This is a genomic window from Dactylosporangium sp. NPDC049140 (genome assembly GCF_040648435.1).
Map to the genome: position 1 here is coordinate 1 of NZ_JBEZDS010000019.1, position 110767 is coordinate 110767.

Annotated in this window: 109 protein-coding genes, 1 tRNA gene, 1 pseudogene and 1 riboswitch (1 of these 112 cut by a window edge); of the genes and pseudogenes, 50 read left to right on the forward strand and 61 right to left on the reverse strand. The window is 71.5% G+C overall.

Annotation, left to right across the window (positions count from 1 at the left end):
- The first annotated feature begins 186 nt into the window (after window positions 1-186).
- Entirely contained in the window at window positions 187-768 is a 582-nt protein-coding gene (locus tag AB0B76_RS27885) for a DUF4240 domain-containing protein (protein WP_360380984.1), read from the forward strand.
- Here AB0B76_RS27885 and AB0B76_RS27890 read toward each other — a convergent pair.
- Genes AB0B76_RS27890 through AB0B76_RS27915 form a run of 6 tightly spaced genes read right to left on the reverse strand, consistent with a single transcriptional unit; the run spans window position 758 to window position 5056 of the window.
- On the reverse strand, window positions 758-1438 hold the full coding sequence (locus AB0B76_RS27890) for an urease accessory protein UreD (protein ID WP_360380987.1): 681 nt from the start codon (window positions 1436-1438) through the stop codon (window positions 758-760). The genes AB0B76_RS27885 and AB0B76_RS27890 overlap by 11 nt on opposite strands.
- Entirely contained in the window at window positions 1435-2109 is a 675-nt protein-coding gene (gene ureG, locus AB0B76_RS27895; protein ID WP_360380990.1) for an urease accessory protein UreG, read from the reverse strand. Before ureG ends, AB0B76_RS27890 begins: the two co-directional genes overlap by 4 nt.
- The gene (locus AB0B76_RS27900; protein ID WP_360380993.1) at window positions 2099-2752 is read right to left on the reverse strand and encodes an urease accessory UreF family protein; all 654 of its coding nucleotides are present in this window, start codon (window positions 2750-2752) and stop codon (window positions 2099-2101) included. Before AB0B76_RS27900 ends, ureG begins: the two co-directional genes overlap by 11 nt.
- Window positions 2752-4464, reverse strand: coding sequence for an urease subunit alpha (locus tag AB0B76_RS27905; protein ID WP_360380995.1), 1713 nt, complete (start codon window positions 4462-4464; stop codon window positions 2752-2754). The genes AB0B76_RS27900 and AB0B76_RS27905 overlap by 1 nt, the downstream gene beginning before the upstream one ends.
- A complete protein-coding gene (locus tag AB0B76_RS27910) occupies window positions 4461-4757 on the reverse strand; it encodes an urease subunit beta (RefSeq protein ID WP_360380998.1) in 297 nt (98 codons plus the stop codon). The genes AB0B76_RS27905 and AB0B76_RS27910 overlap by 4 nt, the downstream gene beginning before the upstream one ends.
- A complete protein-coding gene (locus tag AB0B76_RS27915) occupies window positions 4754-5056 on the reverse strand; it encodes an urease subunit gamma (RefSeq protein ID WP_360381000.1) in 303 nt (100 codons plus the stop codon). The genes AB0B76_RS27910 and AB0B76_RS27915 overlap by 4 nt, the downstream gene beginning before the upstream one ends.
- A gap of 181 nt (window positions 5057-5237) precedes the next feature.
- Here AB0B76_RS27915 and AB0B76_RS27920 point away from each other — a divergent pair, with 181 nt between their 5' ends.
- Window positions 5238-6188: an AAA family ATPase gene (locus AB0B76_RS27920; RefSeq protein WP_360381002.1), complete on the forward strand. Its 951-nt coding sequence runs from the start codon at window positions 5238-5240 to the stop codon at window positions 6186-6188.
- A gap of 508 nt (window positions 6189-6696) precedes the next feature.
- Here the strand turns inward: AB0B76_RS27920 and AB0B76_RS27925 are convergent.
- The 3 genes from AB0B76_RS27925 to AB0B76_RS27935 are packed head-to-tail and all read right to left on the reverse strand — an operon-like array spanning window position 6697 to window position 9955.
- On the reverse strand, window positions 6697-7149 hold the full coding sequence (locus AB0B76_RS27925) for a response regulator (RefSeq protein WP_360381004.1): 453 nt from the start codon (window positions 7147-7149) through the stop codon (window positions 6697-6699).
- Window positions 7146-8738, reverse strand: a complete 1593-nt coding sequence (locus AB0B76_RS27930; protein ID WP_360381007.1) for an ATP-binding protein — start codon at window positions 8736-8738, stop codon at window positions 7146-7148. Before AB0B76_RS27930 ends, AB0B76_RS27925 begins: the two co-directional genes overlap by 4 nt.
- A complete protein-coding gene (locus AB0B76_RS27935; protein ID WP_360381009.1) occupies window positions 8735-9955 on the reverse strand; it encodes a SpoIIE family protein phosphatase in 1221 nt (406 codons plus the stop codon). Before AB0B76_RS27935 ends, AB0B76_RS27930 begins: the two co-directional genes overlap by 4 nt.
- 212 nt (window positions 9956-10167) lie before the next feature.
- On the opposite strand from AB0B76_RS27935, the gene AB0B76_RS27940 reads away from it, so the two are divergent.
- The 3 genes from AB0B76_RS27940 (at window position 10168) to AB0B76_RS27950 (ending at window position 13174) form a co-directional block, all read left to right on the forward strand.
- On the forward strand, window positions 10168-11739 hold the full coding sequence (locus tag AB0B76_RS27940; RefSeq protein ID WP_360381011.1) for a Na+/H+ antiporter: 1572 nt from the start codon (window positions 10168-10170) through the stop codon (window positions 11737-11739).
- A 5-nt stretch (window positions 11740-11744) separates the two neighbouring features.
- Window positions 11745-11993, forward strand: a complete 249-nt coding sequence (locus AB0B76_RS27945; RefSeq protein ID WP_360381013.1) for a UBP-type zinc finger domain-containing protein — start codon at window positions 11745-11747, stop codon at window positions 11991-11993.
- Window positions 11994-12163: 170 nt separating this feature from the next.
- Complete coding sequence (locus AB0B76_RS27950; RefSeq protein ID WP_360381016.1) at window positions 12164-13174, forward strand: VTT domain-containing protein; 1011 nt, start codon at window positions 12164-12166, stop codon at window positions 13172-13174.
- Window positions 13175-13616: 442 nt separating this feature from the next.
- Here AB0B76_RS27950 and AB0B76_RS27955 read toward each other — a convergent pair whose 3' ends face one another.
- The 4 genes from AB0B76_RS27955 to AB0B76_RS27970 all read right to left on the reverse strand — a co-directional run bounded on the left by AB0B76_RS27955 (window position 13617) and on the right by AB0B76_RS27970 (window position 18495).
- On the reverse strand, window positions 13617-14972 hold the full coding sequence (locus AB0B76_RS27955; RefSeq protein ID WP_360381018.1) for a dipeptidase: 1356 nt from the start codon (window positions 14970-14972) through the stop codon (window positions 13617-13619).
- 231 nt (window positions 14973-15203) lie between these two features.
- Window positions 15204-16289 (reverse strand): M48 family metallopeptidase, encoded by a 1086-nt coding sequence (locus AB0B76_RS27960; RefSeq protein ID WP_360381021.1) that lies wholly within the window; start codon window positions 16287-16289, stop codon window positions 15204-15206.
- Window positions 16286-16960 (reverse strand): hypothetical protein, encoded by a 675-nt coding sequence (locus tag AB0B76_RS27965; protein WP_360381023.1) that lies wholly within the window; start codon window positions 16958-16960, stop codon window positions 16286-16288. The genes AB0B76_RS27960 and AB0B76_RS27965 overlap by 4 nt, the downstream gene beginning before the upstream one ends.
- Window positions 16957-18495, reverse strand: coding sequence for a cobyric acid synthase (locus tag AB0B76_RS27970; protein WP_360381026.1), 1539 nt, complete (start codon window positions 18493-18495; stop codon window positions 16957-16959). The genes AB0B76_RS27965 and AB0B76_RS27970 overlap by 4 nt, the downstream gene beginning before the upstream one ends.
- 130 nt (window positions 18496-18625) lie before the next feature.
- Between AB0B76_RS27970 and AB0B76_RS27975 the strand changes: the two genes are divergently transcribed.
- From AB0B76_RS27975 to AB0B76_RS27995, 5 genes are all read left to right on the forward strand, one after another.
- Entirely contained in the window at window positions 18626-19600 is a 975-nt protein-coding gene (locus tag AB0B76_RS27975; protein ID WP_360381028.1) for a cobalamin biosynthesis protein, read from the forward strand.
- A gap of 718 nt (window positions 19601-20318) precedes the next feature.
- On the forward strand, window positions 20319-20816 hold the full coding sequence (locus AB0B76_RS27980) for a hypothetical protein (protein ID WP_360381030.1): 498 nt from the start codon (window positions 20319-20321) through the stop codon (window positions 20814-20816).
- A 137-nt stretch (window positions 20817-20953) separates the two neighbouring features.
- Entirely contained in the window at window positions 20954-21388 is a 435-nt protein-coding gene (locus tag AB0B76_RS27985; RefSeq protein ID WP_360381033.1) for a hypothetical protein, read from the forward strand.
- 9 nt (window positions 21389-21397) lie between these two features.
- Window positions 21398-22450, forward strand: a complete 1053-nt coding sequence (locus tag AB0B76_RS27990) for a histidine kinase (RefSeq protein ID WP_360381035.1) — start codon at window positions 21398-21400, stop codon at window positions 22448-22450.
- The gene (locus AB0B76_RS27995; RefSeq protein WP_360381038.1) at window positions 22447-23103 is read left to right on the forward strand and encodes a response regulator transcription factor; all 657 of its coding nucleotides are present in this window, start codon (window positions 22447-22449) and stop codon (window positions 23101-23103) included. Before AB0B76_RS27990 ends, AB0B76_RS27995 begins: the two co-directional genes overlap by 4 nt.
- Window positions 23104-23114: 11 nt before the next feature.
- Here AB0B76_RS27995 and AB0B76_RS28000 read toward each other — a convergent pair whose 3' ends face one another.
- Window positions 23115-23375, reverse strand: a complete 261-nt coding sequence (locus tag AB0B76_RS28000; protein WP_360381040.1) for a hypothetical protein — start codon at window positions 23373-23375, stop codon at window positions 23115-23117.
- A gap of 103 nt (window positions 23376-23478) precedes the next feature.
- Between AB0B76_RS28000 and AB0B76_RS28005 the strand changes: the two genes are divergently transcribed.
- Both AB0B76_RS28005 and AB0B76_RS28010 read left to right on the forward strand, forming a co-directional pair.
- Window positions 23479-23745, forward strand: a complete 267-nt coding sequence (locus tag AB0B76_RS28005) for a DUF4287 domain-containing protein (protein ID WP_360381042.1) — start codon at window positions 23479-23481, stop codon at window positions 23743-23745.
- 9 nt (window positions 23746-23754) lie between these two features.
- On the forward strand, window positions 23755-24504 hold the full coding sequence (locus AB0B76_RS28010) for a MerR family transcriptional regulator (protein ID WP_360381045.1): 750 nt from the start codon (window positions 23755-23757) through the stop codon (window positions 24502-24504).
- Window positions 24505-24522: 18 nt separating this feature from the next.
- On the opposite strand, the gene AB0B76_RS28015 is transcribed toward AB0B76_RS28010, so the two are convergent.
- Together AB0B76_RS28015 and AB0B76_RS28020 are read right to left on the reverse strand one after the other, a co-directional pair.
- Complete coding sequence (locus tag AB0B76_RS28015) at window positions 24523-24705, reverse strand: hypothetical protein (protein ID WP_360381048.1); 183 nt, start codon at window positions 24703-24705, stop codon at window positions 24523-24525.
- A 5-nt stretch (window positions 24706-24710) separates the two neighbouring features.
- The gene (locus AB0B76_RS28020; protein ID WP_360381051.1) at window positions 24711-25088 is read right to left on the reverse strand and encodes a hypothetical protein; all 378 of its coding nucleotides are present in this window, start codon (window positions 25086-25088) and stop codon (window positions 24711-24713) included.
- A gap of 760 nt (window positions 25089-25848) precedes the next feature.
- On the opposite strand from AB0B76_RS28020, the gene AB0B76_RS28025 reads away from it, so the two are divergent.
- Window positions 25849-26046 carry a hypothetical protein gene (locus AB0B76_RS28025; protein ID WP_360381053.1) on the forward strand — a complete coding sequence of 66 codons (198 nt, stop codon included), beginning with the start codon at window positions 25849-25851 and terminating at the stop codon, window positions 26044-26046.
- Between the two features lie 86 nt (window positions 26047-26132).
- Here AB0B76_RS28025 and AB0B76_RS28030 read toward each other — a convergent pair whose 3' ends face one another.
- The gene (locus AB0B76_RS28030) at window positions 26133-28187 is read right to left on the reverse strand and encodes a cellulose binding domain-containing protein (RefSeq protein ID WP_360381056.1); all 2055 of its coding nucleotides are present in this window, start codon (window positions 28185-28187) and stop codon (window positions 26133-26135) included.
- A gap of 124 nt (window positions 28188-28311) precedes the next feature.
- On the opposite strand from AB0B76_RS28030, the gene AB0B76_RS28035 reads away from it, so the two are divergent.
- The 3 genes from AB0B76_RS28035 to AB0B76_RS28045 all read left to right on the forward strand — a co-directional run bounded on the left by AB0B76_RS28035 (window position 28312) and on the right by AB0B76_RS28045 (window position 30251).
- Window positions 28312-28860: a hypothetical protein gene (locus tag AB0B76_RS28035; protein ID WP_360381058.1), complete on the forward strand. Its 549-nt coding sequence runs from the start codon at window positions 28312-28314 to the stop codon at window positions 28858-28860.
- 154 nt (window positions 28861-29014) lie between these two features.
- Window positions 29015-29365 (forward strand): hypothetical protein, encoded by a 351-nt coding sequence (locus tag AB0B76_RS28040; protein ID WP_360381061.1) that lies wholly within the window; start codon window positions 29015-29017, stop codon window positions 29363-29365.
- A 751-nt stretch (window positions 29366-30116) separates the two neighbouring features.
- Window positions 30117-30251 (forward strand): hypothetical protein, encoded by a 135-nt coding sequence (locus tag AB0B76_RS28045; protein ID WP_360381064.1) that lies wholly within the window; start codon window positions 30117-30119, stop codon window positions 30249-30251.
- Between the two features lie 120 nt (window positions 30252-30371).
- Here the strand turns inward: AB0B76_RS28045 and AB0B76_RS28050 are convergent.
- The 4 genes from AB0B76_RS28050 to AB0B76_RS28065 form a co-directional block, all read right to left on the reverse strand.
- Window positions 30372-30444: transfer RNA gene (locus AB0B76_RS28050), tRNA-Arg, on the reverse strand.
- A 147-nt stretch (window positions 30445-30591) separates the two neighbouring features.
- Window positions 30592-31374, reverse strand: coding sequence for a single-stranded DNA-binding protein (locus AB0B76_RS28055; RefSeq protein ID WP_360381066.1), 783 nt, complete (start codon window positions 31372-31374; stop codon window positions 30592-30594).
- 142 nt (window positions 31375-31516) lie between these two features.
- Window positions 31517-31708, reverse strand: coding sequence for a hypothetical protein (locus tag AB0B76_RS28060; protein WP_360381069.1), 192 nt, complete (start codon window positions 31706-31708; stop codon window positions 31517-31519).
- A gap of 130 nt (window positions 31709-31838) precedes the next feature.
- The gene (locus tag AB0B76_RS28065; protein ID WP_360381072.1) at window positions 31839-32846 is read right to left on the reverse strand and encodes a nitronate monooxygenase; all 1008 of its coding nucleotides are present in this window, start codon (window positions 32844-32846) and stop codon (window positions 31839-31841) included.
- A gap of 96 nt (window positions 32847-32942) precedes the next feature.
- On the opposite strand from AB0B76_RS28065, the gene AB0B76_RS28070 reads away from it, so the two are divergent.
- From AB0B76_RS28070 to AB0B76_RS28090, 5 genes are all read left to right on the forward strand, one after another.
- Window positions 32943-33836 (forward strand): helix-turn-helix domain-containing protein, encoded by an 894-nt coding sequence (locus AB0B76_RS28070; RefSeq protein WP_360381075.1) that lies wholly within the window; start codon window positions 32943-32945, stop codon window positions 33834-33836.
- Between the two features lie 57 nt (window positions 33837-33893).
- Entirely contained in the window at window positions 33894-35420 is a 1527-nt protein-coding gene (locus AB0B76_RS28075) for an alkaline phosphatase D family protein (RefSeq protein WP_360381078.1), read from the forward strand.
- Between the two features lie 13 nt (window positions 35421-35433).
- The gene (locus AB0B76_RS28080; RefSeq protein ID WP_360381081.1) at window positions 35434-36618 is read left to right on the forward strand and encodes a hypothetical protein; all 1185 of its coding nucleotides are present in this window, start codon (window positions 35434-35436) and stop codon (window positions 36616-36618) included.
- Between the two features lie 295 nt (window positions 36619-36913).
- Window positions 36914-37603 carry a DsbA family oxidoreductase gene (locus tag AB0B76_RS28085; protein ID WP_360381084.1) on the forward strand — a complete coding sequence of 230 codons (690 nt, stop codon included), beginning with the start codon at window positions 36914-36916 and terminating at the stop codon, window positions 37601-37603.
- Window positions 37604-37717: 114 nt separating this feature from the next.
- Window positions 37718-38194 carry a GNAT family N-acetyltransferase gene (locus AB0B76_RS28090; RefSeq protein ID WP_360381086.1) on the forward strand — a complete coding sequence of 159 codons (477 nt, stop codon included), beginning with the start codon at window positions 37718-37720 and terminating at the stop codon, window positions 38192-38194.
- 144 nt (window positions 38195-38338) lie between these two features.
- On the opposite strand, the gene AB0B76_RS28095 is transcribed toward AB0B76_RS28090, so the two are convergent.
- Window positions 38339-38863: a hypothetical protein gene (locus AB0B76_RS28095; RefSeq protein ID WP_360381088.1), complete on the reverse strand. Its 525-nt coding sequence runs from the start codon at window positions 38861-38863 to the stop codon at window positions 38339-38341.
- A 166-nt stretch (window positions 38864-39029) separates the two neighbouring features.
- On the opposite strand from AB0B76_RS28095, the gene AB0B76_RS28100 reads away from it, so the two are divergent.
- The 3 genes from AB0B76_RS28100 to AB0B76_RS28110 are packed head-to-tail and all read left to right on the forward strand — an operon-like array spanning window position 39030 to window position 41795.
- On the forward strand, window positions 39030-40409 hold the full coding sequence (locus tag AB0B76_RS28100; RefSeq protein WP_360381091.1) for a ferric reductase-like transmembrane domain-containing protein: 1380 nt from the start codon (window positions 39030-39032) through the stop codon (window positions 40407-40409).
- Window positions 40410-40425: 16 nt separating this feature from the next.
- The gene (locus AB0B76_RS28105; protein WP_360381094.1) at window positions 40426-41013 is read left to right on the forward strand and encodes an FMN-binding protein; all 588 of its coding nucleotides are present in this window, start codon (window positions 40426-40428) and stop codon (window positions 41011-41013) included.
- A gap of 11 nt (window positions 41014-41024) precedes the next feature.
- Window positions 41025-41795 (forward strand): FAD:protein FMN transferase, encoded by a 771-nt coding sequence (locus tag AB0B76_RS28110; RefSeq protein WP_360381096.1) that lies wholly within the window; start codon window positions 41025-41027, stop codon window positions 41793-41795.
- 26 nt (window positions 41796-41821) lie between these two features.
- Here AB0B76_RS28110 and AB0B76_RS28115 read toward each other — a convergent pair whose 3' ends face one another.
- The 5 genes and pseudogenes from AB0B76_RS28115 to AB0B76_RS28135 form a co-directional block, all read right to left on the reverse strand.
- Window positions 41822-42181 (reverse strand): DUF1801 domain-containing protein, encoded by a 360-nt coding sequence (locus AB0B76_RS28115; RefSeq protein ID WP_360381099.1) that lies wholly within the window; start codon window positions 42179-42181, stop codon window positions 41822-41824.
- Window positions 42182-42248: 67 nt separating this feature from the next.
- Window positions 42249-42872: a hypothetical protein gene (locus AB0B76_RS28120; protein WP_360381101.1), complete on the reverse strand. Its 624-nt coding sequence runs from the start codon at window positions 42870-42872 to the stop codon at window positions 42249-42251.
- 131 nt (window positions 42873-43003) lie between these two features.
- Window positions 43004-43594, reverse strand: a pseudogene (locus AB0B76_RS28125) (serine/threonine-protein kinase); the annotation flags it as partial.
- Window positions 43595-43609: 15 nt separating this feature from the next.
- Window positions 43610-43837, reverse strand: coding sequence for a hypothetical protein (locus AB0B76_RS28130; protein ID WP_360381104.1), 228 nt, complete (start codon window positions 43835-43837; stop codon window positions 43610-43612).
- Window positions 43838-43927: 90 nt separating this feature from the next.
- Complete coding sequence (locus tag AB0B76_RS28135) at window positions 43928-44422, reverse strand: GNAT family N-acetyltransferase (protein ID WP_360381107.1); 495 nt, start codon at window positions 44420-44422, stop codon at window positions 43928-43930.
- Between the two features lie 30 nt (window positions 44423-44452).
- Here AB0B76_RS28135 and AB0B76_RS28140 point away from each other — a divergent pair, with 30 nt between their 5' ends.
- Together AB0B76_RS28140 and AB0B76_RS28145 are read left to right on the forward strand one after the other, a co-directional pair.
- Window positions 44453-45169, forward strand: a complete 717-nt coding sequence (locus tag AB0B76_RS28140; protein WP_360381110.1) for a M50 family metallopeptidase — start codon at window positions 44453-44455, stop codon at window positions 45167-45169.
- A 124-nt stretch (window positions 45170-45293) separates the two neighbouring features.
- Window positions 45294-45929: a hypothetical protein gene (locus tag AB0B76_RS28145; protein ID WP_360381113.1), complete on the forward strand. Its 636-nt coding sequence runs from the start codon at window positions 45294-45296 to the stop codon at window positions 45927-45929.
- Here AB0B76_RS28145 and AB0B76_RS28150 read toward each other — a convergent pair.
- Together AB0B76_RS28150 and AB0B76_RS28155 are read right to left on the reverse strand one after the other, a co-directional pair.
- Window positions 45913-46935, reverse strand: coding sequence for an EAL domain-containing protein (locus AB0B76_RS28150; RefSeq protein ID WP_360381115.1), 1023 nt, complete (start codon window positions 46933-46935; stop codon window positions 45913-45915). The two genes, AB0B76_RS28145 and AB0B76_RS28150, sit on opposite strands and share 17 nt — an antisense overlap.
- Window positions 46936-47207: 272 nt before the next feature.
- Window positions 47208-47501: a hypothetical protein gene (locus AB0B76_RS28155; protein WP_360381117.1), complete on the reverse strand. Its 294-nt coding sequence runs from the start codon at window positions 47499-47501 to the stop codon at window positions 47208-47210.
- Window positions 47502-47765: 264 nt separating this feature from the next.
- Here AB0B76_RS28155 and AB0B76_RS28160 point away from each other — a divergent pair, with 264 nt between their 5' ends.
- Window positions 47766-49958 carry a vWA domain-containing protein gene (locus AB0B76_RS28160; RefSeq protein ID WP_360381119.1) on the forward strand — a complete coding sequence of 731 codons (2193 nt, stop codon included), beginning with the start codon at window positions 47766-47768 and terminating at the stop codon, window positions 49956-49958.
- 80 nt (window positions 49959-50038) lie between these two features.
- Window positions 50039-50866: a DUF5753 domain-containing protein gene (locus AB0B76_RS28165; protein WP_360381121.1), complete on the forward strand. Its 828-nt coding sequence runs from the start codon at window positions 50039-50041 to the stop codon at window positions 50864-50866.
- 37 nt (window positions 50867-50903) lie between these two features.
- Here AB0B76_RS28165 and AB0B76_RS28170 read toward each other — a convergent pair whose 3' ends face one another.
- The 6 genes from AB0B76_RS28170 to AB0B76_RS28195 form a co-directional block, all read right to left on the reverse strand.
- Window positions 50904-52244, reverse strand: a complete 1341-nt coding sequence (locus tag AB0B76_RS28170) for an ABC transporter substrate-binding protein (RefSeq protein WP_360381124.1) — start codon at window positions 52242-52244, stop codon at window positions 50904-50906.
- An 11-nt stretch (window positions 52245-52255) separates the two neighbouring features.
- Window positions 52256-53356 (reverse strand): branched-chain amino acid ABC transporter permease, encoded by a 1101-nt coding sequence (locus AB0B76_RS28175; RefSeq protein WP_360381127.1) that lies wholly within the window; start codon window positions 53354-53356, stop codon window positions 52256-52258.
- Window positions 53353-54240 (reverse strand): branched-chain amino acid ABC transporter permease, encoded by an 888-nt coding sequence (locus AB0B76_RS28180; RefSeq protein ID WP_360381130.1) that lies wholly within the window; start codon window positions 54238-54240, stop codon window positions 53353-53355. The genes AB0B76_RS28175 and AB0B76_RS28180 overlap by 4 nt, the downstream gene beginning before the upstream one ends.
- The gene (locus AB0B76_RS28185) at window positions 54237-56048 is read right to left on the reverse strand and encodes an AMP-binding protein (protein ID WP_360381133.1); all 1812 of its coding nucleotides are present in this window, start codon (window positions 56046-56048) and stop codon (window positions 54237-54239) included. The genes AB0B76_RS28180 and AB0B76_RS28185 overlap by 4 nt, the downstream gene beginning before the upstream one ends.
- Window positions 56045-56812, reverse strand: a complete 768-nt coding sequence (locus tag AB0B76_RS28190; protein ID WP_360381135.1) for an ABC transporter ATP-binding protein — start codon at window positions 56810-56812, stop codon at window positions 56045-56047. Before AB0B76_RS28190 ends, AB0B76_RS28185 begins: the two co-directional genes overlap by 4 nt.
- A 91-nt stretch (window positions 56813-56903) precedes the next feature.
- Entirely contained in the window at window positions 56904-57638 is a 735-nt protein-coding gene (locus tag AB0B76_RS28195; protein ID WP_360381384.1) for an ABC transporter ATP-binding protein, read from the reverse strand.
- Between the two features lie 301 nt (window positions 57639-57939).
- Window positions 57940-58101, forward strand: a riboswitch (cyclic di-AMP (ydaO/yuaA leader).
- Window positions 58102-58142: 41 nt separating this feature from the next.
- On the opposite strand from AB0B76_RS28195, the gene AB0B76_RS28200 reads away from it, so the two are divergent.
- Genes AB0B76_RS28200 through AB0B76_RS28210 form a run of 3 tightly spaced genes read left to right on the forward strand, consistent with a single transcriptional unit; the run spans window position 58143 to window position 60363 of the window.
- Window positions 58143-59057 (forward strand): NlpC/P60 family protein, encoded by a 915-nt coding sequence (locus AB0B76_RS28200; RefSeq protein ID WP_360381138.1) that lies wholly within the window; start codon window positions 58143-58145, stop codon window positions 59055-59057.
- Window positions 59058-59112: 55 nt separating this feature from the next.
- Window positions 59113-59895: a methyltransferase domain-containing protein gene (locus AB0B76_RS28205; protein WP_360381140.1), complete on the forward strand. Its 783-nt coding sequence runs from the start codon at window positions 59113-59115 to the stop codon at window positions 59893-59895.
- Between the two features lie 54 nt (window positions 59896-59949).
- Entirely contained in the window at window positions 59950-60363 is a 414-nt protein-coding gene (locus AB0B76_RS28210; protein ID WP_360381142.1) for a hypothetical protein, read from the forward strand.
- Window positions 60364-60528: 165 nt separating this feature from the next.
- On the opposite strand, the gene AB0B76_RS28215 is transcribed toward AB0B76_RS28210, so the two are convergent.
- The 3 genes from AB0B76_RS28215 to AB0B76_RS28225 form a co-directional block, all read right to left on the reverse strand.
- Complete coding sequence (locus AB0B76_RS28215) at window positions 60529-61452, reverse strand: sigma-70 family RNA polymerase sigma factor (RefSeq protein ID WP_360381145.1); 924 nt, start codon at window positions 61450-61452, stop codon at window positions 60529-60531.
- Between the two features lie 379 nt (window positions 61453-61831).
- The gene (locus AB0B76_RS28220; RefSeq protein WP_360381148.1) at window positions 61832-62824 is read right to left on the reverse strand and encodes an NAD-dependent epimerase/dehydratase family protein; all 993 of its coding nucleotides are present in this window, start codon (window positions 62822-62824) and stop codon (window positions 61832-61834) included.
- A gap of 393 nt (window positions 62825-63217) precedes the next feature.
- Window positions 63218-64144: a glycoside hydrolase family 16 protein gene (locus tag AB0B76_RS28225; RefSeq protein WP_360381150.1), complete on the reverse strand. Its 927-nt coding sequence runs from the start codon at window positions 64142-64144 to the stop codon at window positions 63218-63220.
- Window positions 64145-64370: 226 nt separating this feature from the next.
- Between AB0B76_RS28225 and AB0B76_RS28230 the strand changes: the two genes are divergently transcribed.
- From AB0B76_RS28230 to AB0B76_RS28240, 3 genes are all read left to right on the forward strand, one after another.
- Window positions 64371-66221, forward strand: coding sequence for a 5'-nucleotidase C-terminal domain-containing protein (locus AB0B76_RS28230; RefSeq protein WP_360381153.1), 1851 nt, complete (start codon window positions 64371-64373; stop codon window positions 66219-66221).
- 93 nt (window positions 66222-66314) lie between these two features.
- Entirely contained in the window at window positions 66315-67124 is an 810-nt protein-coding gene (locus AB0B76_RS28235; RefSeq protein ID WP_360381155.1) for an SAM-dependent methyltransferase, read from the forward strand.
- A gap of 11 nt (window positions 67125-67135) precedes the next feature.
- On the forward strand, window positions 67136-69253 hold the full coding sequence (locus tag AB0B76_RS28240; protein ID WP_360381158.1) for an EAL domain-containing protein: 2118 nt from the start codon (window positions 67136-67138) through the stop codon (window positions 69251-69253).
- 19 nt (window positions 69254-69272) lie between these two features.
- Here the strand turns inward: AB0B76_RS28240 and AB0B76_RS28245 are convergent, their stop codons facing one another.
- From AB0B76_RS28245 to AB0B76_RS28255, 3 genes are all read right to left on the reverse strand, one after another.
- Window positions 69273-69644 carry a hypothetical protein gene (locus tag AB0B76_RS28245; RefSeq protein ID WP_360381161.1) on the reverse strand — a complete coding sequence of 124 codons (372 nt, stop codon included), beginning with the start codon at window positions 69642-69644 and terminating at the stop codon, window positions 69273-69275.
- Window positions 69645-69739: 95 nt separating this feature from the next.
- Window positions 69740-70822, reverse strand: coding sequence for a hypothetical protein (locus AB0B76_RS28250; RefSeq protein ID WP_360381164.1), 1083 nt, complete (start codon window positions 70820-70822; stop codon window positions 69740-69742).
- 261 nt (window positions 70823-71083) lie between these two features.
- Window positions 71084-74425, reverse strand: coding sequence for a cyclic nucleotide-binding protein (locus AB0B76_RS28255; protein ID WP_360381167.1), 3342 nt, complete (start codon window positions 74423-74425; stop codon window positions 71084-71086).
- A gap of 106 nt (window positions 74426-74531) precedes the next feature.
- On the opposite strand from AB0B76_RS28255, the gene glpK reads away from it, so the two are divergent.
- A complete protein-coding gene (gene glpK / locus AB0B76_RS28260) occupies window positions 74532-76007 on the forward strand; it encodes a glycerol kinase GlpK (RefSeq protein WP_360381170.1) in 1476 nt (491 codons plus the stop codon).
- Between the two features lie 77 nt (window positions 76008-76084).
- Here glpK and AB0B76_RS28265 read toward each other — a convergent pair whose 3' ends face one another.
- From AB0B76_RS28265 to AB0B76_RS28295, 7 genes are all read right to left on the reverse strand, one after another.
- Window positions 76085-77050, reverse strand: coding sequence for a trypsin-like peptidase domain-containing protein (locus AB0B76_RS28265; protein ID WP_360381173.1), 966 nt, complete (start codon window positions 77048-77050; stop codon window positions 76085-76087).
- A complete protein-coding gene (locus AB0B76_RS28270) occupies window positions 77047-78519 on the reverse strand; it encodes a HAMP domain-containing sensor histidine kinase (RefSeq protein ID WP_360381176.1) in 1473 nt (490 codons plus the stop codon). Before AB0B76_RS28270 ends, AB0B76_RS28265 begins: the two co-directional genes overlap by 4 nt.
- Before the next feature lie 12 nt (window positions 78520-78531).
- Window positions 78532-79221 carry a response regulator transcription factor gene (locus tag AB0B76_RS28275; protein WP_344613221.1) on the reverse strand — a complete coding sequence of 230 codons (690 nt, stop codon included), beginning with the start codon at window positions 79219-79221 and terminating at the stop codon, window positions 78532-78534.
- 124 nt (window positions 79222-79345) lie between these two features.
- Window positions 79346-79987, reverse strand: a complete 642-nt coding sequence (locus tag AB0B76_RS28280) for a PadR family transcriptional regulator (RefSeq protein WP_360381180.1) — start codon at window positions 79985-79987, stop codon at window positions 79346-79348.
- A complete protein-coding gene (locus AB0B76_RS28285) occupies window positions 79984-80805 on the reverse strand; it encodes a DUF4097 family beta strand repeat-containing protein (protein ID WP_360381183.1) in 822 nt (273 codons plus the stop codon). The genes AB0B76_RS28280 and AB0B76_RS28285 overlap by 4 nt, the downstream gene beginning before the upstream one ends.
- Window positions 80806-80945: 140 nt before the next feature.
- Window positions 80946-81743 carry a lysophospholipid acyltransferase family protein gene (locus AB0B76_RS28290; protein ID WP_360381186.1) on the reverse strand — a complete coding sequence of 266 codons (798 nt, stop codon included), beginning with the start codon at window positions 81741-81743 and terminating at the stop codon, window positions 80946-80948.
- Between the two features lie 14 nt (window positions 81744-81757).
- Window positions 81758-82519 carry a GNAT family N-acyltransferase gene (locus AB0B76_RS28295; RefSeq protein ID WP_360381189.1) on the reverse strand — a complete coding sequence of 254 codons (762 nt, stop codon included), beginning with the start codon at window positions 82517-82519 and terminating at the stop codon, window positions 81758-81760.
- A gap of 92 nt (window positions 82520-82611) precedes the next feature.
- Between AB0B76_RS28295 and AB0B76_RS28300 the strand changes: the two genes are divergently transcribed.
- From AB0B76_RS28300 to AB0B76_RS28330, 7 genes are all read left to right on the forward strand, one after another.
- On the forward strand, window positions 82612-83016 hold the full coding sequence (locus AB0B76_RS28300) for a DUF3052 domain-containing protein (protein ID WP_360381192.1): 405 nt from the start codon (window positions 82612-82614) through the stop codon (window positions 83014-83016).
- A 67-nt stretch (window positions 83017-83083) separates the two neighbouring features.
- Complete coding sequence (locus tag AB0B76_RS28305) at window positions 83084-83995, forward strand: ATP-binding cassette domain-containing protein (protein WP_360381195.1); 912 nt, start codon at window positions 83084-83086, stop codon at window positions 83993-83995.
- On the forward strand, window positions 83992-84900 hold the full coding sequence (locus AB0B76_RS28310; protein ID WP_360381198.1) for an ABC transporter permease: 909 nt from the start codon (window positions 83992-83994) through the stop codon (window positions 84898-84900). The genes AB0B76_RS28305 and AB0B76_RS28310 overlap by 4 nt, the downstream gene beginning before the upstream one ends.
- Window positions 84901-85132: 232 nt before the next feature.
- A complete protein-coding gene (locus AB0B76_RS28315) occupies window positions 85133-88831 on the forward strand; it encodes a multifunctional oxoglutarate decarboxylase/oxoglutarate dehydrogenase thiamine pyrophosphate-binding subunit/dihydrolipoyllysine-residue succinyltransferase subunit (protein ID WP_360381201.1) in 3699 nt (1232 codons plus the stop codon).
- Between the two features lie 70 nt (window positions 88832-88901).
- A complete protein-coding gene (locus AB0B76_RS28320; protein WP_360381203.1) occupies window positions 88902-89081 on the forward strand; it encodes a DUF6104 family protein in 180 nt (59 codons plus the stop codon).
- A gap of 171 nt (window positions 89082-89252) precedes the next feature.
- Window positions 89253-90323 (forward strand): chlorophyllase, encoded by a 1071-nt coding sequence (locus AB0B76_RS28325; protein WP_360381206.1) that lies wholly within the window; start codon window positions 89253-89255, stop codon window positions 90321-90323.
- A gap of 143 nt (window positions 90324-90466) precedes the next feature.
- On the forward strand, window positions 90467-91996 hold the full coding sequence (locus tag AB0B76_RS28330; RefSeq protein WP_360381208.1) for an FAD-binding oxidoreductase: 1530 nt from the start codon (window positions 90467-90469) through the stop codon (window positions 91994-91996).
- On the opposite strand, the gene AB0B76_RS28335 is transcribed toward AB0B76_RS28330, so the two are convergent.
- Window positions 91955-92584: a Pr6Pr family membrane protein gene (locus AB0B76_RS28335; protein ID WP_360381211.1), complete on the reverse strand. Its 630-nt coding sequence runs from the start codon at window positions 92582-92584 to the stop codon at window positions 91955-91957. The genes AB0B76_RS28330 and AB0B76_RS28335 overlap by 42 nt on opposite strands.
- Before the next feature lie 201 nt (window positions 92585-92785).
- Here AB0B76_RS28335 and AB0B76_RS28340 point away from each other — a divergent pair, with 201 nt between their 5' ends.
- Complete coding sequence (locus AB0B76_RS28340; RefSeq protein WP_360381214.1) at window positions 92786-93730, forward strand: chlorophyllase; 945 nt, start codon at window positions 92786-92788, stop codon at window positions 93728-93730.
- Between the two features lie 977 nt (window positions 93731-94707).
- Here the strand turns inward: AB0B76_RS28340 and AB0B76_RS28345 are convergent.
- The 3 genes from AB0B76_RS28345 to AB0B76_RS28355 form a co-directional block, all read right to left on the reverse strand.
- Complete coding sequence (locus AB0B76_RS28345) at window positions 94708-95652, reverse strand: zinc-binding dehydrogenase (RefSeq protein WP_360381216.1); 945 nt, start codon at window positions 95650-95652, stop codon at window positions 94708-94710.
- Window positions 95653-95672: 20 nt separating this feature from the next.
- Window positions 95673-96866 (reverse strand): NADP-dependent malic enzyme, encoded by a 1194-nt coding sequence (locus tag AB0B76_RS28350; RefSeq protein WP_360381219.1) that lies wholly within the window; start codon window positions 96864-96866, stop codon window positions 95673-95675.
- Window positions 96867-96972: 106 nt separating this feature from the next.
- Entirely contained in the window at window positions 96973-97287 is a 315-nt protein-coding gene (locus tag AB0B76_RS28355) for a S26 family signal peptidase (RefSeq protein ID WP_360381386.1), read from the reverse strand.
- Between the two features lie 69 nt (window positions 97288-97356).
- Between AB0B76_RS28355 and sodN the strand changes: the two genes are divergently transcribed.
- The 3 genes from sodN to AB0B76_RS28370 all read left to right on the forward strand — a co-directional run bounded on the left by sodN (window position 97357) and on the right by AB0B76_RS28370 (window position 98775).
- Complete coding sequence (gene sodN / locus AB0B76_RS28360) at window positions 97357-97761, forward strand: superoxide dismutase, Ni (RefSeq protein ID WP_360381221.1); 405 nt, start codon at window positions 97357-97359, stop codon at window positions 97759-97761.
- 66 nt (window positions 97762-97827) lie between these two features.
- Complete coding sequence (locus AB0B76_RS28365) at window positions 97828-98313, forward strand: GNAT family N-acetyltransferase (RefSeq protein WP_360381224.1); 486 nt, start codon at window positions 97828-97830, stop codon at window positions 98311-98313.
- Window positions 98314-98340: 27 nt separating this feature from the next.
- Entirely contained in the window at window positions 98341-98775 is a 435-nt protein-coding gene (locus AB0B76_RS28370) for an ATP-binding protein (RefSeq protein WP_360381227.1), read from the forward strand.
- A 12-nt stretch (window positions 98776-98787) separates the two neighbouring features.
- Here the strand turns inward: AB0B76_RS28370 and AB0B76_RS28375 are convergent, their stop codons facing one another.
- Both AB0B76_RS28375 and AB0B76_RS28380 read right to left on the reverse strand, forming a co-directional pair.
- Window positions 98788-99480, reverse strand: coding sequence for an FCD domain-containing protein (locus tag AB0B76_RS28375; RefSeq protein WP_360381229.1), 693 nt, complete (start codon window positions 99478-99480; stop codon window positions 98788-98790).
- A gap of 139 nt (window positions 99481-99619) precedes the next feature.
- Window positions 99620-100039 (reverse strand): hypothetical protein, encoded by a 420-nt coding sequence (locus tag AB0B76_RS28380; RefSeq protein WP_360381232.1) that lies wholly within the window; start codon window positions 100037-100039, stop codon window positions 99620-99622.
- A 54-nt stretch (window positions 100040-100093) separates the two neighbouring features.
- Between AB0B76_RS28380 and AB0B76_RS28385 the strand changes: the two genes are divergently transcribed.
- Both AB0B76_RS28385 and AB0B76_RS28390 read left to right on the forward strand, forming a co-directional pair.
- A complete protein-coding gene (locus AB0B76_RS28385) occupies window positions 100094-101032 on the forward strand; it encodes a diacylglycerol kinase family protein (RefSeq protein ID WP_360381235.1) in 939 nt (312 codons plus the stop codon).
- Window positions 101033-101413: 381 nt separating this feature from the next.
- On the forward strand, window positions 101414-101671 hold the full coding sequence (locus tag AB0B76_RS28390) for a WhiB family transcriptional regulator (protein ID WP_360381238.1): 258 nt from the start codon (window positions 101414-101416) through the stop codon (window positions 101669-101671).
- Between the two features lie 66 nt (window positions 101672-101737).
- Here the strand turns inward: AB0B76_RS28390 and AB0B76_RS28395 are convergent, their stop codons facing one another.
- The 5 genes from AB0B76_RS28395 to AB0B76_RS28415 form a co-directional block, all read right to left on the reverse strand.
- Complete coding sequence (locus AB0B76_RS28395) at window positions 101738-102031, reverse strand: zf-TFIIB domain-containing protein (RefSeq protein ID WP_360381240.1); 294 nt, start codon at window positions 102029-102031, stop codon at window positions 101738-101740.
- Window positions 102032-102069: 38 nt separating this feature from the next.
- On the reverse strand, window positions 102070-102792 hold the full coding sequence (locus AB0B76_RS28400; protein ID WP_360381242.1) for a CbiX/SirB N-terminal domain-containing protein: 723 nt from the start codon (window positions 102790-102792) through the stop codon (window positions 102070-102072).
- On the reverse strand, window positions 102789-103505 hold the full coding sequence (locus tag AB0B76_RS28405; protein WP_360381244.1) for a phosphoadenylyl-sulfate reductase: 717 nt from the start codon (window positions 103503-103505) through the stop codon (window positions 102789-102791). Before AB0B76_RS28405 ends, AB0B76_RS28400 begins: the two co-directional genes overlap by 4 nt.
- A 234-nt stretch (window positions 103506-103739) precedes the next feature.
- Window positions 103740-105428, reverse strand: a complete 1689-nt coding sequence (locus AB0B76_RS28410; protein WP_360381247.1) for a nitrite/sulfite reductase — start codon at window positions 105426-105428, stop codon at window positions 103740-103742.
- Window positions 105429-105817: 389 nt separating this feature from the next.
- Window positions 105818-107314, reverse strand: coding sequence for a histidine kinase N-terminal domain-containing protein (locus AB0B76_RS28415; protein ID WP_360381249.1), 1497 nt, complete (start codon window positions 107312-107314; stop codon window positions 105818-105820).
- A gap of 23 nt (window positions 107315-107337) precedes the next feature.
- On the opposite strand from AB0B76_RS28415, the gene AB0B76_RS28420 reads away from it, so the two are divergent.
- The gene (locus AB0B76_RS28420) at window positions 107338-107814 is read left to right on the forward strand and encodes a hypothetical protein (RefSeq protein WP_360381251.1); all 477 of its coding nucleotides are present in this window, start codon (window positions 107338-107340) and stop codon (window positions 107812-107814) included.
- Here the strand turns inward: AB0B76_RS28420 and AB0B76_RS28425 are convergent.
- Window positions 107789-108817 carry an SIS domain-containing protein gene (locus AB0B76_RS28425; protein ID WP_360381388.1) on the reverse strand — a complete coding sequence of 343 codons (1029 nt, stop codon included), beginning with the start codon at window positions 108815-108817 and terminating at the stop codon, window positions 107789-107791. The two genes, AB0B76_RS28420 and AB0B76_RS28425, sit on opposite strands and share 26 nt — an antisense overlap.
- Window positions 108818-108941: 124 nt before the next feature.
- Entirely contained in the window at window positions 108942-110471 is a 1530-nt protein-coding gene (locus tag AB0B76_RS28430) for an MDR family MFS transporter (RefSeq protein WP_360381390.1), read from the reverse strand.
- Between the two features lie 97 nt (window positions 110472-110568).
- On the opposite strand from AB0B76_RS28430, the gene AB0B76_RS28435 reads away from it, so the two are divergent.
- Window positions 110569-110767, forward strand: partial view of a helix-turn-helix domain-containing protein gene (locus AB0B76_RS28435; RefSeq protein ID WP_360381253.1) — the start only. It continues 494 nt past the right edge of the window; 199 of the gene's 693 nt are visible here — the first part of the coding sequence; the start codon lies at window positions 110569-110571; the stop codon falls past the right edge of the window.

Below are 110767 nucleotides of genomic sequence, written 5' to 3' on the forward strand. Positions count from 1 at the left end.
GGTCCAGGGCGTCGTGCTCCTGGCCGGCCTGGTAGTGGCCGTAGTCCACGTCGCCGCCGTCGTGCCCGCCGTCGTAGGTGTCGATGTCGCTCATGGTGCGCTCCCTTTGGGATGTGGTGTGGTTGGCCTTGCAAGAAGAACGTTACGGTCGCCGCCCACGTGCCGAATCCCGGAAACGTGCCATGCATGTTGGCCGGGGAGTGCGCCGGGATGAAAGACTTCGTGGCCGTGGACAGCGATACTTTCTGGTCGATCATCGACGGTGCCCGGTCCGCCGCCGGGGAGCGCGTCACGACGGGCTTCGCCGGGCGGTTCACGGCCGCGCTGCGCATGCGCCTGGCCACCCTCGACAAGAGCGAGCTGCTGGACTTCGACGCCCACCGCACGCGGCTGCAGGCGCGGGCCAACTCCTCGGCCATGTGGGCGACCGGCCGGGTGGTGGCCCGCTACGCCGACGCGTTCGTTGACGGGCTTATCGCGCGCGGACGCGAGACCTACGAGCGCGCGGTCGCCGACCCGGACGCGCTCGCCGACGACCCGGTGCTGCGGGCCGTCGCCGCCGGGGACCTGGCCGCCCACGAGCTGGCCCCGCGCGAGGTCGAGGACCTCGCCGAGGAGCTCTACGGCGAGGAGGACGACTACCCGATGCTGCTGCGCGCCCGCACCGGCCAGGTCGCCCCGCTCGTCGAGGACGACTGGGACGACGAGGACGACGCGGCGGTCCGCAAGCACCTGCCGAAGATCGCCGCGCTGTTCCTCAAGGGGTAGTCAGCGGATCGGTGACCGCGCGGGTCCGCGCCAGGTCGTCGCCGAGCGCCGTCACCAGGGTGCCCCCGTTCGCCAGGGCCATGACCGCCGCGTCCGGGCCGGCCGGGGCGGTCACCTCCGCGGTCGTCAGCAGCGAGGCCAGCACGCGCGCGTCGCCGAGCAGGGCCGGGCCGCGGCCGGTGGTCACGTCGCTGCGGTACCAGGGCCGGCCTTCGCGGCGCGCGGCCGTGCTGAGCCGCAGCTCGCCGGCCTCCTCGCCGAAGCGGCCGAGGACCGCCTCCTCGCGCCAGACGAGGCGCGCCCCGGCGGCCAGCTCCACCGTGGAGACGTTGCGGTGCCGGCAGCGCGCGGCGGCCACGATCGGCTCCGGCAGAAAGACCAGGGTGCCGCCCGCCCCGACGGTCGCGTGCACGGCGAGGACCGACTCCGCCCCGGAGCGGCCGGGCAGGGCGATGGCGGCGGCGACGGTACCGATCCAGAGCTGCGCCCCCGGCCCGACCTCGATCTCCAGGCTCAGCTCGTCGCCGCCGAGCGGGCCCGCCGCGCCGCCGACGAGGTGCACCCGGGCCGGCCCCGTGCGCCGGGGCAGCAGCGGCGGCTCGCCCTTGAGCACGCGCAGCACCGTGCGCTTGCCCTCGCACTCGGCGACGATCCGGGCCGCGGCCTTCATGCCGTCGTTACCAGGCCCCGGATCCACTCCTGCACCGGCGCGGCCGCGCGGTCCTCGACCAGCGACAGGAACACCGTCGGCAGCTCGCCCCGGCGCGCGGCCGCGTCGCGGCGCATCACCCCGAGGTCGGCGCCGACCAGCGGGGCCAGGTCCGTCTTGTTGATCACGAGCAGGTCGGCGGAGGTCACGCCCGGCCCGCCCTTGCGGGGCACCTTGTCGCCGCCGGCCACGTCGACCACGAAGATCTGCCGGTCGACCAGGCCCCGGCTGAACGTGGCGGTGAGGTTGTCGCCGCCGCTCTCGACCAGGATCACGTCGAGCGGGCCGAGGCTCTCCTCCAGCTCCTCGATCGCGTCGAGGTTGGCCGAGATGTCGTCGCGGATCGCCGTGTGCGGGCAGCAGCCGGTCTCCACCGCGCGGATGCGCTCGGCCGGCAGGACGCCGTTGCGCAGCAGGAAGTCGGCGTCCTCGGTGGTGTAGATGTCGTTGGTCACCACGGCGATGCGCAGGTCACCGGACAGGCTGCGGCACAGGGCGGCGACGAGCGCCGTCTTCCCCGAGCCGACGGGGCCGCCGATGCCGATGCGCACGGCCCGGCTCGTCCGCGGCAGCGGGTGGTGCGGGTCGTCGTGGGGATGCGGGTGCGTGTGTTCGGCGTTCTCAGCTGGCAAAGAGCCTTACCTCCCATGCGGCGTGGTCCTCGGCGGAGACGTCGAGCAGCGGCCCCGAGGCCGCCGGCAGGTCCCCGATCGGGCCACGGGCGTGTGTCGCGGCCTCGCGGGCCACTTCGTCGCACGCGTCGCCGAGCTCGGCGAGGACGGCGTGGACGCGGTACGGGTCCAGCCCGAGCAGGCGGATCGCCGCGCTCGCCGGGCCGGAGATGGCGTGGTACGCGGCCATCAGCGCGGTCTCGCCGGGCCCGAGCCCGGCCGCGTGCGCGGCGACCCCGAACGCGACGGGCTGGGAGACCCGCGCGGCCGCGGCCCGGGTCACGTGCTCGCCGGGCCAGACCACGAGCGCGGCCCGGCACAGCGAGCGGCCCTGCCGGAGCGCCGCCCGGCGCAGTGCCGGTGACGGGGTACGCGCCGCCAGCTCCTCCTCGAGCTCCGCCATCGCCTCCGGGCGCGCGCAGGCCGCCGCCGCGAAGGCCGCCGCGACCAGACCCGCCGTTCGCAGCCGGCCGAGCAGGAACGCGCGCAGGCCGTCGAGGTCCGTCACGCGCCCGCGCGCCACGGCGGTCTCGAGCCCGCCGGAGTGCGCGTGCCCGCCGGACGGGAACCGCCCGTCGGCCAGGATGAGCAGCTGGGTGTCCATCAGAACAGGAAGTACCGCTGCGCCATTGGCAGTTCCTCGACCGGGTCCGGTTCGACGACCTCGCCGTCGACCCGCACGGTGAAGGTGTCGGGCTCGACCTCGATGCGCGGCATGGCATCGTTGCGGGGCAGGTCGGCCTTCCCGACCGAGCGCGTGTCCGCCACCGGGACGAGGCGCCGGCGCAGCCCCAGGCGGTCGGCCAGCCCGTCCTCGATCGCGGCCGGCGCGACGAACGCGAGGCTGGTCGCCGGCGCGGCCGCGCCGTAGGCCCCGAACATCGGGCGGGACAGGACCGGCTGCGGCGTGGGGATCGAGGCGTTCGCGTCGCCCATGGCGCCCCACGCGATCGCGCCGCCCTTGACCACGGCGTGCGGGCGGACCCCGAAGAACGCCGGGTCCCACAGCACCAGGTCGGCGAGCTTGCCGACCTCGACCGAGCCGACCTCGTGGGCGATGCCGGAGGCGACTGCGGGGCAGATGGTGTACTTCGCGACGTACCGCTTCACCCGCTCGTTGTCCGCGGGCCCGTCCCCGGCCAGGGCGCCCCGCCGCCGCTTCATCACGTGCGCGGTCTGCCACGTGCGCAGCACCACCTCGCCGGCCCGCCCCATCGCCTGGGAGTCCGAGCCGATGATCGAGATCGCGCCGAGGTCGTGCAGCAGGTCCTCGGCGGCCATCGTGGACGGCCGGATGCGGCTCTCCGCGAAGGCCAGGTCCTCGGGCACGGCCGGGTTCAGGTGGTGGCACACGATGAGCATGTCGAGGTGCTCGCTGAGCGTGTTGCGGGTGTACGGGCGGGTCGGGTTCGTCGAGGACGGCAGCACGTTCGGGTGCGCGGCGACCGTGATGATGTCGGGGGCGTGCCCGCCGCCGGCGCCCTCCGTGTGGTACGCGTGGATGCTGCGCCCGGCGATGGCCCGCAGGGTCTCCTCGACGAAGCCGGCCTCGTTGAGCGTGTCCGTGTGGATGTTCACCTGCACGCCGGAGGCGTCGGCGACCCGCAGGCAGGCGTCGATGGCGGCCGGGGTGGTACCCCAGTCCTCGTGCAGCTTGAAGCCCCCGGCCCCGCCCCGCAGCTGCTCCCACATCGCCTCCTCGGAGACGGTGTTGCCCTTGCCGAGCAGCAGCACGTTGATCGGCCAGGGGTCGAGCGCCTCGAGCATCCGGGCCAGGTGCCAAGCGCCGGGCGTGACCGTTGTCGCCTTGCTGCCCTCGGCCGGCCCGGTGCCGCCGCCCACGATCGTGGTGACGCCACTGGACAGGGCCTCCTCCAGCACCAGCGGGGCGATCAGGTGCACGTGGCAGTCGATGGCGCCGGCGGTCAGGATGCGCCCGTTGCCGGCGATGATCTCCGTGCCCGGCCCGATGACCAGCGCCGGGTGTACCCCGTCCATGATGTCGGGGTTGCCGGCCCGGCCGATGCCGACGATCCGCCCGTCGCGGAGGCCGACGTCGGCCTTCACCACGCCCCAGTGGTCGACGATTATCGCGCCGGTGATCACCGTGTCGGGGGTGCCCTCGGCGCGCGTGGCCCGGCCCTGGCCCATCGACTCGCGGATGACCTTGCCGCCGCCGAAGACCGCCTCGTCGCCGCCGGCGCAGTGGTCCTCCTCGACCTGGATGAACAGGTCGGTGTCGGCCAGGCGCACGCGGTCGCCCTTGGTGGGGCCGTAGAGGCTCGCGTACCGGCTCCGGTCGATTCGCCGGCTCATGACGCCCCGTTCCGCAGGCCCGGCACGATCCTTCTTCCTGCCAGCGGTACCAGCACGACCTCGCGGGCCACGCCGGGCTCGAACCGCACCGAGGTGCCCGCCGGCACGGCGAGCCGATGCCCCTGGGCGGCCTCCCGGTCGAAGTCGAGGGCGTCGTTGGCCGCCGCGAAGTGGTAGTGGGAGCCGACCTGCACCGGCCGGTCCCCCGTGTTGCGCACGGTAAGCGTCAGCTCGGGCCGCCCCTCGTTGATGACCACCGGCTCGTCGCCGGGGATCACCTCGCCGGGTATCACGGGATCGGGTGGTGAACGGTCACGAGCTTCGTGCCGTCCGGGAACGTCGCCTCCACCTGCACCTCCGCCAGCATCTCGGGCACGCCCTCCAGGACGTCGCCGCGGCCGAGGACGTGCCGCCCGGCCTCCATCAGGTCGACCACGGTGCGCCCGTCGCGCGCGCCCTCCAGCAGGAAGGCGGTGAGGATCGCGACGGCCTCGGGGTAGTTCAGCTTGAGCCCGCGGTCCTTACGGCGTTGTGCCACGTCGGCGGCGACGTGGATCAGCAGGCGCTCCTGCTCGTGGCGGGTCAGGAACAACGGGAAACCTCCGTTGCGGCGGTGGTGGCCGGATGCTTCCACTCCGATGTTTCCGCCGGATTACCACCCTGCGCAGCCCATCCGGGTGAATCGGTTGCGTCCGCCCTGGGTAACACGAGAAAAGGCACTGCAACGGGCCCGTGTTAGGCTCGCGACGCCTCACTACCTGGAGAGTTTGCGCATGAGCAATCACCGGTCGGTCGTCATCAACGGAGACCTCGGCAGCGGCAAGTCCACCGTCTCCGTCGAGCTGGCGAGCCGGCTCGGGCTGCGCCGCATCAGCGTCGGCGACATGTACCGGGAGATGGCCCAGCGCCGCGGCATGACCGCGCTCCAGCTGAACCTCCACGCCGAGCTCGACGACGCCATCGACAGCGCCGTGGACAGCCTGCAGACCGAGATTGCCCAGTCGGGTGAGCAGCTCATCGTCGACAGCCGGCTGGCCTGGTTCTTCTTCCACGAGGCGTTCAAGGTCCACCTCATCACCGAGCCGAACGAGGCCGCCCGGCGCGTGCTGGCCCGCCCGCACTCCGAGGTGGAGAACTACGCCTCGCTGGACGAGGCCAAGCGCAACCTGCACAGCCGCAGCGAGAGCGAGCGGATGCGGTTCCTGACGCGGTACGGCGCGGACAAGTACCGCCTGCGCAACTACGACCTCGTCGCCGACAGCACCCGCGCCACCCCGGACCAGGTCGTCTCGGCCGTGCAGGCCGCCTTCGAGGGCCGCCTGGGCACCGACATCCTGCGCGAGCGCCCGCCGCTGCTGCTGCTCGACCCGATGCGCATCTACCCCACGCGCGAGATCGACTTCGCCGACCAGACGCTGGCCCAGGAGCTGGCCGGCGCCGCTCCCTCGGACCTCGAGCCGCTGACCATCGGCCACAGCGGCCAGGACTACTACGTGATCGACGGCCACCGCCGCCTCAGCGCCGCGGTGCAGAACGGTCTGCACCTGGTGCCGGGGAGCCTGCTCGCGGAGAGCGAGGAGTCGGTGACGAATCGTTTGAGCGCGAACGACTACTACCGCGCGCATGTGACCGCGGCGGTGGTGGAGGCCTGGGAGCGGGTCCACAAGATGGAGCTTCCGGTGCCGGCCCACAATCCGCCTGAGGTGCACGCGGGCAAGCAGTAGGCGGCTTCTCTTTTACACACAACGGCTTTACACACAACGGCGGCCCGGCGGGTTGCCGTTGTGCTGTTTGCCGATAAGTCCGACGCTCCGCGATCGAACTTATCGGATTTATACCCTGTCGGGGGATAAGTCGGAAATGTCGCGGCGCGGAGCGCTCGACATTTCCGGGCAAACAGGAAACGCGGCTCCGCCCGGCGGCGGCAGCTTGACCACGCTGACGCGGTGTAGCGCGCCGAACAGGAGACGCGGCTCCAGCGCTACTGCGGCAGCGTGACGCGCGCGACACATCGCGACGCCTCAGCCCCACGACCGCGGCGCGCTCAGCGCCTCGCGGGAGACGCGCCCCCAGCCGCGCGGCGGCAGCCTGACCACGCTGACGCGGCGTAGCGCGCCGAACAGGAGGTGCGGCTCAGCGCTGCTGCGGCAGCGTGACGCGGGCGACACATTGCGACGCCTCAGCCCCACGACCGCGGCGCGGAGCGCTCAGCGCCTCGCGGGAGACGCGCCCTCAGCCGCGCGGCGGCAGCTTGACCACGCTGACGAAGAACTCGTCGATCTGGCGCACCACGGCGATGAAGCTGTCGAAGTCGACCGGCTTCGTCACGTAGGCGTTGGCGTGCAAAGAGTAGCTGCGCAGAATGTCCTCGTCCGCCTGCGAGGTCGTCAGCACCACGACCGGAATGCGCCGCAGGTCCTGGTCCTCCTTGATGACCTGGAGCACCTCCCGGCCGTCCACGCGCGGCAGGTTGAGGTCCAGCAGGATGAGGTCGGGCCGGGTCGCCTCGGCGTACTTGCCCTCGCGGCGCAGGTACGCCAGGGCCTCCTCGCCGTCCTGCACCACGTTGAGCTTGTTGCGGACCTTGTGCTCCTCGAACGCCTCCTGCGTCATGAGCACGTCGCCCGGATCGTCCTCGACCAGCAGCACCTCGATGGGCAGGGATGCTTCGACGGGGGCGGTCATGACGCGGACTCCTCAGCGAGAGCGGAAACGGGATCGGGATCGGGCGCAGGAAGAGGCGCCGGCAGCGTGAACCGGAACAGCGTACCTTCGCGGTGCGACGGATCGATCCAGATCCGACCGCCGTGGTACTCCACGATCTTCTTGGCGATCGCCAGGCCGATGCCCGTGCCCGGGTAGGTCTCCTTGGCGTGCAGCCGCTGGAAGATGACGAAGACCTTGTCGGCGAACTCGGGCTCGATGCCGATGCCGTTGTCCTCGACGCTGATCTCGAACTCCCCGTCGCCGACGGGCGTGCTGTCGATCACGATCCGCGGCGGTACGTCGGGCCGGCGGAACTTGATCGCGTTGCCGATGAGGTTGCTGAACAGCGCGCCCAGCAGTGGCTCCTCGCCGCGCACGACGGGCAGGTCGGTGAAGACGATCTCGGCGTTGGTCGCCTCGCGCTGGGCGTCGAACTGCGCGGCCGCGTCGAGCACCACCTTGTTGAGGTCGACCTCGGCGAACCCGTTGGTCAGGCGGCCGATGCGGGAGAACGCGAGCAGGTCGTTGATGAGCCGCTGCATGCGCTGGGCCCCGTCCACCGCGAAGGCGATGTACTGGTCCGCGCGCTCGTCGAGCTGTCCGGAGTACCGCCGCTGCAACAACTGGCAGAAGCTCGCCACCTTGCGCAGGGGCTCCTGCAGGTCGTGGCTGGCCACGTAGGCGAACTGCTCGAGGTCCCGGTTGGACCGGGTCAGCTCGGCCGCCTGCTGCTCCAGCATGGCGTTGGCCTCCTCGACGAGCCGGCGCGCCTCCTGTACGTCGGTGAGGTCGGCGTTGATCCGCCGGCGCATGGTGTCGACGTCGTCGGCCAGCGCGGCCAGCTCCGGCGGGCCGGAGCTGCGGATCGCGTAGTCGTAGTCGCCGCCGGCCACCCGCCGGACCTCGCCGGCCAGGTCGGTGACGGGGCGGGTGACGAGGCGGCGCAGCAGCAGAGCCAGCGCGACGCCGGCCACGACGACCACGACGGCGGCGAAGATGAGCAGGAGCACGAGCACGTCGCCGCTGCTGCGGACGCTCCCGGCGACCTCGTCGCGGCGCTTCTCGAGCTGGTCCGAGAGCGTGGCGATGCGCGCGGAGGCGTCGTTGTAGACGGCCCGCGACTGCTCGGTCGGGGCAGCCTTGTCAGGATCCACGCCGTTCGTCCGCGTCTGGGCGATCAGCGGCTCCGCGATCTCGCTGCGGTACCGCGCCGTCGCCCCCGCGATCCCGTCCACGGTGCCCAGCAGCTCGGGCTCGTCCGCGAGCAGATTCCGGGTGTCGGCGAGGATCGCGGCCTCCTGGCCCTGCGCGTCGCGGTAGCTGTCGAGGTCCGTGTCCTTGCCCGTCAGCAGGAACGTGCGGACGCTGGACTGCTGGCGCAGCAGCTGGGAGTACAACCGCTCGGCATTGACGAGAGCGGGGGTGAGGTGGTCCATCACCTGCTCGGTCTCGCTGCGGTTGGCGGCGGCCGTCGCGGTGGCGCTGACCGCGATCACGACCAGGATGCCGGCGACGACGGCGCACAGGGCGGTGATGCGCCGCCACAGCGACCAGGCAGAGGGGTTCATGAAGTCCTCGAGGGGGTCAGCACGAGCACGGCGATGTCGTCCTGGACGGGGCCGCCGTTGTGGGCCTCGGCCTGCAGCGTGAGCCAGCCCGGCAGGTCGCGGGGCTCGGCGCGCATCGGGCCGGTCAGCACGCGGCACAGCCCTTCGACACCGAGACGGTCGCCGGGCGGCGCATCCGGGCCGGCCGCGCCCTCGATCAGCCCGTCGGTGTACAGCAGCAGCGACCACTGCCCGGTCGGGCTCAGCGGGATGTCGGCGGCCGGGCGCGGCATCCCCGGGATGACGCCCAGCACCAGGCCGGGGTCGACCTGGCAGGGCGCCGCGCCGTCCCCGGTGATCAGGATCGGCGGCGGGTGGCCGGCCAGGCGGATGCGCGCGACCCCGGCGCGGAAGTCGACGGTGGCCACCGCCACGGTCGCGAACAGCTCGTCGGTGCGGCGCTCGGCCACCAGTACCTGCTCCAGCGAGTCGAGGATCTGCGCCTCCGGCACGCCGGCGAGCACCAGGGCGCGCCAGGCCACGCGCAACGCCACCCCCAGCGGCGCCTCGTCGACCCCGTGGCCGCAGACGTCGCCGATGAGCAGATGCAGCCGGTTGCCGCCGTCGGCGCCGATCGCGTCGAAGAAGTCGCCGCCCAGCAGGGCCCGGTCGCGGCCGGGGCGGTAGATGTTGAACAGCTCGGCGGGCACGTCGCGCATCAGCGGCTGCGGGAGCAGGCCGCGCTCGAGGCGGGCCGACTCGGCCTGGCGCAGCTCAGACTCGCGCAGCAGCCGGGCCTGCTCGTCGGCGCGCTTGCGCTCGACCGCGTAGCGCACGGCCCGGGCCAGGCCGGCCCCGTCGACCGCGCCCTTGACGAGATAGTCCTGCGCGCCCTCGGCGACGGCGGCGGTACCGAGATGCTCGTCCTCCAGCCCGGTGAGCACGCAGACGGCGGCGCCGGTGACGTGCTGCAGCACCTGGCGCAGGCCGTCGAGGCCGCTCGCGTCGGGCAGCCCGAGGTCGAGCAGGATGCAGTGCACGTCGTGGAAGCGGGGCCGCGCCTCGCGCATGGTCTGCGCGATGTCCACGTCGAACGGCGCGTCGGCCTCGGCGAGCAGCTCGCGGACCAGGAACGCGTCGCCCGGGTCGTCCTCGACCAGCAGCACGCGGAGCCGCTCGCCGGCCATCGGGCCGATGCGGCGGCTGCGAAGATCAACTGTCGTGCTGACGTCGGCCATGCTCACACCCGCCCGGGGGACGGACATATTTGCCGCGCAGCACACATGAGGACGATCCTCCCCTAGGTCACGGCTTGGTGCATGTGCGGGTGCAGTCTCTCAGGCCCGGGGCCGCTCGCGCACGCGCCGGTCACTCGTGCGGTTTCCCGGGGGCCGTGTGGCGCCCGTCACTCGTCACAGTGGCCGACGGCGGCCTGGATAAGCTTCGCCCCGTGCACGGGCTCGGGAACATCGTCGGACTCATCGCGGTTGTCGTCGCGACCTCGGTGCTGGCGCGCCGCATCGGCGTGCTGTCACCGATCCTGCTGGTCGTCGTCGGCATCGTGATCTCCTTCGTCCCCGGGGTGCTGGAGATCGAGCTCGACCCGGAGGTCGTGCTCATCGGCATCCTGCCGCCGATCCTCTACGTGGCGGCGCTGGAGACCTCGGTGCCGGCGTTCAAGTTCAACCTCCGCCCGATCCTGCTGCTCGCGGTCGGGTTGGTGCTGTTCACCACGGCCGCCGTGGGGTTCACGCTGAAGATGCTGCTCCCCGGCGTACCGCTGGCCGCCTGCCTCGCCCTCGGTGCCGTGGTCGCACCCCCCGACGCGGTCGCCGCCACCGCCGTGGCCCGCCGCATCGGGCTGCCCCGGCGCGTGGTCACCGTCCTGGAGGGCGAGAGCCTCATCAACGACGCCAGCGCCCTGGTCACGCTGCGGGTCGCGGTGGCCGCGGCGGTCGGCGAGGCGGTCGACGGCTGGTCCATCACCGAGCAGGCCTCCATCGCGGTCGTCGGCGGCGTGGCGTTCGGCGTGGCCGGCGGCCTCCTCATCGGCTTCGTGCACAAACGGGTCGCGAACCCGCTCATCGACAACGCGGTGTCGCTGCTCACGCCGTGGGTCGTGTTCCTGCCGGCCGAGTCCGTGCACGCCTCCGGGGTCGTCGCGGTCGTCGTCTGCGGCCTCTCGCTCGGCCACCGCATGCCCACGCTCATGTCGGCCGCCTCCCGCCTGCAGATGGACGCCTTCTGGCGCATGGTGAAGTTCCTCCTCGAGGGCGCCGTGTTCCTCCTCGTGGGCCTGCAGCTGCGCGCCCTCGTCGCCGCCGTGGAGCGCTCGTTCGCCTTCACCATGGGCGCCCTGGCCGCCGTCATCGGCGTCGTCATCGTGGCGCGGATCGTGTGGGTGTTCCCCACCACGTACCTCACCCGCCTCTTCCCCCGCGTCCGCCGCCGCGACCCGGCGCCCTCGCTGGCCGGCCCGGCCGTCATCTCCTGGGCGGGCATGCGCGGGGCGGTCACCCTGGCCGCGGCGCTCTCGCTGCCCACGGCGCTCGCGAACGGGGTGTGGTACCCCCGCGGGCTTTTCGTGATTTTGGCCTTCGGCGTCATCGTGGCCACGCTGGTCCTGCAGGGCGCGACCCTGCCGACGGTCGCGCGCTGGCTCAAGGTCCCCGGCGACGACCGGACCGAGGACGCCCTGGCCGAGGCGTCGGTACAGCACGAAGCCTCGCGCGCCGGCAAGGCCCGCCTCGAGGAGCTCGCCGGCGACGCGCCCGACGGCGTCGTGGAGCGCCTGCGCCAGATGGCCCTGTCGCGCTCGAACCTGGCCTGGGAGCGGCTGGGCCGATCCGACCGGGAAACGCCGTCCGCCGCGTACGCGCGCCTGCGCCGCGAGATGCTGAGCGCGGAGCGCGAGGTTTTCCGCAAGGCGCGGGACTCCGGGCGAATCCCGGAGGAGACGCTGCGCCAGGCGCAGCGCGACATGGACCTGGAAGAGTCACTGCTCGAGCGGGGGGACCTGTGACCTGCGTGCATCTGGAGACGGCCGAGAAGGTCGAGCCACCGGTGGTGGACGGCTGCCCGGAGTGCGTGGAGGGCGGGTTCACCGACTGGGTACATCTGCGCCAGTGCCTGACCTGCGGCCACGTGGCGTGCTGCGACTCGTCTCCGCGCCGGCACGCGACCCAGCACTTCCTGGTTCACCACCACCCGGTGATGCAGTCGATCGAGCCGGGCGAGAACTGGCGCTGGTGCTTCGTCGACGAGACCCTCGGCTAGGTTCGCCCGGACGGCTTCCCACCTGCGTGTATGCGTGTTCTCAGCCGCTTCAAAGGAGACGCGGGACACAATCGTATTCAGTTGGGCATGCGCTGGGGTGCACTCGTGTTGCCATGGTCAACGGGGGAACCGATGGGCAATGTAAAGGGGCGGGCCATGGCGAGTCCGAGATGGTGAGCACGGTGCTGGACCTCGTGTCCACGCCGGGCGTGCTCTACGCCACGGTCCTCGTGCTACTCACCATTGATGCCTTTGTTCCGGTCGTACCAGCTCAGGCCCTCATGATCGGCGGCGGCATCCTTTCCGCCTCCGGCCACGTCCAGCTCGCGCTGCTCGTCCTGTCCGGCGCCGTCGGCGTGATTTCGGGCGACCTGCTGGCCTTCCTGGTCGGCCGCCGCCTCGCCCGCCGGGGCGAGCGCCGCCACCGCCGCGAACTACCCCGCAGCGCCGCGAAGGTCACCGCCTGGCTCAACGACGCCATGCAGCGCCACATCTTCCTCGCCGTGCTCTTCTGCCGCTTCGTCCCCGCGGGCCGCATGGTCACCGCGCTCTACGCGGGCCGCAACGGCTTCTCGACGCGGCGCTTCGCCTCGTACGACGCGGTGGCGGCGATGCTCTGGGCGTCGTACGGCGCACTGCTGGGCCACTTCGGCGGCGAGGCCATGGCCGAGTCCTCCTGGCTGCCGCTCCTGCTGATCGGCGCCGCGGCCCTGCTCTTCGTGGCGGGCGCTCCGCTGCTGGGCCTGGCCGGCCAGCTACGCAAGCGCAACGCCGCCGCGGCAGCGGCAGCCGCTGCCCTGGCCGCCGACCCGACAGCGGACGCCACTGAGCCGACCACCGCCGCAGGCGCGACTCTCATCGCGGGCTCGACCGTTATTGCGGGCTCGACTCTTGTCGCTGGCTCGACTCTTGCCGCGGGCTCGACTCTTGCCGCGGGCTCGACTCTTGCCGCGGGCTCGACTCTTGTCGCAGGCGCGGCCGTAACTGCCGCCGCCGGTGCGGCCGCCGCGACCCCGGCCCCGAGGCGCCCGCTGCGCATCTGCCGCCGCCGCTCCGCCATGGAGACCTTGGCCGCGGTGGAGCCCATGGCCGCGATCGAGGTAATGGCAGCCGCCGAGGCCGTGGCCGCCGCCGAGTCGGTGGTGGTCGGGGTCAACGGCCTGGAGTCAGCCGCCCAGTAATCTCCCGGCCGCGCGCTACCTTCGGCCGCCGAACGAAGATCGAGGCCATACTTTGCCCGCCACCGAGTCGGTGGCGGGCAAGGTCCGAAGGCCTGGAGTACTCCGCCCAGTGACCTCAGCCGCCGAACGTGAAACCGAGGCCGTACTGTGCCCGCCGCCGAGTCCGTGGTGGCCAAGCCCAACGACCTGAAGTCAGCCGCCCAGCCGACTCCCCACGACACGCCGCCCCACCACCCCACGACACGCCGCCCCACCACCCCACGACACGCCGCCCCACCACCCCACGACACGCCGCCCCACCACCCCACGACACGCCGCCCCACCACCCCACGAAAAGTCCGACACTTCGTGATCGGACTTTTCGGATTTATACCCTGACAGGGTATACGCCCGCTTCAACGAAAATGCCCGGCGCGGCAGCACCGGGCATCTCGCGAGTCGATCAGGCGGAAAGCCGCGAAACCTTCGACAGCAACAGAGCCTCCGCGATGCATACCCGCTCGAACTCCGCGATGTGCAGGCTCTCGTTCGGCCCGTGCGCGATCGTGTCCGGGTCCTCGACGCCGGTCACGAGGATCGCGGCCTTCGGGAACAGCTCCTGGAACGTCGCGATGAACGGGATCGAGCCCCCGATCCCCATGTCGACCGGCTGCGCCCCGTCCCAGGCGGCCGTGAACGCCTCGCGCGCTGCGTCGTACGCGGGGCCCGTCGCATCGATCGAGCACGGCTCGCCGAGCTGCTCGAGCTCGATTGTCACGCGTGCGCCCCAGGGCGCGTTCCGGCGCAGGTGCTCGGTGACCGCGTCGTACACCCGCTGCGCCGAATCCCCGGGCGCGATCCGCACGCTGAACTTCGCCTTGGCCCGCGGGATCAGCGCGTTCGGCGCACCCGACGTCGGCGGGGCGTCGATGCCGAGGATCGAGATCGCGGGGCGCGTCCAGAGCCGTTCGACGAGGCGTCCGGTACCGATGAACTGCACCCCCTCGACCATGCCGGCCTCCTCGCGGAAGCGCTCCTCGGGGTAGTCGAGCGGGGCCGAGGGCGTGCTGAGCAGTCCCTCGACGGCCACGTTCCCGTCGTCGTCGTGCAGGCTGGCGATGAGGCGCGACAGTGCGATCAACGCGTCGGGCACCGGGCCGCCGAACTGCCCGCTGTGTACGGCGTTACGCAGCACCTGTACCTCGACGAACCCGTTCACGATCCCGCGCAGCCCGGTCGTCAGCGCCGGCTGGCCGATGTCCCAGTTCCCGGAGTCCGCGATCACGATCACGTCGGCGGCAAGATCGTCGCGGTACTCCCGCAGCAGATCCTCCAGCGACTCGGACCCGTACTCCTCCTCGCCCTCGATGAACACCACGACCCCGACGGGCAGGTCGTCACCGAACGCGCGCAGCGCCGCGACGTGCGCCATGACGCCGGCCTTGTCGTCGGAGACCCCGCGCCCGTACAGTCGCCCGTCGCGCTCCACCGGCTCGAACGGGTCGCTCTTCCACTGCTGAAGATCCCCGACGGGCTGCACGTCATGGTGCGCGTACAACAGCACGGTGGGCGCCCCGGCCGGCGCCGGCCGGCGCCCGATGACCGCCGGCTGCCCGCCCTTGCGCACGATCCGCACATCGGGCAGCCCAACCCCGCGCAGCAGCTCCGCAACGGCCTCGGCGGAGCGCTCGACGTGGCTGTGGTCGAATCCCGCAAACGCAATACTCGGAATCCGGACGAGCGCCTCCAGATCGGCGCGCACACCCGGCATCTCCCGCCGGATCGCGGCGCGAAGTTCTTCCTCGGTTCGCACAGTCATACGCAGAACTTACTGCGCACCGCGTAACCACGCGCGAACCGCCCTGTTTCCCAAGCCCCGAACCCCGGCGCAACCCCACAACCCTCGAAGGCGACCGCCACCGAACTCGAGGCGAACCGACAACTCCTCAAAGCGCGACCGCCGCTGCCCTCCGACGCCGAGCAGGCTGCCCTCGAACCGTGGCCGCCCCGGGAGCGAATCCCACCCGCGACGGCCTCCCGCAAGCCCCGCCTACGACTCGGCCGTCCGCGGCTCGCCTCCGTCCGCACCGTCCCCGCGCATCCAGCCCCGCATCCGTCCCGCGCCCGCGCCGACCCACCCGCCGACGTCCGCCGCGCCGTCCCCGAGCTTGCGCAGCAGCGACACGAGCGGGTCCTGCGACCGGCTGAACGCCTCCCGGTACGAGGCCGCCGCCGCCTTGATCTCCTCGGTCACCGATGCGTTGCCGTCGTCATCGCGCCGCGGGTAGTCGCCGGACAGAATCCGCTGGTACTCCCCACTGTCGATCCACGCCCGCACCTCGGCCGCCCGCGCCACCGGCATCGGGTGCGACCGGGCGGTCACCATCCGGATCTTGATGAGGCTGTCGCGCAGGTCCCCGGCCCGGTCGAACTCGGCCGCCTGCTCCAGGAACGCCGTCGTGTCGACCTCGGACAGGTCCCCGCCGCCGGCGAGCTTCATCGCCAGCCGCAGCGACGCCGCCGGGTCCTGGCACGCGAGCAGCCCGGCGCGGTCGGCGGAGAGCTCGGCCTTGCGCCACCACTCCATCAGCGCGGCCACGATCGCGCGCAGGACCATCGACCCGACGGGCAGCCAGGCCAGCCGGATCGCCCAGTCCGTCAGGATCATGACCATCGTGCGGTAGACCGCGTGCCCGCTCACCAGATGCCCGAGCTCGTGCCCGAGCATGCAGCGCAGCTCCTCGTCGTCGAGCAGCTCGACGGAGCCGGAGTTGACCACGATGAACGGCTTCGACATGCCGATGCACATGCCGTTGATGGACCGGTCCTGCTGCACGAACAGCTCCGGCAGCTCGGCCATGTCCAGCGTGGCCGCCGCCTCGGCGAGCAGCCGGTGCACCCGCGGATACTGCCGGTGGTCCACGCGGATCGCGTTGCCGAGGAACTGCAGCCGCCACGCCCGCTCGTTCCACAGGGCGTGCAGCGACTTGAGCACGTCGTCGAACCCGCGCAGCTCTCGCAGCGCCACCAGGGCGCCCCGGTCGGCCGGGTGCTCCCAGGCCCGGGAGCTGATCCCGGTCAGCACCACCCGCCGTCGTACCGGAGGATTACCGCTCTGCGCCTCATCGGTGCTCATCCGCTCCGCTCCTCCCCGTCAGGCCCGCTATTCGGATCGTCCCCCAGTGTTGCGTGGGCCGTCCACCCGCTCGGGCCGATGATGTACTCAATTTCCGGATCATGGGCCTCTGCCGAAGCACCGTCGACCAGCAAGTCCACCGCCAGTTCGGGTCGATCCTCCGCAAAGTGCCCGTCCTCGGCGGCCATCCACCGCTCCCACTCGCCCCGCAGCGCCTCCCCGTCGCGCTCCAGCCCGCGGCCCAGCCGCAGCTCCCGTGGCGCCCCGACCAGCACCGCGAGCGTCAGGTCGGCCCGCATCGCCGCCGACGCGCTGCCCACCCCCTCAACCACGAGCACGTCCGGGGGCTCGACCGGCGTCCATTCGTCCCCGAGCCGCCCCCTCCCCCAGTCGTACCGTCGATAAGCCCCCTCCTCCCCCCGCCGCAACGGTTCGAGCACCCACTCGCGCATCCGCGGTTGCCAGGCGAGCAGCTTCGCCCACCCGTCCAGGAGGTCGTCGGTGTGCAGCACGCTCACCCGCCGCGTCCGCCCCAGCTCGCGGGCCAGCCGACCCGCGAACGTGGTCTTCCCGGCCCCGGCCCGCCCGTCGACCGCCACGACCCGAACGGCCCCGACGCGGGCCGGCCGCTCCAGCACCGTGCCGGCCAGCGCCTGGTACGTCCCCTTCATCGCAGCCCCGCCGTGACCGTCGGCAGCCCCTTGGGCGCGCCCTCCTCGATCAACCGCCACAGCGCCGAGGTGTCGAGATGCTCCTCCACCAGGTCTCCCAGCACGTCCACGGTCCGCTCCCGCAGCGCCGCGAACGACGTGTCCGGCGCCACCTCGAACCCGTGCCGCCCCGCGAGCCGGGCCGCCTCGACCAGAAACGCCCGCCGGAACCCGTCCGACTCGAACGCCCCGTGCCAGTGGGTCCCGAACACGTTCCCGGCGACCGCCCCCTCGCCGGTGCCGTCCGCAAGCCTGATCAGCGGCTGTTCCGCGCCGCGGGTGACCTGCCCGTGATGGATCTCGTACCCCCGCACCGGCACCCCCTCGAACGCCGTCCCACTCGGCAGCGCCAGGGTCTTGCGCTCGGCGAACGCGATGTCGACCGGCAGCAGCCCGAGCCCCGCGACACTGCCGCGCCGGCTCTCCACGTCGTCGTCGATGCGCTCGGCCAGCATCTGGAACCCGCCGCAGATCCCCAGCACCGGCCGCCCCGCCTTGGCGTGCCTGACGATCGCGTCGGCGAGCCCCCGCTCCCGCAACCAGGCCAGGTCGTCCACAGTGGACTTGCTGCCGGGCACGACCACCAGGTCGACGTCGGCCAGGTCGGCCGCCTCCACCGTCAGCCGCACCTGCACCCCCGGCTCGCACGCCAGAGCCTCCGCGTCCGTCGCATTGGACAGACGCGGCAGCCGTACCACGGCCACCCGCAACCACTGGCTCCCGCGCGCCGGCGCCGGCCGTCCCAGCACCCGCCCGTCGTACGCCAGCGAGTCCTCCGCATCCAGCCACAGGTCGTCGGACCACGGCACCACCCCGAGAGTCGGCCGCCCGGTGAGCTCGGTCAGCGACTCCACGCCGGGCCGTAACAGCCCCGCGTCGCCCCGGAACTTGTTGATCACGAAGCCGCTCACGAGCGCCTGGTCCTCGGGTTCGAGCAGCGCGACCGTCCCGAACAGCGCCGCGAACACCCCGCCCCGGTCGATGTCCCCGACCACGATCACCGGCAGGTCGGCCGCCCGCGCGAGCCCCATGTTCGCCAGGTCCATCGCCCGCAGGTTGATCTCCGCCGGGCTGCCCGCCCCCTCGTAGATCACCACGTCGTGGCGCCGCCGGAGCTCGTCGAGCGTCTCCAGCACCGTCGCGCGGAGCCGGTCCTTGATCTCCGCGTAGTTCGCGGCGCCGATGTGCCCGACCGCCTGCCCCAGCACGATGACCTGACTGCGCCGGTCCGACCCCGGCTTGAGCAGCACCGGATTGAACCGCACGCTCGGCGCCAGGCCGCACGCGACCGCCTGTAATGCCTGCGCGCGCCCGATCTCACCCCCGGTGCCGTCGGGCTCGATCGCCACCGCCGAGTTGTTCGACATGTTCTGCGCCTTGAACGGCGCGACGTTGACTCCTTGCCGGTGCAGCCACCGGCAGATGCCCGCCGTCAGCAGACTCTTGCCCGCATCCGACGTCGTTCCCGCGACGAGCAGACCACCCTTGCCTTCCACGCCGCCCATTCTGGACCCCGGGTATGACACAAAATCGGCCCGACCACTTTCCGTAGTCAGAAAACTTCACAGTGCCACCTCCTCACGGGCGGTCCGAAAAACTGTCAGACGCCCCCGGTACGGTCGCAGCATGAAATTCTTGGCAGGCGCACGGGCCGATGCGGCCGGGATCGCGCTCGGCGCCGCGCTCGACGCGGTGTTCGGCGACCCACGCCGCTGGCACCCGGTCGCCGGCTTCGGCCACTTCGCCGGCGCCGTCGAGCGGCGGCTCTACGCCCGCACACGGTGGGCGGGCACGCAGTTCACGGCGATCACGGTCGGCGTGCCGGTCCTCGCCGCCGCGGCCGCCGCGCGCCTGACCCGCAACCGCCCGCTGGCCCGCACGGCCCTGGTCGCCGCGGCCACATGGTCGGCCCTCGGCGGCACGAGCCTCGCCCGCGAGGGCCGGATCATGGCGGCCAAGCTGCACACCGGCGACCTGCCCGCCGCCCGCGCCCAGCTGCCCAACCTGTGCGGCCGCGACCCGGCCGGCCTGCAAGCGCCCGACCTGGCCCGCGCCACCGTCGAGTCCTTGGCCGAGAACACGTCGGACGCCGTCGTCGCCCCGCTCTTCTGGGCCGCCGTCGCCGGAGTGCCCGGCATCGTCGGATACCGGGCCGTGAACACACTCGATGCCATGGTGGGTCACCGCTCAGAGCGATATGCCCGCTTCGGTACCGCCAGTGCCCGCCTCGACGACGCCGCCAACCTGGTTCCAGCTCGCCTGACGGCCGCCCTCACGGTCGCCGCCGCCCCCCTCGTCGGCGGCCGCCCTTCCCGCGCCCTGCACACCTGGTTACGCGACGGCTCCCACCACCCGAGCCCCAACTCGGGCCAGTGCGAGTCCGCGGCCGCGGGCGCCCTGGGCGTGCGCCTCGGCGGCCGCAACGTCTACGGCTCCCGCGTCGAGGAGCGCCCCCACCTGGGCGACGGCGACCCGCCGACCCCGTCCGACGTGCGGCGGGCCGCCACTCTCACCCTCGCCGTCGGCACCGCGGCGGTCGCCCTGGCCGCGGCCACCCGCCTGGCCGTCGCCCACCACCGCCACCGCCGAAAACGCACCTAGCCGTCTGCGCCGTCGCCCCGTCGCCGTGGCCCGTCGCCCGTCGCCCATCGCCCGGCCGCCGTGGCCGGTCGCGCCGTCGCCGTGGCCCGTCGCCCGTCGCCCGTCGCCCGGCCGCCGTGGCCGGTCGCGCCGTCGCCGTGGCCCGTCGCCCATCGCCCGGCCGCCGTGGCCGGTCGCGCCGTCGCCGTGCCCCGCCGCCCGTCGCACCGTCGCTCGTCGCCCCGTCGCCCGTCGCCCCGCCACCCGTCGCGCCGTCGCCCATCGCGCCGTCGCCCGGTCGCCGCGCCCCATCGCGTCGTCGCTCGTCGCCCTATCGCTCATCGCCCTGTCCTCCGTCGCTCGTCCCCCCGTCGCGCCGTCGCCCATCGCTGCCACCGCCGAAACCCGCTTCAGCACCTCGCCGAAGTACCACCGAAGACCCCGCATAGCCCTCGCTGAGGTCCCGCCGCTCCGGATGGGCTCGCCGAGCCGTCGCGTCCCGCCAAGTGCCGACGCCGGACCGTCACAATTTGATAGACTGACTGAGGTAAATATGTACGCATATGAGTGAGTGCATGTCGGCGAATGGGACGGCGCGTGCGCTTCTAGCAAGCAGATGGCGCAAAAACAAGAGCTTGTCTCACATCCGTCACGGTCTTACCTTGCACTCGTGCAGCCCGTGCTCCTCCCCGTTCTCGCACCGCTTCGCGACTTCCGTCGCGACGATGTGCATGCGCCCGTGCTCGATGAGTTCATGGGCGGCCTGGGAGTCGGCTACAGCTACGGCCCACCGTTCGGCCAGCGTCTCGTCACGTGGGCCGACCTGCAACGCATGGAGCTTCCCCGCCGAATGCTGCGCCGCCAGGCCGCGTACCACCTCGACGCACGACTCGGTGCCGTTGGCGTCCACGGACAGCCACCGGCGCTCATGCTCAACTTCGAGGGCATCGCCTCCAGCCTTCTGCTCGCCGAAGGCCTGTGGGCGAGCCTCGAACGATCCGTGCCCGGCGAGCTCGTCGTCGGGGTACCCGCGCGGGACGTGGTCATCGTGACCGGCTCCAACTCGCCACCCGGCCTGGCCAAGGTGCGGCGCGCGGTGGACCGGGTGTTCTTCGCCGGTGACCGCTACCTGCTGTCGCGCAAGATGCTCGTCCGGCGGCGGGGTATCTGGGAGCCGTACGTGCCCAGCCAGGCCCCCACGCCCGAAGCCGCGTTCTCCGACACCGCGCTGTTCTAGACACCCCGCGACGCCAACGGGCGCCCAGGATCGGCACCGCAGCGGCGACGGCGGCGATCCGCGTGGCACCGCGCCGACGGCACCCACGATCGGCGCGGCACGGCGACGGCGACCGGCGTGACACCGCGGCGACGCGCGTGGCACCGCGGCGACGACGGCGATCGGCGTGGCACCACGGCGACGACGGCGACGGCGATCGGTGTGGCGCGCGGCGACTGCGTGCGTGGCCCCGCCGCGACAACGGCACGCTTGGCGGCGAAAGCAGCGATGGCAGCGATGGCAGCGATGGCGGCGAAAGCAGCGATGGCAGCGAAAGCAGCGACGACGGCGGCGAAAGCGACAGCGGCGAAAGCGACAGCGGCGAAAGCGGCGACGACAGCGACAGCGACAGCGGCGACGGCGACGGCGACGGCGACGGCGACGGCGAAGGCGACAGCGGCGACGGCGACGGCGACAGTGGCGTTGGCGGCGCGCGTGGCACCGCGGCGGTGAAGGCGGCGCACGTGGCGCATGGCGAAACAGCGGCGGCGGCGCGGCGGCGGCCCGGATCGGTTTGGCGCCGTGGCTACTAGGATTCTGGCGTGCGGCGGGATTGGCTGCTCGCGGGCGGGTTTGCGGTCGCGGTGGCGGTCGGGGGATGGCGCGCGGGGCTGATTCAGGAGGCGCCGCGAGGGCTGGACGTGGCCGGGTTCGGGCTCATGGTCGTGGCCGCGCTCGGGCTGGGGCTGCGCCGCGTTGCGCCGCTGGTGCCGTTCGGTGTCGCCGTCGGGGTCAGCTCGGTGTATGTGCTGCTCGGGTACCCCTTCGGGCCGATTCTGCTCACCATTGTCTGGGCGATGTTCGAGTACGCGCGACGGCGTCCGCTGCGGGAGTCGGCGCTCGCGCTCTTGGTGGGGGCGGGCGTTTCGGCGCTCGCGGTACTGCCGCGTCTGAACGGGCACCTCGATCTGCTCGCGTTCGGGCTTCTGCTCTGGGGGGCCTGCTGGCTGGCGGTGCCCTGGTCGCTCGGGGCGCTGGTGTACATGCGGCGGCAGGCGCTCGTTCGGGAGCGGGCCGAGCTCGTGCGGCGGGCGGTGCTCGAGGAGCGGATCCGGGTCTCGCGGGAGGTACACGACGTGGCCGGGCACGGGTTCGCCGTCGTGGCCATGCAGGCGGGGGTCGCGCTGGTCGTGCTGGACGAGGAGCCGGGGCAGGCCCGCGACGCGCTGCGGGCGATCCGCGACACGAGCCGCGCGGCGCTGGACGAGCTGCGGGCGGTGATCGAAAACATCGACGCGCCCGCGGACGTGGACGCGCTCGTGGAGCAGGTCCGGGCCGGTGGGGTCGCGGTCGAGCTCGACTACGACGGGCTGGTGGGGGCCGGCGAGCGTCAACGGCGGATCGCGTACGAGGTCGTCCGCGAGGCGCTCACCAATGTGCTCAAGCACTCGCCGCTCGCCCGGGCTTCGGTGTCGGTACGGCTGGACGGGGGTGAGGTGGTCGTGACGGTCAGCAACGACGGCGAGGTGGCCGAGCGCGTGGAGAGCGCCGGGCGGGGGATCGACGGCATGCGGGAGCGGGTCGAGGGCGCCGGGGGGTCGTTCGAGGTGCGGCGGGGGCCGGGATTTGCGGTACACGCGAGGATTCCGAAATGAGCGAGCGCATCCGCGTGGTCGTCGTCGACGACGAGGCGCTCATCCGGGGCGGGCTCCGGCTGCTCATCGCGCGTGAGGGCGATCTCGAGCTCGTCGGCGAGGCCGGGGACGGGGCGGCGGCGCTCGAGGTGCTCCGGCGGACCCGGCCCGATGTGGTGCTGCTCGACATCCGGATGCCCGAGGTCGACGGGCTGGCGGTGCTGCGGGAGATCGCCGGCGACCCCGCGCTGCGCGGGACGCGCGTCGTGGTCGTCACGACGTTCGAGACGGATGAGAACGTGTTCGCGGCGCTCGAGGCGGGGGCGGCCGGGTTCCTGCTCAAGGATGCCGAGCCGGCCGAGCTCATCCGGGCCGTCCGCGTGGTGGCCGGCGGGGAGGCGCTGCTGTCGCCGTCGGTCACCCGGCGGGTGATTGCGCGGTTCGGGCTGGTCGGCGGGCCGCCGCCCGTGGCGATGGATCGGCTCACCGAGCGGGAGCGGGAGGTTGCGGCCTGGGTCGCCACCGGGCGGTCCAACGACGAGATCGCCGCCGAGCTGGCGGTCAGCCCGGCGACGGTTCGGACCCACGTCGGGCGGGCGATGGTGAAGGTGAACGCGCGCGATCGGGCCCAGCTCGTGGTGATGGCGATCCGGGCCGGGCTGAGGATCCGGTAACGGCGCGAACGTCAGGAGCCGGCCAGATCGGTCGCGATGCGGCGCAGGACGTCGGCCGGGGCCTCGCCGGTGTGGCGGGAGTGGTCCAGCAGGATCAGCGCGGCCAGGTTCGTCATCCCGGTGAAGGCGCGGCCGACGTCCGCCACCGCGTCCTCGTCGCCGATCATCTGCTGCAGGTAGCCGCTGCGCGTTGCGCCGTCCTGGGGGGCCTGGAAGAGCAGGGTCAGCACGCCGATGGCGTTGCGGGTGTCGTCCAGGCGGCGCTCGTCCATGGCGAACACAGTACGGCCGAAAAAGGTTGGCGGAGCTGTCGAAAGCGCGTGGGTGACTTCGACGCAGGGGTGAAAGCAGGCCCGAAGGCGAAGGAGAACCGCGATGTCGTTCCAGGCTTACATCGACGCGCTCGAGACCAAGACCGGCATGACCCCGCGCGCGCTGCTCGGCGTGGCCGCGGCCCGCGGGCTGGAAGGGCCGCAGGTCAGGGCGGGCGCGGTCATCGACTGGCTCAAGGAGGACTACGGCGTCGGGCGGGGGCACGCGATGGCGCTCGTGCACGTGATCAAGAACGGGGTGACGATCCCGGGCAAGCACGTCGGCGGCGCCGACACGGTCTGGTTGGACGGCAAGGCCGCCCGGCGCTAGAACTACTGCGTGATCACGATCGGCCAGCTCGCGGCCTACGCGGGCGTGACGACGAAGGCCGTGCGCCACTACCACGAGCGGGGGCTGCTGGCGGAGCCCGAGCGGGACTCCTCCGGCTACCGCTGCTACGGCGCCGAGCACGCGATCGCGCTGGTGAAGATCAGGACGCTGGCCGAATCGGGTGTACCGCTCGCACGCATCCAGGAACTGCTCGCGGCCGGGCCGGAGGAGTTCGCGGCGGCGGTGGCGGAGATCGACCGGGTCCTGCGCGAGCGCGCCGAGGAGCTGCAACGGGCGCGGGTGCGTATCGCGCGGCTCGGCTCCGGTGACCGGCTGTTCGTGTCCGAGGAGGCCGCCGGGTTCCTCGAGGCGCTGGCCGAGTCGGGGGTGAGCGCCCGGACGGTGCAGATGGAGCGGGACGTGTGGATCCTGCTGCAGTCGGTGTCGCCGGCGGAGGCGCGGATCTGGCTCGCGGACAAGCTCGCCGCGTTCGAGGACCCGGAGTTCCGGGCGATCTACCTTGTGTACGACGCGGCGTTCGAGTGGGCGGCGGACGATTCGCGGCTGCCGGGGCTCGCGGAGCGCACGGCGGCGTGGATGCTGCAACGGCCGGAGCCGGAGATGACGCAGGATCCGGCGATCGCGCAGCTGGTCGCGGCGACCGCGGGGCTGAACTCCCCGGCGTGGACCAGGCTGACCGAGCTCACGCGGCAGGCCGCCGTGCGGACCACGACGGCGCGGCAAGAGCAAACGCCGTAGGCAAAGGAAATACCGGACTCAGGCCGCCTGCCGCAACGGGCAGCGCGCCGGCGCCGACTCCTCGACCTCCGGCACGGCCTCGACGCCGTGCACGCGGCCCTCGATCACGTGGCCCTGGATCAGCCCCATGAGCAGGTGCTGCGGCACCCGCTCGTAGCGCACGTCCATGGGTTCCCGGCGGATGATGAGCGTCCAGCGCATGGAATTCAGCCTCGCTCTCTGCGGGTTGACGGCTTGAGGAACTTCAGGCCGGTGAAGAGCACCCCGGCGCCGACGGCCACCGCGAGCAGCAGGCCGAGCGGGTTCGGGCCGTCGTCGTCGCGACTGACCACGGCGACCACGGTGAGCGCGGCGATGGCGGGGATGACGCTCGCCGCGAAGGCCAGGGTCGGCCCGAGGTCGGCCCGGACCCGGGCCGCCCACGACACCGCGATGCGCAACGGCGTCACCACGGCCTCGGCCCGCAGCTCGTCCTGCGGCTGCAGCGGCGGCTCATAGGCTTTCCGGGTCGGCATTTCCGCCGACAGGTCCAGCTGATCGTCAGCCTCCGGCTGCGGCTGGCCACCCTCAGTGGAAGTCGTCACCCTTGGGGCTCCTCCATCGTCGAGCGGGTCGGGTCGCCGGCCCGTTGCAGGATTGGCACACGCCTATCCCGGACGGTTACGCCGTTGCGCTGTGTAGCCGTCTCGCGAGGGAGCCTAACCGATCGACATCACAATGCCTACAGATTCAGTCACATCTCAATATGTCTTTTGGTCCCACAAAACTGCACGTCACAGTCCATCACTGCACCGTAACAGGGTGTACGCAGGTGAGATCCACTCACGATCGCAGGGCCGGAGATTCGCACCTGTTGGTAGTAGGCAAATATACGGAGCGTATGAACGAAAGTCGCCCGCCACGCGGGTGAGACCGGGTGAAATGGCTGTTCGGGGCGGCATTCAAGTACTCCCAGCCGTGGACGCAGGACGCCTGTACGGCTAGCGTTAGCCCCACATGACGCACACCTAGTGCGACTAATACGCGCATCGGGGGTTGAACCGCGAGGTTGAGGGTCACGTACCGATTACAGGAGGCGTTCGGTATGGCAGGCTCTACCTCAGGTGAGAAGTCACACACCCACGGTGACCAACAGAAGAGCGACGCCTCGTGGGCCGAGGCGCCGCTCCTGTCCAGTCCACGATCAAGCCGAGGACAGACATCATGAGTGTGCTACACAACGTGTCGAAAGAAACACAGATCGATGCCGACGGTCGGAATGCTGACACTCCGCGGCGGGGTTCCAAGCAACCGCCGCAGCCGCCCGAGCGCAGCTCCGCGCACACCGGAGGGTCGCTGACGCGCGTGACCGCCAACTTCACGCCCCGCGGCATGGCGGCCCTCGACCGGGTGTCGGAGAAGACCGGAGACTCGCGCACCGACGTGCTCAACCGGGCCGTCATGGCGTACGAGACGCTGCTCGAACTCATCGAAGAGGGCGACGGCCGCTCGCTGCGGGTCAAGATCGGCGACGAGGTCCGAATCCTGCATTTCCTGGGCTGAGCGACTGGCCGAGCGAGTCGGCCGAGCTACGACGAAGCGCCGCGGACCGGCCGGGGTCCGCGGCGCTCGTCGTTGTGCAGGGTCGATCAGCCGGCCGAGCAGACGTTCCCGTTCAGCGTGAACGCCGCCGGCAGGATGTTGGGGCCGCTGTACGCGCCCACGAACCCGATGCTCGTCGTCGCCCCCGGCGCCAGGTTGGTGTTGAAGTCCGCCGGCGTCACGCGGACCGTCGCGCCCGTCTGCGTCCAGGTGCCGTTCCAGCCGCTGCTCAGGCTCTGCCAGCCCGTCGGCCACGAGAAGGTCAGCGTCCAGTTGTTGATCGCGGCGGTACCGGTGTTGGTGATGTCGATGTTCCCGACGTACCCGTTGCCCCAGTCGTTGGCGTCCGCGAACTTGACGCTGCACGTGCTCGTCGCCGGGGCGCCCGTCCGGAACGTGAGCGGCGGCGAGGACCAGCTGGCCCGGCCCGAGCCGTCGCGCGCCACGATGTTTATGGTGTACCGCGTGCCGGGCGTCAAATTGCCCGCGGTGTACGACGTCGACGTGGTCTCGCCGAGCTGCTCGGAACGGGCGCCGACCTGCCGGTACACCTCATATTTCACGCCCGCCTGCGAGGCCGGCCAGGTGAGCGTCGCCGTGCGGTCCGTGACGGCCGTCGTCGACGGGCGGCCCGGCGCCTTCGGGGCGTTCGCCTGCGACGTGGCCGGGTGCAGGGTGAGCACGGTCAGCGAGTACGGCGCCAAAGTCTGCGCCGCCGCCGTGCCCGTCTGCGCGCTGGTGATGCCGCTCGCGCCGTTCAGGTACGACTCGACCGCCGGGGCCGCCGACGAGGGGGTGTACCCGTCATAGGCGATCTTTACCGCGTGGCTGTTCGCCGGGTCCATGTTCACGAGCAGCAGCGTGAGGTCGCCGTTGGCCCGGCGGGCCGCGTGCGCCGCGACGAGCGGGTCGTCGGTACCGGCGCGGATGAGCTGGTCGCCGGGGCGCGCGAAGGAGTGCATGAGCTTGAGCGCGTGGTACGGCGCGAACGGGGTGTTCTTCGCCGGTTCGCAGACCGTCCCGTCGGAAGTACAGTTGCCGCTCGAAAGCATTCCGAAGTCGCCGTAGTCGGTCTGGCCGGCGACGGTGCTCACGGTGCCGATGCCGTTGTGCACGTCCCACCAGTCGACGGTGAAGACGCCGTTCTCGATCATGGCGCTGTAGGTCTGGGCCAGGAACAGCGCGCCCGGCTGGGTGTTCTGCCCGACGCCCACGTTCGTCTCGGTGAGGCTGATGCCGATGCGGCCGGAGCCGGCCCCGGCGTACTTCGCGATCTGGTCGCGTGCCACGTACATGATGTCGTCGATCTGGCCCGGCTTGGTCAGCGCGTCGGCCTCGCCGTTGCCGCCGGGGTACCAGTGCAGGTCCACGAAGTCGATGGACGGGCCCGCGATCGACAGCACGACCTGGTTCCAGGAGCCCGCGTCGCCGCCCCCGACGAGCGCGTCGGGCCAGTTGGCCGGGGTGGTGAGCACCGCGCCGATCTTGATGTTGGGGTCGACGGCCTTCATCGCCTGCGAGTACGCCACGACCTCCTCGGCGTACTGCTTCGGGCTCTTGTCGGCGTGGTCGTCGGCCTCCCAGGCGGTGCCGTAGTGGCCGTTGCCGTAGTTCTCGTTGCCGATCGTCCACCAGTTGGCGTGATAGCCCTTGGTGATGTTCGCGTACCGCACCCAGTCCGCCGCCTCCTGCGCGGTACCGGTGCCGTAGTTCGCGATGATCATCGGCTGGGCCCCGATGCGCTTGGCGCCCGCCATGAACGTGTCGAAGTCGGTGTTCGGGGCGACGTACCCGCCCGGTGCGGTGTGCGTCTGCCAGTGGTAGATGTCGGCGTAGGAGCCGCCCGGGTACCGCACCATGCCGACGCCCGCCGCGCCCAGCAGGTCGGACACCGCGGTGGTGCCGAGCTCCGAGTCCCAGATCGCGTGGTTTACGCCGAGCGCGGTGTCGGCGACGGTGGCCAGCCCGGCCCGGGTGTTGACGGTGACGTTTGTCGGTACGGGATCGGCGTACGCGCTGGACAGCGGCAGGCTGCTCAAAGCGCCGGCCGCGACGAGCAGTGCGAACGCACCGGCGGCGCGGCGCACTGAACTCTGGGGCATGGCGGCGGACCTCTCGCTCGGAGTGTGAAACGCTTCGATCCGGAAGCTGAGTCCGGCCCGGTCCGCCTTGCAAGCGCCTGCCCGGCTTGTCGGGATTTGTCAACGTGATCGCGGAGAACCTTTCATGGACGCGCTCGATCTCCTGGCCGCACACCACGTGCAGGGCATCGCGAAGCTGCGCGGCCACCTGACCAACAACCCGAGCCGCGACGAGCTGCGCCACGGCCTGCTGCAGGCCCGCCTCGCCGCGCAGGCCCTGCTGGCCGGCGTCCGCCCGGTGCTGGAGCCGCCGGTGGGTGACCTCCTCCTCGGCGACGTGCTGCTGGAGGTGCGCGGCCTGAACCGCGCCGGCGGCGGTACGTCACGCCGGCTGGTCCGCGCGATCGAGCTGAAGGCGAAACAGACCCGCACCGCCCCGGCCGTCTGGGTGTGGATCGAGGACGACGGCGCGTTCGCGGGCCTGGACGACACGGCGGTCCCGGGCCTGGAACGGGTCTTCGCGACCTGGCCCCACCTGGACGGCGTGGTCCTGTCGGGCGAGGTGCCGGTCGCCTTTCCGCGCGCGGTGCACTTCGGCCCGCAGACGGTCGTGCACCGCCCGGACCTGAGCCCGGCCCGGTACGCACTGATCCACCGCCTGTGCACCGCCGGCGGCCGTCCCCCGTGCGCTTGAGCCCGGTGGTGTAAACAACCGGCCATGGTGCAACCCGGACGAGTTCGTATGGACGGGCGTCCTTTCTTGACGCCTCGGGCATTGTTTTCCGGGTACAATATAATTACGTTCGTAAATACATATCGCGACAACTGTGCATGGAGGAGGAGACGGAATGCAGAGCAGGAGACGAACCGGGCTGGCCGCGGCGCTATCGGTTGTCGTCACGGCGGGCGCCGTCGCGGTGGCAACGCCGGCCATGGCCAACACACGCGACAACGCCAACTCGTACATCAACACGAGGACGAACCTCAACTCGGTCCCGGGCGCGGCCGGCTACTTCTGGGCCAACAGCGGCGTCGGGGTGTGGATGGACTGCTGGACCCAGGGCCCACTGGCGGACGGTCAGTACAAGTGGTTCCACGTGACGGTCCGCGACGGCACCGGCTACGGCACGCCCGGCTACGTTCCGGCCCCACGGGTCAGCAACCAGTGGACATCCTCGCCGCTCTGCCCGCCGTGGTGATCCGCGTTCGTCGGAAGTTCCTATAGTCCGGACCAGGCGGCGCACCAGCACAAACACCGCCGAGCTACACGTTCTCCCCTGGTGGTTGGCCACGTATTTGCCGTTCGCGCCGCAGCCGTGACTGTTGGTCGCCCAGTGCCCACCATCGTGGGCGGCTGCGCTGACGTTCCGGCGGCTCGGGTCCGGCGATGTTCTCGGGCGGGTACCAAACGCCCCGCCACACCGGCACTCCAAGCGTCGTCCAGCCGCCTGGCAGCGCTCCGGGTTGGAAGTCCGTCAGATCTGGATCCTCGACCACCCTCGCCACGGGTGGCACGTGCTGTCCGTACCGGTGCCTGAGGATCTCCACGCAGTCGTCGACGTCGTGGCCAGTGACGCCCACCAAAGGGGGCCAGGCGTGCGGGCAGCTTGCGGAGATGTCGAAGTGGAACCGGTACCTGTGCATCTCTCCCCGGCCGCAGTTCGTCGCCGCATCGACTAGACCGCTCATTACAACCCGGACATAACTGAAACGCCTACTGGTTCGAAATGACCGGTGTCGCGCACTGAGCGGTCTTGACAAGTTGTGTACGACGATTGCTTTGCTGAGTATCTGGAGCACATGAAGGTCCATCACCTCTGCCCCACTGATACGCCACGGTTCCGGCTCGTGGATCTTGCAACGAGCCACCGGCGAACTCAACGACTTCCAGTGCGGTCAACGCCCAGCGAACCACCACTCGGAGTCGTGCGCGCGCTGCCCCATCGAGGCGTGTGGACCGTCATGGCTCATCCCCAGGTCGCACCGCACGGCGAGCTGGAACCGTTGCGCGAGCAACCTGCCGGCGCAACCATCGATGCGGATCTCAAGGCGGTGGATCCGCCCGGCCCGAACTCCGGCGACTGATGCGAACGCGAGGAAGCCGGTGATCTGGCCCGCGAAGCGAGGCCAGTGGCTGCGTAGCAGCCATGGGGGGTGCGGGGTGGGAACCCCCCGCCCCGCGCGCCAGCGCGGAGAAATACAGCGTGCGCCCGGTAGGACTCGAACCTACGACCTTGGGATTAGAAGTCCCCTGCTCTATCCACTGAGCTACGAGCGCATGTCGTCGCACAGGCTACCGCCATACCGCGGGGCCGTGCTGAAGACCTGCCTAAGAACAGCATGTGGCCGGTTCGTGGGCAACCGGGTTGACGGCGGGCCGACGCCGCGGACGGGGAAATGCGCGCGCCGGCCCGCCGCCCGGTCCTCAGACGCCCGCGGGCACGCGCGTACGCGGCCTCCGCCGTGCCCGTGGGCCGGGACCAGCCTCCGCCGCCTCCTCCTCGACCTCGTCATCCTCGACGGAGTCGGCGGAACCGGAATCGGGGGAGTCCGAGGAGTCGGGGGAACCCAAGGAATCGGGGGAACCCGAGGAGTCCGGGGAATCGATGGACGGGGCCGCGGTCTCGAAGGCCGCCGCCAGGTCGTCGGACGCGGCCAGCGAAGCCAGGATCTCCTCCGCGAACGGGTCGCCGTCCTCGACCAGGGTCACCACGCCGCCGAGCTCCGGGTCGAACGCCTGGCGCCGCGGCAGGCCGTTGATGTCGTCGGCCGGGACCGTCGGGGCGTCGCCGATGCGCGCGTCGCCGAGCTCGTCGTCGATCGAGCTGGTCGCGGTGTGGGCCCTGATGCGCGCGAACTTGGCGCGGCCGCGGGACAGGTCGTGGCCCACCGTGTGCGCGTCGAGCTCGTAGCTCACCCGGCGCACGTGGTCCTCGGTCTCCCAGTCGCGGCTGTACAGCCGGCCGGTCACGATGACCGGGTCGCCGACCTGCACGCTGCGGGCCACGTTCTCGGCGAGCTGGCGCCAGCAGTTCACCCGCATCCGCAGGCTGTCCCCGTCGACCCAGCGGCCGTCGCCCCGGTCGAAGCGCCGCGACGTCGACGCCACCTTGAAGCTCGCCACCAGCGTCTGGTTGTCGTCCACGAGTCGCCGGCAGTCCGGGGTGTTGAGCACGTTGCCCACGACGGTGACCTTGGTCTCGAACACGGTCGATCTCCCTCCACGTTCTCCTTGCGGTGTCGGGAGAGAGCGTGCGGGAAACCGGGGGCGCGGCGCTTGGCGCAAGAGCTGATTCTGTGGACGGCGAGGCGCTTGGGGACGGGGTCGCGCCGTACCGCCGGATCTGTTATCAGACCCGGAACTGCCTGACGAGTCCGTGCAGCTCACGGCTCGCGGTGCGGGTGTCCTCGACGCCCTCGGTGGTGACGCGCGCGGCCGCCGAGATGCCGGCGATGTTCGCGGAGTGCAGGGCCCGCAGCGGCCGGATGACGGACAGCGACAGCGCTGTGGCGAGCAGGATCGACAGCGCCAGCGCGATCACGCCGACCACGTCAACCAGCCGCTGCGTCCGGTTCGCGCGCCCGCCGGCGGGGCCTGGTGCGCGGCCGCCTCCGCCCGTTTCGCCGAGGCCAGGAGCGCGTCGACGCCGCCGGCGACTTGAGCGCCAAATGCTATCGGGCCGACCAGGCGCCGCCGAGGAGCTTCTCCGCCTCCGCGGTCATCGAGGCGATCACGTCCGCCGCGGGGCGGATGTCGTGCACCAGGCCCACGCCCTGACCCGACAGCAGCGCCATCTCCTCCAGGTCCCCCGTCGTCGCGTCGCGCATCGGCACGAGGTTGGAGAAGCGGTGCATCGGCATGCGCCGGCCGCCCAGTACCGTCTCGCCGATCACCGGCAGCGGGGAGTCGGGGATGTCGTCGGTGCGGCCGGCCCACTCGCGCACCACGCGGTTGCGCAGCACGCGCATCGGGTTGAACTGGGGCGTCTCCGGGCCGAACAGCGAGGTGCGCTCGGTGTCCTCGGCCGCCGCGAGCACCAGGCGCTGCTTGTACCCGTCGTGGGCCGCCGACTCCACCGTCGCCACGAGCCGGGTGCCCACCCAGGCGCCGTCCGCACCGAGCAGGAGCGCCGCGGCCAGGCCCCGGCCGTCGGCGATGCCGCCCGCGGCCAGCACGAGGGCGCGCTCCCCCACGGCGTCGGCGACCAGGGGCAGCAGGGCGAACAGCGGCAGCGTCGAGGCGTTGTGGCCGCCGGCCTCCTGGCCCTGGGCGACGACGGCGTCGGCGCCGCCGTCGACCGCGGCGCGGGCGGCGTCCACGGAGCCGACCTGCTCGAAGACCTTGACCCCGGCCGCGTGCAGGCGGTCGATCCAGGCCTGCGGCGGGTGGCCCCAGTGGAACGAGGCGACCTCCACGCCCGCGGCGCAGGCGGCGTCGATCTGCTCGTCGCCGGTGAACGTGGTGATGAAGTTGACGTTGAGCGGGCCGTCGGTGCCGGACCGGATCGCGGCGATCGTCGCGGTGAGCGCCGGCGCGGGCATGAGCCCCACGCCGAGCGAGCCCAGCGCGCCCGCGTTGCCGACGGCGACGGCCAGGTCGGGGGTCATGCCGACGAATGCCATGCCGGCCTGGGCGATCGGCGTGGTCAGGCCGAACGCGTCGGTGAATCTCGTCCTCATGCACCCACCGTGTCGGAAGCCCGTCGCAACCATGTTGCGGCGAGTGCAGGGCGACGTTGCATGGCGTGCAGGGTCGTGCAACCGACAGGGGGAGCGATGCACTGGTCGACGGGGGACCGGGCGCCGGGCGAGCAGTTCGCGTACTGGCGGGAGCTGATCTGCGCCGCCTTCCTGGCCCTCACGCCGGAGTCGGACCTGCGCGGCGGGTTCGCGGGCGACGTGCGGCAGTGGCCGCTGGGCGGGCTCGCGCTCGCCCGGATCGCGTCGCAGCGGCAGACGGTACGGCGCACCGAGGACGACATCGCACGCTCGCCGGTGCATGGGTTCTACGCGAACCTCCAGGTGCGCGGCACCAGTCTCATGGCGCAGGGCGAGCGGGTGACCCTGCTGCGCCCGGGCGAGCTCGGGCTGGTCAACACCGACCGGCCGTTCCGCTTCGAGTTCGGCTCGGACTTCGAGCAGCTGTCGTTCTTCGTGCCGTCCGCGCTGCTGCCGGGGCCGGTGCCGACCGCGGCCGCGGTGCCGACGCGCGCCGGCGTGGGCGCGGCGGTGCGGCTCGCGCTCGAGTCGGTGCCCACCGTGCGGCGGCCGGAGCGGCTGGCGGTGCACGCGGCGGGGATGCTCGCCGTGGCGCTCGATCCGACGCTGCTGCGGCCGGTACGGTCGCCCCGAACGCACGCCGCGGCGCTCGCCGACATCGAGGAGCACCTCGGCGACGACGACCTGTGCCCGGCCGCGACCGCGCGGCGGCTGGGCGTGTCCGTGCGGTTCGTGCACGGGCTGTTTGCCGGGACACCCGAGTCGTACGCCGGGACCGTGCGCCGGCTGCGCCTGGAGAAGGCCGCCCGGGACCTGCGCGACCCCGCCCGGGGACATCTGCGGGTCATCGACATCGCCACCGAGGCTGGGTTCGTCAACGTCGCGAGCTTCCACCGCGCCTTCCGCAAGGCGTTCGGCAGCACCCCGCATCAGGTGCGAACACATCCGTAGACATCTATACAACGCGCGGCCATGCTGTGTTCATGACCGGACTCGATGGTGTGCCCCATGAATAGGCTCAGCCGCCGCACGTTCGTCCTCGGTGGGGTCGCCGCCGCCGGGGCCGTGGTCGCGCCCCTGCAGAGCGCCAGTGCCGCCGTCCCCTACCCGTTCCAGCTCGGTGTCGCCTCCGGCGAGCCGGACGCGAGCAGCGTCGTGCTGTGGACCCGCCTCGCACCCTCCCCGCTCAACGCCGACGGGCAGGGCGGAATGGCCAACGCCGACGTCGCCGTCGACTGGCAGGTCTCCACCACCAGCGCGTTCACCTCGCTCGTGGCGTCGGGCACGGTCACCGCCCGCTACGCCGCGGCCCACTCGGTGCACGTCGTCGCCGGGGGCCTGCAGCCGGACGCGGAGTACTACTACCGCTTCCGCGCGCAGGGCTACATCTCGCCGGTCGGGCGCACCCGCACCGCGCCGGCGCTCAACACGCTGGGCCGCGACTTCGTCATGGCCTTTGCGTCGTGCGCGCACTACGAGTCCGGTTACTACACCGCCTACCGCCGCATCGCCGACGACCGCCCGGACCTGATCCTGCACCTGGGCGACTACATCTACGAGGACGCCGCCACCGCCGGCTCGCTGCGCCAGCACGCGGGGGCCGAGATCGTCTCGCTGGCGGACTACCGGCGGCGGTACGCGCAGTACAAGTCCGACCCCGACCTGCAGGCCGCGCACGCCATCGCGCCGTGGCTGGTCGTGCCGGACGACCACGAGGTCGAGAACAACTACGCCAATATGACGCGCGCGGACAGCAGCCCGGCGCTGACCACGGCGCAGTGGACGGCCCGGCGCACCGCGGCGTACCAGGCGTACTACGAGAACATGCCGCTGCGCCCGGCCAACGCCAACAGCGGCAACAGCATCCCGCTGTACCGCCGCGTCCGCTGGGGTCAGCTGGCCGTCTTCCACATGCTCGACACCCGGCAGTTCCGCAACGACCAGGCCTGCGGCGACGGGTGGAAGGTGTGCGCCGACGCGGACCTGGCCACCCGCAGCCTGCCGGGCACCGCGCAGGAGGCCTGGCTGCTCGACGGCCTCGGCCAGCACCTGGCCAACTGGGACATCATCGGCCAGCAGGTGTTCTTCGCGCGCCAGTTCGACTCCGCCGGCGCGAGCAACATGGACGCCTGGGACGGCTACCGGGCCTCGCGGGCGCGCATCCAGCAGGGCTGGGTCGACCGCGGCGTGCGCAACCCGCTGGTGCTCACCGGCGACGTGCACGCCTCGTGGGCCAACAACCTCAAGGCCGACTACGCCACCGCGAGCTCCGCGGTCATCGGCACCGAACTGGTGTGCACCTCGATCACGTCGGGCGGCAACGGTACCGCGGACACCGCGATCCCCAACGCCGCGACCAACCCGCACCTGAAGTTCTACTCGAACCGGCGCGGCTACGTGCGCACGAACGTCACCCAGGCGCAGGTCACCGCCGACTTCCGCGGCGTCGCCTCGGTCACCGAGCACGGCGTCGCCGCCACCACCCTCAAGTCGTTCGCGATCCTCGACGGCCGCCCCGGCCTCCAGGCCCTCTAGGAGTTCAGCGCAGATGCAGGCCATTCTCGCCGCGGCCCTCGCCGCGGCCTCGATGACATGGACGACCGCCAACAGCACCGCGACCGGCGACCAGGACACCGCCGCGATCGCCGCCAACCGCAACGGCCAGGTCGCCGTGGCGTGGGAGGACGACCGCGACACCACGGACCCGGCGAACAACAGCCACTCGGACATCTGGGTCCGCCTGTTCACCAACGGGGTCTCGAAGTACGAGCTCAAGATCTCCGCGGGCGGCAGCTCGAACTGGACCCACCTCTCTCCCGACGTCGGGCTCGACGACAAGGGCAACGCGGTCGTCGTCTGGGCCGAGGACGGCGACGGCAACGGGGTCTTCAACATCCAGTACCGCGTGATCTCCCCGACCGGCACGATCTCCGCGTCCGGGCGGGCCAACGCCGACACGGCGGGCGACCAGATCGCCCCGAAGGTCGCGGTGGACCCCGACGGCGCCCCGACCAGCGGCGCGGTGGCGTTCACCGTGGTCTGGGAGGACGTGCAGGGCAGCACGTACACGGTCAAGGCGGCCGGGTACACCGGCCCGGCCACCAAGGCCTACGAGGTCTTCGCGTCGCAGCAGACCGGCCAGCACCACCGGCCCGACGTGGCCGTCTCCGCCTCCGGCGACGCGCTGGTCGTGTGGGACGAGGACGCCGACGCCAACGGGTACTACAACATCGGGCTGGTCGGCCTGGCCAAGGCGAACGGGGCGGTGAACCTGTCCCGGCGTACCGCGAACAGCCTCGGCGACGGCCAGCAGCGCCACGCCGCCGTCGCGGCGGACTTCAACGGCGACTTCGCGGTCGCGTGGGAGTCCGACCACACCGGTACCGCGGGCGTGTGGACGCGCTCGTTCGGCCCCGGCGCGGTCGCGCGCGGCACCGAGGTGCTCGTCGCCGACGGCGGGGCCAACCCGGCGATCGGCGTCGACGGGCAGGGCGGCACGGTGGTCGGCTGGTCGGCGACCGACCTGTACTGCCGGGGCTTCAACGCCGATGGCACGACCGCCGGCCGCCTGCCCGCGCAGGTGCTCACCCAGACCACGACCGGGCGCCAGGAGCAGCTCGGCGTCGCGGTCGACAACTGGGGCGGGTTCTCGGTGGCGTACACCGACGACAACGACGGCAACACGTTCGACCAGGTGATCCTGGGCACCGGCGGGATCAACGCGGACTGGTGAGGATGACCTCCTTCACCCGGGTCCGCAGCCATCGGTGAGCACCGTCGGCGTCGAACCGGGCGTGCCAGGCCTGGGCCAGTTCGAGAGGGCAGGTCCAGGCCCGGCACGCGCTGCGGGACGAGGTTCAGCGCCTCGACGGTCGCCCGTTCGGCGCGGCGGTGGTGACGATGTGGCCCGCCGGGCGACGAGATGCCGGGCGCTCCATTAGCCCGACATCTCGGACATTACCCCATATAGCCGGGCACCAGTCGTGCGCTATTGTTGAAGCGTCAACCAGCGGTAAGGGAGCGCGCACATGATCCAGGTCGAGGTCTGGTCCGACATCGTCTGCCCGTGGTGCTACATCGGCAAGCGGCGCCTCGAGCGGGCCCTCGCCGGCCACTCCGGCGAGGTGTCGGTCGAGTGGCGCAGCTTCCAGCTCGACCCGTCGACCCCCACCGGCGACCCGCGCACGGTCGCCGAGTCCCTCGCCGCGCGCAAGGGGCTCTCGGCGAGCCAGGTCAAGGGCATGTTCGGGCACGTGACGGCGATCGCGGCCGAGGAGGGCCTGGCGTACGACTTCGACCGCGCCCGCACCGCCAACACCCTGGACGCGCACCGGCTGCTGCACTTCGCCAAGGCCGGCGGCCGCCAGGGCGAGCTCAAGGAGCGGCTGATGCAGGCGTACTTCACCGAGGGCGCCGACGTCGGCGACCACACGGTGCTGGCGTCCCTCGCGGCGGAGGCCGGCCTCGACGAGGTGGCGGCCAAGCAGGCGCTCGCCGACGGCTCCTACGCCGCCGACGTCGAGGCCGACATCGCGCAGGCCCGGGCGTACGGCATCAGCGGTGTCCCGTTCTTCGTCTTCAACCAGAGCCTGGGCGTCTCCGGGGCCCAGCCGCTGGAGGTCTTCGAGCAGGCGCTCGCCCAGAGCTCGCTGACCATCCTGCGCGCCCCGGCCGGCGCGGCCTCGGGCGAGTGCACGGACGACTCCTGCGCGATCTGAGCGCGGAATTCTAGGCGCTGCCGGCCCACAGTCAAGCGGTGGATGCAGCGCCGTGAACATGAGTGACTACTTTCCGGCAGGCACACCCCCCGGGTCCGGTTCTAATCTGCATGCATGAGCGCTGATGTGCTGCACAGCTACCGCATGCAGGTCGCCCGGGGGGTGCGCAGGCTTTCGCCGGACGACACCGAGCAGGTGGCCGGGCTGCTGGAGAGCGACGGTCATCCGCAGACCGAGACGAACGTCGCCGAGCGGCTGCAGCGCTGGTGCGAGCACCCGGACGGGGCCGCCTTCGTGTGGGACGAGCGGGGGCAGCTCCTGGGCGTCATCGCCGCGCACGTCATCCCGTCGTTCGAGGTCGACGGGGCCTGGCTGCGCATCGTCGCCCTGGCCGTGGCCGAGTCGGCGCGCGGGCGCGGGATCGGCACCAGCCTGGTCGCCGCGGCCGAGACGTTCGGCCTGATGCGCGGGTGCGCCAGCGTGGAGGCGACGAGCCTGCGCACGCGCGAGGGGGCGCACGCCTTCTACCGGGCGCTGGGGTACCAGGACCGCACCGACGCCGCGGGCCGCTTCCAGCGCCGCCTGCCCTGACGCCCGTTCTTTGCGGGCGCCGGGCCCCGCGGCCGCGGCCTTTCCGGCCGGCCGCCGCCCCGGCGCGACTGTTTCCGGTGGACGCCCGGAGGCGGGCCGTCAACCGTCCGATTTGTGAGATTTTGCAGGCCGAGCGAAAGAAGATCAGGCCTTCAGACGGGTCCCGACCGCCGTCGCCACCTTCACCAGACCGTCCTCCGCGCCGGCCGGCAGGTCTCCCCCGCCGAGGTTCAGCACGGAGAGCACGACGATGAGGTTGCTGACCCGCATGCTGATCACCTGGGGCGAGCCGATCGCCTGGGTGCGCTGCCGGATCGCCTGGTCGCCGACGCCGTCGAGCCGCTCGGTGTCCCCGCCCGCGACCGCGGTGAGGTAGCGCGACGCGAGCTCCGGGCCGCCCACGGTGCCCCGCTTGGTCACGAGGGTGTACCCGACGTTGACCTGCACCTGCCCGTCCGACGCGGTGCAGTTGTCCCCGTCCGTCTCGACCTTGGCCGCGGCGAGCACGGGCGCGAAGGTCGCCGGGTCGAGCACCGCGCAGCCGGGCACCGCGCCGAAGCGCCCCGCCTCGGCGAAGGCGCCCAGGGAGTACGCCATCCCGAGGCCGGTCGCGGCCACCGCCGCGAGCACCGCCGCCGAGACCAGGACAATTCGCCAGAGCCTGCGCATCGTCGCAGTCTACGGTGGCGAAACCGTCGCACCCGCGTGCGAACATGTCCCCCGCAGGCCGCCCTGTGCGCAACCTGAAGTCCCGATTAAGCCCGTGGCCCGGCGGCCGAGGGTCCTGGTATCACACATGACAGTGGAACCGCATGCACAGTACGCAGAGACAACGATGACCGTCCCGAGACAGCGCCCGGCCGGATCTCTCGCCGCCCCGTCGGCGCGGCCCGTCGAGCACAACAACGCCGGACGGTTCCTTCTGCGCATCCTCTTCTGGGGCGGCTTCGCGCTGGCGGTGCTGCCCTGGTGGCTCGCCACGAAGCCCGGCTCGATCGACACGTCGGCCGACGTGCTCCAGGCCGCCGGGCGGGTGACGGGCCTCATCGCGGGCTATCTGCTGCTGATGCAGGTCATCCTCATGAGCCGCCTCGGCTTCCTGGAGCGCTGGATCGGCGCCCGGCACCTGGGGCTGTGGCACCGCGAGCTCGGCGGCTCGGTGCTGGTCACGATCCTGGCGCACGCCGCGCTGATCACGGTCGGCTACGCCTACGCCGACGACGTCGGGTTCACCAGCGAGCTGGGCACGCTGCTGACCGACTACTCCGACATGGTCACCGCGTTCATCGCCGCCGGCATGCTCGTGTGCATCGGGCTGCTGAGCATCCGCGGGCTGCGCCGGGCCCTGCCCTACGAGCTGTGGTACTTCCTGCACCTGACCGCCTACCTGGCGCTGCTGCTCGGCTTCGCGCACCAGTTCTCCAACGGCCAGGAGCTGTTCCGGCCGGGGCTCGGGCGCACGGCGTGGATCGGGTTCTACGTCGTCACCGTCGCCGCCGTGGCGCTCGGCCGGGTCTTCGGGCCGCTCTGGCTCAACCTGCGGCACCGGCTGCGCGTCGCCGACGTGGTGGCCGAGGGGCCCAACATGGTGTCGATCTACATCACCGGCGCCCGCCTGCACGACCTCGACGCCCAGGCCGGGCAGTTCTTCCGCTGGCGGTTCCTGGGCCGCGGGCTGTGGTGGCAGGCGCACCCGTTCTCGCTCTCGGCCGCGCCCAACGGCCGCTGGCTGCGGCTCACCGTGAAGACCGTCGGCGACCACACGCAGCGGCTGCGCGACATGCGGCCGGGCACCCGGATCTTCGTCGAGGGCCCGTGGGGCGACTTCACCGCGAGCCGCCGCGTCAAGCAGCGCGCGCTGCTCATCGCGGCCGGCAGCGGCATCGGCCCGATCCGCGCCCTGCTGGAGGAGCTCCCGCCCGGCGCCATCGTCATCTACCGCGCCAGCGCCGTGCACGACCTGCACCTGCGCCACGAGCTCGAGCACCTGTCGGAGCTGCGCCACGCCCAGCTGTGGTTCGTGGTCGGCGACCGGCGCGAGCCCGGTCCGCGCCGCCTGTTCACGCCGGGCGGCATGCGCGACCTCGTCCCCGACATCTCCGAGCGCGACGTGTACCTCTGCGGCCCCGACGGCCTGATCCAGCAGTCGCTGCAGGTCCTGCGCCGCCTGCGGGTCCCCCGCCGCCAGGTCCACCTGGATCCGTTCGAGTTCTGAGGAGTTGCAACCGCACATGCGACGCGCCCTGATGGCCCTGATGGGCACCGCCGCGGGCACCGTCCTGCTCGTGGGGGCGAAGGCGGGCTTCAGCAGCCCCTCCAGCGACCCGGCGCTGCAGCCGCAGTCGGCGCAGAGCCCGGTCCCGGGCACGTCCGCGGGCCCGTCGCAGGCCCTGCCCGCGGGCGCGGACCCGGCGGGCGCGGGCGCCCCGGGCGCGTCCCCGGCCGCCGGAAAGACGACCCAGCCCGCGGGCACGAAGACGACCGCCCCGGCCGGGAAGCCGGCCACGACGGCCGCGAAGCCGCCGCGCACGACGATGAAGGACGGAACCTTCAACGGGAACCCGATCTACGTCGAGTACGGCAACGTCGAGCTCTCCATCGTCGTGGCCGGCGGCAAGATCACCGACGTCAAGGTGCTCGACTCGCCGAGCGATCACTCCCGCTCGGTCCAGATCAACAACTCGGCCCTGCCCAAGCTGCGCGCCGAGGCCCTGGCCGCGCAGAGCGCCAACATCGACACCGTCTCCGGCGCCACGTACACCAGCAGCGGCTACAAGCTCTCCCTCCAGTCCGCCATCGACCGGGCCTTCCAGGCCTGACCCTCGCCGCGATGACGCACAGCCTCGTGCGGGTCGAGCACGTCATGGGGATGGCCGTGACGCTGAACCTGGACGGCGACGACCGGCCGGTGTACGAGCTGGAGCGCCTCGCCGACGACGTGTTCGCCTGGCTGCGGCGGGTGGACGAGATCTTCAGCACCTACAAGCCGGAGAGCGAGATCAGCCGCCTGGGGCGCGGGGAGGTGCGGCGCGCGGACTGCTCGCCGCTCGTGGGCGAGGTGCTCGACCGGTGCGCCGAGCTCTGGAACGCCACCGGCGGCTACTTCGACGTCAACGCGGGCGGCCTGCTCGACCCGTCCGGCTACGTCAAGGGCTGGGCCGTCCAGCGCGCCGGCGACCGGCTCCGCGCAGAGGGCGCGGTCAACCACTGCCTCAACGCCGGCGGGGACATCGTCGTGCGCGGGGCCCCGCGCGGGCGCGAACGGTGGCGGGTCGGGGTGCGCCATCCGTGGGAGCCGATGGCGGTGGCGTGGGTGCTGGAGGTGACGGACTCGGCGGTGGCGACGTCCGGCACGTATGAGCGGGGGCTGCACGTGCTCGACCCGTTCACGGGCCGGCCGGCGGGCGAGCTGTGCTCGGTCACCGTGGTCGGGCCGGAGCTGGGCACGGCCGACGCGTATGCGACGGCGGCCCTGGCCATGGGCCGGCCCGGCATCGACTGGCTCGCCACCCTGCCCGGCCACGAGAGCGCGGTGGTGACGCGGGACGGGCAGGCGCTGCGCTCCGACGGCCTGCCGGTCGCCCCGCCGAAGCCCCGCTGAGTCTGCGCGGCGAGCGGCGGACGGGCTCAGGCGACGGCGAGGTCCAGGTATTCGATCAGGTGCTCGTGGTTGGGGGCGCTGTCGTCGGGCTTGAACCGCAGATACCGCAGCCGCTTGCCGGTGCCCTCCAGCAGGCCGTGCGGGTCAGGCAGGTCGGCGCCGCGCTCGAAGCCCACCGATACGGACTCGGCGCCGGGGAAGACGGCCGCGATGTAACCGCGCGACGGATGGTGGAAGCCCAGGCCGTGCCAGCCGCGGTAGACGCGCTCGGTCAGCTCCGGGCGCGCGGCCAGGATGACCTCGCGCAGGTGCCGGGTCAGCGCCCCGATGTCGGCACAGTGCTCCTCGAGCAGTTCCTCGAACCCCGCTGGGGCATCACCCGTCATGCCCACACCTCACCACAGGGGTACGACAAATTCCGGCCCGATTTCCTGCCTGCCGGGATGGCGGCCGCTACCAGTCGAACTCCAGGCCGCGGACCTCGCCGCCGGGCAGCAGGGCGCGGTTGGTGTACACCCACTTCTCCTCGACCACGTAGCGGTGCCCGCGCGGCAGGCGCACCTCGAACGGGCCGCAGGTGTGGTCGGGCGCGAAGTCGGTGAACATGAGGCCGTTGCAGTCGTGCGGGCCGTCGACGCGCTCCCCGGAGCCGGCGTCGAGCACCGACATGCTGACGTCGGCCTGCGCGCCGGGGATGCTCTCCATGTGCCCGATGACGCGCACCTGGTCGGGGGCGAGGGAGTGGCAGGGCTTGGCGAGGGCCGGGTGGCCGAGGTCCCAGGTGTACTGGTCGTTGCAGATGTACGGGCCGAAGACGACCGAGGCCTCGGCCTGCGCGCCCGGCTGGACGGACACGGCCGGGCTCTTGTCGTCGGTGCGCAGCGCGCCCGGGCTGCGGCTGGCGGGCCCGGACGCGGCCCCGGCCCCGCGCAACGCGCCGGACGGGAGCGCCAGGGGGGCCGGGGTGGTGTGCGCGCCCTCCGCGGCGCCGGTGGCCCGGTCGCCGCGGTGCAGGTACTGCCAGGCGGGGACGGCGAGCAGGGCGAGCGTGGCGAGCACCACCGCCAGCAACGCCATCCGGGAACGTCCCGCGGCCGTGCGCGGCCGTTGCAGGGCGGCTGGATCGTGGTGAGGCGCTCCTCCACCGGCTGCGGCGGGAGCGCGGGCTCGCCGGCGGTGCGGCGGGCCACGGCGCGCAGGGTGGTGGCGAGCTCACGGGCGGTCGGGCGCCGGCCGGGGCGCTTGTCCATGCACTCGACCACGACCTGCCACACGGCGTCGGGCAGGCCGGGCACCCGGCACGGGGACTCGTCGACGTGGCGGCGCAGGATGGCCCACGCGGGGCCGCCGGCGCAGGTGGGGCGGCCCGTGGTGAGCTCGAACAGCACCACGCCGAGGGCGTAGATGTCGGCGGCCGGGGCCGGGCGGCCGCCGTAGACCGCCTCCGGGGCGACATAGTTGGCGGTACCCACAAGAGCCCCCGGCGTCGTCATGCTGGGGGTGTCCAGGACCCGCGCGATGCCGAAGTCGGTGAGCCGGCAGTGCGGCGCGCCGTCGACCCGGTCGAGCAGGATGTTGTCCGGCTTGAGGTCGCGGTGCACGACGCCGCGGCGGTGCGCGGCCGAGAGCGCCGCGGCGACCTGCCCCAGCAGCGTGGCCGCCTCGGCCGGGGCCAGCGTCCCCCGTTCGTGCAGGTAGTCGCGCAGGCTGCCGCCCTCGACGAGGTCCATGACCAGGCCGAGCGACGTGCCGACGGTGACGAGGTCGCGGACCCGGACGATGTGCGGGTGGCGCAGCATCCGCAGGATCGCGCGCTACTGCACGAACCGGTCGACCGCCTTGGGCTCGGACATGAGGTCTTCGCGCAGCAGCTTGACCGCGACCTGCTCGTCGCCGACCAGGGCGCGGGCCCGCCACACGGTGCCCGTTCCGCCGCCGCCGATCGGCTCGACCAGTTCGTAGGCGTCACCGATGCGAAAGCCGGTCAGGTCACCGCTGTGCTGACCTTCGGTCTCGTAGCGCGCGTCGGGCGGAGTACCCATCGAGGTATTGGTACAGAACGCAAGATGAAGGTCACAAGTTGTACCAGCAGATACGCCACCCAAGGGGGATCTGCCGGCCGTTGCCCGCCATCACAGGTACCGATGCATGATATGGAAGTCGACCATCCCGTGTTTCGTGCTCTGAAAACCGTCGGGGATCGTGCCCACGATGAGGAACCCGAGTGAGCGCCAGAGCCGCACCGCCACGGTGTTCGTCGCGACCACCGCGTTGAACTGCATCGCCGTGTAGCCCAGCGCGCGGGCCCGGTCGAGGCAGTGCTCGCCCAGCGTGCGCCCGAGGCCCCGGCCGCGGGCCCGGGACGACACCATGAAGCTCGCGTTGGCCACGTGGGCGCCGAGCCGGCCCTTGTTCGGCCCGGTCTTGTACATCCCGAGCACCTCGCCGCCCTCGACCGCCACCCACTGCTCCCACGGCGGCGCGAGCAGCCAGTGCGCCCGGGCGTCGGCCTCGGTCGAGTCCGGGTCGTTGTCGTAGCTCTCACCGGCCGCGACCACCTCGTGCCACACGTCCCACACACCCGGCCAGTCGGTGTCCGCAAAGCGCCTGATCTCCACGCTGTTCATTCAACACGCGAGATGGCAGGCTCTGCATTCGTGTTCGACGTGTTGCAGGATGCCCTCGGCCGCCAACCGTCCCCGCCGCGCGAGGTGGTCATCGCGACCGCCGCGGCCGCATTGCTGGCGGTGCTGCTGCGCCCGCTGTGGAAGGTCATGCGCAACTTCGTGACGATCGCGCACGAGGGCGGGCACGCGCTCGCGGCCGTGCTCAGCGGCCGCCGCCTGTCGGGCATCCGCCTGCACTCCGACACGTCCGGCCTGACCCTGTCCCGCGGCCGCCCCAACGGCCCCGGCATGGTCGTCACCGGCCTGGCCGGCTACGTCACGCCGTCGCTGCTGGGCCTGGCCGCCGCGGCGATCCTGGGCGCCGGGCGGATCACGATCCTGCTGTGGCTGCTGCTGGTCCTGCTGGTGCTCATGCTGATCATGATCCGCAACCTCTACGGCGTGATCTCGGTCGTCGTCGCCGGGGCGATCATCTTCGCCGTGTCCTGGTTCGCCGACCCGAAGATCCAGGGCGCGTTCGCGTACGCGTTCGCCTGGTTCATGCTGCTCGGCGGCGTGCGCGCGGTGTTCGAGCTGCAGCAGTCGCGGTTCCGCCGGCAGGCCCCCAACTCCGACGCCGACCAGATCGCGCGCCTCACCCGTGTCCCGGCGATCATCTTCGTCGGCTTCTTCGTGATCGTCGTGCTCGGCTGCCTGGTGTTCGGTGTGCGGCTCATGCTGGGCCCCGTCGAGGACCTCATCGGCTGATCGTTCTCGATCTCACCGAGCGTCATCGGTCACTGTCCCACCGTCCGATCAGGGTGGGCATCCTTGCGCGGATCCATTAGAATGTATGTACGAAAGACGCTCTTGACCTGGGAGGAGAGCGCCAGTGACCGCGCCCGTAACCACCACCGGTTCCGTCCCCTATGCCACCCTGCTCAGCTTCACCCGCTACGTCGGGCGGACCGGCCCGCGCAAGGCGAGCTTCGTCGGCGGCCTGCGCCGGCAGCGCGAGTCGGGGCACGGCTTCAACCCGCACGGCCAGCTCGTGAAGGCCCTGAAGGCGGACATCCAGTTCCGGACCGGCGGCACCTATCTCAACGCCGTCGTCGACCAGGTCAACACCCGGTGGAAGCCACTGTACGAGGCGGTGGTCCCCGGTGCCCTGCGCTACCTCGAGTCCATCCCGACGCCGGTCGAGGTGACGCCGACGCGCGACGCGCTCGGCATGATCGGGACGCTCCCGGTGAAGATCAACCCGCACTTCGGCCTGCGGTATCCCGACGGGCGCGGCGAGGCGGTGCGGCTGCACTTCGACGAGGACCCGCCCCAGGACGAGGCGGCGGTGGCGACGATGCACCTGATGGCGCGGCACATGGATCTGGTGCTGCCCAACGCGACGCCGGTGCTGGTGGATCTGCGGCGCGGGGAGGTGCTGCGGCCGGCGGCTGGGGTCAAGGTCGATGAGGTGGAGCGGTGGCTCGCCGGGGAGGCGGCGGCGTTCTCGGCTATGTGGGCGGCCTGAAGAACCTTTTCTCCGGGGGGAGTTTGCCTCTTCCATGACCCCCACGCTGGGGTTTGTTAGGAGTTGCGGCACTTAAAAGCTTTACTCGCCCCCCAAAGTGCGGAAGCGGGTGCGTTCTGCCATCCCCCCGGTGGGCGCGCCCGCTTCCGCATGGGCCAGTTGGCTGGTGCACAGCGGGGGGATCTCGGTTGGGGGTAGTGGGCGAGAGAAGTGGAAGCCCTGGGCCAGGTGGGTAGCCCAGTTCCAGCAGGCGGGCCGCCTGCTCCGGGGTTTCCACGCCCTCGGCCACCGCCTCCAGGTGCAGGGCCTGGGCGATCTCGCTGATCGAGGTGGCGATCGCCTCCTGCTCGACCGTGCCCGTCACGCCGTCCACGAAGGACTTGTCGACCTTCAGGACGTCCACCGGGCACGTGCGCAGCAGGCCCAGGGACGAGTGGCCGGTGCCGAAGTCGTCCAGGGCGATCTTCACGCCCCGGTCGTGCAGGGCGCGCACGGTGTCCAGGGCTCGGCCGCCGCCGAAGACGGCCGTCTCCGTGATCTCGATGTTCAGGCGGGACGGGTCCGGGCCCGTTTCCTGCAGGATGGACTCGACCGCCGGGACGAACGACGGCTCCAGCAGCTGGCGGGCCGAGGCGTTCACGCTCATCTTCGCGGGGGCCGCGGCGCCCAGGGCGGCCGTCCACTCGGCGGCCTGGAGGCGGGCCTCGCGCAGGACCCAGGCGCCGACGGGCGCGATGAGGCCGGTGCGCTCGGCCATCGGGATGAACTGGGCCGGGGAGACCAGGCCGCGGGTCGGGTGGCGCCAGCGGACCAGGGCCTCGACGCCACGCACCTCGCCGGCGGGCAGGCCGACGATCGGCTGGTAGACCACGGTCAGCTCGTCGCGGTCCAGGGCCTGGCTCAGCTCCGCGGCCAGCTGGGCGTGCTCGACGGCGGGGGCGTCGAGCTCCGGGCGGTACTCGACCCAGCGGCTCTTGCCGAGCTCCTTCGCGGCGTACATGGCCATGTCGGCGCGGCGCAGGAGGTCGCTGGCGTCGCACCTTGGCCAGGGCGAGCAGGCCCGCGAAGAGCATGAGCAGGATGGCGAAGAGCGTCCACGAGGAGCCGGTGACGCTGGTCAGGCTCACCGAGGCGCGGACCGCGAAGAACCAGGACACGAGCGCCGCGGCGGCATGTCGAGGCCGAAGGTGATCAGGTCGCGGCGGCTGCGCCGGCCCATCGGCAGGCCCAGCAGGGCCCAGACGAGCACGACGATACTCCAGCTCGCTGACGATGGCGCTATACCTCGGGTGCGCCGGGGCTGAGCAGGGAGTCGCAGGCGCTGCTCACGACGGCGGCCAGCAGCACGCCGAGGATCGCCGCGAGGTGGCGCCAGAAGCGGCCGGTGCGGCGGTCGGGCGCGGCCCGGCCGGTCCGGGCACAGACGACGGCGGCGAGGACCGCGCAGGCCGGGATCGGCAGCCACCCGAGGGCGGGGTGCAGCAGCGGCCGGGGCCACCGGGCCGCCAGCCCGGCGACGCCGAACGCGGCGAGCCCCGCCGTCCAGCGCAGCAGCCGCAGGTCAAGCGCCATGGTTGTCGATCCCTCCCCCGGTGGATGTCACCAGACAACAGATCGGCGGGATTCTTCCGAACCTGAGCGCCCGGGCTGAGGCCTTCGCCACCATTTCGGGGTTATGCGGCAAAGAATCCGGTCTCCAGATACCGCAAGTCGAACTCATGATCAGTACGTAGTCGAGTGGTCACATATCGACGGCCGCCGGTGCTAGGTTGGCCGCATCGCGCTTCCTCACCCTCGCGCACCGTAGCGGGCTCGCAGAAGAGAGAAAGGGATGCCATGACGGAGGGCCGGCATCACAGGCGTCGTGACGACGACGACCTCACGGCCGACGGGATCTACGTCCCGCCCCCGCGCGAGATGCCCCGGCCCCGCTCCGAGCCGCCCGCCGCCGCCCCCTCCCCGTGGGCCCCCGCGGCGCCGGGCAAGCCGGCCGCGCCACCCCCTGCGCCAAGGCCGGCGCCGCCGCCGGAGCGACCCCGACGGCATCCCGAGCAGGCCCCGAGCGATGCACGATCGTCGGCGTGGACCGAGCGCCCCTCCCCCTGGGCGCCGGCCGACGGCGACGAGTACTCCGACGACCACCCCGCGGAGTACGAGGAGGAAGAGCCGTATGCGCCGGTGGAGGACCTCCCCCCGCCTCCACCGGCGCATACGGCCGCGAAGGCGCCCCGGCGCGAGGACTGGCTGCCGCCGCTCTATCCGCAGGAGTGGCCCCCGACCCCCACCCAGCACGACTGGAAGCCGGCCCCGCCCCCGCCGCCGCCCGCGCCCCCGGCGCCGAGGCCCGAGCACCGGTCCGGCACCCGGTGGTGGGTCGCGGTCGGGGTGGTGATCGTCGCGCTCGCCGTGGCCGCCGGGGTGGCCGTCGGGCTCAACCTCGCCTCGCGCAGCGGCGCCGACCACCCGGAGGGCACGGCCGGGGCCGCCGGCACGACCTGCGGGGGCCGTGAGGTGCTGCGCGCCACCGTCACCCCCGAGCTCGCCCCGGTCGTGGAGCGGGCCGCCGCCGACATCGGCGTCAACCAGCCGGGCGGCTGCCAGCTGGTCGCCGTCACCGCCACCGACACCTACGCGGGCGGCGAGGCCTGGATCCCGGCCACGGCCGGCTGGGCCAAGCTCGCGAAGTTCGACTACGCGGCCGACCCGGTCTCGCTGGCCCGCACGCCCGTCGTCATCGCCTCGACGCGGGCCTACGCCGAGTCGCTCGGCTGGCCCGGCAAGCAGCCGACGTGGGCCGGGCTGGGCGCCGCGCTCAACAACGGCCAGGGCCCGAAGCTCAGCATCGGCAGCCCGCTGCACGACACCGCCGGGTTGCTCGCCGCCATGGAGATCCAGAGTGCGATGGCCCGCACCACGACCGACCCCGGCATCGCCCAGATGCGGGCGCTGTCGGTGCGGGCCCGGCTGGCCGACGCCGAGGCCGAGCCGGCCAAGCTGCTGGAGAAGATGGCCCAGCAGACCGACGCGGCCAAGGCGCTGCGCGACGTGGGGCTGTTCACGCTCACCGAGCAGGACTTCTGGAAGTACCAGCAGAGCCGCCACCCGGTCGCCATGGCCGCGCTGTACCCGGCCGACGCCATCGCCGAGGCCGACTTCCCGCTGCTGCTGACCCCGAAGGCGGCCGGCGACGGCGAGCTCACCGCGCTCGCGGGCCGCCTCGCCGAGCGGATGCACGCCAAGGACTTCGCGGAGCAGCTCACCAGCCGCGGGCTGCGGCCGGTCGGCGACGCGGCGCCGAGCGGCGACGGGCTCACGGCGCAGTACCAGGCGCCGATCGGCCTGCCGGACAACGTGGTCGAGTGGGCCGCCACCTGGGCCCAGTACCGGCGGCTGGCGTACCACGCGCTACTGCTGGTGGACGCGTCCGCCTCCATGAACGACGAGGTGCACGACCGGGCGGGCAACGTGACCACCAAGGCGGGGCTGCTGCGCTCGGCCGGGGTACAGGCGGCCCAGCTCTTCGGCGATGAGACAAGTCTCGGCGTGTGGATGTTCGCCTCGCCCACCGCCGACGCGCCGCCGTTCACCGTGGTGCTGCCGTTCGGCCCGATCGGCGAGAGGGTCGGCGACGTGCCCCGGCGCGAGGCGATGCGCAAGGTGGCGGAGCAGTACACGGCGCTGCCGAAGGCGGGGACGCCGCTGTTCGAGACGGTCCTGCGCGGCGTGGGCGACCTGAAGGACCGGTCCGCCTCCGACGCGGTAAGCCTCGTCGTGGTGCTCACCGACGGGCGCGACCAGGACTCGCGCTTCGCCATGCCCACCGACCAGTTCCTGGCCCGGCTGACCGGGTTGCGCGACCCCGGGCGGCCGGTGCAGGTGTTCGCGATCGGCTACGGTGGCGACGCCGACATGACCGTGCTGCGCCAGATGGCGCAGCTCACCGGGGGCCGGGCGGTCGCCTCCAACGACCCCGGCGACCTGGCCAGCGCCATGGCCAAAATCTTTCTCGCAGCCCACGCGCCCAGATAGGTGCATCTGCCGCAATCCGGGTAGACAGGCGGAGCCCTCGACCGGGGCGATGCCATCTGTTTGCGATTGGGGTGATGGCCATGAGCGGGCCTATCGTGGGCAAGCGGCGCCTCCGTGCCGAGCTGAGACGGCTGCGGCGCGAGCGCGAGCTGACCCAGGACCTGGTGGCCGCCGAGATGGAGTGGTCGCTGTCCAAGCTCATCCGCATCGAGAACGGCACGGTCGCCATCTCCGTGAGCGACCTGCGCAGCCTGCTGGCCTACTACCGGGTCCACGACCCGAAGACGGTCGACGAGCTGCTGGAGCTGGCCCGGGCGGCCAAGCGGCGGATGTGGTGGGACGAGTACCGCCCGACGTTGTCCGCGCAGCTGGTCACCTACGTGGGCTTCGAGGCCGAGGCGGCCCGGGTCGGCGAGTGGGCACCGATCATGTTCCCGACGCTGTTGCAGACGCGGCGGTACGCGCACGCGACCACCGACGCGGAGTCCCCGGCCGCCGAGCGGCGGGTCGAGTTCCACCTGCGGCGCCAGGAGGAGCTCTTCGCCCGCCCGGAGCCGCCCCGCGTCCAGCTCCTGCTGGACGAGTCGGTGCTGCGCCGCGGGCCGGTTCCCGGCGATGAGGCGCTGCTGGTCGACCAGCTCGAGCACACGGTCGACCTGGCACAGCGCCCGTATGCCGATATCCGGGTGGTGCCGCTCGACGCCGGCTACCACCCGGGCTGGGACGGCGACTTCACGCTGCTGGAGTTCGGGGCCGACGACGGCGTGCTCTACCGCCAGCACCTGCTCTGGGAGGAGCCGGAGCTCATCACGGCGTACCGCACCGTCTTCGAACGCCTCGTCCAGCGCGCCCTGACGCAGGAGGCCTCGATCGAGCTCATGCGCCAGGTCGCCTCGGATCTCAAGTGACTCGCGGGGCCCCTGCACGGCAGGGGCCCCGCACCGCTCACAGCTTCTCGTAGCAGGGCTTGTCGAGCTTGTAGTCCTTCGCCGTCGGGCCGACGAAGTAGTCCTTGATCAGCGGCACGACGGTGGTGCCGTTGCCGCCCGCCGGGTTGTAGATCAGCGACTGGCGGAACTGCCCGTCCACGCCGGCGGCGTAGTTGCCGGCGCCGTCGGGCAGCATGCCCTCGTAGTCGACCTTGGTCAGGGACTTGGCCGCCTTGACCAGGCCGGCGCGGGTCAGGTCGCCGTCGGCCTGGGCCTTCTTCAGCGCGGAGAGCAGCGGGTAGGACCAGACCCAGCCGGCGGTGTACCCGTCGTTCGGCGTGATCGACGAGCCGAGCGCCTCCCGCATCGCCTTGTGGCCGGGCGAGTCGGTCGTGAACGTCTTCCACGGCGCGGACTGCAGGTAGAGGGCCTTGAGCGCCGGGGCGGCGGGGCTCTGCAGCAGGCCCGGGTTCCACGAGGGGCTGGTGCCGATGAACTTGCCGGTGTACCCGCGCTGGGCGGCGCCGCCGACGACGGCCGCGGTGTCGGCCGGGCCGGTGGTGATGATGACCAGGTCCGGCTTCTGGGTGACGATCGAGTTGATGGCGCCGGCCTGCTTGTCGGTGCCGGAGTCGGTCTTCACGTCGATGAACGTGAAGCCGTTCTTCTCCGCGGCGATCTTGGCCCCGGCGGCGGCGTCGTCGCCGTAGTCGCCCGCCAGGTGTACCGCCATTACGGTCTTGGGCTTGAAGGCGTCCTTGGCGTAGTCGACGGCGTTCATCGACTCGAAGCAGTAGTTGGCGCCGGACTCGAGGATGTTGTCCTCGAACGCGTACGCCGACGTCCACGCGGCCGGGGCGGCCAGGATGTTGTTCTGCTTCATGTCGGGCAGGATCGCGGCCGTGGTCGGCGAGCCCAGCGACTGCGCGAGCGCGAGGATCTTGCCCTTGATCTCCTGGTACACCTCGTTGTGGGTCTGCGGGTTGTACTTGTTGTCGCGCACGTAGGTCTCGGCGTCGATGTCGTACCCGCCGATGCCGCCCTGGGTGTTGACGCGCTTCCAGAACGCCTTCTGCGACTCGGTGATCGGCACCGCGAGCGCGTGGAACGGCCCGACGGTCAGGTCGGAGATGATGCCGAGGTAGATGCAGCCGCGGTCCTTGTGCTCGGACTTGGGGCAGGGCTCCTTGGTGATGCCGACGTCGGTCTTGGTGCCGCCGGCGTTCTGGGTGGTGTTCTTGTCCTCGCCTCGGCAGGCCGAGAGCCCGGCCGCGGCGAGGACCGCGGCCAGGGTGAGGGCGATCGACCGTTTCAAGGACGACGCGACAAGCGAGGGCTGAGAACCGTGCGACTTCATGGGCAGGCTCCTTAGTACGAGAAGGGCCAGGCTTTCCAGTAGTTGCGAAGCCGTATCCAGATGCCGAACAGCCCCCGTGGCTCGAAGATCAGGAACACGATGATCAGCACTCCGTAGAGCACGGTCTCGAGCTGGTAGGCATTGGGCGACTCCGCCGGGGACGAGCTGATGAACGGCAGGAGCGACGGGAGCTCCCGGGTCAGCCGCGGCAGCAGCGTGATGAGGAAGGCGCCCAGGACCGCGCCGCTGACGGTCCCGGCGCCACCGATGAGGACCATGGCGATGAACTGCACCGACAGCAGCAGGTCGAAGGAGGTCGGGTCGAAGTAGCCGGCCCCGACGTAGAGCAGCGCACCGGCGCAGCCGGCGTAGAACGACGAGACCCCGAAGGCGACCGTCTTGTAGCGGGCCAGGTTCACCCCGATCACCCCGGCCGCGATGTCGCGGTCGCGGATGGCGGTGAGGGCCCGGCCCACCCGGGAGCGCGCCAGGTTGCGGGCGGCCAGCGCGCCGAGCAGCAGCAGGACCAGCATCAGCAGGTACAACTTCTGGTCCCTGGTCAGGAAGGCGTCCGACGTGTTGAGGTCGTAGCCCAGCAGCGACGGCGCCGGCGGCTGGCGGCCCACGCCGGGCCCGCCCGTCAGCTCGGACCAGCCGTTGATGACGTGCCCGCCGATGAAGACCAGCCCGAGGGTGACCACGGCGAGGTAGAGCCCGCGCAGCCGGGTGGCCAGCGGCGCGACGAGCATCCCGGCCAGCGCCGCGACCAGGCCGGCCGCGGGCAGCCACACCAGGATCTCGGTGACGCCGAGACCGATGGTGCGCGCCTCGGGGTCGCCGGCGATGGCGGCCGCCGTGTAGGCCCCGATGGCCAGGAAGAACGCGTGGCCGAGCGACACCTGGCCGGCCAGGCCGGTGACGATGTTGAGGCCGAGCGCGCCGAGCGCCGTCACGCAGGCGAGGGCGAGCAGCTGCAGCATGTCGTCCTGGATCAGGAACGGCAGGGCCAGCACGAGCAGCAGGCCCACGACGACGAAGGTGCGCTGCACGGAGCTGCCGAACAGGGCGAAGTCCTGGGCGTAGGCGGTGTGCAGCAGGGGACGCTTTCTCATACGCGCGTGACCTCCCGGGTGCCGAACAGCCCGTACGGGCGGACCAGCAGGACGAGCAGCATTACGACGTAGGGCGTGACGACCGAGAAGTTGCCGCCGAGCCACGGCAGGTGGCCCTGATAGGTCGCGGTGACCTCCTGCACCACCCCGACCACCACCCCGCCGATGACCGCGCCGGGCAGCGAGTCGAGCCCGCCGAGGATGATCACCGGCAGCGCGGTCAGCGCGACCAGCCACAGCGACTCGCTGACGCTGCCGCCGACCGCGGCGAAGGTGCCGGCCACGGCCGCGAGGGCCCCGGCCAGCGCCCACGACATCGCGAAGACCGACCCGACGCTGACCCCCTGGGCGAGCGCGGCCTCCTGGTCGTAGGCGGCGGCCCGCATCGCCAGACCGGTTCGGGTGTACCGGAAGAAGGCGAACAGCCCCGCGATGAGCACGGCGGTCGTGAGCACCATCGCCACGTGCCGCTGCTCGACGACGATCCCGCCCGGCAGCTTGAACACCTTCAGCCCCCACGGGTCGCCGACGTGGCGCACGTCGAGGCCGATGAAGGCGTTGTCGGCGACCCGCACGGCGACGTCGATACCGAGCGTGATGATGGCGACGGTGAACACCGGCCGGCCGATCATCGGGCGCACCGCGAGCCGCTCGACCCCGAGGGCGAGGCCGCCGGTGAGCGCGGCCGCGGCGAGCAGGGCGAGGAAGAAGCCGAGCGGGCCGACGAGGTACGTCACCAGCACCGCCCCGGCCAGCATGAACGACGGCTGGGCGAAGGAGATCACCCGCGTCGCCTTGTAGATGATCACGAAGCCGAGGCCCAGCAGCGCGTACACGCTGCCGGTGCCGACGCCCCGCAGCACGCTCTCGAGCAGATCCTTCACGCGGGACTCCGGTACATCTCGTCGCTCCGGTACATCTCGTCGACCTCGGCGCGGAAGGCCTCGGCGACCGCGGCGCGGCGCACCTTCTGCGTCGCGGTCAGTTCTCCGGTCTCGTGGTCGAGCTCCTTGGGCAGCATCCGGAACTGCTTGAGCTGCTCCACCGGCGCGCGGCCGGCGTTGACCCCGTCGACGATGCCGCGCACGAGGGCCAGCACCTCCGCCTTGGCGGACAGGTCGCGATAGGTGGTGTAGGCCAGGCCCTGCCGCTGGGCCCACTCGCCGACGGTCTCGAGCTCGATGCCGACCAGGGCGGTGAGGTACGCGCGCCGGTCGCCGACGACGACGGCCTCCTTGATGTACGGGGAGGCCTTGAGCGCGTTCTCGATCTCGCTGGGGGCGACGTTCTTGCCGCCCGCGGTGATGATGATGTCCTTGGCCCGGTCGGTCACGCTCAGGTACGTGCCGTCGAGCACGCCGATGTCGCCGGTGCGCAGCCAGCCGTCCGGGGTCAGGGCGGCGGCGGTGGCGGGCGCGTCCGCGAAGTACCCCGCGAAGGTGCCCGCGTGCCGGGTCTGGATCTCGCCGTCGTCCGCGATGCGCACCTCGACGCCGCGCTGGGGCTCGCCGACGGTGCCGAGGCGGATGCGGCCCGGCCGGTTCGCGGTGGCGATGGCGGCGTTCTCCGTCATGCCGTACACCTCGTGCATCGGCACCCCGATGCCCATGAAGAACCGCAGCACCTCGGGCGCGACCGGGGCGGCGCCGCTGGCCGCGTACCGAATCTGCCGCAGCCCTATCCGCTCCCGCAGCGCGCGGTAGCAGCACAGCCAGCCCAGCGCGTAGCGCAGCCGGCTGCCGGCGGTGTGCCGCCCGCCGTTGGCCGCGAGGGTGGCCCCGATGCCGTCGGCGACCCGCAGCCACAGCCGGGCGTTGGCGCGTTTGATCCGCGTGGCGCCGGCGATGCGCGTGGTGACGCCGGCCAGCATCTTCTCCCAGATGCGCGGGACGCCGAAGAGGATCGTCGGCTGTACCTCACGCAGGTCCGCCTGCACCGTCGCGATCGACTCGCCGAAGTGCACGACCACCCCCGTGGCCGCGCCCAGCCACACGGTGAAGACGCGCTCGGCGACGTGACACAGCGGCAGGTACGACAGCAGCAGGTCGCGCGGGCCGGGCGGCGGGTCGGTGAGGCCGCCGTCGCCCCGCAGCACGTCCACCGCGAAGTCCACATTGGACACCGTGAGCATCGCGCCCTTGGGCCGCCCGGTCGTGCCCGAGGTGTAGACGAGCGTCGCCAGGTCGCCGGGCTCGGCCGCGAGCTCCAGGGGCGGGGCCGGCCCGTCGGCCAGCATGTCGTCCCACGACAGCAGGCGGTCGTTCTGGTACCGGTTGCGGATGCCCTTCGGGTCGAGGTACACGATCCGCTGCAGCTGCGGGCACTCCGCCAGCACCGCCAGGGCCTTGTCCACCTGCTCCTGGTCCTCGGCGATCAGCACCTTCGCGCCGCTGTGGGCCAGCAGGTAGCCGACGTCGGCGGCCGGGCTGGTCGGGTAGAGCCCGACGGTCGCGGCCCGCAGCGCCACCGTGGCCACGTCGGCGTATAGCCACTCGGGCCGGTTCTCGGCCAGGATCGCGACGCGGTCGCCGGGGCCGACGCCGAGCCCGCGCAGCGCGTGCGCGACCGACTGCGCCGCGTCCCAGTACTGCCGCCAGGTGATCTCGCGCCAGATCCCGCGGTGCTTCTCCCGCAGGGCGACCGCGTCCGGGGTCCGGCCGGCCCGGTCGCGCACGAGGGTGGCGATCGTCATTTCGTCTCCCCCAGGTACGCCCGGATCACGTCCGGGTTCTGCTGGACCTCTTTCGGGGTGCCGCACGCGACCGGCACGCCGAAGTCGACCACCAGCACCCGGTCGGCGAGGTCCATGACCAGGCCCATGTCGTGCTCGACGAGGATCATCGGGATGCCCAGCTCGTCGCGGATGTCGAGGATGTACCGGGCCATGTCCTCGGTCTCCTCGAGGTTCATCCCGGCCACCGGCTCGTCCAGCAGCAGCAGCCGCGGCTCCATGGCCAGGGCCCGGCCGAGCTCCACCCGCTTCTGCACGCCGTAGGGCAGCAGCCCGACCGGCATCCGGCGCCACTGGGCGAGCTCGAGGAAGTCGACGATCTCCTCGACCCGGGCCCGGTTGGCCAGCTCCTCGCGGCGGGCCCGGCCGAGCCAGGCGATGGCGGCCAGGGTGCCGTAGCGCATGTGGTGGTGCCGGCCGAGCATCAGGTTCTCCACGACCGTGAGCTGGCGGAACAGCTCGACGTTCTGAAACGTGCGGGCGACGCCGAGCCGGGCCACCCGGTCCGGGCGCGCGCCGGTGATGTCGGTGTCGCCGAGCAGGACCCGGCCCTCCTGCGGGCGGTACACCCCGGAGATCACGTTGAAGATGGACGTCTTCCCGGCGCCGTTGGGGCCGATCACGGCGAAGAGCTCGTCGGCGCCGACGGTGAAGTCGACCCCGTTGATGGCCTTGACCCCGGCGAAGCTCAGCCGCACGTCACGGAACGTCAGCACGTCGCTCATGCCGTCACCTCCGCCTCGCATAGGGAACGGCAACGGCATGACGAGAGCTGAGCTTCATGATGAGCGGCCCCTCCGCTCCGCTCCGGACCGCTCATGACAGCCACCGCTTGCGGCGCTTGTAGTGCTTGACGTCGCGGAACGAGTGGGCCGCGTGCGAGCCGAGGTAGAACTCGCGGATGTCGTCGTCGGCGAGCAGCTCCGCGGCCGGCTTGTCGAGCACGACCTTGCCGTTCTCCAGCACGTAGCCGTGCTCGGCCACGGACAGCGCCATTGTCGCGTTCTGCTCGACCAGCAGCACGGCGGTGCCGGCCCGGTTGATCTCCACGATCAGGTCGCGCACCTGCTCGACCAGGCGCGGGGCCAGGCCCAGGCTCGGCTCGTCCAGCAGCAGGTAGGCCGGGTCGGACATGAGCGCCCGGCCCATCGCGAGCATCTGCTGCTCGCCGCCGGAGAGGTACCCGGCGACGGCGCCGCGCCGCTCCTTGAGCACAGGGAAGAGCGTGTACATGCGCTCCATCACCTCGGCCGCGCCGCGGCGGCGGGTGTGGGCTCCCAGCCGCAGGTTCTCCTCGACGGTGAGCTCGGCGAAGGTGCGCCGGCCCTCCATGACCTGGCTGATCCCGCGCCGGACGATGGCGGCCGGGCGCAGGCGGTGGATGGGCCTCTCGCCGAGGGTGACGCTGCCGCGGGTGACGGCCCCGTCGTGCACGCCGAGCAGCCCGGACAGAGCCCGCAACAGCGTGGTCTTGCCGGCGCCGTTCGCGCCGAGGAGGGCGACGATCCGACCCTCCGGGACGTCGAGGCTCACGCCCCGTAACACCAGCATCACATCGTCGTAGACGACCTCGAGGTTCTGGACCCGTAGCACGTTGCGGACCCCCGAACTATTTGCACCGGCGGTGTAAGAAGTTACGTGTATTTAACCCGCTCCAGAGGAGGAATCAAGTCCCGAATTCGTAACCGTCCGGCACCAAAGTCACGGTGTGGTACCGCCGATGAACCGGCAGTAATCCGGACTTTTAGGTTATTAGATATCGAGGGGGGCGCACGCCTTCCGCCCGAGGGGTGATCACGTTAAGTTAGGCCCTGGCCTGCTCGGCAGTCCGCCGTCCACCCCGGATGGCGCCGGGCAAGCGCCGCCGAATCGAACCCGCGCGCACCCGCCTCCGGGCGCGCGCGTCGAACCGGGGACCCACGCAATTCGGGGTGAATCCGCGACGCTGCGGTAGGGCGCTTCTCTTCCCGCCCGAACCCGTCAGCTAACCCGGTAGGCGGTTGGTGCAGAAGGGTCTACCCTCCCTTGTCCACTGGACATCGTGCCCGCCGGTCGGTGCTGCGGACCCTGCTGATCGGGTTCCTGTCACTCGCCGTGCTCGCACCCGCCACGGTCGCGCACGCCGACCCGACGCTGGCCGAGATCGAGGCCCAGCTCGACAAGCAGAACAAGGACCTCGAGGCCACGATCGAGTCGTGGAACAAGCTCAACATCGACATCGCCGACTCGCAGGCGAAGGCCGCCGACCTCGAGAAGCACGTGGCCGCGGCCAACGACGGCGTTCAGGCGATCGCGATCGAGGCGTTCAAGAGCAACGGCAAGCTGCGCAACCTCAACGCCATGCTGAACGCGACGTCGTCGGGCTCACTGATCGACCAGATGTCGATGCTGCAGCAGATCACGCATCAGCAGCAGAAGAGCATCGAGGAGTACCGGGCGGCCAAGACCACCCTGGACCAGACGATCGCGACCCAGAACACGCAGAAGGCCGACTTCGAGAACCAGCGCAAGCAGATCGAGGGCGATGTCAAGAAGCTCGAAGACCTGCAGAAGAAGGCCAAGAACGCCGGCAGCACCAAGGTCACCGGGGCGAACTACAACCCGGGCACCCTGCCGGCCGTCTCCGGCAACGCCGGCACCGCAGTGAACTACGCCAAGAGCAAGCTCGGCAAGCCCTACGTGTACGGCGCCGCCGGTCCGAACTCGTTCGACTGCTCCGGCCTGACGATGGCCGCATGGGCGGCCGCGGGCGTGAGCCTGCCACACAACGCCGCCAGCCAGTGGAGCAAGGTGGCCCACATCCCGCGCAGCGCGCTGGCCCCGGGCGACCTCGTCTTCTACAACGGCCTCGGCCACGTCGGCATCTACGTCGGCAACGACACGATCATCCACGCGCCGCACACCGGTGACGTCGTGCGGTATGCATCGGTAAGCGTCGACAGCATCTACGGGTACGGCCGCGTCAAGTAACGCCGCTTCTCGAAGGGCCGCTCTTTTCGAAGGGCGGCCCTTCATCATTGGCACCATGGCTTCCTGGGACCCTCAGCAGTACGAGCGCTTCGCCGAGGAGCGCGCCCGGCCGTTCCGCGAGCTCGTCGCCCGCATCCCGACGACCTCCGCGGTCGCCGTCGTCGACGTGGGCTGCGGCCCCGGCACGATGACCGCGACGCTCGCCCAGCGCTGGCCCGACGCGGCGGTCCTGGGCCTGGACTCCTCGCCGTCGATGATCACGGCCGCCGATGAGCGCCGCACCGCCCAGCTGACCTTCCAGCTCGCCGACGCGGCCGAGTGGCGGCCCCAGCGCGGCTCCCTCGACGTCATCGTGGCCAACGCCTCGCTGCAGTGGGTCGACGACCACGAGACGCTACTGCCGCGCTGGGCGGCCGCGCTGGACGACGGCGGCACCCTCGCGTTCCAGGTGCCGAGCCCCGGCTTCGACCCGGGCCTGGCCGGCGTGGCCGCCCGGGAGCGGTGGGCGCCCGGGCTCGCGGGCGCGCTGGGGGCGACCGGGCCGCGCTCGGCGACACCGGTGCTCCACGCGGCCGAGTACGTGCGGCTGCTCTCCGCGGCCGGGCTCACCGTCGACGCGTGGGAGACGACCTACTACCACGTGCTGCCGGGCGACGACCCCGTGTTCGAGTGGTTCAAGGGCACCGGGCTGCGCCCCTACCTCGACGCACTGTCGGGCGAGGACCTCGAGGAGTTCAGTGCGGACATCCGGACCGAACTGCGGCGGCTGTACCCGCGCGAGCCGTTCGGCACGATCCTGCCCTTCCCGCGCCTCTTCGTGGTCGCCCATCGGCCATGATCCGCGTCGGGTGGTTTACATCTCGGCGGGCCCGGCGTTCCTACGCTGGCGCGCGTGAGCAAAACCTGGAAGATCGTTATCTTCAGCGCGATCGGCGCCTTCCTGCTGTGCTGCGGCGGCGGCGCGGCCGGGCTGTACTTCATCGTCAACAGCGCCACCAAGGCGCCCAAGGCCGCGGCCGGGGACTTCCTGACCGCCCTCGAGTCGGGTAGGACGCAGGCCGCCTACGACATGCTGTGCGCCTCGGCGCAGCGGCAGTACGGGCCGGAGGCCTTCGACACGTACGTCAAGAAGGACCCGGTCACCGGGCACGACCTGGACTGGGGCGGCTCCTACAGCAACGTCAACGGCACCGAGACGGCGTCGATCGGCGCCAGCGTGACGTACAAGAGCAGCGGCAAGTCCAAGCACACGTTCGAGATGCTCAAGGAGAGCGGGGCGTGGAAGGTGTGCGGCAACCCGTACTAGGAGCAGGCAAAGGCCCCGGGTCTATCGACCCGAGGCCTTTCGCCGTCTTGAGTTGGGTTGTCTTGGCTAGGTGGCTCGCCGTTGGCTGGCCGGCCTGTCGGTTGGCTAGGCGGCCTGTCGGTTGGCTAGGCGGCCTGTCGGTTGGCTAGGCGGCCTGTCGGTTGGCTAGGCGGCCTGGAGCCCCTCGGCCCGGGCCAGCTCGCGCAGCCGGCCGAGCGCCTGGATCTCCAGCTGGCGGATGCGCTCGCGGGACAGCGAGAACCGCGAAGCGACCTCGGTCAGCGAGTGCTCGCGGCCGTCCTCGAGGCCGTAGCGGGCCCGCATGATGCCGGCCGAACGGTCGTCGAGGTGGTTGAGCAGGCCCTCGATCCGCTGCCGCTCCAGCGCGGCCAGGACCACATCCTCCGGCGACGGGGCGTCGGAGTCCGCGACCAGGTCGCCCAGGTTGGTGTCGCCGTCGTCACCCACGGGGGTGTCGAGCGACACGGTGTCCTGCGACCAGCGCATGAGCTCGTGCACCCGCTCGACGGGCACCCCGAGCGCGGTGGCCAGCTGCTCCGGCTCCGGGTCGTTGCCCAGCTCACGGGTGAGCTGCCGCGCGACGTTGCGCATGCGGTTGACGTCCTCGACGAGGTGCACCGGGAGCCGGACCGTGCGCTCCTGCTGCGCGATCGCCCGGCTGATCGCCTGGCGGATCCACCACGTCGCATATGTCGAGAACTTGTATCCACGCACGTAGTCGAACTTCTCGACGGCCCGCACGAGGCCGGTGTTGCCCTCCTGGATCAGGTCGAGCATCGGCATGCCGGACCGCACGTAACGCCGCGCGATCGACACCACGAGACGCAGGTTGGCCCGGATGAACCGGTCCTTCGCCCGCTCGCCGTCCGCCACGAGGCGGTGCAGCTCCGCGGCCGTCACGCCGTCGGGGATCTCGTCGCTGTCGAGTAGGTGCTCGGCGTAGAGCCCAGCCTCGACCGCCTTGGACAGCTCGACCTCAGAAGCGGCGTCGAGCAGCGGCGTGCGGGAGATCTCATGCAGGTACACGCCGACCAGGTCACGCTCCTCGGCGCCTGTGTCGGTTCGCATCTCCACTTTCACGTTCTCCACCTTCGGGCCCCTCCCCGCTCCATCCTTCGCCTTCCCCGTTCCACCCTGCTAAAACGGGTGCCCCCCGGGTATGCCCCCTACACAACAGTCAAAGCGCCTTCCGAATTCCGCCCTCAGGGGCGATTCGGTGACGACCCCTGAGAGTTGCACCACTTACCTAGACGCTCGGGAGACTGCTCCGGTTCGCTTCGGTTGCAACAAGTGATACGTGCTCTACCTGCCCGTCAGACGCCTGAATTCGCTGTGAGTTCCCTGGGAACGCCCGCGCGGGGGACGGCGGACGCTGCTCGGGCACGGTTGGTTATCGGCAAGGGTCGGGCACACGACAGCGTTTTCCCACCGGCGGGCGACCTGATGCTTACCGCTCGTGCCATTCCCGCAACAACTGCGCCTCTTCTTCGATACCCAGTCCGTTCTTCGCATCGATGTGGGGTGTGTCACGAATTGCGGCGACGGTGTCCCGGACGGTCTCGTCCAGCGGCCGGGTGCGCAGGCCGGCGGCGAGGGACGGGGTGACGTCCCGGCTGAGGAACCCCGCGTACTCCGGCAGGGGCAGCCAGAAGGGCAGCGAGCGCGGCCCGGCCCACGGGGCGACCTCGCGTTCGAGCAGGAAGTCCTGGTCGACCCAGGTGAGCTGCTGCGGTACACCAGCGCCTCCGGCGAAGCCGGCATGGAACGCCGCCCGGCTCATCGGCGCGCCGATCCCGTCGAACGCGCCCGCGAGCCCGGCGCCGGCCGCGTCCACGATCCACTCGGCGAGGTCGCGCACGTCCACGAGCTGCACCACCTCGTCCGGCCCGCCCGGAGCGAGCACCTCCCCGCCGCGCAGCGCCCGGCGCACCCAGTACTCGAACCGGTACGTCGGGTCCTCCGGCCCGACGATCATCCCGGCCCGCAGCAGGAACGTCCGGTCGGCGCCGAACCCGTCCGCCGCGAGGCGCTCGCAGGCGACCTTGGCCCGCCCGTACGACTCCGCGTCGGTCCAGGGGTCCGCGTCGAAGTCGGCGGGGAGCAGCGGCGCGGCGCCGGCGGTCTGACCGGGGGTCTCGGCGTCCGAGTACGCGGAGCAGCTGGAGACGAACGTGTAGTGCCCGACGCGACCGGCGAGCGCGGCGACGGCGTGCCGGACGTGCAGCGGGTGCCGGCCGACGTCGACGACCGCGTCGAACTCGCCCGTGACGGCGTCGAGGCCGTCGGGGCGGTCGCGGTCGGCCCGCACGAAGGCGGCGCCCTCGACGGGCGAGCCGGACTCGCCGCGGGCGGCGCAGACTACGTCGTGGCCGGCGTCGAGCGCACGCCGCGCGACGGCGCGGCCGAGGAAGACGGTGCCACCGAGTACGAGGATTCTCATCGGCCGATGATTTGCTGTCGGGGTCGGATTGGACAGGGCGTTTCGCGTCGGGCGGATCCGCTGTGCGACGAAATGGTCCGACACTCCGCGATCGGACATTTCGTATTTTTCGCCTGTCGGGGTTTATGTCGGCTTACCTGGACCTTGGGGCGGCCCGACGACGCTCGGCCGATGGTGGCGGGGTATGCGAGCTTCGCGCAGCGGGCTGCAACTGCCGTTGCGCCGGCCTGAGCGGTCGCACCGATCCCGCCCGTTGAGCAGGCCGCATGTTCCGCAGCGCCGGCCGGGCCGCCGGGCCTGCACGTCGAGCAGGGCGAATGTCCGGTCCCGCCGGTTCCGCCGATTGAGCAATCAGTGGTGCATGCCATAGCCGACAACGAAGCAACTCGGCCTTTATGCGCGGTGCGAGGACTTCGGGCGGTGCGGGCGCGTCTTGTGGATTACCAGGGCGAAGAGCGCCAAGGCCGCCGTCACCACCGCGGACACGGCCAGCCACAGCGACCAGTGCCGGTTCGGCGGCGGGCCGGACGGCATCGCGCCCTCCCTTGTGGACGGTTTGGTGACCGGCGCCGGGGTGGCCAGGTCGGTGGGCTCGAAGGACCAGATGCGCAGGTAGTCGATCTGGAACTCGGCCGGCAGCGCGGTCGACGAGCCCGGTGTGCCCGCCCGGTCGCCGGTCGTCACGGCGAAGCCGAACCAGCGCGGCTCGGTCGACACCGCGGGGTCCAGGGAGCGCTGGGTGCCGTCGACGAAGATCTTGAAGCCCGAGGGGGCCCACTCGATGACGTACGTGTGCCAGTCCCGGAACGGGCCGGTCAGCACGTTCGTGGTGGTGCCCGCGCCGTCGGAGTTGCTCACCACGGCCTGCTCGTCGCCGGGCTTCGCCATGATCTCCAATTGTGAGCCGTGCTGGGCCGCGGCGCGGTCGACCGGGCGCAGCAGGGCCATCGAGTCGATGCCCGCGCCGACCGGCACGAGGGCCCTGAACTCGTAGCGGCCGAACTGCTGCGCGGCGCCCACACAGCGGACCTCGCCGGTGACGAAGGGCTTGCCGCCGTAGGTGCGCCGGTGCAGGGCCAGGCTCAGGTGGCCGCCGGAGACCGTCACCGCCTCGGGGCGGAAGTAGCTGGCCTGGGCGCCCTCGGGGGCGCCGTCGTACGCGGAGCAGCCGGTCGGCAGCGTGCCCGCGTCGTCGAAGGAGTTGGAGAAGACCGGGCGCCAGCCGTCCGGAGCGGCGGCGTCCACCCGTTCGGGAAAGATCAGCCCACTCAGCGCGGCCGATGTGAGGACGACCAGCACGGCCGAGAACCGCCTCAGCATCGTGACCGCCTCCGTACGCGCGGTGTACCTTCCCCGGCAACGTACTAGATACCCACGGATAGCGCACCGTCGCGCAGTGTGCACTGCCCGTTCGGACGGTCCGTTCCGGCGAACCCTCGCCTTTACCCGTAGGACGTTTATCCGACGGCAAGTCCTGCTCGCGCGCGATCGATGCGATCGACAAGGATGGCGATCGACGCATGTTTCCCTGCTACTAGGAGAGATCATGGCCCAGCCAAGCGCCCGCGGCTGGCGGATCGCGCAGCACCTCGCGGTGCCCGCACTCGCCGTCGCGGTCGTCGCACTGCTGCCCTTGGCCAAGACGGGCGGTTCGCAGGCGTCGGACCAGTGGACCCCGCTGACCCCGGCGAAGGTCTCGTTCGCTCAGAAGACCGGGCCGACGACGACCGCGCAGCTGCTCGGCTTCAACGATTTCCACGGCAACATCGACCCGCCGACCGGCAGTGGCGGGCTCATCAACGGCGTCCCCGCCGGCGGTTCGGAGTACCTCGCCACCTACCTCACCAAGCTGCGCGAAGACGCCAAGAAGGCCGGCGTCAAGTACAGCGACACGGTGGCGGCCGGCGACAACATCGGCGCCTCGCCGCTGGTGAGCGCCGCGTTCCACGACGAGCCGGCGATCGAGGTGCTCAACGCGATGGGCCTCGACCTCGCCTCGGTGGGCAACCACGAGTTCGACGAGGGCGTCACCGAGCTCTACCGGATGCAGTTCGGCGGTTGCCACCCGACCGACGGCTGCCAGGACGGCGACGGGTTCTCCGGGGCGAAGTTCCCGTACCTCGCCGCCAACGTCACCCAGAAGTCCAACGGCCTGCCGATCCTGCTGCCGTTCACCATCCGCTTCTACGACGGCGTGCCGGTCGCCTACGTCGGCATGACGCTCGAGGGCACGCCCGGCATCGTGAACCCGGCCGGCATCAAGAACGTCGACTTCCACGACGAGGTCGAGACGGCGAACAAGTACGCCACCATCCTGGGCTGGCTCGGCATCAAGTCGATGGTCCTCGTGGTGCACGAGGGCGGCTCGCAGAGCAGCCCGCCCGCGCCGCTGGACCCGTCCGGCTGCGCCAACTTCGCCGGCCCGATCACCGACATCACCAAGGGGCTCAACCCGGCCTACGGCGTGGTCGTCTCCGGCCACACCCACCGCTTCTACAGCTGCGAGCTGCCCAACTCCTCGGGCGCCAACTCGCTTGTCACGAGCGCGGGCACGGCCGGCACGCTGGTCACCGACATCCGGGTCACGCTGGACAAGAAGACGCGCAAGTTCGTCGACGCGTCGGCCACCAACGTGATCGTCGACAACGGCGTGAAGAACCCCGACGGGACGTACCAGAGGGACGCCGCCGGCAACCCGGTGCGCAACCCGGCCCTGGTCGACCCGGAGGTGAAGAAGATCGCGGACAAGTACCGCGTCGCCGTCGCCCCGCTGGCCAACAAGGTCGTCGGCAGCATCAGCGGCGACATCACCACGACCCAGGCCGCCTCCGGCGAGACCCCGCTCGGCGACGTCATCGCCGACGGGCAGCTGGCCTACACCAAGGCCTCGGCGGGGGCCCAGATCGCGTTCATGAACCCGGGCGGCATCCGGGCGTCGCTGACGTACGCGAACTCCCCCGGCGGCGAGGCGCCCGGCCAGGTCACCTACGGCGAGGCGTTCACCGTCCAGCCGTTCAACAACCTGGTCGTCACCCAGTCGTTCACCGGCGCGCAGATCAAGGACGTCCTCGAGCAGCAGTTCGTGGGCTTCCAGGGCCAGACCGTCCAGCGCATGCTGCAGGTCTCGGCCGGCTTCACGTACACCTACAGCGCCGCGGCGCCGGCCGGCTCCAAGGTCAGCGACATCAAGCTCAACGGCGTCGCGCTCGACCCGGCGGCCACCTACAAGGTGACCACGAACGACTTCCTGGCCAACGGCGGTGACGGCTTCCTCAACCTCGCGAAGGGGACGGGCCGCGTCACCGCACCGGGCTTCGACATCGACGCCCTGACCTCCTACCTGGGCACCGGCCCCATCGCTCCGGGCCCGGCCGACCGCTACACGAAGATCGCCTGATCGATAGTCGTCTGGGTGGGCGGCGAGTTTGCTCGCCGCCCACCCGCACGTATGCTTCAGGCGCAGCGAGCCGAGGTCGAGGAGTGTTGATCCGTGGATCGTCCCAGCTGGGCCCCGGCGGACGTCGATCTCGACCGGCCGAGCGTGGCCCGGGTCTATGACTACTACCTCGGCGGCTCCCACAATTTCGCCGCCGACCGCGCCTTCGCCGAGCAGGTCCTCAAGGTCATGCCGGCCGTCGCCGGGCTCGCCCGCAGCAATCGCTCCTTCCTGCGCCGCGCGGTGCGGGACCTCGCCGCGCAGGGCGTGCGGCAGTTCCTCGACCTCGGCTCGGGCATCCCGACCGTCGGCAACGTCCACGACGTGCTCAAGGACGCCGGCGTCACCGACGGGCGCGTCGTCTACGTCGACCACGACCCGGTCGCGGTCGCGCACAGCCGGGCCATCCTCGCCGACGTGCCCGGCACCGCGGTCGTCGCCGGCGACCTGCGCAAGCCGGTCGAGGTGCTGGGCCAGCCGCAGGTCCAGGGCCTGCTGGACTTCACCCGCCCGATCGCCTTCCTGCTCGTCGCGGTGCTGCACTTCGTCCCCGACGAGCAGCGCCCGGCCGACATCGTCGCCGGGTACGCCGCCGCCGGAGTCCCCGGCAGCCACGTCGTGCTCTCCCACGCCGGGCTCGACCGGCCGCTCACGCCCGCCGAGGTCGAGGCCTGGGAGATGTACCGCAAGTCGCCCACGCCGCTCATCCTGCGCACCAGCGGGCAGGTCGCGGCCCTCTTCGGCGACCTGACGGTGCTCGATCCCGGCGTCGTGTCGCCCCACGCGTGGCGCCCCGACGGCGACGAGGAGTCGCCGCCCGAGGGCAACGCGATCGGCTGCGCGGCCGTCGCGCGCAAGGATTAACGCCGCCGATCATGACCGCCATCAGCCCCACGCCGACTTCGTGGGACCGCCCCCACCGCGCCGCCGAGCGAATGGCGCGAGCCTGGTCGCTGGCCGTCGCCGGGACCAGCTACGTGTCGATGAACGGCCTGGAGGTCCAGGACTTCCTGACCAGCCTCTCGACGCGGGTCATCCACGCGCTGACCGCCGAGACCTTCGACCCCACCGACGTGCGCGAGGTCGGCTCGACGCTTGTCGCCGCGCACTTCACCGAGCCCACCACGCTGGAGCGCACCCTGGCCGTGCTCGCCGAGCAGTTCGGCAACGCCCCGGTGAAGCGGGTCGCGCAGATCCAGGGCGCGCTCGCGTCCGGCTACGCGCTCGCCCTGCGCGACCGGGTGCTCGACGAGCAGGAGGAGATCCGCACCGCGGCGCTGTGGGCCCGCGCCCGCGCCGAGGAGGGCCGGCGGGTCAGCGAGGCCCGGTTCCAGGCGATCTTCGCCGGCGCCGCGATCGGCATGAGCGTGAGCACCATCGACGGCCAGGTGATCGAGGTCAACCAGGCGCTGTGCGACATGCTCGGGTACACCGCCGAGGAACTGCGTGCGATGTCCTTCGACGACTTCGTGCTGCCCGAGGACCCGCCCACCGCCGGGGCCATGTTCGACGAGGTGCTCGCGGGCGGCCGCGACCAGTTCCGGATCGAGAAGCCGTACGTGCACAAGGACGGCCACCGCGTCTGGACCGACCTCGTCGCCTCGATCATCCGCGACGAGGACGGCCGCCCCCGGTGGCTCGTGGCCATGTTCGAGGACATCACGGAGCGGTACCTGCTCCAGGTGCGCCTGCGCCACCAGGCCCTGCACGACCCGCTGACCCAGCTGCCCAACCGCACGCTGTTCTTCGAGCGGCTCGGCGCCCTGCTCGAGGGGGCCGACGGCGAGGACGGCGCCGACGCCCGGGTCGGCGTCTGCTACCTCGACGTCGACGGCTTCAAGGTCATCAACGACACGCTCGGCCACGACGTCGGCGACCAGCTGCTGCAGACCGTGGCGCGGCGGCTGGCCCGCTCGATCAGCGGCGAGCGGCAGCTCGTGGCCCGCATGGGCGGCGACGAGTTCGTGGTGCTGGTGGAGCGGTGCGGCGGCATCGGGGACGTGGTCGCGGTCGCCGAGAAGGCGCTGGACACCGTGCGGGCCCCGGTCCACGTCGGCGGCCACGAGATCAGCATCTCGGCCAGCATCGGCGTGGTCGAGCAGCCGCTGCGCGGGACGAGCACCGGCGAGCTGATGAAGGCCGCCGACACGACGCTGTACTGGGCCAAGGCCGACGGCCGCAACCGCCTCGCGCTCTTCGACGCCGAGCGGCACGCGCGCGAGGTCAAGCGGTACGAGCTGTCCGCCTCCATGCCCGCCGCGCTGGAGCGGCGGGAGTTCTTCGTGGAGTACCAGCCGCTGGTCCGCCTCGGCGACGGGGTGACCATCGGCGTGGAGGCCCTGGTGCGCTGGCGGCACCCGCGCTTCGGCGTGCTCGGGCCGGACGCGTTCATCGGCATGGCCGAGGAGACCGGGCTCATCGTGCCGCTGGGCCGCTGGGTGCTGCACGAGGCCTGCCGGCAGGCCGCCGAGTGGCGCCGCACGGCCGGCGACCGCGCCCCGATCATGAGCGTCAACCTCGCGGTACGCCAGATGCGGGACCGGACCATCGTGCGCGACGTGCGGGCGATCCTGGAGCAGACCGGCCTGCCGCCCGAGGGCCTGCAGCTGGAGCTGACCGAGAGCGCCGTCATGAGCACCGGCGACGACCCGATCGAGGCGCTCAACGCCCTCGCCGCGCTCGGCCCGCGCATCGCGATCGACGACTTCGGCACCGGCTACTCGAACTTCGCGTACCTGCGCAACCTGCCCGTGCACAGCCTCAAGCTGGCCGGCTCGTTCGTCGCCGGCCTGCGCCCGCCGGAGGGGGCGGACCCGGTCGACCAGGAGATCATCGCGGCGGTCATCGGCCTGGCGCACACCCTGAAGCTGAGCGTGACCGCGGAGGGCGTCGAGACCGCCGAACAGGCGACGCGGCTGCTGGAGCTGGGCTGCGACACCGCCCAGGGCTGGTACTACGCGAGCTCCGGTCCGGCGAGCGCGATCAAGCTCTGACCGCGCGCGCCGGCCGGGATCAGTTCGCGGCGTACGGATTGACTTCTTCGTGCATGTCGCTCATCAGCTGCGACCACATGTCGTTCTCGTCCGGGTCGGCGCCGACCAGGTCGTAGTGGCCGTCCAGGAAGTCGGTGTCCAGCTGCCAGTCCGGCAGGTCGATGTCCTGCTCGTCCAGGGTCGGCGCGTCGTCGTGCTGGGCGTCGGCGTCCACGACGGTGTCGTGGTCGGCGTCGCCGGCGTACTCGTGGTGCTCGTGACCGTCGTTGTATGCGTCGTGGTGCTCGTGTGCGTCGTAGCCGTGGTCGCCGGCCAGGACATGCTCGACTCCGCCGTCGTGGTCGACGTGGAGATCGTGCTCCATGCCCCAGTCGAGGTCAAAGTCGCTCATAACCTGCTCCCGGATTTCTCGCTGCACCGCTGCTATGCGGTACCTCTAGAACGGTAGGGAACAGCGGGAGCGACCGGCTCCCGGAAACGTGCCACTCAGCGCGTGCGGCGGTCCAGCCAGCCGTCGCCGTCGACGTCCTCGTAGCGCGTGTCCATGACGCCGTCGCGGTTCGTGTCGACCTCGGAGGAGTTGATCAGGCCGTCCCGGTCGGTGTCGTGCCCGACGAACTCGGCCCGCCCGTCACCGTCCGTGTCGACCACGATGTCGACGCCGCCGTCGGCGCGGTTGACGTAGGTGTGCTGGTCCCAGCGCCCGTCGCCGTCCCAGTCCACGCGCGTGTGGTAACCGTCGGTCGGCGCCGCGCCGGGCACCTGGGCATGTCCGGCTTGCTGCGCAAAATCGGACAGACCCCCGCCCACTCCCCCACCGGCCGGACCCAGCCCGGCGCCGCCCGCGCCCGCCTGCTGCCCGACATCCGACAGCCCGGCCCCGAACCCGCCGCCCGACCCGCCCGGCTGATACCCGGCCAGGCCACCGGCGACGCCCGAGGCGCCCGCCTGGTGATCCGCCACGCCGGCCACGCCACCCGCGACGCCCGAGGCGCCCTCCTGATAGCCGGCCAGGCCACCCGCCACGCCGGACGCGCCCGCGGCCTCGTGCGGGGCGCCGCCGGTCGCGCTGGTGTACGTGCTCGCGTGGTACACGGTGCCCGAGCTGTGCGATTCGGAGTGGTACTCGACGTGCGACGAGGACACCGAGTGCCGCCCGTCGCCCACTTCCTGCACCGCGTCGCCGAGCGAGTGCCCGCCGCCCTGGCCGCCCGGCTCGACAGCGGCGTGGCGGGCGCCGTACTGCTGCTCGACCACGTCGTGCATGCGCTGGCCCATCTCGGTGCCGCCCGAGCCGAGGGCGTGCCCGCTCACCCCCGCGCCGTGGCCGTGCAGCACGTCGCCGAGGCCGGAGCCGATCGACGAGAAGACGCCGAACATGCTCGCCTTGCTGGTCCGCTGCTCCACGTGGGTCGGCCCGCCGCCCTCCCCGAACTGGGTCTGGAGAATGTCCAGCTCATCGGGGGTCAGCCGGTAGCCGGCCAGGGTCCCCGCCGGGTCGGCCGCCAGCCGCGCCTTGAACGCGGGGTCGCCGAGCAGGAGCTCCAGCACCTCATCGAAGTCGGACATCAGCTTTTCCCCCAGATTGTGTACCGCCCGAGCTCAGTCGAGCTCAGGCATCGGTATCGGCTGCGGCCGCGGGCGACAGGTCCCGCACTGCACCGCGTCCTCGACCACGAGCCCTTCGGCCCGCCCGCGGCGCTGCGAACGGTGCACCTCGAGCAGGTAGGGGCCGAACTTCGCATGGTCCTCACACAGCCCACGGCCGCAGAACCGGCACGACCCCCGCGCCGCCTTGGCGCAGAACCAACAAAGCACGTTCTCTCCTCGTCAGCCAACGATGCATTGCGAGTAATAGTGGACCTTGATCGACGCGGGCCTCGAAACATTTCCGGCCGGGTCGGTCGCGCGGGCGGTCAGGGTGACGTCCATGTCGCTTTGCCCGGTGACGCCGCCGAACGAGCCCGCGAAGGTCGTGCCCTGCGAGTACTTGACGGACGCCGAACCCGCGGTGGCCGTCACGGTCACCCTCAAGGTGCTCGACGCGTCGACCGGGTCCACCGCGTCGACCTGGATGTTGATCGAGGATGCGCCGCCGTAAGGACACCCGGGCGGGTAGACGTAGGCGGGGTTCGGGGTCGGGAACCGCACGGTCGGGACGGTGGTGTCCGGCGGCGGACCCGTCGTGGTGGTCGGCGGCGGGGCGCCCGTCGTGCGGGTCGGGCCGGCCGTCGTCCGCGTCGGGGTCGGGGCCCGCGTCGTGCGCGTCGGGGTGGCCTCCGGCGTCGGCGAGGCCGACGCCGAGGCCGAGGCCGACGGGGACTCGCTCGGCGACGGCGACTCCGACGGCGTGTCCGACGCCGACGGCACCACCGTCGGCGTCCCGCCCGGCTTCGGCAGCGCCACCCCGTCGCCGCAGGTCAGGTCGGCCGCGGACGAGGGGTCCACGACGGTGCCGTCGAGCTTCACCACGCCGCGGCCCACCTCGGGGTCGCCGCCCGCCGGCAGTGCGAAGCGGGCCGAGCCCTCGTTGGTGACCCCGCCGACGGTGAGGCGCAGCGGCCCGAACGCGGTCGTCGTGCTCGTGGTGTCGACCAGCAGGCGGCCCCGGTCGAGGGTCAGCGACGCGGTCGGCTCGATCGGCGTCTGCTGGCCGCTGATCAGGGCGCCGACCCGCAGGTCGACGCCGGCGCAGAGGACCGTCGCGCTGCCGCCGCGGAAGGTCAGCGACGCGGTCGACTTCGCGCTGATGTGGACCGAGTCGCCCTGCTGGACGTACAGCTTGGCGTTGCGCGTCAGCCGGCGGTCGGTGCCGTTGACCCGCACGGTCGCCTCGCCGCGGGTCACGGTGACGAGCGCGCTGTCGGTCGGCATCTCCGCCCACACCGGGCCGGTGAAGAGGTTCGCGCCGGTCAGGAACACGGCGAAGAGGAGCAGCAGGATCAGCAGCCACCACAGCCGGCGCTCGAAGCGGCGGTCGACGCTGTCGTCGACGGGTGCGGGCACGCCGGGCGGCGCGGCCAGCGGCGGGTAGGTCGAGGGCGGGTGGGCGCCCGACATCGGGCGGCGGCCGCCGGCCGGGGTGGCATCGGGCGCGCGGCCCAGCAGCAGCGGCAGCCCCGCGACGGCGGGCAGCAGCCAGGCGCGGGCCGGGGTGCGGGCGGTGGCCACCTGGCCGGGCGAGCCGTCGCCGTACGGGCCGATCATCGAGCCGCGGTGCAGCTCGGTGCCCTCGGGCAGCTGCAGCGAGCCGGACTCGACCACGAGCGCGTCGTTGCCGGTGCCCAGCACGACCGGCTGGCCGGGGCCGAGGTGCATGGGGCGGGCGCGGGTGAGCAGGCCGAGGCGGTCCTCGTGGCCGAGGCCGGCCAGCGCCGGGGTCTCGGCGAGCAGCTTCTCCAGCTCGGCCCACTCCACCGGCGGCGGGCCGGGCAGCGGGCCGATGGCCGCGGAGACCGTCGAGGACGGGATGGCCAGCAGCGTGGTGCCCGCGGTCATCCAGCTCAGCGCGGCCGGGGCGCCGGTCAGCGCGTTGGCGAGGCCGACGACGCCGCCGCGACCGACGCGCTCCCGGACGCTGCCGGTGGGATCGCCCGGACGCCTCGCCTCCAGGGCGCCGTCGACCACGACGTACACCGACGGCTGCGCGGCCCCGGCGATGACGAGCTGGTCGCCGGTTCGCGGGTGCACCCAGCGGGCGTCCCCGGCGAGCCGGGCGAGGGCGTCCGGCGGCAGGTTGGACAGCGCCGAGGCGCTCAGCGCGGCGAACCGGCGCGGCTCGTCGCGCACCAGCCTGCGCTCGCCGAGCTGGTCCCGCACGCGGCGGCCCCGGCGGCGCAGCCAGCCGAAGAAGAGGTACACGACGGGCGCGAGCAGCCCCACGACGATCACGGCCAGCAGCCCCCGGGCGAGCCAACCGGCGTTCCACAGGCCGGTCACGACGCCGGCGACGCGGTCGGTGTACACGCGGTAGACGAGGTTTACCGCGATCGCGATCCAGACGACGGCGAGCATGCCGTACAGCGCGACGAGCCGCCCCTCCCGATCGAGGTCGGAGAAGCGCGGCGGCCGGCGGCGCAGGCGGGCGAGCACCCAGGCGAGCCCGCGGGCGCGCAGGTTGGGCACCTCGAGCCAGTCCATGAGCAGGTAGTAGCCGTCGAGGGCCATGAACGGGTTGAGGTTGAACAGCGCGTTGAGGTACCACGCGAAGGCCAGCTTGAACGTCCAGGGCTGCAGCTCGGGGAAGAACACGCCGACGAGCTGGCAGATGCCGGCGAGCACGAGGCCGGTGGCCGGCCCGGCGGTGGTGGTGACGAGCCGGGCCCGGCGGCCGGCCATCCACACGTCAGTGGTGTCCACGAAGACCGACGGGATGCCGAAGTACACCAGGAAGCCCGCGGCGGGCACCCGCCGCCCGGCGTGTTTGGCGCCGAGCGCGTGCCCGAGCTCGTGACAGGCCAGCGCCACCACGTTGAGGCCGAGCAGGACGAGTGCGCCGGCGAAGTACGAGTCGTTGGTGAGGAACACCGACTGGTCGGCGCGGAACCAGTTCCACACGAACACGCCGAGGCCGGCCAGCGCGACGAGCCCGCAGAGCACCGCCACGACCCGGGTGAAGAAGAGCCGACCGCCCGCCTTGTACAGGAAGGTCACGATCGGGTCGACCCGGGCGAGTACGACCCGGCGGCCCTGGGCGGTGGCCAGCAGCGCCTTGCCCAGCCGGATCGGCCACGGCCGCCGGTGCACCCGCTCCAGCTTGCGGAACGCGTCCACGGGCAGCTCGGCCAGCATCCGGTTGCCGGCGAGGTCGGCGACGATCCGGGTCACCTGGTCGGGCGCGAGCCGTCCGGAGATGCGGGCGAACTCGGCTACGAGGCGGGCGACCGTACGGCTGCCGTCCATGAACTGCGCGAGCCGGAACTCCTCGGGCGTCAGGCGCAGGTAGCTCGACTCGCCGTGGTCGGGCGAGCGCAGCATGACGTAGTCCACGCCGCGGGCCGAGGTCAGCGTGACCGCCTCGACGCCCTCGCGCAGGATCGGCCGGGCCCGGGCCGGGTTGAGCCGGTCCGATACGGCATGCCACAGGCCGACGTCGGCCGGGCCGAGCGGTACACCCGGGGCGCGCCCGGCGAGGGCCTCCCAGACACTGATGCGCGTCTCGATGACGGCCACTGTCGCTCCTGTTCGGACACTGTTCCGGCCACGGACTCTAAGCCCCCGGGCAGACGCCGGAAAGGTTCCGTCCCGAACGTGACAGAGCTTCGGCGAAGATGGCACTGTGTACATCCTCGCCATCGACCAGGGCACGACCTCCACCCGTGCGATCGTGTTCGACGCCGACGGCGCCATCGTGGCGCTTGACCAGCGCGAACACCGCCAGAGCTTCCCCCGCCCCGGCTGGGTCGAACACGACCCGGTCGAGATCTGGCACAACGTCCAGGCGGTGTCCACCCGCGCCCTGGACCAGGCCGGACTCTCCCGCGCCGATGTCGCCGCCATCGGCATCACCAACCAGCGCGAGACCACGATCCTGTGGGACGCCCGCACCGGCGAGCCGGTGCACCCCGCCATCGTCTGGCAGGACACCCGCACCGACGCACTGATCCGCACGCTGGCCGGGGACGCGGGGCCGGACCGCTTCCGCGAGCGCTGCGGGCTGCCGCTGGCCACGTACTTCGCCGCCCCCAAGGTGGTCTGGCTGCTCGACAACGTGCCGGGCCTGCGCGCGCGGGCCGAGGCCGGCGAGATCCACTTCGGCACCGTCGACACCTGGCTCATCGAGAAGCTGACCGGCCGGCACGTCACCGACGTGACGAACGCCAGCCGCACGATGCTCATGAACCTGACCACGCTGGACTGGGACGACGAACTGCTCGCAGCGTTCGGCATCCCGCGGGTCATGCTGCCCGAGATCGGCTCGTCGTCGTACGTGTACGGCGAGGCGAGGACGCTGCTGCCCGGCGTGCCCGTGGCCAGCGCGCTGGGCGACCAGCAGGCGGCGCTGTTCGGCCAGGCGTGCTTCGCGCCGGGCGAGGCCAAGTGCACGTACGGCACCGGCTCGTTCCTGCTGCTCAACACCGGGACCCGGCCGGTGTCGAGCGAGCGGGGCCTGGTGACCACGGTCGGTTACCGCATCGGCGACGCGGATCCGGTGTACGCGCTGGAAGGCTCCATCGCCATCACCGGCTCGCTCGTGCAGTGGCTGCGCGACAACCTCGGCCTCATCGCCTCCGCGCCGGAGATCAACGACCTCGCCGCCACCGTGTCGGACAACGGCGGCTGCTACATCGTGCCGGCGTTCGCGGGCCTCTTCGCGCCGCACTGGCGCCCGGACGCGCGGGGCGTCATCACCGGGCTCACCGGCTATGTCACAAAGGGCCATCTGGCCCGCGCCGCCCTGGAGGCCACCGCCTGGCAGGTCAAGGACGTGGTCGACGCGATGATGGCGGAGTCCGCGGTACCCCTGGAGACGCTCAAGGTCGACGGCGGGATGACCGCCAGCAACCTGCTCATGGCCTTCCAGGCCGACGTGCTCGACGTGCCCGTGGTGCGCCCGACGGTCGCCGAGACCACGGCGCTGGGCGCGGCCTACGCGGCGGGGCTGGCGGTCGGGTTCTGGCCCGACACCGACACGCTGCGTGCGAAGTGGAAGCTGGACAAGCGCTGGGAGCCCGCGATGGCCGCCGAGCAGCGGGACCGCGGCCACGCCCTCTGGCTGCGGGCGGTCGAGCGATCCTTCGGCTGGGCCGACTAGGTCCCGGGCACAGAAAGGCGGCGCACTCCGCCAAGTGCGCCGCCCTTTTTCTGGGAGGGAAACCAGCCTGTGCGGTACTAGCCGATGATCTGCTGAGCGACGGTCTTGGCGGTGTTGCTGGAGATCGCGAAGCCGACGCCGATGTTGCCGGCCGTCTCGCTCGTCGAGGCGATCGCGGTGTTGATGCCGATGAGCTGCCCGGCGGTGTTGACCAGCGCGCCGCCCGAGTTGCCCGGGTTGATCGCGGCGTCGGTCTGGATGGCGCCGGGGATCTTCGCGCCGGCCGAGGTCTGCTGCGTGCCGCGGCCGTTCTGGCCCTCGCCGGAGCTCTCGTCGATCTCACGGTTGAGGGCGCTGACGATGCCGGAGGTCACGGAGGCCTCCAGGCCCAGCGGGCTGCCGACGGCCAGGACGGTGTCGCCGACGTGGACGCTGCCGCTGTCGGCGAAGGCCAGCGGCGTGAAGGTACCGCCGCCGACGATCTTGACGACGGCGAGGTCGTTGTCCTCGTCGGTGCCGACGATCTGGGCGGTGCCCGTCTTGCCGTCGGAGAAGTTGATCTGGACCGTGGTGCCGCGGGCGGTCGCCACGACGTGGTTGTTGGTGAGGATGTTGCCGTCCGTCGTGATGATCACGCCGGAGCCCACCGCCGAGCCGGTGTTGATGGAGACCACGCTCGGCAGCACCGCGGCGGCCACGTCGGCGAGGTTGGCGGTGCCCGCCGACGAGTTGCCGGTGTTCTGCGCGCTGACGACGGTGTTCGTCGAGGCCGCCGGGCGCAGCTCCAGGGCGGCGACCCCGCCGCCGACGGCCGAGGCGATCGAGAGCGCGACCGCGGCGACCACGGCGACCACGCCCTTGCCCAGCCGGCGGCTCTTGAGAGGGGCCGGAATGGCGGTGGCGGGCGTCACGAAGGGTGGTGTCGGCGGGTACCACTGCGGCGGGTGTTGCATGTGCGGGACGTGTGGCGGCACGTGGTTCGTGGGCATGTGCTGCGGTACTTCGGCGGCCGGCGTCTGCGCCCATCCCTGCTGTTCGCTCATGATTTGAGCTTGGCCGCGGCAGCTTGCGGGCCACCGGGAGCGGCCTGGGAACCGCCTGTGAGGGGAAGCCGAACCTGAAAGGTCGCCCCGCCACCGGGAGTGACGAAGACCGAGACCGTGCCCTGGTGCACCGCCACGAGCGCGGCGACGATCGCCAGGCCCAGCCCGCTGCCGCTGTGCAAGCCGCCCGCCTGCTGGCGGGTGCGCGCCTTGTCGACGCGGTAGAAGCGCTCGAAGACGCGGGCCGCCTGCTCGTCGCTCAGGCCGGGCCCGTGGTCGACGATCTCGATCAACGCATCGGTGCCGTCGCGGCGCAGCCGGAGCTGGACGGGCGTCCCGTCGGGCGTGTGGGTCAGCGCGTTGGTCATGAGGTTGCCGACCACCTGGCGCAGGCGCGCCTCGTCGCCGTTGACCTCGACCGGCTCGTCGGTCTCGAGCTCCAGCGCGATCTCGCGGTCGGGCGCCACCGCGGAGGCGGCCGCGACCGCGTCGCCGGCGATCACGCGCAGGTCCATGTCGGCCAGGCTGAGCGGGCGCTCCTGGTCGAGGCGGGCCAGCAGCAGGAGGTCCTCGACGAGCAGCCCCATCCGGGCCGCCTCGTCCTCGATGCGGCGCAGCAGGGCCGAGGTCTGCTCCGGCTCGCGGGCGGCGCCCTGGCGGTACAGCTCGGCGAATCCCCGGATCGTGGTCAGCGGCGTGCGCAGCTCGTGGGAGGCGTCGGCGATGAACTGGCGCATGCGGTCCTCGGACGCCTCGCGCACGCGGAAGGCGCCCTCGATCTGGCCGAGCATGGTATTCAGCGCGCCCGCCAAATGGCCCATCTCCGTCTCCGGTGGGCTCTCGGGCACGCGTTTGGTGAGGTCGCCGGCGGCGATCGCGGCGGCGGTGCGCTCGATGTCGCGCAGCGGCTGCAGGCTGGTGCGCACGATCGTGACCCCGACCGCGGCGATGACCACGAGCACGCCGGCCCCGATGAACAGCTCGGCCGCGATGAGCTCGTCGACCGCGTTGTCGATCATCGACAGGTTCTCGGCCACGCCCAGGATGCTCACGCTGTTCTGGTTGGGCCGCTGGATGATCAGCACCCGCCAGCGCTCGTGGGTGCCGGAGGCGCGCACGGTGTACGGCTCGCCGAGGTGGTTCACCAGCTCGCCGGTGGTGGTGGGCAGCGGCGGGCGGGCCCCGCTGTCGGCCAGGCCGACCGTGCGCAGCCCGAGGTTGTCACCGTCCTCGGCGAGCCAGAAGTAGAAGTAGTTGGACTGCACGACCGACGTCTCGGTCTGCTTCACCAGGCGGGTGAGGTCGACGGTGCCGGCCAGCTGGCGCAGCTGCCCGTCGACCTTGTCGATCATCGAGCTGCGCATGACCAGCGCGCTCGCGACGCCGATGATGAGCAGCGCCATGGTGACGAGGGTCAGCACGGCCGCAACGAGCTTGACTCGCAGCGGTACGTCGGAGATGAACCGCACGGGAGTGGCCCGTCAGACGGGCAGGCGCAGGACGTAGCCCACGCCGCGCAGGGTGTGGATGAGCCGCGGCTCGGCGATGTCGACCTTACGGCGCAGGTAGGAGATGTAGGACTCCACGATGCTGTCGTCGCCGCGGAAGTCGTAGTTCCACACGAAGTCGAGGATCTGGGCCTTGGACAGCACGCGACCGGCGTTCAGCATGAGGTACCGCAGCAGCTTGAACTCGGTCGGGGACAGCGCGATGGTCTGTCCCGCCCGGCTCACCTCGTGGGTCTCCTCGTCCAGCTCCAGATCGTGGAAGACCAGGCGGTTGGGGCCGGGGTCGCCCGCGGTGCGGCGCAGCACGGCCCGGATGCGGGCGGTGAGCTCCTCCAGGCTGAACGGCTTGGTCACGTAGTCGTCGCCGCCGAGCGTGAGGCCGCGGACCTTGTCCTCGGTGCCGTCGCGGGCGGTCAGGAAGACGACGGGGAGCCGCACCCCGCCCTCGCGCAGCCGCCGGATCACCTCGAAGCCGTCGAGGTCGGGCAGCATCACGTCGAGGACCACGAGGTCGGGCTTGCTTTCGCGGGCCGCGGTGACCGCTTCACTTCCAGTGGTCACCGCGTCCACCGCAAAACCGGCGAAACGCAGGCTGGCCGAGAGGAGCTCGCGGATATTCGGGTCGTCCTCGACCACGAGCAGCCTCGCCTCAGCCTGCGCCACGCCTGGCGACGATGCACCCCCGGATTGTGCGACGCCGCCTCGTACCCCCATGTGCATATCTTTCCGCCCTCCGCTGATGTAGGGCTGGTGGTTGCCTGGGAAGTTCCTGGGCACCGGCCCGGCCCTACCGCAGCAAGCGTCTCACCTGGTCGATCGCGCCGTCCAACACCACGAGGGTGGCCCGCATGGTCTCCTGGCTGGCCCGGCCGGTGCGGGCGAGCCGGCGCACCTCGGACAGCAGCAGCGCGGCCTTCTCCTCCAGCTCGCCGACCACGTCGGCGGGGGGCGGCGCGGCCGAGCGGGTGCCGGCGGCGCCGGGGCGCGGCGGGTAGCCCCAGCCGAACGACGTCGGGCCGGCCGGCGGGGCGTTGCGCACCTGGCGGCTGGCCTCCTTCAGCTCGCGCTTGAGGTCGCGCACGGAGCCGCGCACGCCCTGCTCGACCTCGTCGGCGAGCGTCGAGAGGTCGGCGAGCGAGGCGTTGATGTCGGCCTCGAGCGACTCCAGCTCCCGCGCGCGCCGGTCGAGCTCGGCGCGGCCGGCGTCGGTGATCTCGTACACCTTCCGGCCGCCCTCGGCGGTGTGCGAGATGAGGCCGTCGGCCTCCATGCGCTGCAGCCGGGGGTAGATGGTCCCCGCGGAGGGGGCGTAGAGGCCGTGGAAACGGTTCTCGAGGAGCCGGATGAGCTCGTACCCGTGCCGCGCGCCCTCGTTGAGGAGCTTGAGCAGGTACAGGCGGAGCCGGCCGTGGCTGAACACCGCGCTCATGCTGACATCTCTTCCTCGTCGTCCACCGGCCTGCGCAACAGCGAGATGGTGCCAGACGTCGCGTTGGCGGCCAGACGGCCACCCGACCCGGAGCCGAGGCGGCCGGTGACGGTGTTGCGCGCGTGCTGGTCGAGCTCGGGGAACGCGTTGATCACGTGCCCGGAGATCGCGTGCAGACTCACCCGCAGGTCGCTGTCCTCCCGCACGCGCGCCGTGATCTCGCCCGACACCGTGTCGAGGCTGACCTCTGTGCCGGCCGTCGGGTTGTCGAGATCGCAGGTGACGGAGCCGGAGATGGTCCGCGCGCTGACCTTCGCGGCCGTCGAGTCGGCCACGACGATCTCGCCCGACACCGTCTCGAACGCGACCTCGCCGCCGAGCGTCAGCCCCTCGATCGAGCCGGACACGATCCGCCCGGACACGGTGCCGTCGATCCCGAGCAGCGTTATCCGGCCGCTCGTGACGTCCACGGTCGCCCCGTTGCGCAGCGAGGACGCGATGACCGTCCCCGACGCGAGGTGCAGGCGCACCGCGGCCCCCGTCGGCACCACGACCGAGATGTCGACCTTGAACCGCTGGCCGAAGATCCACCAGAGGAACCCGGGCCAGCCCTTGGGGAAGCGCTGCGACACGTCGAGCCGCCCGCCGCCGATCGCCACGTGCACGGGCTGGTCCCTGATCTCGGCGACCTCGACCCGCGGGGGCCCCTCGTCGGACCCGACGACGTTGAGCCGCCCGGACACGAGCGACACACTGAGGTCGGTGACCTCCTCGTCGAGCGCGAGCCGCTGCGGCTCGCTGATCTTCCACGCCGTCATGACGCGCACTCCTCGCTCCCGGTCCAGCAAGGAGAGCGTAGCGCGAAACGCGATACATCGCGACTGTCTCGCGTGACCCGGTCACGCGAAAAGCCGGCCGGGTCGAGATGCTCGACCCGGCCGGCTCCGTAACGCGACGGTCAGGCGGCCACCACGGCGGTCGCGGCCCGGGCCAGCACTCGGCGGGAGTGCGTGTGCTGGTCGCACGGGGCCGGGTGCAGCTTCGGGTGCGCGCGCAGGCTGATCGACAGGTCGCGGGCCGCCACGACCCGCTTGAGCGACGCCAGCAGGGTCTCGTCGCCGATGAAGGCGGCCACCGTCGTCACCACCCCCTGCTGGGCGAACGTGAGGCGGACCGGAACGACCGGTACACCGGCATCCACCGCGGCCTGGAACATCGCCGGCCGGAAGGTCCCGCCCATGCGCCCGCACCAGGTCGTGCCCTCGGGGAAGACCGCCACGACGCCGCCCGCGGCGATGTTGCGGCGCACCTGGGCGACGGTCGCGGGCAGGCTCTTCGGGCGCGAGCGGTCCACGAACACGGTGCCCAGGGTCGCGGCCAGGCGGCCGATGAGGGGCCACGCGCGGACCTCGCGCTTGGCCAGCAGGCGGGCCGGCGCGTGGGCGAGGATCACCACGACGTCCAGCCAGCTCACGTGGTTGGCCACGAGCAGGGCGCCGGACTGCGGGAGGCGGCCCGTGGCCGAGTGCTTGATGCCGAGGCCGGCGAGCACGGCGCGGGCGAGGCCGCGCTGGAAGCGGACCAGGCCGCGCTGGGGCAGCAGGGCCAGCACCGGCAGCGCGAGGGCCGCGAGCAGCAGCACCAGCCCGGTGGCGACGATGCGCTTGGCCATGAGCAGGCGCGACGCGTGCCGGTCGGAGGCGGCCGGCAGGCAGTCCGCGCCGCAGGTCGAGCGGGGCAGCCAGAGGCTGTCCATGACCGCCATGGAGCTCACTCCTGTCCGAGGAAGTGGCGCAGGTACCGCGGGTTGATCCGATCCAGCGACAGCAGCACGTAGAAGTCGGCGCAGTCGAAGTCGGGGTCGTGGGCCGGCGCGCCGCCGACCCAGGCGCCGAGGCGCAGGTAGCCCTTGAGCAGCGGCGGCACGTTGACCTTGGCCGGCGGCTCGGCGGTGGTCGTCCACGGGTTGCGCGGACGCACCCGCCAGGCGCTCGGCACCAGGTGCTTGCGCTGGGCCAGGTCCCACACGCCGGCGGCGGTCTCGCCGCCGTCGGCCAGCGGCACCGACGCGCAGCCGCCGAGCCAGCGGTGCCCGTGCAGGTGCATGTAGCGGGCGATGCCGGCCCACATGAGGTTGATGACGGCGCCGCTGCGGTGGTCGGGGTGCACGCAGGAGCGGCCGGTCTCGACCAGGCCTTCGCGCAGCTGGGCGAGGCCGGAGAGGTCGAACTCGGTCTCGGCGTAGAGGCCGCCGGCCGCGGCCGCGCGCTCCGGCGGGAGCATGCGGTAGGTCCCGACGACCTGGCCGGTGAGCTCCTCGCGGATGATGAGGTGGTCGCAGAACTCGTCGAACGCGTCGACGTCCAGGCCGGCCTCGGTGCTGTGCAGGGTGGCGCCCAGCTCACCGGCGAAGACCTCGTGGCGGAGCCGTTGTGCGGCCCGGACCTGGGCGCCGTCGGTGGCCACCAGCAGGGTGTAACGCTGCAAGTCGCCCAGCTCTTGCGGGCCGGCGGCGACGGCGAGAATCGTCATGCGTTCGGTGTAAGCGTCGACCCCTGCGGATGGCTGACGCTCACAGGTTTCCCTGATGGCGCGCGGGTGAACTGTGGTTACCGTGGTCAGCCATGGCGGGATATTCAGGCACACCGTTACCGAAAAAGCTCGGTGTCAATGCGGGACATCGCGTCCTGCTCGACGGCGCTCCGGACGGGTTCGAGCTCGAGGAGCTGCCCCCGGACGTCGTACTGCACCGGCGCACCATCCCCGGCGTGTACGACGTGATCGTCCTGTTCTGTCCGGACTTCGCCAGGTTGCGCCGCCGGTGGCGGGTGCTGCACCGGCTCACCCCGCCGGCCGGGGCGCTCTGGGTGGCGTGGCCGAAGCGCGCCTCGGGCCTGGCGACCGATCTCGACGAGAACGTGGTTCGCGAATACGCCCTGGCCAACGGCCGAGTGGACGTCAAGGTGTGCGCGATCGACGAAACCTGGTCGGGGCTCAAACACGTCATCAGGGTGTCGGACCGGGGCTAGATCGCGGGCACTTGTCCTGACGTGCCATATTGACGCCTTCACTTGTTCTCATGGAGGGAGCGGCGCCTTGTCCAACGGGCAGATCGTCGTCTCCGGCCTGACGAAGCAGTACCGCAACGTCAGAGCCGTCGACAATTTGTCGTTCGTGGTCGAGCCGGGCCGCGTCACAGGGTTCCTCGGGCCGAACGGCGCCGGCAAGACCACCACGCTGCGCATGATGCTCAACCTCGTCACGCCGACCGCGGGCGCCGCCACCATCGGCGGGCACCGCTACGCCGACGTCGCCGAGCCGCTGCGGCTGGTCGGAGCGATCCTGGAGGCCTCCGCGGCGCACAAGGGCCGCACGGCGCGCAACCACCTGCGCTGCGTGGCCGCGGCCGGCGGCTTCCCCAACAGCCGCGTCGACGAGGTGCTCGAGCTGGTCGGGCTCACCACGGCGGCCAAGCGCAAGTTCCGGGGGTACTCGCTGGGCATGAAGCAGCGCCTCGGCATCGCCCAGGCGCTGCTGGGCAACCCGCAGGTGCTGGTCCTCGACGAGCCGGCCAACGGCCTCGACCCGGAGGGCATCCGCTGGATGCGCGGGCTGCTGCAGGGCCTGGCCCAGCAGGGGCGCACGGTGCTCGTCTCCAGCCACCTGCTGTCGGAGATGGAGGTCCTCGCCGACGACGTGGTCATCATCGCGGCGGGCAAGCTCGTCACCCAGGGCCCCGTGGACCAGATCATCGGCCAGGGCTCGACCCAGGTCACCGTGCGGGTCCGCACGCCCAACATCCAGGAGCTGGTCACCGCGGTGCGCGGGGCCGGCGGCGCCGTCAACCCGAACGGCAACGGCGCCCACCTGATCACCGGCCTCGACGCCCCGGCCGTGGGCAAGCTCGCGCTGCAGGCCGGGGTCGAGCTGCACGAGCTCGTCGCCGAGCGCCCCGACCTGGAGCACGTGTTCCTCGAACTGACCCAGGGAAGGGCGGCCATCCGATGATCCGGCTCATCCGCAGCGAGCTGATCAAGCTGCGCACCACGCACATGTGGTGGATCTTCCTGCTGTGCTCGGTGGCGTTCGTCGGGCTCGCCCTGCTCATCAACACCGCGCAGGCGGACTCCGACCTGCAGACGCCGGACTACCTCAACCAGGCGCCGCCGCCCGGGATGTCGAGCCAGGAACAGGCCGACTTCCTGGCCCAGCAGCAGGCCGAGAAGGACCACGTGGCGGCCGCCCACACCGGCGCCGGCCTGGCCCGCATCGCCGCCAACGTCTACACCTCGGGCCAGTTCTTCGGCCTGATGATGGTGATGCTGCTGGCCATCCTGCTGATCACGAACGAGTTCTACCACCAGACCGCGACGGCGACGTTCCTGGCGACGCCGAAGCGCACCAAGGTCATCGCGGCCAAGCTGATCACCGGCGGCATGATGGCGCTGGCCTTCTGGCTGATCGCCACCGTGATCAGCCTCGTGGTCGGCGCGATCTTCTTCTCCAGCGAGGGCGTGAGCAACAGCCTCGGGCACTGGGGCGCGCAGCAGGCGATCCTGCTCAACCTGCTGGTGTACGTGCTGTGGGCGGTCTTCGGCATCGGCATCGGCGTGCTCATCCGCAGCCAGATCGGCGCGACGATCACCGCGGCGGTCGTCTACACGATCGGCACCTACGCGGCCCTGGCCGTCCTGGCGCTGGTCCGCACGTACCTGATCAAGGACGACTGGGTGCTGCAGGCCGCCGTGTACATCCCGCCACTCGCCTCCGAGCACGTGGTCGGCTCGCTGCAGAACCAGATGGGCGACACGCACCTGCCCGCCCGCTGGGTCGGCGTCGTGGTGCTCGTCGGCTGGGCGCTGGTCCTCGGCACCATCGGCACCTTGATCACCCGCCGCCGCGACATCGCGTAACCGGACGGTCGCAGCAGCGCCTCAAGAGTTGCGCAAGATACAACTGCAAGATCTTGGACAACTGTGGCCGCCCTCGGGCGGCCACAGTTGTAAGGGTGAGATGTCAGACCGCTCGTCTACATGGTCACTCCGGCGGCGTCGGCGACGAACGAGCGCTAGGCAGCGCGTAGCCTGAATACCCGGACATCCGTAACCCCTAGCAACTCGCGTTTGGAAGAGGCGATCAAGAGCCGTGTCGACCCAAGCGACCAACTCGCAGGAGAATCCGCTGGCGGGATTTGGCCCGAACGAGTGGATCGTCGAGGACATGTACCAGCGGTACCTCGCGGACCCCGCCAGCGTCGACTCGGCGTGGCACGACTTCTTCGCTGACTACAAGCCGGCGCCGGACGCCGCCCCGGCCGAGGCCGCCGCGAAGCCGGCCGAGCCGGCCGCCGCGAAGCCGGCCGAGCCGAAGGCGGCCAGGCCCGCCGCGCCGGCCAAGCCGGTCGAGAAGGTCGAGAAGGTCGAGAAGAAGGCGGTCCCGGCGACCAAGCCCGCGCCGACCAGGGACACCCCCGCCCCGGCCGGCGGCGCCAAGCACGTCCCGCTGCGCGGCGTGGCCGCCCGGATCGTGCAGAACATGGACGCCTCGCTGGAGGTGCCGACCGCCACGAGCGTGCGCGCCGTGCCGGCCAAGCTGCTGTCCGACAACCGGATCGTGATCAACAACCACCTCGCCCGCGGCCGCGGCGGGAAGGTGTCGTTCACGCACCTGATCGGCTACGCGCTGGTCCGCGCCCTGGCCGCGCACCCGGAGATGAACAACAGCTTCGCCGAGGTCGAGGGCAAGCCCAACCTGGTCCAGCCCGAGCACGTCAACCTCGGCATCGCGATCGACCTGGCCAAGCCGGACGGGTCGCGCGCGTTGGTGGTGCCGAGCATCAAGGGCACCGAGGACATGGACTTCCGCCAGTTCTGGTCCGCGTACGAGGACATCGTGCGCCGGGCCCGGCGCAACGAGCTGACGATGGACGACTACAACGGCACCACGGTCTCGCTGACCAACCCGGGCGGCATCGGCACCGTGCACTCGATGCCGCGGCTGATGACCGGGCAGGGCACGATCGTCGGCGTCGGTGCGATGGAGTACCCGGCCCCCTACGCCGGCATGTCCGACGAGACCCTCGCCGAGCTCGGCATCAGCAAGATCATCACGCTCACCAGCACGTACGACCACCGGATCATCCAGGGCGCCCAGTCCGGCGAGTTCCTGAAGGTCATGCACGAGCTGCTGCTGGGCGAACACGGGTTCTACGACCAGATCTTCACCGCGCTGCGCATCCCGTATGAGCCGGTGCGCTGGGTGCGCGACGTGGCCCGCACGTCCGAGGGCCAGATCGACAAGGCGGCCCGGGTGGTGGAGCTCATCCACGCCTACCGCGTGCGCGGCCACCTGATGGCCGACACCGACCCGCTCGAATTCCGCATCCGCCGCCACCCGGACCTCGACGTGCTCGAGCACGGCCTGACCCTGTGGGACCTCGACCGCGTCTTCCCGGTCGGCGGGTTCTCCGGCAAGCAGAAGATGAAGCTGCGGGCCGTCCTGGGCGTGCTGCGCGACTCCTACTGCCGCCGGGTCGGCGTGGAGTACATGCACATCATGGACCCCGAGGAGCGGCGCTGGATCGCCGAGCGGGTCGAGAAGCCCTACGAGAAGCCCAGCACGCAGGAGCAGAAGCACATCCTCAACCGGCTCAACGCCGCCGAGGCCTTCGAGACCTTCCTGCAGACCAAGTACGTCGGCCAGCGCCGCTTCTCGCTGGAGGGCGGCGAGTCGCTGATCCCGCTGCTCGACGAGATCCTGCAGAACTCGGCCGAGGGCCGCCTCGACGAGGTCGTCATCGGCATGGCCCACCGCGGCCGGCTCAACGTGCTGGCCAACATCGTCGGCAAGCCGTACGAGAAGATCTTCTCCGAGTTCGAGGGCCACCTGGACCTCAAGTCGGCGCACGGCTCGGGCGACGTGAAGTACCACCTGGGCATGACCGGCAAGTACACGCACCCGGACGGCGAGAACGCGACCACCGTCTCGGTCGTGGCGAATCCCTCGCACCTGGAGGCCGTGAACCCGGTGCTCGAGGGCATCGTGCGGGCCAAGCAGGACAAGATCGACCTCAAGCTCGAGGGCTACACCGTGCTGCCGCTGCTCATCCACGGCGACGCGGCGTTCGCGGGCCAGGGTGTGGTCGCCGAGACGCTGAACCTGTCGCAGCTGCGCGGGTACCGCACCGGCGGCACGGTCCACGTCGTGGTCAACAACCAGGTCGGCTTCACCACCGCGCCGGAGTACTCCCGCTCGTCGCTGTACTCGACCGACGTCGCCCGGATGATCCAGGCGCCGATCTTCCACGTCAACGGCGACGACCCCGAGGCCGTCGTGCGGGTGGCGCGGCTGGCGTTCGAGTACCGCCAGGCGTTCAACAAGGACGTCGTGATCGACCTCGTCTGCTACCGCCGCCGCGGCCACAACGAGGGCGACGACCCGTCGATGACCAACCCGCTGATGTACGCGATCATCGACCAGAAGCGCTCGGTGCGAAAGATCTACACCGAGGAGCTCATCGGTCGCGGCGACATCCCGATCACCGAGGCCGAGGCCCTGCTCAAGGACTACCACGAGCAGCTCGAGACGGTGTTCAAGGCGACCCGCGACGCCTCCTCCACCCCGGCCGCCCGGCTCACCCGGCTGCGCGCACCCGAGGCGGAGCCGGTGGTCGAGACCAGGATCGACGAGTCGGTGCTGCGGGCGATCGGCGAGGCCCACGTCAAGCTCCCCGACGGCTTCACCCCGCACAAGCGCGTCCAGCAACTGCTCGACCGCCGCGCGAAGATGGCCGCCGAGGGCGACGTCGACTGGGGCTTCAGCGAGATCATCGCGTTCGGCTCGCTCGTGCACGACGGCGTCACGGTGCGCCTCTCCGGCCAGGACTCGCGGCGCGGCACGTTCGTGCAGCGCCATGCCGGGATCGTCGACGCCGAGACCGGCGCCGACTACATGCCCGTGTCGGCGCTGATCAAGGACAACGCGAAGCTCTTCATCTACGACTCGCTGCTGTCGGAGTTCGCGGCGATGGGCTTCGAGTACGGCTACTCGGTCGAGAACCCCGACGCGCTGGTCATGTGGGAGGCGCAGTTCGGCGACTTCGTCAACGGCGCCCAGTCGATCGTGGACGAGTTCATCTCCTCCGGCGAGGTGAAGTGGGGCCAGCTGGCCTCGGTCACGCTGCTGCTGCCGCACTCGCACGAGGGGCAGGGCCCGGACCACACGTCGGGGCGCCTGGAGCGGTACCTGCAGCTGTGCGCCGAGGACAACATGCGCGTGGCGGTGCCGACGACCCCGGCGAACCACTTCCACCTGCTGCGCCGCCAGGCGCTGTCGCCGAAGAAGAAGCCGCTCGTGGTCTTCACGCCCAAGTCGCTGCTGCGGCACCGGCTGTGCGTGTCGGGCGTCGAGGACTTCACCACCGGCACGTTCCAGACGGTGCTGGCCGACCCGGGCGTGAAGGGCACCGCGCTCGACCCGGCCGCGGTGAAGCGGGTCCTGCTCTGCTCGGGCAAGGTCTTCTACGACCTGCTCCAGGCGCGCGCCGACCGCGGCATCACCGACACCGCGATCATCCGCGTCGAGCAGCTCTACCCGATGCCGATCGAGGAGCTCAAGGCGGCGCTGGAGCAGTACCCCAACGCCGAGGACTTCGCCTGGGTCCAGGAGGAGCCGGCGAACCAGGGCGCCTGGTCGTTCATCGCGCTCAACCTGCTCGAGCAGCTGCAGGGCGTCGGCCTGCGCCGCATCTCCCGGCCGGCCGCGGCCGCGCCGGCGGTGGGCTCGACGAAGCTGCACGACGCCGAGCAGCAGGCGCTGATCGAGGCGGCGCTGCCGAAGCAGTAAGGCGCGTTCGGTACGTTTCCAGGGGCACGGCGGCGACGCCGTGCCCCTGCGTCTTTGTCTGGAGGTTCCCGTGTACTTCACCGATCGCGGCATCGAGGAGCTGGCCCAGCGCCGCGGCGAGGAGGAGGTCACGATCGAGTGGCTCGCCGAGCGGCTGCGCGACTTCGTCGACCTCAACCCGGAGTTCGAGACGCCGATCGAGCGGCTGGCCGTCTACCTGGCCCGGCTCGACGACGAGGACGACGCGTAACCGCCGGGCAATTCGGACCTTTTACGCATTTCTCCCGGTCGATCGCGTCGCAGCCCAGCGTTGTCGTCCAAATGGGTCATCCACTGACATCCTGGTGTAGTCCGGCAAGACATTCGAATGTCCCCAGTCGGGCGATATGGGTTTAGCACGAGTGACCCTTACATTTCTCCCGTGCCTCCGCGTCGCACCCGAACTGCAACCGTCACGCTGCTGACCGCCGCCCTCCTGATCCTGGGCGGCGCCTTTGCCGCGTCCGGTAGTGACGACAGCGGGACCCCGTTCACCACGCCGGTCGGTGCCGCCACCGTCGACACCAGCGCCAACACCCCGCACGCGGTCGGCGTGCGGCACCTGACCTTCGCCCGCGGCAAGGACCGGCCGCTGCCGACGACCGTGTGGTACCCGGTGCGCGGCTCCGCCCGCCAGACCCGCGGCCGCGTGCAGGTCGACGCGACGCCCCTGCCCGGCGAGTTCCCGCTGATCCTGTGGAGCCACGGCTTCTACAGCAACCCGCAGATGCAGGAGGGCATGACGAAGTTCCTGGCCGAGTCCGGGTACATCGTCGCCGCCCCGGCGTACCCGTTCACCAAGAAGGACGGGCCGAAGTTCGACAAGACCGACGTGCCCAACCAGGCCCTCGACGCCTCGTTCGTGATCACGCAGCTGATGAAGGCCGGTGGCCCGCTCGCCGACAACATCGACGCGGACCGGCTCGGCGCGATCGGGCACTCCGGCGGCGGTACCACCACGGACTGGCTCTTCACCGGCAAGCGCGACCCGCGCCTCAAGGTCGGCGTGATCTTCGCCGGCCGGCCCACCACGGCCTACAAGGGTGCCCCGGTGCCGATGCTGTTCGTCCACGGGGACAAGGACCCGGTCGTCGCCTACAGCCAGGGCCGGGAGTCGTACGGCAAGGACCCGTGGCCCAAGGCCTTCCTGACCATCGAGGGCGGCGAGCACGGCGCCGGCACCAACGACCCGGAGCGCGGTCACGTGCAGGTGCTGGCCACGCTGCTGGACTTCCTCGATTTCGCGCTCAACGGCGACGACGTGGCCCGGATGCGCCTGACGAGCGACGCGACGCTACCGGGCTACACGCACTTCGAGTCTTCGGGGATCCACACGGACTCGAGCGCTCAGCCGAGTGCGACGAACAGCACGAGCGCGGCCGCCACGACGACGGCCACGCCGACGCCGGCCCAGAGCAAGGTCCTCGACCTGGCGGGTTCTTCGACCGGCTGACTGCTGCTGTTGTCCACCCACGCCTGAAACGCCTGAGTGTTCTGACTTGGGTCAATACGCTCATCGGGCATGGCCGACAGAATACCGACGTGTGACTTGCCGACAGTGGCCACGCAGTGTCGGATTGTGGCACTCTCCCCCGGGTGGGGTATCGCGAGCGATCCTGGTGGGGCTGGGGCCATGCCGACGAGGCCCTCGACGATGCCGCCTGCCGCCGGCTCGCGGAGCGCGCGCTGCGGCCGTGGCTGCCGATCGACGGCTCGGTCATCCCGCTGCCGTTCGACCCGCTGCTGCCGCCGCCCCGGCTGATTCCGCCGTCGATCATGGCGGAGGCGTTCCTCGCCGACTCGATGAGCCGGGCCGCGCACGCCTACGGCAAGGCCTTCCGCGACGTCGTGCGCGCCCTGCACGGCGAGCTGCCCAACCCGCCCGACCTCGTGTGCCTGCCGCGCACGGTGCACGACATCGTCGCCGCGCTCGACTGGGCCGAGGCGGCCGGCGCGGCGGTCGTGCCCTACGGGGGCGGCTCGTCCGTCGTCGGCGGGGTGGAGTACCGCGGCGAGCGCCCGTGGGTGTCGCTCGACCTGAGCCGGCTCAACCGGATCGCGGAGATCGACGAGGTCAACCGGGCGGTGCGGGTGCAGGCCGGCGTGTTCGGCCCGGCGCTGGAGGAGGCGCTGCGCCCGCACGACCTGACGCTGCGGCACTTCCCGCAGAGCTTCGAGTTCTCGACGGTCGGCGGCTGGCTCGCGACCCGCTCCGGCGGGCACTTCGCGACCGGCCCGACCCGCATCGACGACTTCGTCGAGGCGCTGCGCGTGGTCACCCCCCAGGGCCCGGTCGAGTCGCCCCGCCTGCCCGCCACCGGCGCCGGGCCCGACCCGAACGGGCTCTTCCTCGGCTCCGAGGGCGCGCTGGGCGTCATCGTGGAAGCGTGGCTGCGGGTGCAGCGACGACCGACCCTGAAGTCCTCCGCGGCGGTCGGCTTTCCGGTGTACTCGCACGGCGTCGCGGCCGTCAAGGAGATCGTGCAGGCCGGGCTGCGCCCCGCGAACTGCCGGCTGCTGGACCCGGTCGAGGCCATGCTCAACGCGGGCGCGACCGACGGCCAGGCGCGCCTCATGCTGGGCTTCGAGGGCCCCGACGCGGTCCTGCTGCCGGGCGCGCTCGAGATCTGCCGGGATCATGGGGGTACCGAGACCGAACGCTCTTCCGGCTCGTTCCGGGACGCCTTCCTGAAGGCGCCCTACACCCGCGACGCGCTGGTGCGGCTCGGGCTCATCGTGGAGACCGTCGAGACCGCCTGCACCTGGAGCCACTTCGAGGCGCTGCACGCGGACGTCCTCGCCGCGGCCCAGCGGGCGGCCCCGGCCCGCGTCGCGGTCGTGACGTGCCGGTTCACGCATGTGTACCCGGACGGGCCGGCCCCGTACTTCACGATCATCACCCCGGGCCGCCGCGGCGCCGAGGTCGCGATCTGGGACGAGATCAAGGCCGCGGTCAGCGACGCGATCACGAGCAACGGCGGCACGATCACGCACCACCACGCCGTCGGCCGCGACCACCGCCCGTGGTACGACGGCGAGCGCTCCCCGCTCTTCCACGACGCGCTGCGTGCGGCCAAGCGCACGCTAGACCCGCGCGGGATCCTCAACCCGGGGGTGCTCGTCTGACCCGCCGCGGGTGAGCAGCCGGCGCAGCAGCACGCCGAGCCCGATGAGCGCCAGGCCGAGCAGGAAGAACGCGACCGTGAAGCCGAGCGACGTCTCGGTGACGCCGACCCCGCCGAGCTTGTTGACGTCGATGAACGGGTACGGGTACTCGTGCACGAACGCCCCGCGCACCAGGGCGAACACGAGGTAGGCCAGCGGGTAGCCCAGCCACACCGCCGCGTACCACCAGCGCACCCGCTCCCGCTCCAGCACGAGCCACGTGACCGCGGCCAGGATCGGCACGGCCGAGTGCAGCAGCAGGTTGTGCAGCGTGTGCGCCCCGGAGTCCTCCTGGTAGAACGGGCTCGACGGGTTGGCCAGCAGCGTGTGGTACACGATCCCGGTGATACAGCTGTAGAGCGTGGCCGCGCCCCGGACCCACGCGGGCAGGGCCCGGAACAACGCCACCGCGGACACCGCGGCGATGATCACGGCGCTCTGCACGGTGAAGTAGACGAACGCGCCGAAGTCCCCGTGGTTCCACACCAGCAGCGCAACGATCCCGGCCACCGCGCACAGGGCGGTCAGCGCACGGAACACGACAGTCATGCCGCGGAAGGTAGCCGGATTTCGCCCGGTGGGAAAGCGGTCGTTCGACAGAGCCGCTCGTACCGTTGGGGCCATGTTGGGTGCTGTATCTCTGGCTCACTTCGCTCGCGGTGGGGGAGCTGCGCTCCACCCACGCCCCCTCACAATCCGCGCCTGGGCGCTCTGGCCACGAACAGGTGCGGTCGAAGGGGGCCGCGCCCTATGAAGGCCCTCCCCTGCGCCGCGCGCACGCGGCCGTTCGCCGCTGCCCTGCGCTCGCGTGCCCTTGTCGCCGCTCTCGGCGTGGCCGTCCTGCTCGGCGGTTGCACGACCGCCCCGGCACCGGCTCGCTCCGTCAGCGCCCCGCCGTCGGCGGCGGCCACGGTCCGGCCCGGGCTGGCCGCGGTACAGCTGCCGCCGCCCCTGGCGTTGCCACCGTCGGGCCTGTCGGTGTCGTCGCAGCAGGTGACGTACACCCGCCAGGGCCGAAGTCTGCGAACCGTCATCTGGTCGCCGGACCGCCCCGGCCGCTACCCCGCGGTCCTGTTCAGCCACGGCCTCAACGGCACCCCGGAGTCATTCGCCCCGCTGCTGAAGAGCTGGGCGGCCGCCGGCTTCGTGGTGATCGCCCCCGCCTACCCGAACACCTCCCGGGGCGCGGCCAGCTTCGACGTGTACGACGTGCTCAACCAGCCCGCCGACGCCACCTACGTGCTGAGCCAGGTCCTGTCCGGCCAGCTGGGCAAGCGCATCGACTCCGACCGCCTGGCCGCCGCGGGCCACTCCGCGGGCGCGATCACGACGGTGGGCCTGTTCACCGAGTCCCGGGACACCCGCCTGCGAGCCGGAGTCATCCTGGCCGGCAGCGGCCTGGGCGTAGGGACGGACTTCCAGGGCACCCCGGCGGCCCTGTTCTTCATCCACGGCGACGCGGACCCGCTGGTGACGTACGAAAGCGGCAAGGCAACCTACGACCAGGTCCCGTGGGCCAAGGCCATGCTGACCATCCCGGGCGGCAACCACGACGACCCATACCTGAGCCCCGCGGCGGCCGCGTACCAGACGGTCACAAAGAGCACGCTGCAATTCCTGCGCCTGGAACTGTACGGCGACCAGGCCGCGCGCTCATCATTCACCCCGACGGCGGAGCTGGACTCGCACCTTTAGTGCTTTTCGCGAGCAATGCGGAGGCCCACGAGAAGGCAACTTTCGACGGAACGCACCCCGGCCATTTGTCCCGAACATTGCCGCACCGGCGGGCCGACGCGATCGCGTGGGGCCGGGCCACTCGACGCCATTCGTGCGGTGTCGCGGAGGAGGATCGCCGACAATGGCAGTATCGACGGACGACTCATCCGGCCGGACGGGACATTCGGGCTGCTCAACCGGCGGGGTAGCGCACTCGACCTCCTCAACCAGCGGCACCGGCGAGTCAGGGCACTCGACCTCCTCAACCGGCGGGACGGGACATTCGCGCTGCCCAGCCGGCCGATCAGGGCATTCGACCTGCTCAACCGGGGCGCTAGGACGTTCGACGTCTTCAGCCGGCGGAACCGGCGCAAGGGCAGCGGCCGCCCGCTGCTCGTAGTTCGCCTTCGCCTCCGCCGCCCGCCGAGCGAAGCTCGCATACCCAGCCGCCTCGCTGCCGTATTCCCGCCGAAGCTTCTCCGCATACCGACGCTGCAGCCCCCAGTAGCGACGCTCCTTGCATTCCCGCCGAAACGCATCTTGAGAAGGCGACCAATTCCGCGCCCGAGTCCGATCCCGCATAGCAGCCACTTGAGCCCGACTGAACAACGATATCTGCCCCACCACAAAACAATTATCCCAACCACCCCAGAAACCCGCCGCCCCACTTCATATAGCGCACAAATCCGGAACCACCGAATGACGACCCGCACGAACCCGCCGGCAAACCACGGCCAAGAGGAATAACCGCACGCAACAACGAACCAGGACCACGCTTACACATTGCGGGAGCGCAAGCTCCCGCCACCATCGGCCGAGCGTCGTCGGACAGCCCCAAAGTCCAGGTAAGCCGACATAAACCCCGTCAGGCGAAAAATCCGATATGTCGTGGCGCGAAGCGCCCGACATATCGAAAGCCAGCGGCCGCGACACCCGCGTCGCGGCCGCCGAAAACCTCAGCTCGTGTGGTCCAGCACAACCTTGCCGAACACATCCCCGGAGTGCAGCAGCTCGAACGCCTTCCGCGCCTCCGAGAACGGCACCACCGAGTCGATCACCGGGCGTATGCCGGTGCGCGCGAGCAGATCCATGAGCCCCGCCAGCTCCTCCGGCGTTCCCATGCTGGTGCCGAGGATCTCCAGCTGGAGCGCGAACATGCGCCGCAGGTTCACGCGCGGCAGGTGGCCGCTCGTCGCCCCCGACACCACGATCCGGCCGCCCGGCTTCGCGCACTTCATCGAGTGTTCGAAGGTGGCCTCGCCCACCGTCTCCACCACGACGTCGACGCGCTCGGGCAGGCGGGCGCCCGGCTCCACCGCCGTCGCGCCCAGGGCCGCGATGCGCTCGCGCTTGGCGGCGTCGCGGCTGGTGGCGTACACCCGGGCGCCGAGGGCCGTGCCGATCAGCACCGCGGCCGTGGCCACGCCGCCGCCGGCGCCCTGCACGAGGACCGCGCCGTCGGGTTCGAGGCGGCCCTTGGTGGTGAGCATGCGGTAGGCCGTGAGCCAGGCCGTCGGCAGGCACGCGGCCTCGGCGAAGGTGAGCTCCGCGGGCTTGGGGACCAGGTTGTACGCCGGGACGGTGACCCGCTCGGCCACCGTTCCCGGGTAGTACTCGGACAGGATCGTGAAGTCGCCCTTGTCGGTGTACACCACCGGGTACACCACGACGTCCGACCCGTCCGGGCCGATGCCCGCGGCGTCGCAGCCGAGGGTCATCGGCAGCTGCTCCTCGCGGAGGCCGACGCCGCGCAGGGACCACAGGTCGTGGTGGTTGAGCGCACTTGCGCGCACCTCCACCACGGCCCAGCCGTCCTTGGGCGCCGGCTCCGGGGCGTCGCCGATCTCGAGCACGGAGAGCGGGTCGGCATCGTTGAACGCGGTTGCGAATGCGGCACGCATGTCCGTGACCTTAACCCTCGTTAACGGATGACGCCGTCGCGGACGGCGGCCTCGGCGACCGCGGCCGCCACGGCCGGGGCCACCCGCGGGTCGAGGGCGCTCGGCACGATCGCGTCGGGCGCGAGCTCGCCGGCGCCGAGCACGGCCGCGATCGCCTCGGCCGCGGCGACCTTCATGCCGTCGGTGATGCGGGTCGCGCCGGACTCCAGTGCGCCGCGGAAGATGCCGGGGAAGGCCAGCACGTTGTTGATCTGGTTCGGGAAGTCGCTGCGGCCGGTGGCCACGACGCTGGCGTACCGCGCCGCGATCTCCGGGTGCACCTCGGGCGTCGGGTTGGCCAGCGCGAAGATCGCACCGTCCGGCGACATGCCCGCGAGCGCCGCCTCGCCGATCGTGCCGCCGGAGACGCCGATGAGCACGTCGGCGCCGCGCAGCGCGGAGGCGATGTCGCCGGTCACGCCGCCGGCGTTGGTCTGCGCGGCGAGCGCCGCCTTGGCCGGGTTGAGGTCGGTGCGCCCGGGGTGCAGGCAGCCGCGCGAGTCCAGGACGATGACCTCGCCCGCGTCCGCGCCGCCGCTGATCAGCATGCGGGTCACCGCGATGCCGGCCGCGCCCGCGCCGCTGACCACGATGCGCAGGTCGCCGAGGCCGCGCCCGAGCACCTTGCAGGCGTTGCGCAGGGCGGCCAGCACCACGATCGCGGTGCCGTGCTGGTCGTCGTGGAAGACCGGGATGGGCAGCGACTCCTCGAGGCGCCGCTCGATGTCGAAGCAGCGCGGCGCCGAGATGTCCTCGAGGTTGATCCCGCCGAAGGACGGCGCCAGCGCGGTCACGATCCGCACGATCTCGTCCGGGTCCTGGGTGTCGAGGCAGATCGGCACCGCGTCCACGTCGCCGAACTGCTTGAACAGCACGGCCTTGCCCTCCATCACCGGCATCGCCGCGCGCGGGCCGATGTTGCCCAGGCCGAGCACCGCGGAGCCGTCGGTCACGACGGCGACGGCCTTGCCGACCCAGGTGAGCTGGTGGACGAGCGACTCGTCCGCGGCGATCGCCTCGCAGACGCGGGCCACGCCGGGCGTGTACGCCAGGGAAAGGTCCTCGCGAGTGGACAGCGGGACCGTCGACCGCACCGCGAGCTTTCCGCCGGTGTGCAGCGCGAAGACGGGATCGGAAACGGAGTCGGAGACGGAGTCGGACACGGATGTAAGCACGGGGGCTCCTTTGCCACGGCTTGCGATACAGGAAGGACGCGCGGCGCGGGTGAAAGCGCGAAAGAATGTGCGACTGCGGCCGGGGGTCGCCCGTATCCGCCTCACCTTAGCGTGGGACGCGGCGGAGGCGCACCGGTTGTGGCCACCAGCGAAATGTCACACGGCCGACGATGTCGGCGCGGCCGTACTGCGCGGAATCATCGCTGCCGAAGGGATTGTCACCAACCACCCACCACCCGTCGGCGTCGGCCCGTTCCACGCGCTTGACCACGAGCAGCCCGGGCCGGTCGCGGAACTCGGCGACCACCACGTCGCCCGGGCGCGCCGATGCCGTGCGCCGCACCAGAATCCGGTCTCCGGAGCGCAGCGTCGGCACCATGGACGGGCCCGACACGAGTGCCGCAAACCACGGCAGGCGCATGAAATCCCCGAACTTGGATAGGAGTAGGGTCAGCACTGAGGATCATCGCAAATCACCCTGGAGGGTTCGATGCGACTGTCGCGGCTTTTCACCCCGCGCACCGTGGTGAGCGCCCACTGCGACCTGCCGTGTGGGGTCTACGACCCGGCGCAGGCCCGAATCGAGGCCGAGTCCGTCAAGGCAATCAGTGAGAAATACCAGGCGAACGACAATCCGGAGTTCCGCACCCGCGCCCTCCTGATCAAGGAGCAGCGCAGCGAGCTCGTCAAGCACCACCTCTGGGTGTTGTGGACCGACTACTTCAAGCCGCCGCACTTCGAGAAGTACCCGCAGCTGCACGGCCTTTTCAACGAGGCCACCAAGCTCGCCGGGGCCTCGGGCGCAAAGGGTTCGGCCGACCCGGCCGTCGCCGAGCAGCTTCTCGCGAAGATCGACGAGATCGCGAAGATCTTCTGGGAAACCAAGCAGGCGTAACAGAGCTGAAGAACCCCCATCCCGCAGCCGCGGGATGGGGGTCGTTTTTTGACCTGGGAGTTGTACATGATCCGCCCTGCCGAGCCGCACGACGTCCCCGCGCTCGTGGAGATGGTCTACGAGCTCGCCGACTTCGAGCGCGCCCGCGACCAGTGCCACCTCACGGAGGCCCAGTTGCACGCGGCGCTCTTCGGCCCCTCCCCCGCGGTGTTCTGCCACGTCGCCGAGGCCGGCGGGCGGCCCGTGGGCCTGGCCCTGTGGTTCCTCACGTACTCCACCTGGGAGGGCGTGCACGGCATCTACCTCGAGGACCTCTACGTGCGCCCGGACGCGCGGGGCACCGGCACCGGCAAGGCCCTGCTCGCCACGCTCGCCGCGGTGTGCGTGGCGCACGGGTACCGCCGCCTGGAGTGGGGCGTCCTGGACTGGAACCCGGCGCGCGAGTTCTACGACCACCTGGACGCCGAACCGAAGAGCGAATGGGTGCCGTACCGCCTCAGCGGCGCGCCGCTGGCAGCACTCGCCGCGTCATCGGGTGCGCCGACGTCGTAGAGTCGCGGGCAAGGGGGTTCGATTTCGTTGACTCAGGTCGTTTCGAAGAGGTCCGGCGCCGACGGCGACGACGTGGTGCTGCTGGCCGTGCCGGCGTCGCCCGCCTACCTCGGCGTGCTGCGCACGGCGACCGCCGGCCTGGCCGCGCGCCTGCAGTTCACCCTGGACGAGATCGAAGACCTGCGCATCGCGGTCGACGAGGCGTGCGCGATGCTGCTCGCCGTCGCCGCCGACACCCCCCAGCTGGGCGACACCGTGGAGCTGTCCTGCCGGTTCACCGTCACGAACGACGCCCTGACGGTGTACACGACCGTCCCCCTGGGTTCGCCGGACGAGAAGCTGCCGGGCAACGAGTCGTTCGCCTGGCAGGTGCTCAGCGCCCTCGCCGACGAGGTCTCCGCGAGCGTGGACGCGCACCAGGCCGGCATCCGGCTGACCAAGCGCCGCCCGTCGCACACCTGAGCGGCCCCGGGCTCAGACGACGACGGCCACCTCGGCCGGCCTGATGTTGTCGATGTGTGCCCGGGCCAGCTCCATCGCCCGGGCCACGTCCTGGGCCCGGATCGCGGCCAGCAGGTCCCGGTGGTCACGGTCGACCGCGCGCCAGAACGGCGGCGGGGAGACCCGCTCGACCGCCTCGCGGTTGGCCAGGCTGTAGAGCGGGCGCACCACGAGCCCGAGCAGCGAGTTGCCGGTGGCCGCCGCGACCGCCAGGTGGAACGCCGCGTGCGCCTCGATGAGCCGGCCCACATCGTCGCGGTCCGGGTCGAACATCGCGTCCTCGAGGTCGGCCAGGTGGCAAGGCTCGCGCCGGGCGGCGGCCAGACCCGCGGCCGGCACCTCGAGCATCCGGCGTACCTCCAGGAAGTCGTCGCCGGTCACCGCGCCGCTGGCCAGCAGCAGTCCGACGCCGTCGGCGAGGGACTCGCCCAGGGCGTGCGCGTCGGGCTCGGCGACGAAGCTGCCGCCGTTGACCCCGCGCATCGTGACGATCAGGTGCTGGCTGCTCAGCAGGCGCAGGGCCTCGCGCACCGTCGAGCGGCTCAGGCCGGACTGCTCGCACAGCTGCGGCTCGGTGGGCAGGCGCTCACCGGGGCGCAGCTGGCCGGAGATGATGTCGTCGCGGAGACGCTCGGCGAGGACCTGGTAGGCGGGAGCGACCGTCACGACAACCGAGCGTAAAGCACCGAAACCGTTTAAGGATCGGTCACCGTGAGATGACGGACTACCAGTGCGACACGAATTTTCTGTACGCGGAGCGAACGGACGCACACGGAGAACGACAGCCGGCGGTACAGCGGCCGATCTAACGAACACCGAGCGCGATGCGCGTCGCGGGCGCGAACAGCAGCACGGCGCCGGTCAGCCCGAGGACGAAGAGGGGGCCTCCGATGTACGGCTGCCCGGTCTGCAACATCGTCAGCCCGATCGGCATCTGCAGCATCGAGACCACGATCCCGGGTCCGCGGGCCCAGCGCCGCCGGCGGTGCAGCGCGAAGCCGACGGCCAGGAAACACACGGTCATGAGGGCCAGGTAGACGGTCACCGAGACGGCACCCGGCACCGAGGCGGCTTCGGACGTCAGGTCGAGGTACACCAGCCAGAGCGTCACCGCGGCGAGCCCGGCGCCCTCCACGAGGAGCAGGCGGACGGCCCACCGCAGGGTCGGCGGCGTCCGTTCGGGAACTGTCTGCGCCCCGCTCACCGGCACGTCCCTCCTGCTCACGACATCCTCACAGGCCCAACCTTATCGTGCTGGGGACGGGGTACAGTGCGCCCCATGCGCGCGCTTCTGGTGGTCAACCCCAACGCGACGACCACCACCGAACGCGGGCGGGACATCCTCGTGCGGGCCCTGCGCAGCCAGGTCGACCTCGACGTCGCCTACACGCGCCGCCGGGGCCACGCCGCCGACCTGGCCCGCGACGCGGCCCGCGACGGACTGGATCTCGTCGTGACATTGGGCGGCGACGGTACCGTGAACGAGGCCGTCAACGGCCTGATGACCTTCGACGCCGGGCCCGCCGCGCACCGCGCGCAGGAGCGGCCGGCGCTCGCGGTCGTCCCCGGCGGCTCGACGAACGTGTTCGCCCGGGCGCTCGGGCTGCCCAGCGACTGGGCCGAGGGCACGGGCGCGATCCTCGAGGCGCTGCGGGACCGGCGCGAGCGGCTGATCGGCCTCGGCCGGGCCGACGACCGCTACTTCACCTTCTGCGCCGGGCTGGGCATCGACGCCGAGGTCGTCCGCCGCGTCGACCAGGCCCGGCACAAGGGCTCGACCTCCACGCCGCTGCTGTACTTCCGTGCCTTCGTGGCCCAGTACGCCGCCACCAATCGGCGCGTGCCGCTGCTCACCATGCAGTTACCGGGCGAACCGGCCACGAGCGGGCTAACGTGGATGTTGGTACAGAACACGGCACCGTGGACGTACATCGGCGAGCGGATCGTCAACCCGAATCCGCGCGCCTCGTTCGACACGGGCCTGGATGTGCTCGGCCTTCGGGAGCTCCAGATCGCCGCCAGCACGCGCACCGTGGCACAACTGCTGTCCAGCCGCCGCGTGCCGAAGGGAAAGCAGGTCCTGCGACTGCATGATCTGCCGGGGTTCACGCTGACGTCCGCCAAGCCCATCGCCTATCAGGTCGACGGGGAGTACCTCGGCGAGGTCGACAAGTTGGATTTCGCGTCCGTGCCCGGGGCGTTACGCGTAGTGTGTTGAGTCACCCCGGCGGTCGACCACCGAAGGGGGAGAAAGTTGCAGAGAGTCGCGAGAGAGACACCGCGGCCGCATCTCCAAAAGCTCTCCGGTCGTTGACCGAACCGTACTACATTGGTCACTGACCGTTGCGATGCAGGGTCACCAGTTGCCATAAAATCGGACAAACAGTGCGTGAGCTTGCTCACCGACTTGGATTTTTTTGGTTTGGACCCCTTGACATCGCGGTAGTTCGTGAAAGCATTCACAAGCGAAACGACCACTGAGCGTTGCCCGCAAACATGTAACGGATCTCCAGGCTCCGCCTAGCCGAGACGTCGCATGAGATGCATAACGGGAATCACCAACAACGATCCGCGAAAAAAAACAAGGAGTGTTGCCGCCATGTCGGACTGGCGCCACCATGCCCTCTGCCGCGACGAGGACCCGGAGCTGTTCTTCCCGATTGGGACTTCCGGCCCCGCCGTGCTGCAGGTTGAGCAGGCGAAGGCGGTCTGCCAGCGCTGCTCCGTGACCTCCGAGTGCCTCCAGTGGGCCCTCGACTCGGGTCAGGACGCCGGTGTCTGGGGCGGAATGAGCGAAGACGAGCGTCGCCTGATGAAGCGTCGCGGCGGCCTCCGGGTCCGCGCTCACTCTGCCTGAGCCTTTCATACACACGAACCTAGACGACAATCGCCCCGGCCGTTTTCGGCCGGGGCGTTGTTGCATCTAGTCGAAAAGCTCTCCGAAGAAACTCTCACGGTGATGGCGCCGGTGCTTCTTGTGATGGCCGTAATGCCCGTAGCCGCCATGGGCCTGAGGGTACGGTTGCTGATATCCGTATGCCGGTTGCTGGTGCGGAGGTTGCTGCTGGCGGCCCTGCCAGGCCTGCTCGGCGTCGACCAGCCGCTCGAGCTCGCCGCGGTCCAGGAAGATCCCGCGGCACTCCAGGCACTGGTCGACGGTCACGCCGCTGCGTTCGAACTGGCGCATCTCGCCGCGGCACTTGGGACATGTCATCATCCGTCAACGGTAACCGTCACGCGCCACGTGCCGGTGGATCAGGCCGCCCGGGTGAGTCCGAACGCCCCGATCCGGGCCACGACCAGGCGGGCGACGTCGAGATTCGCGCACAGCGGCGCCGCGACCGGCGCCAGCGCGCCGGCCGCCAGCGCCGAGCCGACCACGAGGTCGTGCAGCTTGCCGGGGGCCAGGAAGTACGACGACACCGCGATCCGCTCGCACCCGCGGGCCCGCAGGGCGGCCACGGCCGCGGCGCCGGTGACCGGGGAGGCCGAGGCGTAGGCGGCGGCGCACGGCACGCCCAGCGACGCCCCCAGGGCCGCCGCCGCCACGTCGACGGAGTGGCGGGCCAGGTCGTCGCGGGTGCCGGCGGCGGCGAGCACGACCCCGTCGTACGCGACCGGGGGCAGCAGCCGGCGCAGCGCCGAGAGCAGCAGCGGGGGCGCGCCCGCGCCGAGCACCTCGGTCGTGCTCACGTCGAGGTCCAGCCCCTCGGCCCGGGCCCGCCGCAGCACCGCCGGCAGGTCGAAACGGCCGTGGAAGGCATTGGTCAGCAACAGCGGCACGACGGTGGCGGCCCGGTGCCCCAACGCCGCGAACGCCGCCAGCTGCTCGCCCGGGCGCGGGCCGGCATGGTCGAGGAACGCGCAGCGCACGTCCAGGCCGGGCCGCTGCGCCGCGACCGCCCGCGTCAGGGCGCGGGTGGCCGCGGCCGCCCGCGGGTCCGAGGACCCGTGGGCCACGAGGAGTACGGCCGTCATCCCGAGGTGTGCAGCCCGCACTCGGTCTTGTCGAAGGCCGCCCAGCGGCCGCTGCGCGGGTCGCCACCGGGAGGCGTGCGCCGCGTGCACGGCCAGCAGCCCACCGAGGCGTACCCCTGCCGCATGAGCGCGTTCACCGGCACGTTGTAGCGGGAGATGTACGCGTCCACGTCCGCCTGCGTCCACAGCGCCAGCGGGGACACCTTGAACTTGCCGCGGGCCCGCTCGAAGCTCACGATCGGCGTGTTGGCGCGGCTCGGCGACTCGTCGCGGCGCAGGCCCGCGGCCCACGCGTCGTAGTCCTCCAGGGCCCGCTCCAGCGGCTCGACCTTGCGCAGGAAGCAGCACTCGTCGGGGTCGCGGGCGTAGAGCCGCGGCCCGAACTCGGCGTCCTGCTCGGCGACGGTCTGGCGGGGACGGATCGAGCGGACGGTCACCGGCAGGGTGCGCTGGACGATCTCGCGCACCCGCAGCGTCTCGGCGAAGTGCAGGCCGGTGTCGAGGAAGATGACCGGCACGCCGGGCACCACCCGCGACACCACGTGGGCGAGCACCGCGTCGGCGAACGAGCTGGTCACACAGAAACGCTCGCCGAACTGGCCGGCCGCCCACTCGACGATCTTCTCGGCCGTCTGGCCCTCCAGCCGCGCCGATGCGGCGCCGGCCAGCTCGATGGACTCTTGCGCAGTTCGGGCAACGGTCGTGCTGCTCATCGCTTCGCCTCCAAAGCGTTCGCCGCCAGTCCCAGGAATTTCAGCGAGAAGACGCGGGCGCAACTGCGGCATTCCCATGCGCCGTGCGTGTCCTCGTGTGGTCGGAGGTCCTCCTCGCCGCAGTACGGGCAGTGCAGCGGCGCCATTCGCTCGCTCATGTCGCCGACTCGCTTCGCTCCCCGGCGACACGAGACTCAAAAAAGCGCTGCAACATGATTCGCTCGCTTTGCTCGCTCATCGCAGCTCCTCCTCGGGAGCACGCATCACCCAGCGCGCGAAGGACTCGCCGGACTCGCGCCCGGCCAGGTAGTGGTTGGCGACCCGCTCGACGTACGCGGGCAGGTCGGCGGCGGTGGTCTTCAGGCCGCGCAGCTTCCGGCCGAAGCCGGCGGTCTGCCCCTCGGCCATGCCCAGCCCGCCGCCCAGGTGGACCTGGAAGCCCTCGACCATGTCGCCGTGCTCGTCGCGCACGAGCATGCCCTTCAGGCCGATGTCGGCGACCTGGGTGCGGGCGCAGGCGTTCGGGCAGCCGTTGAGGTGGATCGAGATGTCGGCGTCGAGGTCGGCGACCCGCTTCTCGAGGTACTCGATGAGCTCCGCCGCCCGCGCCTTGGTCTCCACGATCGCGAGCTTGCAGAACTCGATGCCGGTGCACGCCATCGTGCTGCGCCGCCAGTTGGACGGGCGGGCCTCGAGCCCCGCCGCGGCCAGGCCCCGCACGAGCGGCTCGGTCTGGTCCTGCTCGACGTCGAGGATCAGGATCTTCTGGTACGGCGTGAGACGCACCCGTCCCGAGCCGTGCCGCTCGGCCAGGTCGGCCACCGCGGCGAGCTGGGTGCCGGAGCTGCGCCCGGCGATGGGGGCGGCGCCGACGTAGTACTTGCCGTCCCACTGCTTGTGCACGCCGACGTGGTCGACCGGCTTCTCCGGCAGCTCGGGCGCCGGGCCGTCGACGAGGCGGCGGCCGAGGTACTCGTTCTCCAGGATCTGCCGGAACTGGTCCACGCCCCAGTCCGCGACCAGGAACTTCAGCCGGGCGCGGCTGCGCAGCCGGCGGTACCCGTAGTCGCGGAAGACCTTCAGGACGCCGAGCCACACGTCGGGCACCTCGTGCAGCGGCACCCAGACGCCCAGGCGCTGGGCCAGCATCGGGTTGGTCGACAGGCCGCCGCCGACCCACAGGTCGAAGCCGGGGCCGTGCTCAGGGTGGATGACGCCGACGAACGAGACGTCGTTGGCCTCGTACGGCGTGTCGGCCAGCCACGAGATGGAGGTCTTGAACTTGCGGGGCAGGTTCGACAGCTCCGGGTCGCCGACGTAGCGCTGGTTGATCTCGGTGATCGCCTCGGTCGGGTCGAGCACCTCGGTCTCGGCCACCCCGGCGATGGGGCTGCCGAGGATCACGCGGGGCGTGTCGCCGCAGGCCTCGGTGGTCGACAGGCCGACCGCCTCGAGCTCGCGCCAGATCGTCGGGACGTTCTCGATCTCGATCCAGTGCAGCTGGATGTTCTGCCGGTCGGTGACGTCGGCGGTGTCGCGGGCGAAGCGCTGGGCGATCGAGGCGATGACCCGCAGCTGCTCGAGCGAGAGCTGCCCGCCGTCGCTGCGGATGCGCAGCATGAAGTAGCGGTCGTCGAGCTCCTCCGGCTCCAGCACGGCGGTGCGCCCGCCGTCGATGCCGGGGCGGCGCTGGGTGTAGAGCCCGTACCACCGGAACCGTCCGCGCAGGTCCGCGGGGTCGATCGAGTCGAAGCCCCCGTGCGCGTAGATGTTCTCGATGCGGGCCCGCACGTTGAGCGGGTTGTCGTCCTTCTTGCTGCGCTCGTTCGGGTTGAGCGGCTCGCGGTGCCCCAGGGCCCACTGCCCCTCACCGCGGGGACGACCACCGGCCGCACCACGTCCGCGGACAGTGTTCACCGACATGTCGGCGTCCTCTCAAGGTTGAGAGCACGCGACCACTCGCCGGTCGTTCCCGGATCACCAGGGAACGAATGACGTCAATGTCATAGGAGTTCCGGCGCGAGTCGCGCACCCGGGAAGAATCTCGGCGGGCGGCGTTCAGCAAGCCGGACAGATGGCGCTGCGCACGCGACCGTAGTCAACGTGTCGGCGGCTGACGAGCCGCAGAGAAGCAGCGTGCATAAGCAGCAGTCTTCCACGGAGAGCGGTCCTTACGCCACGTCCACGTGAGGGTTCTCTCAACCCGATTTGACGAGCATGTAACCGGAATAACACTCAGCCGATAGGAATTGGGGGGCAGGATCACGCCTGGACCTGCCCCGGCTCCCCCGGCGTCCCACAGTTCGGTTGGTTCAGCGCTTGGCCAGCGGTACCACCATCACGGCCTCGGTGCCGCCCTCCGCCCGCCCGCGCAGCTCGATCGTGCCGCGCAGCTCCCCGGTGGCGAGGGTGCGCACGATCTGCAGGCCCAGCCGCTCGCTCGCGTCGAGGTCGAAGCCCTCGGGCAGCCCGCACCCGTTGTCGGCGACGGTCACGTGCAGCTGCTTGCGGAAGCGGTGCACCGACACGACCACCTCGGGCGCCTCCGGCGCGACGGGCTCGAAGGCGTGCTCGACGGCGTTCTGCAGCAGCTCGTTGAGGACCATCACCAGCGGCGTGGCGATCTCGGCCGGCAGCACCCCGAAGTCGCCCTGGCGCCGCACGGCGACGCTGAACCCGGTCGCGCCGACCTCGACCGCGGCCGCGGCGACCCGGTCGACGATGCCGTCGAACTCCACCGCCTCGTCGGAGACCTCCGAGGACATCGAGAGCGTCTCGTGCACCAGGGCGATGGAGGCCACCCGGCGTACCGACTCCTCCAGCGCGTGCCGGGCCGCCGGCACGCCCACCCGCCGGGCCTGCAGCCGCAGCAGCGCGGCGACGGTCTGCAGGTTGTTCTTGACCCGGTGGTGGATCTCGCGGATGGTCGCGTCCTTGGTCATCAGCTGCCGGTCGCGCCGCCGTACCTCGGTGATGTCGCGCACCAGCACGAGCGCCCCGATCGGCACGCCGGCCGGCATCAGCGGCAGCGCCCGCATGAGCACGGTCGCGCCCCGGGCCTCGAGCTCCTTGCGCGCCGGGGCCTCCCCCTGCAGGGCCTGCTGGATGCGGTCGGTCGCGTCGGCCCCCTCCAGGGGGTCGTCGACGAGCCGGCCGGTCGTCTCGGCGAGGCTCTCGCCGACCAGGTGGGCGGCGAGCCCCAGCCGCCGGTACGCGGACTGCGCGTTCGGGCTGGCGTAGGTCACCTTCCCGGTGGCGTCGAGGCGGACCAGCCCGTCGCCGATGCGCGGCGCGCTCGTCGTCTCGCCCGGGTGCCGCGGCGGCGGCCAGCTGCCGTCGGCGATCATCTGGGCCAGGTCGTCGGCGGTGGTCAGGTAGTTGAGCTCGAGCTGCGCCGGGGTGCGCGCGGTGCTCAGGTTCGTGTCGCGGCCGAGCACGGCGATGACCTTGTCATGGCCGCGGCGCCGGACCGGGATCGCCTCGTGCCGGGCGGGCATGTCGCCGTACCAGACCGGGTCGCCCTCCCGCCAGATGCGCCCTTGCTGGCGCACGATCGCCAGGTGCGCGACCTCGGGGCCGCCGGCGATCCGGCCCACCTGGTCGTCCTGGTAGGCCGTGCCGGCGGTCGTCGGGCGCACCTGGGCCACGCAGATGTACTCGCCGCGGACCTCGATCGGCACCCACATCAGCAGGTCGGCGAAGCTGAGGTCGGAGACGATCTGCCAGTCGCCGGCCAGGCGGTGCAGATGCTCGATGTCGTCGGGTTCGAGGTTGGTGTGCTCTTCGACCAGGTCGCGCAGGGTGGACACGCTGACCAGACTAAGGTTGCCGCGTGCGGCGTTCGGTACTTCCCCTGCTGTTGGTGCTCTCGACCGGCTTCTCCCTGGGCGGATGCGGCTGGCTCGGCCGCCACGACGAGACGTCCAAGCCCGACGGGTTCCTGCTGCACGGGTACGTCAGCGTGGCCGGTGCCGCCGCGGGCGCGACCGGCAGCGCGTGCCTCGCGCCCTCGTCGGTGCCGGACGTGTACCAGGGCGCAACGGTCCGGATCGCCGACGTCGAGGGGCACCCGATCGCCGCGGCCGAGCTGTCGGGCGGGGTGCTGGCGCCCGACGGGAGCGGCTTCGACTGCAACTTCGCGTTCGAGGTGCGCAACGTGGCGGGGAGCCGGGCGACGTACCAGATCTCGGTGGGCGGCCGCCCGGCCACCTCGTTCCCGACCAAGGAACTCGCGGAGGGTCGCCCCGCGATCATCCCGGTCACCGCCGTGTCGGCGTCGGCCGCTACAGCGTCGTCGTCACCTTCTTGAGGCCGCGCGGGGCGTCGGGGTTCTCGCCGCGCAGCAGCGCGAGGGAGAGCGCGAGGCGCTGCAGCGGCAGGATGTCCAGCAGCGGGGCGTAGCGCTCGTCCACGTCCGGGGTGCGCACCCAGCCCGAGGCGCCCTCGACCGCGGCCGGCCCGAAGACGACCGTGTCGGCGCGGCGCTCGCCGAGGCGGGCGACCACGTCGCGCATCGACTGCCCCGCGGGGCCGTTGCCGACGACCGCGAGCACCGGCACGTCCGGGTCGGCCATGGCGAGGGGGCCGTGCAGCAGGTCGGCCCCGGAGAACGCGAGGCCGGCCAGGTAGCAGGTCTCCATGAGCTTGAGCGCGGTCTCCCGGGCGGTCGGGTAGGCGTACCCCCGGCCCGTCGTGACCAGGCGGCCGGCGAAGCGGTACCGCGCGGCGAGGTCGACGACGCTGTCGTCGGCCAGCACCTCCCGGGCGTACCCCGGAATCCGGGCGAGCTCGGCACGCTCCTCGGCGGGCAGGGCGCCGCCGCCGCGGACGCTCTCCACGAGCATGAGCAGAGCGAGGAGCTCCGCGGTGTACGTCTTCGTGGCCGCCACCGCCACCTCGTGCCCGGCGGCGACGTCGATGTGCAGCTCGGCCGCGTTCGCCAGCGGCGACTCGGCGTTGTTGGTCACGGCCAGGGTGTGCGCGCCCTGCTCGCGCGCGACGCGCAGCACCTCGTGCAGGTCGGGCGAGCCGCCGCTCTGGCTGACCCCGACGACGAGCGTGTCGCGCAGGTCCGGGCGGGCGCCGTACACGGTCACCGCCGACGGGCTGGCCAGCCCGGCCGGGATGCCGAGGCGGATCTCGGTCAGGTAGGCGGCGTAGAGGGCCGCGTGGTCGGAGGTGCCGCGCGCGGTGAACACGACGCTGCGCGGCTTCCACTCCGCGATCTTCGTGGCGACCTCGGCGATCTGGCCGGCGCGCTCGTCGAGCAGGCGAGCGAACACCTCCGGCTGTTCGGCGATGTCGGCCTTCATCCCGGCGCCGGTCATGGTCGATTCCTCCAAATGAGTGATCGATGCGCGTTCCTGCTCATAGTCTGGCAGTTTCGCGCACCGATCGCTAGTTCACGCCGCTATTTTGCGCACCTCCTGCGCGAAACTACCCTTCCTGCGCAATGAGCGTGCGCTCGGCCTCCTCGGCGGGCCCGCCGCGCAGGGCGACCTCACGGATGAAGAACGCGATCACCGGCACGAGTACCGCGGCAACCGTCGCCCACAGGAAGACGCCCGAGGTCGCGCCGGCGATCGAGTCGATGACCGCGGTCCGCACGGGCGCCGGCAACTGGGCCAGGGTGTCGGGGTCGATCCGCGCGCCCCCGCCGCCGCTGGACAGCCGGCTCGCCGCCGCGGTGCCGAGCCGCTCGCCGAGCATCGAGTGCAGCCGGTGGTTGAAGATCGCCCCGAAGACGGCCACGCCGAACGCGCCGCCGATCGACCGGGCGAACGTGGCGGTACTGCTGGCCACGCCCAGGTCCTTGACCTCGACGCTGTTCTGCGCGATGAGCATCGTGGTCTGCATCAGGCAGCCCAGGGCCAGGCCCAGCACCGCCATGAACAGGCCCGACGTGAGCTTCGACGTGTGCGCGTCGAGCTGGGACAGCAGCAGCATGGCCGCGATCATCAGGACCCCGCCGATGATCGGGAAGATGCGGTACCGCCCCGTCCTCGTGATCGCCCGCCCGACCACCAGCGAGGTCACCAGCAGGCCGCCCATCATCGGCAGCAGGAGCAGCCCCGAGTTCGTGGCCGAGGCGCCCTGCACGATCTGCTGGTACAGCGGCAGGAACGTGATCGCCCCGAACATCGCGAACCCGACGAGGAACCCGAGCACCGCGACGAGCGTGAAGTTGCGGTTGGCGAACACCGCCAGCGGCACGATCGGTTCCGGATGCCGCCGCTCGACGAGCACGAAGGCGGCGAGCCCGAGCACGGCGACCACGCCGAGCCCGCGGATCTCGGCCGAGCCCCACGCGTACTGCGAGCCGCCCCACGTCGTGATGAGCACGAGCGCGGTCACGCCGATCGACAGCAGCAGCGCGCCGAGCCAGTCGATGCGGTGCTCGGTGCGCCGCTTCGGCAGGCGCAGCGTCAGCGCGAGCAGGATCAGCGCGGCCCCGCCCAGCGGCAGGTTGACGAAGAACGCCCAGCGCCAGTTCGCGTGGTCGGTGATGAAGCCGCCGACGAGCGGCCCGGCGACCATCGCGACCGCCATGACGGCGGCGAACTGCCCCTGGTACTTGCCGCGGTCGCGGGGCGGCACCAGGTCGCCCAGCACCGCCATCGCCCCGACCATCAGGCCGCCCGCGCCGAGGCCCTGGAACGCGCGGAAGCCGATGAGCTCGGGCATGCTCTGCGCGAAGCCGCACAGCGCCGAGCCGAGCAGGAACAGCACGATCGAGGTCATGAAGACGTTCTTGCGGCCGTAGAGGTCGCCGAGCTTGCCCCAGAGCGGGGTCGAGACCGTCGTGCCGAGCACGTACGCCGTGACCACCCAGGACAGATGGTCGACCCCGCCGAGGTCGCCGACGATGCGCGGCATCGCGGTGCCCACGATCACGTTGTCGAGCATGGCCAGCAACATGGCCATGAGCAGGCCGGGCAGGACGACCTTCACCGTTTTGTCCGCCATCTTCATCGCCTCTACTTACTTGTCGACCGGCTAGTGAACTTACTAGCCGTACGGTAAGCTGAGTACTAGCCGGGCGTCAAGTAGGATGGGTTCCACGATGGAGACGCAGTCAGAGGCCACGCAGTCGGAGGCCGCCGCCGCGCGGGTCGTGCGCGGGCGCAACCGCATCCGGACGGGCGAGTCGGGCGGGCCGGACGCGCGCGCCGAGATTCAGCGGGTCGCCCTGGACCTGTTCATCGAGGAGGGGTACGACAAGACATCGCTGCGCGAGATCGCCGAGAAGCTGGGCGTCACCA

What these genes read in the sequence shown, in the direction of transcription:
- AB0B76_RS28395 (WP_360381240.1), bottom strand. Translation starts at nt 102,031, where the DNA reads ATGATGACATGTCCCAAGTGCCGCGGCGAGATGCGCCAGTTCGAACGC.
- AB0B76_RS28075 (WP_360381078.1), top strand. Translation starts at nt 33,894, where the DNA reads ATGAATAGGCTCAGCCGCCGCACGTTCGTCCTCGGTGGGGTCGCCGCC.
- AB0B76_RS28220 (WP_360381148.1), bottom strand. Translation starts at nt 62,824, where the DNA reads ATGAGAATCCTCGTACTCGGTGGCACCGTCTTCCTCGGCCGCGCCGTC.
- AB0B76_RS28135 (WP_360381107.1), bottom strand. Translation starts at nt 44,422, where the DNA reads ATGAACAGCGTGGAGATCAGGCGCTTTGCGGACACCGACTGGCCGGGT.
- AB0B76_RS28300 (WP_360381192.1), top strand. Translation starts at nt 82,612, where the DNA reads ATGGCGGGATATTCAGGCACACCGTTACCGAAAAAGCTCGGTGTCAAT.
- AB0B76_RS27950 (WP_360381016.1), top strand. Translation starts at nt 12,164, where the DNA reads ATGGTGAGCACGGTGCTGGACCTCGTGTCCACGCCGGGCGTGCTCTAC.
- AB0B76_RS27925 (WP_360381004.1), bottom strand. Translation starts at nt 7,149, where the DNA reads ATGACCGCCCCCGTCGAAGCATCCCTGCCCATCGAGGTGCTGCTGGTC.
- AB0B76_RS28110 (WP_360381096.1), top strand. Translation starts at nt 41,025, where the DNA reads ATGACGCACAGCCTCGTGCGGGTCGAGCACGTCATGGGGATGGCCGTG.
- AB0B76_RS27920 (WP_360381002.1), top strand. Translation starts at nt 5,238, where the DNA reads ATGAGCAATCACCGGTCGGTCGTCATCAACGGAGACCTCGGCAGCGGC.
- sodN (WP_360381221.1), top strand. Translation starts at nt 97,357, where the DNA reads ATGCGACTGTCGCGGCTTTTCACCCCGCGCACCGTGGTGAGCGCCCAC.
- AB0B76_RS28340 (WP_360381214.1), top strand. Translation starts at nt 92,786, where the DNA reads ATGAAGGCCCTCCCCTGCGCCGCGCGCACGCGGCCGTTCGCCGCTGCC.
- AB0B76_RS28040 (WP_360381061.1), top strand. Translation starts at nt 29,015, where the DNA reads ATGCAGAGCAGGAGACGAACCGGGCTGGCCGCGGCGCTATCGGTTGTC.
- AB0B76_RS28100 (WP_360381091.1), top strand. Translation starts at nt 39,030, where the DNA reads ATGACCGTCCCGAGACAGCGCCCGGCCGGATCTCTCGCCGCCCCGTCG.
- AB0B76_RS28165 (WP_360381121.1), top strand. Translation starts at nt 50,039, where the DNA reads ATGAGCGGGCCTATCGTGGGCAAGCGGCGCCTCCGTGCCGAGCTGAGA.
- AB0B76_RS28225 (WP_360381150.1), bottom strand. Translation starts at nt 64,144, where the DNA reads ATGCTGAGGCGGTTCTCGGCCGTGCTGGTCGTCCTCACATCGGCCGCG.
- AB0B76_RS27935 (WP_360381009.1), bottom strand. Translation starts at nt 9,955, where the DNA reads ATGGCCGACGTCAGCACGACAGTTGATCTTCGCAGCCGCCGCATCGGC.
- AB0B76_RS28290 (WP_360381186.1), bottom strand. Translation starts at nt 81,743, where the DNA reads ATGGACAGCCTCTGGCTGCCCCGCTCGACCTGCGGCGCGGACTGCCTG.
- AB0B76_RS28185 (WP_360381133.1), bottom strand. Translation starts at nt 56,048, where the DNA reads ATGACGATCGCCACCCTCGTGCGCGACCGGGCCGGCCGGACCCCGGAC.
- AB0B76_RS28410 (WP_360381247.1), bottom strand. Translation starts at nt 105,428, where the DNA reads ATGTCGGTGAACACTGTCCGCGGACGTGGTGCGGCCGGTGGTCGTCCC.
- AB0B76_RS28130 (WP_360381104.1), bottom strand. Translation starts at nt 43,837, where the DNA reads ATGGGTACTCCGCCCGACGCGCGCTACGAGACCGAAGGTCAGCACAGC.
- AB0B76_RS28205 (WP_360381140.1), top strand. Translation starts at nt 59,113, where the DNA reads ATGGCTTCCTGGGACCCTCAGCAGTACGAGCGCTTCGCCGAGGAGCGC.
- AB0B76_RS28035 (WP_360381058.1), top strand. Translation starts at nt 28,312, where the DNA reads ATGGACGCGCTCGATCTCCTGGCCGCACACCACGTGCAGGGCATCGCG.
- AB0B76_RS28310 (WP_360381198.1), top strand. Translation starts at nt 83,992, where the DNA reads ATGATCCGGCTCATCCGCAGCGAGCTGATCAAGCTGCGCACCACGCAC.
- AB0B76_RS27965 (WP_360381023.1), bottom strand. Translation starts at nt 16,960, where the DNA reads ATGAAGGGGACGTACCAGGCGCTGGCCGGCACGGTGCTGGAGCGGCCG.
- AB0B76_RS28280 (WP_360381180.1), bottom strand. Translation starts at nt 79,987, where the DNA reads ATGAGCGCGGTGTTCAGCCACGGCCGGCTCCGCCTGTACCTGCTCAAG.
- AB0B76_RS27885 (WP_360380984.1), top strand. Translation starts at nt 187, where the DNA reads ATGTTGGCCGGGGAGTGCGCCGGGATGAAAGACTTCGTGGCCGTGGAC.
- AB0B76_RS27975 (WP_360381028.1), top strand. Translation starts at nt 18,626, where the DNA reads ATGAAATTCTTGGCAGGCGCACGGGCCGATGCGGCCGGGATCGCGCTC.
- AB0B76_RS28355 (WP_360381386.1), bottom strand. Translation starts at nt 97,287, where the DNA reads ATGCGCCTGCCGTGGTTTGCGGCACTCGTGTCGGGCCCGTCCATGGTG.
- AB0B76_RS28070 (WP_360381075.1), top strand. Translation starts at nt 32,943, where the DNA reads ATGCACTGGTCGACGGGGGACCGGGCGCCGGGCGAGCAGTTCGCGTAC.
- AB0B76_RS28190 (WP_360381135.1), bottom strand. Translation starts at nt 56,812, where the DNA reads ATGAGCGACGTGCTGACGTTCCGTGACGTGCGGCTGAGCTTCGCCGGG.
- AB0B76_RS27890 (WP_360380987.1), bottom strand. Translation starts at nt 1,438, where the DNA reads ATGAAGGCCGCGGCCCGGATCGTCGCCGAGTGCGAGGGCAAGCGCACG.
- AB0B76_RS28245 (WP_360381161.1), bottom strand. Translation starts at nt 69,644, where the DNA reads ATGAGCGACTTTGACCTCGACTGGGGCATGGAGCACGATCTCCACGTC.
- AB0B76_RS28160 (WP_360381119.1), top strand. Translation starts at nt 47,766, where the DNA reads ATGACGGAGGGCCGGCATCACAGGCGTCGTGACGACGACGACCTCACG.
- AB0B76_RS28365 (WP_360381224.1), top strand. Translation starts at nt 97,828, where the DNA reads ATGATCCGCCCTGCCGAGCCGCACGACGTCCCCGCGCTCGTGGAGATG.
- AB0B76_RS28065 (WP_360381072.1), bottom strand. Translation starts at nt 32,846, where the DNA reads ATGAGGACGAGATTCACCGACGCGTTCGGCCTGACCACGCCGATCGCC.
- AB0B76_RS28400 (WP_360381242.1), bottom strand. Translation starts at nt 102,792, where the DNA reads ATGACGGCCGTACTCCTCGTGGCCCACGGGTCCTCGGACCCGCGGGCG.
- AB0B76_RS28155 (WP_360381117.1), bottom strand. Translation starts at nt 47,501, where the DNA reads ATGGCGCTTGACCTGCGGCTGCTGCGCTGGACGGCGGGGCTCGCCGCG.
- AB0B76_RS27955 (WP_360381018.1), bottom strand. Translation starts at nt 14,972, where the DNA reads ATGACTGTGCGAACCGAGGAAGAACTTCGCGCCGCGATCCGGCGGGAG.
- AB0B76_RS27995 (WP_360381038.1), top strand. Translation starts at nt 22,447, where the DNA reads ATGAGCGAGCGCATCCGCGTGGTCGTCGTCGACGACGAGGCGCTCATC.
- AB0B76_RS27930 (WP_360381007.1), bottom strand. Translation starts at nt 8,738, where the DNA reads ATGAACCCCTCTGCCTGGTCGCTGTGGCGGCGCATCACCGCCCTGTGC.
- AB0B76_RS28030 (WP_360381056.1), bottom strand. Translation starts at nt 28,187, where the DNA reads ATGCCCCAGAGTTCAGTGCGCCGCGCCGCCGGTGCGTTCGCACTGCTC.
- AB0B76_RS28105 (WP_360381094.1), top strand. Translation starts at nt 40,426, where the DNA reads ATGCGACGCGCCCTGATGGCCCTGATGGGCACCGCCGCGGGCACCGTC.
- AB0B76_RS28425 (WP_360381388.1), bottom strand. Translation starts at nt 108,817, where the DNA reads ATGAAGGCCGACATCGCCGAACAGCCGGAGGTGTTCGCTCGCCTGCTC.
- AB0B76_RS28405 (WP_360381244.1), bottom strand. Translation starts at nt 103,505, where the DNA reads ATGAGCAGCACGACCGTTGCCCGAACTGCGCAAGAGTCCATCGAGCTG.
- AB0B76_RS28215 (WP_360381145.1), bottom strand. Translation starts at nt 61,452, where the DNA reads ATGCGAACCGACACAGGCGCCGAGGAGCGTGACCTGGTCGGCGTGTAC.
- AB0B76_RS28095 (WP_360381088.1), bottom strand. Translation starts at nt 38,863, where the DNA reads ATGCGCAGGCTCTGGCGAATTGTCCTGGTCTCGGCGGCGGTGCTCGCG.
- AB0B76_RS28240 (WP_360381158.1), top strand. Translation starts at nt 67,136, where the DNA reads ATGACCGCCATCAGCCCCACGCCGACTTCGTGGGACCGCCCCCACCGC.
- AB0B76_RS28150 (WP_360381115.1), bottom strand. Translation starts at nt 46,935, where the DNA reads ATGGCCATGTACGCCGCGAAGGAGCTCGGCAAGAGCCGCTGGGTCGAG.
- AB0B76_RS28175 (WP_360381127.1), bottom strand. Translation starts at nt 53,356, where the DNA reads ATGAGAAAGCGTCCCCTGCTGCACACCGCCTACGCCCAGGACTTCGCC.
- AB0B76_RS28430 (WP_360381390.1), bottom strand. Translation starts at nt 110,471, where the DNA reads ATGGCGGACAAAACGGTGAAGGTCGTCCTGCCCGGCCTGCTCATGGCC.
- AB0B76_RS28385 (WP_360381235.1), top strand. Translation starts at nt 100,094, where the DNA reads ATGCGCGCGCTTCTGGTGGTCAACCCCAACGCGACGACCACCACCGAA.
- AB0B76_RS28285 (WP_360381183.1), bottom strand. Translation starts at nt 80,805, where the DNA reads ATGACGGCGTGGAAGATCAGCGAGCCGCAGCGGCTCGCGCTCGACGAG.
- AB0B76_RS27900 (WP_360380993.1), bottom strand. Translation starts at nt 2,752, where the DNA reads ATGGACACCCAGCTGCTCATCCTGGCCGACGGGCGGTTCCCGTCCGGC.
- AB0B76_RS27960 (WP_360381021.1), bottom strand. Translation starts at nt 16,289, where the DNA reads ATGAGCACCGATGAGGCGCAGAGCGGTAATCCTCCGGTACGACGGCGG.
- AB0B76_RS28345 (WP_360381216.1), bottom strand. Translation starts at nt 95,652, where the DNA reads ATGCGTGCCGCATTCGCAACCGCGTTCAACGATGCCGACCCGCTCTCC.
- AB0B76_RS28390 (WP_360381238.1), top strand. Translation starts at nt 101,414, where the DNA reads ATGTCGGACTGGCGCCACCATGCCCTCTGCCGCGACGAGGACCCGGAG.
- AB0B76_RS28250 (WP_360381164.1), bottom strand. Translation starts at nt 70,822, where the DNA reads ATGTCCGACTTCGATGAGGTGCTGGAGCTCCTGCTCGGCGACCCCGCG.
- AB0B76_RS28170 (WP_360381124.1), bottom strand. Translation starts at nt 52,244, where the DNA reads ATGAAGTCGCACGGTTCTCAGCCCTCGCTTGTCGCGTCGTCCTTGAAA.
- AB0B76_RS28335 (WP_360381211.1), bottom strand. Translation starts at nt 92,584, where the DNA reads ATGACTGTCGTGTTCCGTGCGCTGACCGCCCTGTGCGCGGTGGCCGGG.
- AB0B76_RS28295 (WP_360381189.1), bottom strand. Translation starts at nt 82,519, where the DNA reads ATGACGATTCTCGCCGTCGCCGCCGGCCCGCAAGAGCTGGGCGACTTG.
- AB0B76_RS28090 (WP_360381086.1), top strand. Translation starts at nt 37,718, where the DNA reads ATGAGCGCTGATGTGCTGCACAGCTACCGCATGCAGGTCGCCCGGGGG.
- AB0B76_RS28000 (WP_360381040.1), bottom strand. Translation starts at nt 23,375, where the DNA reads ATGGACGAGCGCCGCCTGGACGACACCCGCAACGCCATCGGCGTGCTG.
- AB0B76_RS28265 (WP_360381173.1), bottom strand. Translation starts at nt 77,050, where the DNA reads ATGAGCGAACAGCAGGGATGGGCGCAGACGCCGGCCGCCGAAGTACCG.
- AB0B76_RS27905 (WP_360380995.1), bottom strand. Translation starts at nt 4,464, where the DNA reads ATGAGCCGGCGAATCGACCGGAGCCGGTACGCGAGCCTCTACGGCCCC.
- AB0B76_RS28230 (WP_360381153.1), top strand. Translation starts at nt 64,371, where the DNA reads ATGGCCCAGCCAAGCGCCCGCGGCTGGCGGATCGCGCAGCACCTCGCG.
- AB0B76_RS28120 (WP_360381101.1), bottom strand. Translation starts at nt 42,872, where the DNA reads ATGGCGTTGCTGGCGGTGGTGCTCGCCACGCTCGCCCTGCTCGCCGTC.
- AB0B76_RS28195 (WP_360381384.1), bottom strand. Translation starts at nt 57,638, where the DNA reads ATGCTGGTGTTACGGGGCGTGAGCCTCGACGTCCCGGAGGGTCGGATC.
- AB0B76_RS28005 (WP_360381042.1), top strand. Translation starts at nt 23,479, where the DNA reads ATGTCGTTCCAGGCTTACATCGACGCGCTCGAGACCAAGACCGGCATG.
- AB0B76_RS28085 (WP_360381084.1), top strand. Translation starts at nt 36,914, where the DNA reads ATGATCCAGGTCGAGGTCTGGTCCGACATCGTCTGCCCGTGGTGCTAC.
- AB0B76_RS28080 (WP_360381081.1), top strand. Translation starts at nt 35,434, where the DNA reads ATGCAGGCCATTCTCGCCGCGGCCCTCGCCGCGGCCTCGATGACATGG.
- AB0B76_RS28015 (WP_360381048.1), bottom strand. Translation starts at nt 24,705, where the DNA reads ATGCGCTGGACGCTCATCATCCGCCGGGAACCCATGGACGTGCGCTAC.
- AB0B76_RS28115 (WP_360381099.1), bottom strand. Translation starts at nt 42,181, where the DNA reads ATGACGGGTGATGCCCCAGCGGGGTTCGAGGAACTGCTCGAGGAGCAC.